The organism is Nonomuraea turcica (genome assembly GCF_030718205.1).
Taxonomy (GTDB): domain Bacteria; phylum Actinomycetota; class Actinomycetes; order Streptosporangiales; family Streptosporangiaceae; genus Nonomuraea.
In genome coordinates, this window is sequence record NZ_JAUZQF010000006.1 from 54,415 (window position 1) to 167,465 (window position 113,051).

Consider the following 113,051-nt stretch of genomic DNA (forward strand, 5'->3'; position numbering starts at 1 on the left):
TGCGGCTTATGGTTCCCCGGTAGCAACGAGTCAAAGGCCGTCAAAGTTCGCCGGTTTGCGTTTTGCCGTGGGAACTGGGTTATAGTGCGGGCGTAGGTCATGAGTGCCAGCGACAAGCCCCGGCTAGCTGGCCGGCAACCCTCGCGTCCGCGGCGGGGTGCCCCGGGTGAAGACCTGGTCCGCCACGCGGTGTGGCGGGCAAGCGCGGGCTCCGTGGCTGCTCCAGGGGTCCGATGGTCCCTGAGGGAGATGTGCCGTGTCCACGCTGACGATCTTCGACTCCGTCCCCGTCCAGGCTTCGGGCGAGACCCAGGCCCCCGCCGCCTCGAGCCGACCGATCCCCGCGGTGCTCGGGGCCGACCTCCAGGTGCCGGTCAAGGGCGGCCGGCTGGTGGGGTACGCCAACCTGGACTACGCGGCCAGCGCGCCCTGTCTGGAGCCGGTCAGCGCCGCCGTCGCCGCCGCGCTTCCGGCCTACTCCAGCGTCCACCGCGGCGCCGGCTACGCCTCCCAGCTCACCACCGCCAGGTACGAGCAGGCCCGCCACACGGTCAGGGCATTCGTCGGCGCCCGTCCCGACGACGCCGTGATCTTCACCCGCAACACCACCGACGCCACGAACCTGCTGGCCGGCTGCCTGCCCGCGGGCACCACCACCGTCGTCTTCGACACCGAGCACCACGCCTCGCTCCTGCCCTGGCGGAAGTCCGTACGGCTGGCGCCGCCCGCCTTCCCCGGCGAGGCCGTCCGCGCCGCCGACGAGGCGCTGGCCGGGATCGAGGGGCCGAAGCTGCTCGTGGTCACCGCCGCGTCCAATGTCACCGGCGAGCTGTGGCCCATCGCCGCCCTGGCCCACATCGCACACCGGCACGGGGCCCGCATTCTGGTGGATGCGGCGCAGCTCGTACCGCATCGGCGGCTCAACCTGACCGCGCTCGACCTGGACTATGTGGCATTCTCCGGCCACAAGCTGTACGCGCCGTTCGGGGCCGGAGTGCTCATCGGGCGCCGGGACTGGCTGGCCGACGGGGAGCCGTACCTCAAGGGCGGGGGCGCGGTGCGCTCGGTCGAGGACGAGGCGGAGTGGCACGACGACCCGGAGCCGCGCCACGAGGCGGGCACTCCTAACGTGCTGGGCGCGATCGCGCTGGCCGCCGCCTGCGACGCGCTCACCGCCACCGGCTGGACGGCGCTGGTACGCGAGGAGGAGCGGCTGCTGGCCCGGCTGCGGTCGGGGCTGGCCTCGATCGAGGGCGTGCGAGAGCTGTCCCTGTGGGGGGACGATCACCCGCGGGTGGGAATCGTGTCGTTCACCGTGGACGGGTACTCGGCACGCGAGGTGGCCGAGGCGCTGTCCAGTCAATACGGCATCGGAGTGCGCGACGGGAAGTTCTGCGCGCACCCGTTCGTGCGGCATCTGCTGGGCCGAAGCGGGCACGACCGTGAGGACGCCGGATGCGAGGACGGCACGACGTCCGCGGTGCGGGCCTCGATCGGCATCGGGTCCCCGCAGGAGCACGTGGACCGGCTGGTCGAGGCACTGCGGGACCTGGTCTCCCGCTGAGCTGCCGGGTCGGCGGCTCACCCCCGCTCACCGGCACCGGTTCAGCGGCTCAGCCGTTCGGTGGCTCAGCCGTTCGGTGGCTCAGCCGTTCGGTGGCTCAGCGGTTCGGCGGCTTGCGGTGTTCCGGCTGGTCGTCGGAGACCAGCGCGTCGATGTCCCGCATCTCCTCGTCGCTCACGTCCGACCTGGACGCCGTCGGCTGCCTGGGCACGTTCGGCCGCTCAGAGGTGGTGGGCTCCGAGGGCGTCAGCGGACCCCCGCCGCGCCGGTGAGCGCCCGCGCTCATGTCGCCCTCCGCGGCCCGGCGCTCCGCACGACGCCGGAATATCGCCCCGAACAGCGCGTCGAGTCCGATCCGCCCGCCGCCGACCGCCAGGAACAGCAGGCCCAGCGCACCCAGCGCACCCGCCAGCTCCCAGCCGCCCTCGGTCACCATGATCCCCTTCGTCGAGTGCACGAAGGCGATCGCACCGAGCATGTTGATGAGCAGCAGTAGGCCGACCGGCCGGACCAGCAGACCGAGGATCAGGAAAAGGCCGCCCACGGTCTCGACGACGCTGGCGAAGCCGGCCGAGAGCTCGGGCAACGGGATTCCCATCTCCCTGAAGCCCTGCGTGGTGGCGCCGAGTCCGTGCTGCCACTTCTGCAAGCCGTGCGCCATGAAGACCACGCCCGTCGCCACCCGCGCGATCAAGACAGCGACATCGAACAGAACCTTCTTCATCGTGCTATCTCCCCCCGTTCCCCCGACTCCTCCCCAAGACCGCAGTAGGGATGCGTTTCCATACCATTCCTTGACCATCCCCCACCCTGGATCACCAACTGGGACGGTGGCAGCATGGCCATATGACGGAACGCGTGGTCGGAATCGGTGCGGGCGCCAAGGAGCTGGCCACCGAGGACATGATCCTCAATATCGGCCCGCAGCACCCGTCAACGCACGGAGTGCTCAGGCTCCGGCTGACACTGGACGGCGAGCGCATCGCCACCGCTGAGCCGATCATCGGCTACATGCACCGTGGTGCGGAGAAGTTGTTCGAGGTCCGCGACTACCGGCAGATCATCATGCTGGCCAACCGGCACGACTGGCTGTCGGGGTTCGCGAATGAGCTGGGCGTGGTGCTCGCCGCCGAGCGCCTGCTCGGCATGGAGCCGCCGGTCAGGGCCGTGTGGGCGCGTACGCTCCTGGCCGAGCTCAACCGGGTGCTCAGCCACCTGATGTTCCTCGGCTCCTACCCGCTGGAGCTGGGCGCGATGACGCCGATCTTCTACTCCTTCAACGAGCGCGAGCGGATCCAGGCGGTCATGGAGGAGATCTCCGGCGGGCGCATGCACTACATGTTCAACCGGGTCGGCGGGCTCAAGGAGGACCTGCCGCTCGGCTGGCTGGACCGGGTGTCGGAGGCGGTCGCAGAGACCCGCCGCCGCGTGCCGGACATCGAGGACCTGATCCTGCACAACGACATCTTCCTGGCCCGTACCAAGGGCGTCGGGGTGCTCACGCATGAGCAGATCATGCAGTTCGGCGTCAGCGGTCCCATCGCCCGGGCCTCCGGGGTGGACTTCGACCTGCGTCGCGACGAGCCGTACCTGGCCTACCCCGAGCTGCCCGTCAAGGTCATCACTCGGAGCGGGGGCGACTGCCACGCCCGGTTCGAGGTGCTGTTCGAGCAGCTCAAGGTCTCGCTGGAGCTGGCCGACGCCTGCGTCGAACGGCTGCGCTCGCTGCCTCCGGGGCCGATCAACCAGCGACTGCCGAAGGTGCTCAAGGTGCCGGAGGGGCACACGTACGCCTGGACCGAGAACCCGCTCGGCATCAACGGCTACTACCTGGTCTCCAAGGGAGACAAGACGCCGTGGCGGCTCAAGCTGCGCTCGGCCTCGTACAGCAACATTCAAGTGCTGCGGGAAATGTTGCCCGGGCACCTCGTGGCCGACATGGTGGCCATTCTGGGCTCGATGTTCTTCGTTGTGGGTGATATCGACAAGTGAAACCCCCAGAACGCGACAAATACGTCGATTGGCTTCGGGCGCTGAGCCTGATCGTCGTGGTGGGGTGGCACTGGGCGTTCACGATTCTCGTGTGGAAACCGCACGGCCCCGAGCCGACCAGCCCGCTCGGCTTCACCTCGGGGCTGTGGATCCTCACCTGGCTGCTGCAGGTGTTGCCGCTGTTCTTCTACGTCGGCGGGCACGTGCACCTGCTGTCCTGGCACCGGGCCCGGGAGCGCGGCGTAGGCATCGGGTCGTTCGTCTGGCGGCGAATCCGGGCTCTGGCCTTACCCGCGTTGTTCCTGTCCGGGGTGTGGGTCGCGGTCGGGGCGGCGGTCACGTTCACGTTCGAGGTGGACTGGATGTGGCGTGTGGTGGTGCTGGTGCTCAGCCCGCTGTGGTTCCTCGCCGTCTACCTGATGCTGATCGCGTTGCTTCCGGTGGCGCTGTGGCTGCACCAGCGCTACGACGTGCTGGCCCTGATCTGGCTCGGCGGCGCGGCCCTGGTGGTGGACGTGCTGCGCTTCCGGTACGGCGTGGACGGGGTGGGCTGGCTCAACATGATCCTGGTGTGGGGGCTGGCGCACCAGGCCGGGTTCTTCTACGACCGGATCGTGACCCTGCCCAGGCGCTACGACGTCGCCCTGCTCTGGACCGGCCTGTTCGCCCTATTTGGGCTGGTGTACTCAGGGATCTACCCGGGCTCGATGGTGGGCGTGCCCGGGGACAAATGGTCCAACATGGCCCCGCCGACCTTCGTGATCGTGGCCCTGCTGCTGTTCCAGATCGGGCTGGTCGAGGTGCTCCGGCCGGCTATGGAGCGGGTGCTCGAGCGGCCGCGCTGGCGCCGGGCCAACGACTTCATCAATCGGTACGCCCTGGCGTTGTACTTGTTCCACACCACCGGGATGGCCATCGCACTGGGCCTGTCGTGGTGGCTCTTCGGCACCCTCGGCAGCACGATCCCGCCGGACCTGAGATGGTGGCTGGAGCGCCCCATCGCCATCATCGGTCCCCTGATCTGCACCGCTCCGGTCATCTACCTCTTCGGCCGCCGCCGCACACCTGTCAGGCGAAGGCAGGACTACTCCGGTGTCTGACTGTCCTGCGGATCCTTCGGGGTGCGGCAGGAGTGCTCCAGATAGAGCGCCGCGCAGACCAGCACCACGCAGGCCACGAGCGAACCCGTTGCGATGAAGAACTCCGAACGCGGCGTCTCACGGTCCAGGATCTGCACCGTGTAGAGCGCGAACCCGGCGAACAGCCCGCCGAACACCGCCCCCGCGTACGCCGACGCCTTGGCGAGCGCGGCCAGCCTGGCCACCGCCAGCGGCTCCACCGGCTTGGTGCCCGGCTTCCTGGCGATGCGCGCCTTGGTGACCCAGGCGCTGTAGCCCTCGCCGATGGCCAGCAGCAACACCGTCGGGATCGCCGTCCACGGCAGGAGCGGCAGGTCGGAGTAGAACTGCCGGACCGCCACCCAGGTGAGCAGGGCGACGACCACGAGGATGCCGACCAGCCGGCCGGGGTGTGTGGGCCTCAATCCGGCCTCTGCAGCGTGAGGTCGGAGCGCAGGCGTACGCCCTGCTTGTCGAGCCCCTCCAGCAGGTCGCACACTCGGCCGTGGCCGGGCACCGTGCCCTGCGGATCCACATCCGCCCAGGGGGCGAGCACGAACGCGCGCTCGTGGGCGCGCGGATGCGGCAACGTCAGGTCGGGGTCGTCGAAGACGAGATCGCCTACGACGATCAGGTCCACGTCGAGCGTGCGCGGTCCCCAGCGCTCCGCGCGCTCGCGCCCGAAGGCGTTTTCCACGCTGAGCGCCCGCTCCAGGAGCGCGTGCGGCTCCAGAATGGTCTCAGCGATCACGACGGCGTTGAGGTAGGGATCCTGGCCAGGAGGGCCGCCGACCGGGTCGGTCTCGTAAACTGGCGACGCCATGACGAACTCCAGGTCGGGGGCGTCGAACAGGACGTCCACAGCGCCCTGCAAGATCTGGAACCTGTTGCCCAGGTTGCTGCCCAGCGCGAGGACGGCCTTCATGCCCGGCTCCGCTCGATCGTCACGATCACATCGTCGAACGGCAGCGGGATCGGCGCCGCCGGCTTGTGCACGCTGACCTCGACCTTGTGCACAAGCTCGCTGGCCAGGCACACCTCGGCCAGGCGCTGCGCGAGCGTCTCGATCAGCTCGACCGGCTCGCCCTCCACGACCCCGACCAGGGCCTCGGCCAGCTCCCCGTAGTGGACGGTCTTGGTCAGGTCATCGCCGGCCGCGGCCGGAGCGGTGTCGAGGAACAGCGTCGCGTCGACCACGAACTCCTGGCCGAGCTCCCGCTCTGCAGCGAGCACGCCGTGCCTCCCCCTGGCCCGCAGGCCTTTGAGAGCGATGCGATCAGCGCTCAAGCTCGCCTTCCTCCTCCTCGTCGTCGTCTCCCTGGAGCACCGGCGAGCCGTGGTGCATCCACAGCCGCCAGCCCTGCGAGGTGCGGACGTAGACGTTGCTGGCCACCACCTTGCCTGCGGCGAAGCTCGACTCGCCCTCATCGCCGGCCGTCAAGATGTTTTCCACACAGGTGAGCACGGCGACGTCGCCCAGCACCGTCGTGTTGACGTCGGTCAGCACGAACTGGATGTAGGTGGTGTTGGCCATGATCAACGCCCACGACCGCAGCACCTCCTGCCGGCCGGCCAGCAGCGTCCAGCCGGGATGCACGCAGCTCACCTGCTCGTCGGCCGTGTCCTCCGCCCAGATGTCGGTCATCTTGTCGAGATCGCCGCTCTCGATCGCGGTGTAGAACTCCTGGTTGACCGTCTCGATCGCGGCCGTGTCCACGCTCATGTGCCTGCTCCCGCTCTCCTCCATGCGGCTGCCACGCGCACGGCGTCGGCGTTGGGGCCGACCTCGTGCACACGGACACACCAGGCGCCTGCTTGCGCGGCCAGCGCGGTCACGGCCAGTGTGGCGTCATCGCTGCGGCTGAACGGCCGGGGTGTGCCGTCGGGTGCGGCCAGCAGCCGCCCGAGGAACCGTTTGCGTGACGCGCCGATGAGCAGCGGATATCCCAGCTCGGCCAAGTGCGGGATGCCGGCCAGCACCGCCCAATTGTGCTCGGCGTTCTTTGCGAAGCCGAGGCCGGGGTCGAGCACGATCTGCTCCTGCGACACCCCCTCGGCCAGCACCAGGTCCACCCGCTTGCTCAGCTCCTCGCGCACCTCGGTGACCACGTCCGCGTAGACGGCCCTGGTCTCCATGTCATGACTGTGGCCGCGCCAGTGCATCACCACGTAGGGGACACCGGTCGCCGCCACCACGCGCGGCATCTCCGGGTCGGCCAGGCCGCCGCTCACGTCGTTGACGAGCCGCGCGCCCGCCTCGACGGCGGCTTTGGCGACCTCCGCGCGCATCGTGTCGACGCTGACCTGAACACCCTCGGCGGCCAGCGCGCTGATCACCGGGACGACCCGGGCCAGCTCCTCTTCCAGCGACACCCTGGCCGCCCCCGGACGCGTGGACTCACCGCCCACGTCGATGATGTCGGCCCCCTCCTCGACCAGCTCGAAGCCGTGCTGGATGGCGGCCGCCTCGTCGAACCACATCCCGCCGTCGGAGAAGGAGTCGGGGGTCACATTGACCACACCCATGACGAGGCACCGCTCCGCACCATCCGGCGCGTTGATGGGCACGCTAGTCATGGGCCAAGCCTAGGCGTTCCGCCACACCTGCTGACATGGCGGGTCCCCACTTGTGGATAACGATCCTTACCTGCCGAGGATGAGCGCCATCGCCTCGGCACGGGTCTTGTCGCTGGTGCGGAAGTCCCCGCGGACCGCCGATGTGACGGTCCTGGCGCCTGGCTTGCGTACGCCACGCATGGTCATGCACAAATGCTCGGCCTCGACGACCACGATCACCCCGCGCGGCTCCAGGACCCGCATCAGCGCGTCGGCGATCTGGGAGGTCATGCGCTCCTGGACCTGGGGGCGGCGGGCATAGACATCGACCAGCCTGGCGAGCTTGGAAAGACCCGTGACCTGCCCCTTCTCGTTAGGGATATAGCCCACGTGGGCCAACCCGTGGAAGGGCACCAGGTGATGTTCGCAGGTCGAATAGACCTCGATGTCCTTCACCAGGATCATCTCGTCGTGATCGACGTCGAACACCTTGGTCAGCACGTCTTCCGGCGTCTGGCCGAGCCCTGAATATTGCTCGGCCATGGCCCGGGCGACCCGGGCAGGCGTCTCGAGGAGGCCGTCGCGGTCGGGATCCTCGCCTATGGCGTAGAGGATCTCGCGGACGGCCTTCTCGATCCTGCCCAGGTCAACATCGTGCTGTGTCACGCAAACATCTTTCCGTGCTGGGTCACAAGGAGTCGCCGGAGGGCAACGCGTCCTGGTGGCCCGCGGTGAGGGAGCCGTTGGCCGACTGCTTCTCCTTCGGGGTCAGGATCGGCGGGCGGTCCGAGGGGAGCCGCTTGCCGTAGCCCGCGTAGGACGGGCGGTGCTCCTTGACGACCACCGGCGAGAAGATCTGGAGCACCATCTCGCGGGAGAGGGTCTCCTTCTCCATGAGCTCGAGCACCAGGTTGTCGAGCACGTCGCGGTATTCGACCAGGATGTCCCACGCCTGGTCGTGCGCCGTCTCGATCATCCGGCGGACTTCCTCGTCGATCGTGGAAGCGATCTTCTCGGAGTAGTCGCGCTCGTGGCCCATCTCGCGGCCCAGGAACACCTCGGCATTGCCGCTGCCGAACTTGCGGGCGCCGAGCTGCTCGCTCATGCCGTACTCGACCACCATGCGGCGGGCGACGGCCGTGGCCTTCTCGATGTCGTTGGAGGCACCGGTGGTCGGCTCGTGGAAGACGAGCTCCTCGGCCGCGCGGCCACCGAGCAACATCGCGAGCTGGTCCATCATCTCCGACCTGGTGGCCAGGAACTTGTCCTCCATCGGCAGCGTCATCGTGTAACCGAGGGCGCGGCCGCGGGACAGGATCGTGATCTTGTGGACCGGGTCGGAGTTGGGCAGCGCGTGCGCCACCAGCGCGTGACCGCCCTCGTGGTAGGCGATCATCTTCTTTTCCTTGTCCGACATGACCCGCGACTTGCGCTCGGGCCCTGCCATGACGCGGTCGATCGACTCCTCGAGGACGTCCATCGTGATCAGCTTCTGGTCGGCCCGCGCGGTGAGCAGGGCGGCCTCATTGATCACGTTGGCCAGGTCGGCGCCGGTGAACCCGGGGGTCCGGCGCGCGATGACGTCGAGGTCGACGTCGGGCGCGAACGGCTTGCCGCGGCCGTGGACCTTGAGGATGCCCTTGCGGCCCTCGAGGTCGGGGCGGTCGACGGTGACCTGGCGGTCGAAACGGCCCGGGCGCAGCAGCGCCGGGTCCAGGATGTCGGGCCGGTTGGTCGCGGCGATGAGGATCACGCCGCCCTTGACGTCGAAGCCGTCCATCTCGACGAGCAGCTGGTTGAGCGTCTGCTCGCGCTCGTCGTGACCGCCGCCCAGGCCGGCACCGCGGTGGCGGCCGACGGCGTCGATCTCGTCGATGAAGATGATCGCCGGAGCGTTGGCCTTCGCCTGCTCGAACAGGTCACGCACCCGCGAGGCGCCGACACCGACGAACATCTCGACGAAGTCCGAACCGGAGATCGAGTAGAACGGCACGCCCGCCTCGCCCGCGACGGCGCGGGCGAGCAGGGTCTTGCCGGTGCCGGGCGGGCCGTAGAGCAGCACACCCTTGGGGATCTTGGCGCCGATCGCCTGGAACTTGGCCGGGGCCTGCAGGAACTCCTTGATCTCCTGGAGCTCCTCGATGGCCTCGTCGGCCCCCGCGACGTCGGCGAACGTGGTCTTGGGGGTGTCTTTGGTGATGAGCTTGGCCTTGGACTTGCCGAAGTTCATCACCCGCGAGCCGCCGCCCTGCATCTGGTTCATGATGAACAGGAACAGCAGCACGATGATGACGATCGGCAAGAAGCTCACCAGGAGGCTCACCAGGATGTTCTCCGAGGGCACCTCGGTGGTGAAACTCTTGGTCTTGCCCGCCTGGACCTGAGCCTGCAGCTCGTCGGTCAGCTTGCTGCCGTAACCCGTCACCCAGTCCGACTGGATCAGCTTCGTCGGCTGATCGCCCGCCCTGACCGTGACCGCGTTGTGCAGCGTCACCTCGATGCGGTTGTCCTTGTCGACAATCTTGGCGTTGCTGACGTTCCCGGCGCGAATCTGCTGGAGAACCAAGGACGTGTCGGCCTGCTTGAAATTACCGCCGCCACTCCATAGCTGGGTGACGAGCAGGAGCAGCACGACGATGCCCAGGATCCACAGCAGTGGCCCACGTGTAAATCGCTTGAGATCCATCCGATGCGGAACCCCTTGCGGGCCCGTCCCTTCCTGACCATGGCCTGGAACCCCGGGCTGGCCCGGGGCCGCGGCATCCGGCACCGCGACTTCTGACTACCCGAAGGGGACACGTGGTCACCCTCCCGGAGTCTGAAGGTACACCGGCAGAGCGCGCGGAGGGACCGCCCGCTACACCGGCCTTGCCCTATCAACGTACGTCACGTTGCGCGATGTTCCCGGCCAAGGCAAGTGGGGCTACTTATAAACGTGCGGCGCGAGCGTCCCGATGAACGGAAGGTTCCGGTATCGCTCCGCGTAGTCGAGGCCATAACCGATGACGAACTCGTTTGGAATGTCGAACCCGACGTATTTCACCTCGATCGGCACCTTCACCGCGTCCGGCTTACGCAGCGCGGTGCAGATCTCCAGGCTCGCCGGGTTGCGGGATTTGAGGTTTTCCAGCAGCCAGTGCAGCGTCAGGCCGGAGTCGATGATGTCCTCCACGATCAGCACGTGGCGGTTCATGATGTCGGTGTCGAGGTCTTTCAGCACGCGTACGACACCGGACGACTTGGTGCCGGCGCCGTATGACGACACCGCCATCCAGTCCATCTGCACCGGCACGTGCAGGGCCCTGGCCAGGTCGGCCATCACCATGACGGCGCCCTTCAACACGCCCACGAGCAGCACGTCCTTGCCCGCGTAGTCCTCGTCGATCCGCCCGGCGAGCTCTATGATCTTGGACTGGAGCTCCTCCTGCGGGATGAGGACCTTCTCCAGGTCATTGCCCATGTCGGCAGCGTCCACCTGTGGTTCCTTACGCGTGGGGACTGATGGCGAGTATCAGGGTGCCATACCGCCGGCTCGCGGACAGACCCCCGGGCAGGTCCGCGGCCTTCTGCCCGCGCCACCGCGTGACCAGCCGATCCACGGCCAGCACATGCGTGGCGGAAAGGGCGCCGGATGGGGCTCCGGCGGCGATGGCCGCGCGCCGCAACACCCTCCGCCTGACGGCGTCGGGCAACTTCTCCAATTCCTTGACGGCGAGCGTGACGGTCCCGTCGATATCGCTAAGAGCGCAATCCTGGTACGCCGATTCGGCCCATCCGTCAAGGGCGTCGGCGTCCTCGCGCGCCAGTCGCGCGGTCCTGGCGAGCGCCTCGGCCACCCCGGGGCCCAGCTCCTCCTCCAGAACGGGGAGCACCCTTCTCCTGACGCGGACCCGTGTGTACCGGGGATCCTCATTGTGAGGATCGTCCCAGGGGATGAGGCCCAGGGCCCGGCAGGCGGCGACGGTGGTGGCTCTTGGGAGGTCGAGGAACGGGCGGCGGTATCGGCCGGCTTGGGCGGCCATGCCGGACAGCGACCGCAATCCGCTGCCCCTGGCCAGTCCCAGGAGCACCGTCTCCGCCTGATCGTCCCTGGTGTGGCCGAGGAGGACGGCCGCGGCCTGGAGCCGGTCGGCCGCCTCGGCGAGCGCCGCGTATCTGGCCTCTCTGGCCGCCGCCTCGGGGCCGCCCTCGGCTCCGACCGTGACGGTGAGCACGTCGGCGGGGTGGAGGTCCAGCTGCGCGGCCTGCTCGACAACCTGCCGCGCCCGCTCGGCGGAACCGGGTTGGAGCTGGTGATCCACCGTCAGGAGGCCGGCCCGCAACCCCATCCGCGGCGCGACGAAGGCCAGGGCCGCGGCCAGCGCCAGGGAGTCGGCGCCGCCACTGCATGCCACCAGGACCAGGGTTTCGTGCGGGAGATCGGTCAGCGCCTCCCGCACTGCCCTGCGGATGTCGGCTACGGCTGGATGTGGGCCCACGGGTGCCATTGTCGCGGGTCGCCGCCCGCCGACGCGCCACCACCCGTAACGCCGCGGCCCGCCAGCGCGCCACAGCCCATCGGCGGGGGGTGAGCACGCGGGCGGGCAGGCCCAACCGGCAGGTCAGGGCCAGGAGGCCCGGGTCAGGCGGGGAGGGCTGGGGTGCCGATGACGCGGTTGATCCAGGCGTCCGGGTCGGCGATTTCGGGAGTCGTCGGCAGGGATTCCGGCGACGTCCACACCTTGTTGAAACCGTCCATCCCCACCCGGCCGACCACCGACCGCACGAACGCCGACCCCTCCGCATACTGCTTCATCTTGACCTCGATCCCCAGCAGCCGCCGCACCGTCTTGTCCAGACGGGAGCCGCCCTCGCGGCGGTGGGCGAACTTGGCGCGGATGTCGGCCACCGACGGCACCACGGACGGGCCCACGGCGTCCATCACATAGTCGCCGTGCCCTTCCACCAGCGTCATCACGGCGGTCAGGCGGTCGAGGATCTCCTTCTGGCCCGGCGACTGGATGGCGTCGATCAGGTTGCCCTCGCCGCCGCGCACCACGTCGGCCACCGTGTCGGCGGCGTTGCGCAGGCGTTCGAGCAGCGTGGGCAGGTCCAGGTCGGAGGCGAGCAGGAACTCGGTCATCTGCGAGCGCACGTATTCACGCAGCCATGGCACGCCCGTGAACTGCACGCGGTGGGTCTCCTCGTGGAGGCACACCCAGAGGCGGAAGTCGTGCGGGTCGACGCCCATCTCGCGCTCGGCGTGGACGATGTTGGGGGCGACGAGCGTCAGGCGGCCCGTGGGCTCCTGGCCGGTGGGGTCGGGCGGGAGGAACAGCTCATACTGGCCCAGGACCCGCGAGGCGAGGAAGGCCATCACGGCCCCGACCTCGACACCCGTGATGCGCGAGCCCACGGCGGTGACGATGGCCGGAGGCGGGTTGGAGCTGTTGCCCATGCGCTGCGTCAGGGGCTCGAGCACCACGCGGAAGCCCTCGACGTTCGCCCTGATCCAGCCGGGCCTGTCCACGATGGTCGCGGGCTGCGGCGCGGTCTCCGTGTGGATCTTCGTGAACTCGCGCACGTGGCCCTCGGCCTCACGTGAAAGGGTGCGGAGCTCGGTGACGGCCTGCCTGGCCTCCTCCCGGCTCACTAGAGGACCGGGGCGCACCAGGCGCGTGCCGGTCGTGACGGCCAGATCCCAGTCGATCACCTGCATAACGTCCACCGTACGTGGTGCAGACCCAACCTGCGAAGGAGCGCCGGTGTCTGGAGGAGGAGAGAGGGAGCGAAGCGACCGAACGACGAGGGAAGACACCGGCTTCCCAGCGACTGAGCCGCGATCCGCAGGATCGCAATAAGCACGCGAAGGAGCGTCTCGCTACGAGCGAGCGACGATGGCGGCGAGCCGGTCGAGCACGGGCTCGGCGTTCACCGGCACGCGATCCGCCATGAACGCGAACGTGACCAGCCGCCCGTCCTTGGTCGTGGCCAGTCCCGCCAGCGTGTTGACGTGGTTGAGCGTGCCGGTCTTGGCGCGGACCAGGCCCACCTCGCCCTTGCTGTCGCCGGAGGTGAAGCGGCGGCCGTTGCCGAGCGTGCCGGAGAAGCCCGCGATCGGCATGCCGGAGGCGATGGCGTGCAGGCCGGGGTGGTCCGCGGAGCCGGCCAGGGCGATGAGCTTGGCCAGGGCGCCGGGGCTGATGCGGTTGTGGGTGGACAGGCCGCTGCCGTCGGCGAGCGAGACGCCCTTGGTCACGCCGAGCCGCTGGAGCACGGCGGTCACGGCCTTGGCGCCGCCCGCGAACGACGCCTGCTGGGCTTCCTTGATCGCGACGTGCCTGGCCAGAGCTTCGGACAGGTCGTTGTCGCTGTGCGTGAGCGCGTGCTCGACCAGGGCGTAGACGGGGGCGGAGTCGACCTTGCCCAGCTCGGCGGCGCCGGAGGGGGCCTTGCCCGGGCGTACGGACTTCGACACGGAGATGCCCTGCTTGGCGAGGAGCCGGGCGAAGGCCGCGGCGGCGTAGGCCGGCGGGTCGGGGACGCGGGGTGTGTTGTAGCGCGGGTGCCGGCGGCCCTCGTCCATGGCGAGCGCGTAGACCGGCGCCACGTTGCCTTCGGGGATGTAGCCGGGCTTCCAGCCGGAAGCGGTGGAGGGGCCGCTGAACAACGACGTGTCGTAGGTGAGGGTGACCTTCTTGATGTTCTGGGATTTGAGGGTCGCGGCGGTGCGGGCGGCCAGCGTGGCGAGGCTCGCCTGCTTCGGGTACGACGGCTTCGCCGAGGGGCCCGCGAGCAGCGGGTCGCCGCCGCCGACCAGGACGATCGCACCTGGCTTGGCGCCCTGGACGACCCTGGTGGACAGGCGGGTGTCGGGGCCGAGCGAGGCGAGCGCGGCCACGCACGTGACGATCTTCGTGGTGGAGGCGGGAGTGATGGGCGTGTCGGCGTTGGAGGCGAAGACCTGCTCGCCGGTGGTCGCGTCGAGCACGACGGCGCCGACCCGGTCGCCGAGCGCATCGTCACCCAGGGCGCTGGTGAGCTGCCGCGTCAAAGTACCCTTAGTCGGGAGAGGTCCGTCTCCTGACTTCGCCGAAAGCTGGGCCAGCACAGGTCCCGCGGTGACCACGGGGACGGGCGGAGGAGACCCTTCCTGCGGGGACGCCGTCGGTTCGGTCGGTGAAGTCTGCCTCGTCAGCGCGCCCAGGCTGAAGTCGGTGGTCATCGCGTAAACACCGGTGACGATCGTCAGGGCCTGGAGCACGGCGAGAGTGGCCAGCATCACCCACCGGTCGTGCCGCGCCACGTCGCCTACCCTCTCTCTTGAGTTCGCCTACGAGACATTAACGCCAGACCGGGGGTACCCGGGTGGCTTGAGCGGAGGAACCGCGGTGGAGTTCGACGTTGTCGTTGAGATTCCCAAGGGGCAACGGAACAAGTACGAAGTGGACCACGCGACCGGGAAGATCAGGCTTGACCGGCTCCTGTTCACCTCCACGCAGTACCCCGCCGACTACGGCTTCATCGAGCACACCCTCGGCGAGGACGGCGACCCGCTCGACGCGCTGGTGCTGTTGCAGGAGCCGACGTTCCCGGGCTGCTACATCACGTGCCGGGCGGTGGGCATGTTCCGGATGACCGACGAGAAGGGCGGCGACGACAAGGTCCTGTGCGTGCCGTCCACCGACCCGCGGATGCATCACATCCAGGACATCCACCACGTGTCGGAGTTCGACCGGCTGGAGATCCAGCACTTCTTCGAGGTCTACAAGGACCTGGAGCCCGGCAAGTCCGTCGAGGGCGCCAACTGGGTGGGCCGCACCGAGGCCGAAGCTGAGATCGAGCGCTCCTTCCAGCGCGCCAAGGACGCCGGCCACCATCACTGATCCTTCAGCGGGGCCTGGTGGCGCCCACGAGGTCCCCGCGCCAGATCGAGGCGACCCGCACCACGTCGCCGGTCTGCGGCGCGTGCACCATCAGGCCGCGGCCCACGTAGATCCCGACGTGGTGGATGGTGGTGGGGTCGCTGGTGTTGTACGCGAAGAACAGCAGGTCCCCGCGCCGCAGCTGGTCCAGCGGCACGTGCGGGCCCGACGTCCACTGGGTGCCGGTCCAGTGGTCGAGCCGCACTCCGGCGCGTTCCCATGCCCGCATGGTCAGTCCTGAGCAGTCGTAGGTGTCCGGGCCGTCGGCCGCCCACACGTACGGCTTCCCCAGCTGGGTGAGCGCCCAGTTGGCCGCCGCGTCGCCGAAGGCCGAGCCGCCGGAGACCAGCTTGGCCGCCTCCCGGCGTCTGGCCAGCAGCTCGGCGCGGGAACGTGCCGCGTCGACCCGCTGTTGCAGGCGGTGCTCACGGGCCTGCAACACCCGCGTCTCGCGCCGCTGACCTGCCACGGCCGCCTCGGCGGCGATCTTCGCCTGTCGAGCGCTCTCGGCGGCGGCCTGCTGCGTGGCCCGGGCGTTCACCGCCTCAGTGCGTAGGATGGCGGCCACCACTTGCGCGTCGCGCAGCCGGGCCAGGATCGCCGCCCGCTCGCCGCTGAGCTGCCCGAGCACGCCTGCCCGGTGCAGACGGCCGTCGGCCCCGCCCTGGTCGACGATCATGCCGATGATCGGCTCCAGCGTTGCCCATCCCCCGTACGTCTCCGTCGCCAGCAGAGCGACGTCCTGCCTGGCCCGTTCGACCTCGGCGTCGGCCGTCGCCAGCCGGGCCTGGGCCTGCGAGGCGGCCTGCTCGGCGTTCCGCAGCCGCACCATCTCCCCGTTGTACGCCTCGACCAGCCGCTCCACCTCGGCCGTCAACCGCGCGAGCCGCGACTGCGCCGTGGCCAGCTTCGCGCTCGCCGCCGCCAGGTCGTTCGACCGTTCTCGTACGGCTTCGCGGGCCTTCGCCACGTCACGCCCGGATGGCGCGGGCTCGGCGTGGACCGGCGGGCAGAGCGCGACGAACAGGCAGCACGCCAGCAGCCCTGCCCGGAACGTGCGCATAGGTCCCCCAGACCACAGTGGTTACTCTATGCACACAGTTCCCGCTACGGCGCTCACGTAACGTGACGTCGGCGGAGTGGAGGGGATCCGCTGCTCTTCATGGCGTGCTCTTGGTGATGACCGGGGGCGGGATTAGCCGTTCTCGGCAGGCGTGTGCTCGCCGGCGGGCGTGGGGGTGGTCGTTTCCGCCGGCGTAGTGGTCGGTGTCGCCGTGGGCGTCGGGGCTGAGCTCTGATGCGTCGGAGTCTTGGTCGGAGTCGGCGTGGATGTCGGGGTCGACGTCGACGTGGGGGTGGGGCAGGAGGCGCGGGTGCAGGGGCGCGGCTTGCCCGGGTGCGGCCGGGGACCGTGCCCGCCGGGGTGGGTGCCGGGCGGGCCAGCCGGCGGTCGCCACGTGGGCGGCCCTCCTGGTTGCTGCTGTGGCGGCTGCCCTGGCTGCTGCTGTGGCGGTGTCCGCACCGGAGGGCCGGCCGACGGCGGCGCGGGCTCGGACGCGGAGATGGGCGGCGGGCGCCACACGGTGCCCTGAGGTGACGAGCCGGGCGGCTGGACGGGCTGCGTGGTCGTGGGATTGACCACGGGTTCCACAGTCATCGGCACGTTCTGGGGCTCACTCTGCCGCGGCACCCGGACCTCGGGCGCCTCCCCGGTCGCCGGGGCCGCGGCCGTCGCGCCCCCTGACAGGCCCACGCCGTCCCTGCCCATCACCTGGAAGATCACCGCTATCGCCACCACGGCCGCGACCGCCGCCAGCGCGCTCGCCAGCGCCTGAGGCCACCTTCGAACGCTCTTGGCCGCGGGGAGGGGAAACCCGGCCGCGCCCAGCGCGCCCGTACGCCTGGCGACGTAACGGCGGTAGGGCAGCAGCTCGGGGTCGACGAAGGAGCTCATCACCCTGATGCGCAACGCATCGGGCAGCGACGTGCGCGGCAGCAGCTCGAAGACCTTGGTCGCCGAGACCTGCCGGCCGCGGTGCGGCGCGCAGATGTCGCACTGCGAGAGATGCCTGACCAGGCGCTCGCGCATGCCCGCCGTGAGCTCGCCGGAGAAGCCCGAGAGGATGGCGGCCCGCCGCGGGCAGTCGTATGGGCCCTTCCTGGCCAGGATTTCGGCGGTGATGGCGTCACGCAGGTGGTCGCGGGCGGTCGCCATGGCCTCCTCCACCTGGCGTACCGGGACGGCGAGCACCTGGGCCAGCTCGGGGTCGGGCAGCTCGTGCCTGATCGACAGCTCCAGGATCTCCCGGTCGGCGACGGGCAGGCCCTGGACCGCGTTCCACGCCATGACCCGAAGGTCGGCGTCGGCGGGGTCGTCCAGCGCGGGCGCCTCGGCCAGTGCCTCGGCGGCGCCCGGCGGCGCGGCCGCGCGGCGGCGCAGGCATTCGCCCCGGGCCAGCGCGTACAGCCAGGCGCGGAGCCGGTCGGGGTCGGTCAGCGCGCTCGCGTGCGCCTCGGCGGCGATCAACGTGTCGCGGAGCGCCACCTGTGCGCTGTCGGCGTTGAGCAGAAGGGACCAGCAGTAGCGGTAGACGTCCTCCGCGTACGCGTCATAGAGCGCGGCGGGGGCGCCGGGATGGCGGGCGCGGAGCGCATCCACCAGGGCGCGGTCGGTCATGTGACCGAATGTAATGGATTCGTAACTAGTAGTTCCACCGATTTGGCACTGCTGACACATGTGAATTTCGCGTGATTAGCCCATCCGATTTTTCGGACTTTATACGGCAAATCACTGCTTATGGACCGATACGACTTGCGTGCTCCGGTCCACCTCGAACGGCTCGCTCTTGGGCTTGACCGTATGCACGGGGATGGCCCCGCCGAGCGCCAGATCCTCGTAGGGACGGCCGGTCGAACCCCAGGTCCTGGCCGTGATCTCGGTCCTGGCGACGTCCGCGCGCGGCGGGAGCCCCGACACGGTGAGGATGAACCTCGGCGGGCTCCCGGCCTTCACGTCGTCCACAAACGTGCTGCCCCCGCCCAGCAGTTTGCCCGTCTTGTCGCGCAGCAACGCGTTCACGACGAGGCTGCTGGCCGATGCCTGATACGGATTCCCTACATATCCGGTAATAAGGTATGAGCCGTCTTTCTGGCGCAATGTCTGGGCACGGGTGACAGGGAACCGCTGGAAAGCCGAGGCGATGCGCGCCGCCGGCCGCCATTGTGCGGGACGGTATTGGATGGTCACCTTGGCCGGTTTCTCGGCGGCGCTGGCCTGCCCGGTGAAGGCCAGCGACCCACCCGGTGGCACGGCGTCGAGCGGCTGGTCCAGCCGGACGACCTCGGTGCCCTTGGCGTCCTGTCCGACGATCGTGGCCACGACGTGCTCGCCGAAGTGCCACGGGTTGGCGTTGCTGAGCACGCCGGCCCAGGTGACGGCGTAGCCGTCCGCGGACTTGGCGATGTTCGAGACCTGTTCCTTGAGGGCCAGAGGCTTGAGTTGTTGGACGGGCCGTTCCTCGCTCGTGCACCCTGCGAGGCAGATCGCCCCGAGTGCCCCCAGTGCGAGTACGCTGACGGTTCGACTGTGCGGGATCACTTTGCCGTGATAACCCGAGCATGGGCACGGCTGGCAGAGGACACGCGCCAGCCGTACCAACTCTTTAACGGGGCCGCACGACCCTGGCCTCGTCCCAGATCGGCTCGGCCGACTCGTAGACCGTGCCATCCGAGCCGAAGATCAGGAACCGGTCGAAGTCGGCGGCGAACCAGCGGTCGTGGGTGACCGCCACCACCGTGCCGTCGAACGCGTCGAGCCCGGCCTGGAGCGCCTCGGCGCTGGCCAGGTCGAGGTTGTCGGTCGGCTCGTCCAGCAGCAGCAGCGTGGCCCCGGACAGCTCCAGCAGAAGAATCTGCAGCCGCGCCTGCTGCCCGCCGGACAGCGTCTCGAACCGCTGCTCGGCGACCCGGCCGGCCAGCTCGTAGCGGGCCAATGCCTTCATGGCCTCGTTCTTCAGCTTGGCGTGCTCGGCCATGACGATCTCGACCGGCGTGCGGCCGATCAGCTCGGGCCTGGCGTGGGTCTGGGCGAAATGCCCTGGCACCACGCGGGCGCCCAACCTGCCCGCGCCCTGGTGGTCGACCGGCTCCCCCGCCAGCAGGCGCAGGAAGTGGGACTTGCCCGAGCCGTTGGAGCCGAGCACCGCGACGCGTTCGCCGTACCAGATCTCCAGGTCGAACGGCCGCATCAGGCCGGTGAGCTCCAGCTGCTCGCAGATGACCGCACGTTTGCCGGTGCGGCCGCCTCTGAGCCGCATCTTGATGTTCTGCTCGCTCGGCGCCACCTCGGGCGGGCCCGCCTCCTCGAACTTCCGCAGCCGGGTCTGGGCGGCGTGGTAGGGGGCGGCCATGCCGTCGTTGTATCTGGCCTTGTTCTTGAGCATGTTGACCAGGGCCTTGAGCTTGGCGTGCTCCTCGTCCCAGCGCCTGCGCAGCTCGTCGAGCCGCTCGTTGCGGGCCCTGCGGGCCTCGGTGTAGGTGGCGAAGCCGCCGCCGTGGACCCAGATGTTTCCGGATTCGACGGTGACGATCCGGTCGGCGGCGTTGGCGAGCAGCTGGCGGTCGTGGCTGACCAGCACCACCGTCTTGGGCGTCTCCCTGAGCTGCTGCTCCAGCCACTCCTTGCCGGGCACGTCGAGGTAGTTGTCGGGCTCGTCGAGCAGCAGTGTCTGGTCAGGACCGCGGAGCAGCGCCTCGATGACGAGCCGCTTCTGCTCCCCACCCGACAGCGTCGACACCTCCCGATATTTCACCCTTTCGTACGGCACACCGAGCGCGGCCACCGTACAGGTGTCCCACAACACCTCGATCTCGTAGCCGCCCGCGTCGGTGTAGTCCGCGATGGCCTGCGCGTAACGCATCTGCGTCTTCTCGTCGTCGCGCTCCATCATCGCCAACTCGGCCTCGTCGAGCCGCTCGGCGGCCTTCCGCACCGCGGGCGGCGCGACGCCGAGCAGCAGGTCCCGGAGGCTGCTGCCGTCGCGCACGCTGCCGATGAACTGCCGCATCACGCCCAGCCCGCCGGAGCTCGCGACGCTACCGTCGACCGGCTGCAGGTCACCGGCGATCAGCCGCAGAAGCGTGGTCTTGCCCGCGCCGTTGGGCCCGACGAGCGCCGCCTTGACACCGTCGCCGATCCGGAAGGAGACGTCGTTGAGCAGAGGCCGACCGTCGGGCAGCACGTATGTCAAATGTCCTACTTCGACGTGGCCCATCCCGGCAGGTTAGCTGCCGCGCTCCGATCCAGGCACCACCTTTTTCGGCGATCAGTCCGCCGCGACACCTAGACACTAAGTGATCTAATGACTAGAACTGTAGGGAATCACCCCTTCCCCAAGGAACAAGTGATGACCCGATTCCGCAATGCCCTCGCCCCCCTGGCCATCGCGTTCATCGCTCTCACGACCGTGCCGCAGCACGCGTGGGCCGCCCCTCCCAAACCGGTGCCGAGCGTCGCGCCGCAACAACAACAGGTCACCGCCGCCTCCCCCTGTGCCCCGACCGTCCGGGGCACGACCACGAACGCGCGTTTAACCAGCCTGTTCACCGCCTACGGCAACGACAACAGCCGGCTGGACGACTGGACGGGCGCCGACGGCACCTACTCACTCAGGATGCCGAACGGCAAGGAACTCTGGATCTTCTCCGACACCTTCCTCGGCCAGGTCAACCCCGACGGCTCGCGCCCGCCCGTGGTCGAGGAGGGCGGCACCACGGTCTTCCTGAACAACTCCTTCGCCGTCGAGCGCAACGGCAGGCTGTCGACGATCCACGACGGCACCGCCGCCAAGCCCACCGCCGTGATGCCGCCACGCGACCAGAACCACTGGTACTGGGCCGGCGACGCAACGCTCGCCGGCGGGGTCGTGGAGGTCACCTACCAGGAGTACGAGCGCTACGGCCCCGGCGCGTGGGACTGGCGCTGGCACCGGAACGTAGTCGCCACGTTCGCCCCGGGACGGCTCAACCGGCCGATCAGCGTGTACGACCTGCCGTCCGGGCATGGTGTGGCCTGGGCCTCGGGAATACTCAAGGACGGCGGATACACCTACATCTACGGTGTGGAGGACTTCGGCTCGCCCAAATACATGCACATCGCCCGCGTCAAGGGCCAGAGCCTGCGGGGCGCCTGGGAGTATCTCAAGGCCGACGGCACCTGGTCGCCCAACGAGGCCGACTCGGCGCGGATCATGAGCGGCGTGGCGAACGAATACAGCGTCAGCAAGGTCGGATCCGGATATGTCCTGATCACGCATGACACGACCGAGGTGCTGAGCGCCAACATCGTGGCCTACGCCTCGTGCTCGCCCTTCGGGCCGTTCACCGGCAAGCAGCACGTCTACACGACCCCCGAGACCAACGGGAACATCTTCACCTACAACGCCCACGCCCACCCCGAGATCGCGGGCGGCGGGCTGGTGGTCTCGTACAACGTCAACAGCTTCGTGAACACCGACCACTACCGCGACGTGTCCATCTACCGGCCGCGCTTTCTGGACGTGACCTTCCAGTGAGGCGCAACTGGGCGGCCCGCCTGCGGCTCGTCGTGATCGACGGGCTGCGGGCGGTCGTTCTGGAGAACGAGCGGCTCCGCGTGACCGTTGTGCCGGACAAGGGCGGAGACGTCGTCGAGTTCCTGCACAAACCCACGGACACCGACTTCGTCTGGCTCTCCCCGCACGGCCTGCGTCACCCGCGCGACCACCTCCAGGGCGCGGCCGACGACGTCGCCCAGTTCGTGGACCACTACGAGGGCGGCTGGCAGGAGATCTTCCCCAGCGGCGGCGCGCCGAGCGAGTACAAAGGTGCGCGGCTGGCCCAGCACGGCGAGGTCGCCGGCCTGCCGTGGTCCTGCGAGGTCGTGGCGGACTCCGAGGAAGAGGTCGCGATCCGGCTCGGCGTCAGGACCAGGCGGCTGCCGTACCGGATGGAGAAGGTCTTCAGGCTGCGGTCGGGGACGGCCGCGCTGGAGATCGAGGGCATGGCCACGAACGAGTCCCCGGTCACGTCGCACGCCATGTGGGGGCAGCACATCGTCTACGGGCGCCCCTTCCTGCGTCCGGGCGCGAGGATCCGGCTGCCGGAGGGCGTCCGGGTGGTCCCGCACCCGACGGCGATCAATCCGGCCGGCCGCAGAGTCCGCGCGGGCGGGCCGTGGGTGTGGCCGAGGGTGCCCGCCGACCAAGGGGGCGAGACCGACCTCAGCGTGGTGCAGGAGCCGGGGTCGCCGAGCGACATCGTCTACCTGACCGGCTTTGACGAGGGTTGGTACGAAATTTCGGGGGATATCGGTATGCGGGTGGAGTGGGATGCGTCCCTCTTGCCGTACCTGTGGATGTGGCAGGAGCTGGGCGCGTCCACCGGCTACCCCTGGTGGGGCCGGGTGTACACGGTCGGGCTCGAGCCGTTCTCCAGCATGCCGACCGACGGCCTGGCCGCCGCGGTGGCCAACGGCACGGCCCTCGTCCTGGACCCGTACGAGACGAAGGTGTTGAGGATGCGCGCGGAGGTAGTGCCGTGAGTGAGCGTAGCGAACGAACAATTAGACACAGCAGCGATTCGCTCATGCGACCGACGAAGGAGGGCGCATGAGCGAATTCGGCGGGAAGGTGGCGCTGGTCACGGGCGGGTCGATGGGCATCGGGCGGGCGGTGGTCGACCGCCTGGCCGATGGCGGGGCGTCCGTGGTGTTCTGCGGGGTGGACAAGGACGCCGCGCTCGACACCGAACACGTCGTCGGCCGGATCGCCGACGTGCGGAGCGCCGCCGAGATGCGCAACCTGGTGGACCTGGCCGTGACCAGGTTCGGCGGCCTCGACATCGTCGTGACCTGCGCCGGCGTGCAACGGTACGGCACCGTCGAGGACACGCCCGAGGACGTCTGGGACGAGGTTCTCGACATCAACCTCAAGGGCGTCTACCTGGCGTGCAAGGCGGCCGTCCCACGGCTGCGCGCCCGCGGCGGCGGCTCGATCGTGCTCATTTCGTCGGTGCAGGCATTCTCCTCTCAGGCAGGGGTGGCCGCCTACACCGCGAGCAAGGCCGCGCTCAACGGCCTGACCAGGGCCATGGCGCTCGACCACGCAGCCGACGGCATCAGGGTGAACGTGGTGTGCCCGGGCTCGGTCGACACGCCGATGCTGCGCTGGGCGGCGGACCTGTGGCGGGGCGAGCTGTCGCAGGAGGAGCAGGTCAGGCAGTGGGGCCGCGCCCATCCGCTGGGCCGCGTGGGCCGGCCCGAGGAGGTGGCGGAGCTGGTGGCGTTCCTGGCCGGCCCGCGCTCCTCGTTCATCACCGGGGCGGAGCACCGCGTGGACGGCGGCCTATTGGCGCAGAACCCGGCGGCGCTCCCCGAATAGACCACTTTCTGAATACGCGAATGGGTCGAGCCCGCCCCACCAATTCCCCCGCTCTTTTGCAAAGCTGGCAACAGTTGCGTCAATAGCAAGAACTCCCAGGTCACCCCCTTGATACGAGTGTGACGGCGTGCCCGGCACGCGACCCACCATGGGCGCGCAGCCGCAACCGGATCAGCCGGGCCATAACGGCTCGCATTCGATTCGGCACGCTACGTCACGTGGTCGAAACGACTCACCGATCTAGGAGAGACCTGTGAGGCTATCCAAAAAGGCCGCCGGCTTCGTCGCCGCGGCCGCGATGTTGACCGTGGTCGTCCCCGCCGCCACCGCGGTGGCCAGCCCCCGCTCCACCTGCTACGGCGGTCGCGTCTGCCTGTACGCCGGCTTCGACTACAACCGCGGCCAGGTCGATCACTGGCGCGACTTCGTCAAGGACGACACCAACTTCGCCGACAACAACTGGCTGAATTGGGACTTCAGCAATTCATGGCGCACCATGAACAACGAGGTGAGCTCCGTGCGGAACCGGATCGGCTGCAGCTCCACGCTCTGGCAGCACCCCTACTACACCGGCGCCCACAGCACGTTCACGCACAATTCGAACGATGGGTTCCTGGCGAACAACGCCGTCGGCAACAACAGCGCCAGCTCACTCGACATCTGGTGCGGCTGACCAAGACCGGGAGTGCCGGTTTCCGGGTCTGGCCGCCGGAAACCGGCTGCCGCGAGCTTCTCGTGGGCACGCTACTGCTGATGGGCGTCGCTGGCTGCACCGCCGGCGAACCCAAGCAGCAGGCGTCGGCACCGTCCGCCGTCACTTCGGTGGCGCAGCTGGTGCTGCCGTTCGACGCCTACAAGACCACTCCCGAGCAGCAGGCCATTCTAGGTAACGCGCACAATCTCCTGGTTGTGCGGTGCATGCGCAAGAAAGGCGTCACGATCGAGCCGCCTGCCGAGGACCCGGCCGTCATCGCCGCCGTGGAACCCGGCAACTCCCGCCGCTACGGCGTCGTGGACACCGAGGCGGCCCGGCGTTACGGCTACCATCTCGCCCGGCCGCCGTCTCCCGACACGACCCGATCCTGGGCGGGCAAGCTGCCCAAGCCCGCCCGCCACCGCCTGTACGGCACCGCCGCGAACCGAGGGTGCCTGGATCGGGCGGCGCTGGTCCTGGAGCGGGGCGCACGGAAGGCGGACTGGCCGTGGCTGGCCCTGCAGGACTCGCTCACGTTGGAGCAATCCGCCAAAAATCCGTCGGTGACGAACGCCATCACGCGCTGGCAGTCGTGCATGAGCCAGGAGGGCCACTCGTACCCGGCTCCCGAGGCGGCCATCGCCGACAGCCGCTGGGACCTGGAGAAACGCACCGTGACCGAGGACGAGAAGCAGACCGCGATCGCCGACACGCAGTGTAAGTGGGCGTCGGGGCTGGTGGCCGCCTGGCACACGGCGGACGCGGCGCTGCAACGGGCCGTCATCAGAGACAACACCGACCGCTTCGCCGCGCTCCGGGCCAACCTTGAGCATCGCCTCAAAAGAGCGTCAACCGTGCTCGCCGCGCACGAAGGCGGCAAGGTCGGCTGATTGACGCAGTCTGCTGGGCTCGTGGACGTACATCATGTGCCCGGCCTCGTAGTACTTGACGTCCACGTTGCCCGCCAACTCGGCGGGCACGGGCAGGTGGGCGAGGGTGTGCTCGGCGGCGTGGTACGGCGTCGCCCCGTCGTGGTAGCCGCAGGCCACGTGCACGCGCAGGTGCGGGTTGGCCCGCATGGCCGCGCTCAGCTTGTCGACCACCGTGACGTGCGCATTCTCGAACTCCTTGTACGACCACGGCCGAACGCGCGAGGTGAGCACCTCATACGGCAGGTCGTTGGCGTACTCCAGCTCCGCGCGGAGGTAGTGGTTGAGCGCGGCGCTGTAGGGCCCCATGATCGCGCTCATGCTGGGGTCGGCGGAGAAGTGCTCGCGGCCCGCGTCAGGATCCCAGCCGGTGAAGCGGCCGTCGAGGCGCCCGACGGTCAGGCGGCGCGAGCGCAGCAGCTCGGTGAAGAACCTGATGTGCTCGATCCGCAGGTTCACGCGGTCGACGTAGTCCTCGCTCAGCCCGGTCAGCGCGGCGATCCTGGCGACCGCGGCCGCGCGTTCCTCGGGCGTCAGCCGGCTGCCGCGGGCCAGCGCCCACAGGTAGTCGCGGTCGGCGAACTCCTCGGCCTCGCGAAGCACGTCCGCCAGCGCTCGGTCGCCATGCAGCCCGTGATAGTGCGCGATGGCCGCATATGTCGGCAGATAGAGGGCGTAGGCCAGGTCGTTGCCCTCGTTGAACTCCCCGGTGCCGAAGTCGAGCACCGACGAGATGAGGATCACGCCGTTGAGGTAGAGCCCGTAACGCGACTGCAGGTGATCGGCCAGCCCGGCCGCCCTGACCGTCCCGTACGACTCGCCGGCCAGGAACTTGGGCGACATCCACCGCCCGTTCCTGGTGGTCCACAATCTGATCAGCTCGCCCACCGACTCCAGGTCGCCGGTGAACCCGTGGTACGGCTCGGCCTTCTCGCCTTCGGCGGCCCGCGAGTAGCCGGTGGAGACCGGGTCGATGAAGACCAGGTCGCTCACCTTCAGCAGGCTCTCCTCGTTGTCGGCCAGCCCGTACGGAGGCGGCAGCAGCGCCCCCGCGTCCCCCATGACGACCCGGCGCGGACCGAGCACGCCCAGATGCAACCACACGCTCGACGACCCGGGCCCGCCGTTGAACGCGAAGGTGACCGGTCTGGTCAGCGGGTCGGCTCCAGCCAGCGTGTACGCGGTGACGAACATCTCGGCCTTCGGCCGCAGGCCGCCGAACGTGCCTTCGCTGAACACCTCCTCGCGCAACACCATGGTTCCGGTGACGGCGGTGTACACCTCGCCCGACGGCAGGGTGTGGGACGTGGTGACGAGGTTGTCGGCCGGGGGAACAGGCTGGGTAGCTTCAGGCATAACGCCCAATTATGGGGCGATTTCCAGGGACACGGTGGGATCGGCGAAACGTTCGTTCGGGACCGTGGCGTACCAGCCGGGCCGCCCAGGGTCGCGATCGTACGGATACCCGCCCCTTTCCTTGTAGAGCTCGGCATAGCGGGCGACCCGGTCCCGGTCCAGCCGCACCCCCAGCCCGGGCGCCGACGGCACGGCGATGGCCCCGTCCACGTAGGCCAGCTTGCCGCCCTCGATCACGTCGTCACGCAACTGGTGATAGTGGGCGTCGGCGGCGTAGGTGAGGTTCGGCAACACGGCCCCGAGGTGCAGCATGGTCGCAAGCTGGATCCCGAGCTCCCCCGACGAGTGCACGGCCACGCCGAGCTGGAACGTCTCGCACACGCCCGCCGCCTTCACACACGGCCTGATCCCGCCCCAGAACGTCGTGTCGAGCAGCACCACATCGGCCGCCCTGCGCAGCACGTTGGAGGCGAGCTGCTCGAAGTTGACGACCACGGTGTTCGTCGCCAGCGGCACCTTGACCTGCTCGCGCACGGCCCTGAGCCCTTCGAGCCCCCAGACCGGGTCCTCCAGGTAGTCGTTGTTCAGGTCCTCGATGGCCCGGCCGAACCGCAGGCCCTCGGCCACCGACAACACGGCGTTCGGATCGTACCTGAGCCGGTCCCGGGGAAACGCCTCGGCCAGCGCCCGGTAACACTCCAACTCGTAGTCCGGTGGGAACACGCCGCCCTTGAGCTTGTGCACGGTGAACCCGTGCGCCGCCTTGAGCTGCGCGGTGTGCTCGACGAGCTGCTCGGGCGTGCGGATCTCGCCGTAGCCGGCGGCGGCGTACCGGAAGAACAGGTAGGAGGAGAACGGCACCGCGTCGCGGAGCCGGCCGCCGAGCAGGTCGCAGGCGGGCACCCCGAGCTGCTGGCCGATGAGGTCGATGCAGGCGAACTCGATGGCGGCCAGCAGTTGCGTCCGGTTGTTGTAGAGCGAGGCCGTGGGGTTGGCGATCTTGAAGCGCAGCGCCTCCAGCTGGAAGGGGTCGTGGTCCTTCAGGTACGGCACCAGCGCGCGGAAGGCGGCCTCGGCGCTCTCCCCGCCGCCGCCCATCTCGCCGAGGCCGACGAGCCCGTTGTCGGCCTCGACCTCGACGATCGTCCGGACGAACCGCCCCCAGTGCGCGCCGTTGCTGTGCCGCAGCGGCGCCTCCAGCGGGACCGCGACCGTCGTGGCCCGGATGTCAACGATCTTCATGAGTGCGTCCCCCAATGACGGCGACCCCGCAGGCGGGCAGCCGTACCTCGACCGGCTCACGACCTGGCATGGTGATGGTCGCCTCGACCGGCTCGGCGGCCAGCGACTGGAGCCTGACACTGTCCTTCCCGATCGAGGTGATAAGCACATCCGGATGGTCCACCGAGGCGTACGTCTCGGTGGCTGCCGGGCTGTCGGTGATCAGCGCGCCGACGAACGGCTCGATCAGCCCGGCGGCCGCCGCCGCGCCCAGCCGGCGGCCCCGGGCTCCGGCTTCCGTCGCGGACCCGGCGACATTCAGGCTCGTCGCGGACCCGGCGACATTCAGGCTCGTCGCGGACCCGGCGACATTCAGGCTCGAGGTCACCGTGTATCTGAAGGTGGTCTCGCCCTGCTGCTGCGCCGGGAAATTGGTGTCCCAGATGTTGTTGAGCGCCCACGAGTAGACCGTGCCGTCCTCATGATCGAGGGTCGGCGGGAACGGCGCGTACGGCATGTGGATGGTGCCCAGCTGCACCAGCGGCGCCTCCAGCGTGGCCCAGGCGATGGTCAGCTCAGGGTCCTCGAAGGCGATCCAGTGCCTGATCGGCAACATGTACTCGGCCGAGCCCGGCACGCGGGGCACGTCGGGCCCGCCGACGCCGCCGGTCAGCTCCCAGGCGGTGGCCGCTCCGGCCGCGAACGGGAAGGCCAGGAACACCGCCTCCTTGGCCGGGGTGCCCTGCTTGGCGAGCTGGTAGGTGAGGTCCAGCCTGGGCACGCCGTAGTGCAGCTCGATCGTGGTCCGGATCCAGTCCACGCCCTTGCCGTGCAGCTCCACGACCAGCTTCTCGCCGATGGCCGTGCGCTGACACTTGGTGATCGTGGCGTGCCGGCCGATGGCCCGATCACCGAGGAGCGTACGATCATGCGCCCCCACATGTCCCGACAAATGGTTGAAATGCGGGGCGGTAGCGTACTGGTCGTACACGTACTGGCCGAACCCGGCGGCGGCGTCCCCGTTGACCAGCTCGCGGCCCGCCCGCTTGTCGAAGATCGAGCTGATGTAGCCTTCGCGCACGTCGTAGGCCACGCGGTAGAACTCGTTCTCGATCGCTGGGCTGTCACCCAGGTCGACCGGCTCGGGGGCCTGGGCCTCGCCGGGGACGACGTCCAGCCGCACGTAGCCGTACCCGGGAACGTCGGGCACGACCGCGTGCACGTGCCGCCCGATCGGCCGGGTCGGCCAGTCGTCCGGGTCCACGAACTCCTCGTGATGCGGGACCGTCTCCCCGGTCCGCGCGTCCACCAGCGCGATCGGCACCTCCACGCCCACCACGTCACGCGGCAGAAACGTCCGCACGACGTCGGTCCGCGCCCGGGTCGCAGGATTGAAGACGGCGAAGGAGGCCAGGGGTCCGCCTTCGGTCCCCGCCTCCGACAACGCCGCCGCGAACCGTCTGACGGCCGCGTGTAGCAGGTCGGCCGCGTCGTCCTGCGCCTGGTAGGCCCCGGAGGACTTCCGGGTCCACTGCAGACCGCCGGAATCCCCGGCCTCCTCGGCGTCCTCCCACGGGTTGGCCGCGCCCCAAGTGTGCTCGTTGAACAGCGCGACCTTGTCGTAGGCGGCGTCGATCTCCTCGGTGGCATCGGCCCCGGCCAGCGTGTGCAGCGTCTCGGCGACGCGCAGCGCGGACTGGGCGCGGCGGACGTAGCCCAGAGGACGCGCGCCCGAGCCGAGCCCGTCGGCCCACCAGTCGGTCCAGTCGCCCTTGTGCACCGCGAGCCGGTCGAGGTAACGCTCCTCGACATGCTGGAAGAAGTCGCTGTTGACCGCCGAGCGCAGGCGCGGGTAGGCCCATTCCTCATTCCATCTGCGGGCGATCGACGCGGGCACGATCGACGGTCCCGCGTTGTCGGCGTGCGCGCCCTGCACCCGCAGGTGCAGCACATCCAGCTCGTACGGCTCCCGCGGCGCGTCGGGCCCCTGCCACCCGAACGTGCCAGGCCCGTACGGGTAACCGCGGGTCGCCAGCGCCGACAGATACCGCGGCAGCAGGTCGCCGGCCAGCTCGTAAGAGTCGGTCAGCCCGACCGTGTTGCCCTCCATGTACGCCATCCCGTGCGGCGTGTCGGTGAACCACACGATCAGCTCGTTCCCACTCGGCGCCCGCCACCGGAACGGCCTGGTCAGCTTGTCGCCGCCGTGCAGGTAAGGCACGGAACGCCCGGCCCAGTTGTGCGCCGCCGCCAGGTACCGCACCCCGGCCTGGCTGAGCGCGTCCACCAGCCCGACGACCGCGCCGGGAACGTCGGTGTGCATGGCGGAGGTGACCGGGAACCCGAACCGCCGGGTGAAGCGGAGCTGCCGGTGCAGTTCCTCGGTCGAGCACGCCTCCGTGTGCAGCTGGAACGGCAGCGCGGTTACCTCGATGACCCCCTCGCGGCCGCGTCGCACGAACGACTCGACCATCTCGGCCGGGCGGGCGGCCAGCCACTTCACCGCCGGCATCGACGACTCGACCGTCCACCGGAACTTGGCGTCGTCCGGCCAGGACGCGGTCTCCTCCGCCAGCCTGAGCGCGGCGTCGAGATAGTCCAGGTGGTGGCGCAGCACGGTGCCCTGCGGGTCGGTGTAGCCGATGTCCAGGTGCGAGTGGTGCACGACGTACACGCTCCACTTACGCTGCGGGGTCACCGTGATCCGGGCGCTGCCGACCACGCCGGCGTCGTCGCGGCTCTCCAGCGTGAGCACCCGCGGCGCGTCCACCTCCGGCACCAGCAACGTCACGTCCCTGCCCGACGCGCTGTCCACCCCCACCAGCACGTGCGTGAGCGGCTCGGTGCTCGACACCCTGACCGCCTGCCGGCCGTCGTGGGTGAACAGCGGCAACACGGCCACCCGTACCTCGAGCCCGCGCACGCTGATGACGGGCGTCGAGGTGTCGTCCCGCAGCGCCTGCCTGATCCCGTCGTAGTCGGGGCTACCCAGGCTCCGCTGGAGCAACCGGCTGGTCATCACACACTCCCTAGAGACAGGCCTCGGGCGAAGAGGCGTTGGGTGGCGAGGAACAACACGACGGTCGGCAGCGAGACCACCAGCCCCGCAGCCAGGCCGACGGGCACCGGGGTGCCGGCGTAGACGTCGGTCATGAGCCCGGCGATGGCGGTCATCACCGGTCGTACGTTCTCCGTCTGGCTCAGGGTGAGGCCGAAGACGAGGTCGTTCCAGATGAAGGTGAACTCGAGGATGAACACGGCCATCAGCGCGCTCAGCGACATCGGCAGGTAAATGCGCCAGAAGATGCGCCAGGTCGAGGCGCCGTCCATGCGGGCCGCCTCGAAGATCGAAAACGCGATGCCAGAGTAGAAGTTCCGCAGCACGAAGGCGCCCAGCGGCACGTTGATCGCCGTGTAGATGAGGATCAGGCCGAGGTGGGTGTCGTACAGGCCGGCGTCGCTGTAGCTGACGAACAGCGGCACGAGCAACATCTGCGAGGGGAAGATTGTGCCGCCGAAGATCAGCAGGAACCACCAGAACCCATGGCGCAGCCTCAGCACCACGATGGTGTACCCGGCGAGCGCCCCGATGATCACACCGAGCAGCGGCGAGACGATGCTGTAGAGCGCGCTGCTGGCCAGGCTTCCGCCCAGGTTGGCGCCCTCGATGGCCTGGCCGAAGTTCTCCAGCAGCGAGAAGTCGCCGGAGGGCACCCAGGCGCGGGCGGGATCGTACGACGTCGCCGGCCGCGAGGCGTTGACCAGCAGCAGATACGTCGGCCCGAGCCAGATCAGCCCGAGCACGATCAGCACGGCCCTGCGGATCATCGGACCTGCCTCCTCAGGTAGAGGTAGGACGCAAGCCCCGTGACCACGGTGAGCAGCACCGCCACGGCCGAGCCATAGCCATATTCGCTGGCCACGAACGTCTCCTTGTACATGGTGACGGCCAGCGTCTCGGAGTTGCGCCCCGGGCCGCCCTGCGTCAGCACCCACACGATGTCGAACGTCTTCAGGCTGGCCACCAGCGCCAGCCCCACCACGACCGCCGTCAGCGGCCTCATCAGCGGCCAGATCACGTGCCTGAACAGCCGCCACCCCGACGCCCCGTCCAGCCGCGCCGCCTCGATCGGCTCCTTGGGGATGGACTGCAGGCCCACGACGAACAACAACGTGTTGACGCCCAGCTGCTGCCAGGTCCACACCAGCAGCATCGCGAGGGTGTTGTGCGGCGCTTCCTGCAGGAACGCGGTGTCCACGCCGAGCAGCAGGTTGGCGATCCCGTCATGCGACAGGATCGGGCTCCACACCATGGCCAGGCCCGCGCCGCTCAGCGCGTACGGCAACATGAACGGCACGCGGTACCACGCGCCGCCCTTGATGTCGTACGACAGGACCGCGACCAGCAGCCCCAGCCCGACCGGCAGCACCATCGTGCCGGCCACCCAGATGAGCGTGTTGCGGGTCGAGGTCAGCAGCGCCGGGTCCTCGAGTAACTTGCCGAAGTTGGCGAGGCCGGTCCAGGCGGGCGGCTCCAGCCCGTCGTAGCGGGTGAGGCTCAGGTAGGCGGTCCACACGAACGGCGCGTAGAGCAGCACCGCGACCAGGATGGCCGCCGGCGCCACATACCCGTGCCGTAACCGCCCCAGCATAGGCGCGCGGGCTGTCACTGATGCGTGCTCCAGTACTCGTCGGCGGCCTTCTGAATGGTCTCCAGCACCTCCTTGTAGGTGCCGGGCTCGGTGACGAACTTGCTGAACCCGTCCAGCGCGGCCGTCAGGATGGGGGGCGGGGTGGCCTCGAAGTAGCGGTTGACCAGCCGGTACTTGCCGCTGCCTGCGTCCTTGGTGACGGCGCCGAGTGCCTCGTCCTTGATGGTGACCTTGGGATTGGCGCTCACGTCGCCCCGGCTGGTGGCCCACTTCTCCTGGGCTTCGGCGGTCGTCCACCACTTGAGGTACTTCATGCTCGCGTCGGGGTCGGCGGCCTTGGCCAGCGAGCAGAGCGGGCCGCTCTCGAAGATCATCGAGGTCTTGGGGAGGGAGGCGTTGACGTTGGGGATGGCGAAGAAGCCGTAGTCGGTGCCCGGCTTCATGTCGCGCTGGGTCATGCTCGTGTTGAACCAGGTCCCGAAGGACACCATCGCGGCCTTGCCGTTCTTGAGCACATCGCCGGGGTCGGTTTTATCGCCCGGATTGATGAAATATCCGGCGTCAATGAGCTGCTTCCACCGCTCCATCACCTGGACCACGCCCGGGTCGGTGTACTTGGCCTTGCCGGTGGACAGGCGGTCGTACAGGTCCGGGTCGGTGCCAGCCATGAGCTGCTCGAACCAGACGAACGAGAACAACACGCTGGTGTGGTAGAACGCCTTGACCCCGTTCTGCTTCAGGGTGTCCGCGGTCTTGATGAGGTCGTCCCACGTCTGCGGCGGCTGCAGATCGTACTTGTCGAAGATCTTCTTGTTGTAGAACATGCCCCAATAGGCGACGTTCATCGGCACGCAGTACTGCTTGCCGCCGATCGTGTAGTAGGGGGCGAGGTCCTGCGACAGGTCGCCGGCCTTGATCGCCTCCTGCCAGACGGCCGTGGTGTCGGCCACCTGCTTCTGCTTGACGATCTCCTCCAGCATCCCCCCGGTCTGCCAGGTGAACAGATCGGGCTTGACGTTCGTGCGGAACGACGCCTTGATGAACGCCTGGTACTGCGCCGAGTCCGTGTATCCCGTCGGCTTCATGCCCAGGCCGATGCTCTGCTTGGACAGCGCGCCCATCCCGTCGAAGTACTTCGTCCAGGCGCCTTTGTCGTTGTACAGCGTTAATTCGGTCTTCTTCTGCGGCGCCGCGGCATTGCCGCCGCCGCACGCGGTCAGGACGAGCGCCGCCACGCCGAGCGTGGCCATGCGTGACCGGTACATGGGCCGGCCTCCTTGGTTCTCTACTTGGGGGGTTGCAACCGGTGCTCTATAACGGTCTTCACGTCCACCAGGTGGGCCCGCATCCGCTCTTCGGCCGCGGCCGCGTCGCGTGCTTCGATGGCCTCCAGGATGGCCAGGTGCTCCTCGTAGTCGCGGCGCCGGTCGTCGAAGATCTGCAGGATCTCCCGCTGCTCAGGCCCGTGGACGGTGAGCAGCGAGTCGACGACCTCGTGCAGCACGCTGTTGCCCGCCAGCCGTGCGGTCGCCCGGTGGAAGGTCATGTTCGCGTCGTGCAGCTCGGCGTCCTCGCCGCGCAGGTGCCTGCCTGCCTCATCGAGCGCCTGCTTGAGTGCGGCCAGCTCCTCACGACCCGCGTGCTCGGCGGCCAGCGCCGCCAGCGGCGGCTCGATCAGGATGCGCGCGCCCAGCAGCTCCAGCAGCCGGGCGGCGTGGATCTCGCGCATGTTGGGATTGGGCAGAACCAGCCGCTCGATGTCGGCTCCGACGTAGATGCCGGAGCCGTGCCGCATCTCGATGGCCCCGGTGGCCTCGAGCCTGCGCAGCGCCTCGCGCAACGTCGGGGTGGTGACGGCGAAGCGCTGCGAGAGCTCCCTGGTCGAGGGCAGCCTGTCCCCCGGCCGGTGCCCTCCGGTACGGATGAGCTCCAGCATGCGCTCGGTCAGAGCGTCGGAAAGCGTGGGACGCGTCACCTCGGACATATCAAGTGATCTAATCACTTAATGCCATTGGCGTCTACGGGTCGCCCCCTCGCTCCGCCACGCGTCAGCGCTTGAGCCACTCCGTCATCATGTCGATCTGGCCTTTCCTGGAGGCCTGCACCTGCTTCGCCCATTCCTTGACCGCCGGGTTGGCCCCGTTGTAGACCTCCATGCCGGCCATCTGCACGGCGTCGTCCTGGTGGGCGATCAGCAGGTTGAGCAGGTCCCGCTCGAAGGACTTGGACGTCTTCAGCGCCTGGATCTGCTTGACGTCGGTCTCCGGCATGCCGCCGTGGCGCTCGTGCCCTGTCGACGGGGCGGTGAGGGGCTGATCCCAGGAGTGCAGCCAACGCAACATCATCTCGACCTCGTTCTGCTGCGTGCTCTCAATGGCCGCGGTGAGCGTCTTGATCTCTTGCTTGACGGCACGTGCGGTGCCACCCTTCGCGATCTCGATGCCCTGCCGGTGATGCTGCACCATCATCTGCACGAACATCACATCGTCGGCGTTGACCGGCGCTTCGGCGGGTTCGGCCACCCCACAACCGATGATGATCAGCAGGAGCCCCGACAGGGCCACCGTCGCGACAACCTTCGCCCGCACCCCGCCTCACCTCATTTATTAATAGGAAACCTTCCTAAGCGATTTCGGTCCTCGGCGCAAGCCCTCCCTTCCATTGACATCAACTTAACTCGAGGTTGCACCGTATACCCATGGAAAGCTTCGAGATCGGCGTCATTCTGCCGGGAATCGCCGTACAGCAGCGCGACCGCATCGACCTGCGTGAGGCGGCCAGACACGCCGAGGACGCCGGACTGGACGGCGTGTGGCACGGCGACCACCTGGCCATCGGCGCCCCGACCTTGGACGCCCCGATCGCACTGGCCACCGCCGCTGCCGCCACCACCCGGATCAGGATCGGCACCAGCGTGTTCATCCCCGCCCTCCGCCCCATCGCCTGGGCGGCCAAACAGATCGCAACCCTGCAGCACGTTTCCGGCAACCGCCTCATCCTCGGCATCGGCTCCGGCGGCGGCCCCGCCCAGTGGGCCGCGGCCGGCGTGCCCTACGCCGAACGCGGCCGCCGTACCGACACCGCGTTGACCCTTCTCCCCCGGCTCCTGGCCGGCGAGCGGACCCAGCTCCACGACGAACCCGGCGAGCCCTCCGTCGAGCTGACCCCGCCCGCGCCCATGCCGCCCGTCTGGATCGGCAACGCCTCCGCCGCGGCCATCCGCCGCGCGGCCCGTCTCGGCGACGGCTGGTTCCCCTCCCTGATCTCCCCCGCGGAGGTCGCCGAAGGCAGGAAGAGACTCTTCGAGCTGGCCGCCGAACACGACCGCCCCACACCCGTCATCGCCATCGGCGCCACCTCGGCCCTCGGCACCGGCGCGCCTTCCCGCCGGGAGATAGCCTCCGGAATCACCTCCGCCTACGGCCGCCCCCTGGACGAGGTCATCGACATCCCCCTCACCGGCCACCCGAAGGAGGCCGCCGAAAAACTGTCCGCCTACCGCGACGCCGGGGCCGCCCACGCGATCGTCGGAATCGCCGGCGGCGACTGGCGAACCCAGGTCGACCTGCTGGCCAAGGTCCGCAACCTCCTGCGCTAGCTCAAGGCTCCTGACCACCGACAACAGCGAGCAACACGTCCGCATGACACTCCTGATCGCACGGACACCAGCAGGCGAGATCCTTGCCGGCGAGCTCCCGACGAGCCTGCTCAACCAGCTCAGGATGTTGCCGCAGATGATCGTGGTACAGCTCGATCACCTCACCCCGCTCGTGGACCCGCCCACCGCAAACCCGACATCCCCGCTGCCCCACGGCGTGCGGGCTGCTGTACGGACTCGCCTTCAGACCGGGCGCCGCCCGGCCGACATACACCGCCCCCTTCGGCACGCGTCCGTGATACCTGTCGCCTTCGACCTTGACCCGGCGTGGCATGCGACACCCTCCCCACGTCGTAACGAGCCCGGTACGCCAACCCAGATTCCTTCCCCAGCACGCACAGGCATCCTCATGAACCGTCTGGCTTGCCATGATCACATCGCGAGCTGCGAACGTCGTCATCGGTGCGGTCGGCGCCACGCTCCTGATCGCGCCCCTCGTGGTGCTACGCCGCCGGCATTGGGTGCCGCGGCTGGGTGCCACCTCCAGGGCGCCGCAACGTCAGCGACTGGAACCGTCGTTCGTCATGCCCCACGACGTGAAAGTCCACGATCTCGAAAATCTTGCGCGCATACTCCTGAAGCTGCTCATCGCTACGGAACGAGAAGAACCGAGGAGGATCATGATCATCCTCTTCGAACGTGCCCTCCCCCGTCAGACTGCCGCCGCCGTACACACCGAGAAAGAACAGACCACCGGGCCGCATCACCGTACCGATCGCATCTATGACCGCCGGAAGATCACTGTTGGGCACATGCAGCAAGCAGTTCAACGCATACACCGCGTCGAACGACCCAGGTACGAAATCGAGACTCAGAAAGTCCATGACATGGGCTTCGATGCCCTTCTCCCGGCAGAGAGCCAGCATGGCCGGCGACAGATCGACGGCCACGACGTCCAATCCGTTCTCCTGAAAGTACGCACTGTCCTGACCCGTCCCGGCGCCGACCTCCAACAGTCGCCTGCACCCGTGATCCTTGAGCCGACTCAGGAACGCCTGCCGCTCCGCCAGCTTCCATAGGGCCTTGCCGCTGAGGTCACGCCGTTCGGCACCACCGTCGTACGCCGTTCGGAGGAGACCGGTCACATCGTCATAGCGCACGTCCATCGCGCCATGATGCCCCACAGGAGATCTTCGACAACAGCCGTCGCCGCTAAGCACTACGGAAGGGGATCGGCCAGCCGCCACGGTGCGGAACGAGGCCACAGAACGCCCGGATCCCCCGCCGCTTTGCGAGCCCTGAGACGATCTTCGGCAGATTGAACACTGGATCTTCGGCAGATTTAACGTACGACCGTCGGCAGATTTAACATCGATGCTAATCTTCCACTGTGCGGGAAGCAATCGACTACCTACCCCGACGTGCGGCTTCACTGGTCTATGACGCGTTGGAAGACACGCGGATCGTCGTCATCAACGGAGCGCGCCAAGTAGGCAAGAGCACCCTCGCGGAAAGGGTGTTGCGACAGGTCCCTGGTGGTGTCGCTCGCTTCCTCGACGAGCCGCTCACCCGAACGGCGGCACAGGCAGACCCGGTGCGCTTCATCCGGCATGACAGCCTCATGCTCATCGATGAGATCCAGCGAGTACCAGATCTCTGGCTGGCGATGAAGCACGTAGTGGACCGTGATCCGCGCCCTGGCCGCTTCCTGCTCACCGGTTCCGCCCGGCTACTCGCGTTGAGAAGCCTTCCGGACGCGTTGCCAGGAAGGTCTGAAACCATCGAACTCTGGCCTCTCTCCCAGGGTGAGATCGACGGCCATGAAGACGGTTTCGTCGATGCCGCATTCGCGTTGGGCTCAGATCTGCGCGCGCATGACCTTGGACTGAGGCGCAAGGGCTATGTGGCCCTGACAACCCGAGGCGGATATCCGGAGGCGGTGAAACGGACCTCACCCCGACGGCGCGAGCGCTTCTTCGAGGGCTACATCGCAGACTTGATCGTCCGCGACGTGAAGCAGATCGCAGAGATCGAGCGTACGGCCGATATGCGCAAACTCATGTCCCTGCTCGCTGCGCAGACCGGTGGCCTGCTCAATATCAGCCGTCTCGCAAGCGAGCTAGGAGTACCGAATCCGACCGTACGCCGGTACGTCGACATCCTGGAAACGATCTTCCTGATCCGGTCCATTCCCGCATGGTCGTCGAACGCCACGACACGAGCCGTGGCGACTCCCAAAGCGATCTTCGTGGACTCCGGCCTGGCCGCGTATCTCACCAACGGGACCGTCAGCGACAGCCGCATCGGTGGCCTGCTGGAGAACTTCGTGCTTAGCGAGATCGCCAAACAGCTCACCTGGAGTATGACCTCGGCCCGCCTCTACCATTACCGTGACCGCGACCAATACGAGGTGGACGCGATCTTGGAGAACAACGCCGGCGAGATCATCGGCATCGAGGTAAAGGCGGCAGAGACGGTCCGACGCGACGACTTCCGAGGTCTGAGGTTGCTCCAGAGTCGCCTGGGGGACCGAATGCGGGCGGGCTTCGTCCTTTACTGCGGTTCGGAGTCGTTGAGCTTCGGCGAAGGCCTCACCTGCCTGCCCGTCTCCGCACTGTGGACGACCCGGGGGGATACCTGATGCTAGCCCGGCGGGGTGGCACCAGCGACGTGATGGTGCTCATCACCTCAACCTTTTCCTCGTCGTTCCACGCGAAGAGGTGCCGCGTGGGATCGACGTCCCACCAGTCCAGCGTGTACGGGGTGAGATCAGGAGACGGTTCGGCCGCCGATAGCGTGCCAACCCCTCGTGTGACGCGAGGGGTTGGTCTGCGTGATCCTATGGCTCAGTCGGCCAGCTGCTTGCGGAGCGCCTCGGACTCTGGCGTCGGATCCGGCCGACGCACCCTGACAATGTGGTGCCCGAAGAAACCCGCCCTCTTCGTCATGGTGACGTGCTTGGAGCCGAGGGAGAGACCCATCTGAATCAGCATGGCCCGCCACGCCACGTCATTCAGCCCTAGATCCACCTGGGTGAGCTTTCTTACCAGGACGGCACCGATAGTCCGATATTCGACCGGCTTGTCGCTCTCGTCGAGGTAGGGCTGCATGCCCTTGTCGAACAGCTCGGCGACTTGCCAATACTCGCCGGGGTCGCCTGGTTCTCGGTACAGCGGATTAATGGGGTCCTCTTCGTACATCTCGATCTCGTCGCCGAGACGCAGGTCGGCCGCGGGGATACGGAACTCCACCATGCACGTCAGCGTATGGGCATGTCACTGTGGGTGGAAGGCCCAATCACGCTAGGCGAGGAGGAAGCAGCGAATGATCCCCGGCTGCGGTAATTGCGACTGCAACGATGTGATGTTCGAAGGGACTCCATCGCACTGGACGCAGGTTCATGCCGAGTGACCTCAAGACCCACCCTCGCCCGGACATCCGGAGGGATAGGCCCGGGCGAGGGTAACAAATCAGCGCTCTGTAACACTCGCCATACAGCCTGCGATGTGATCGACGATCCCTTGCGACTTACTCCTCTGCCGCGAGCGGCACCGGGGGCCGGCTGGCGCGCTGTAGGACCATCGGCGAGGCCCGCCCGTCAACGAACACGTCGAGCGGCGCGGTAAAGCCGCCAGGGTCCCGCGCATCCGCGTCCACGACACACGCCACACGTGCGCCTCGCTGCTCGCCGCCTTGGACGTCCACCCTCGTGTGGCGATGCGCATACTGCGGCATTCGCAGATCTCGGTCACGATGAACGTGTACACGCAAATCGCCAGCCCGGAGACCCGCAAAGCGCTCGACCGGCTCAACTCCAATCTCGAAAACCCGACGGCCGGTCCATAACCCCACCCATCGCCAGAAGGCTCTCCGGGAACCTGGAGAGCTTCTTTATTGGTCCGTGCTGAGATGGACAAGTGAATCAAGAGGAACGCGCCCAAATCGCTGCTTTGCGGGAGCGCTTCGCGGCCATAGGCGCTGGCGATCCTGACAGTTGGGCTGTCTCTGAGGTGTCCGAGAACATCCCCTAGCTTGCTCGCTTTCTCGCGCTACGCCACATCTGGCCAACACTGATCAACGGCTGGGCGGACCCCGGTGCTCTGGAGGGCATCCCTGCTGCTGACCGATTGCTCGCAGCCGGGGCCGATCACACCGATCTCGTACGGATTGCTCGATCCGTTGCCTACGAGACGGCCTTCGCCCTGCTCTACAGCATCACAGCGCACGGCTACGACCACGGAGCACCCGACACTCCCGGATGGCGCCTGATGGAAACCACGCCAGCGGGCGAACTCACCGGCAGGTCGCTGCAGGCCTTGCATGAGGATCTGCTCTCCATGGACCCGTCGGGCCAGGAAGGCGGGGATCTCTCCGAGTAGAGCATGGCCTCGTTGCTGTACAAAACTGCTGTACGACCATGAAAAAGGCCCTCCCGGATCATCCGGAAGGGCCTCTGAACTGGAGCCGCCTTGGGGATTCGAACCCCAGACCCCTTCATTACGAGCTCGTGGCATGGAGGTCATTAGAGGTCGGTGTGGCGGTCACGCTGGGCATTGAGATCAGCAAAGGTCACCGGTGGCCGATGCAGTTGCTGCACTCTGGTGCTGCACGAGCTTCTTTGCGGCAGGCGGCGCTGTGCCGGGACTGCAGAGCCGCGGGGGACCCCGGCCGTCAGTTCTTGCGCTCGTACTGCCTCGCGGGCATCGCCGGTTTCGTTCTCACGCTGGTCGACAGGCGCAGGCAGTCCAGGACGTCGACTGTGCCCTCCAGTGCGGTCGAGCCTGAGACCGAAGCCGGTGAGGGGCTCAGCACGCGCACCCCGCAACGCCGGCGTTCAGCTGCGCGCCGTCTCCTGCTCAGCCCGCTGGTTTTCCTTGCGGCGTTTCTCAGTTCAGGCATGCTGGTGGCGGCGTTTGACGACCTGAATGACGAGATCGACTTGTCCGCGATCGTCGGCTGGAGCGTTGCTGTTTGCAGCACGCTGGCACGGGTGTACTTCGCGCTGAGGTTGCGTCGAGCCAGCAGGTAGCCGCGTTGAAGCTGACTTCCCTGTGACGCCGATCCTGTGGATGGCGATGTCGGGGTATGGGATCTGAGGCGTTGGTCGGCATCCTGCCCGTCGCTGAGGGGCCAGCGTCGATCTGACCGAACCGCTTCACCAGCGCGTCCACCTCGGCCGGGCGCAGCCGGCGAATGCCCGACAGGAACGCGAACTGATCCTCATACGGTCCAGCGGGCGAAGCTTGCCCGGGTGAGCAAGGTGTCAGGATGCTCGCCGCCGAGCGCCCGCTCCACCCTCGGCAGCAGGCCATCTCAGGTCTGGACGCACAGGGGGCCGGACATTTCCCGTTACGGCAACTGTCCGGCCCCGGAGTGGTCGCTACGCGGCTAGCAACACCTGCGCTCGAGAGTGGTCCGCACCCCATAGGTGCTTCCTGGCCCCCAGTTGCACGCGTACTTGTCCTTCATTGACCTGCTGCTGCAGGCGGGGTTGTAATAGCACCGCCCCCACCAATAGCCGTTGATGGGTTTGTTGTAGCACTTGATGACGGCGCCGGCAGAGTCCTCGGGAAGGACCAAGGCCACGGCACGGTCCGCGAGTCCGGTTATGATCTTCTTCACGCTCTTCATCCATTTCTTCGTTTACGGTCTCAGAACTTGGTCAGTTGATCTATGCCGTCTCCTTTACTGACAGGCCTGCAGATCCAGGGGACAACCTTCGGCGAGTGACGGCGTGAACGTCAGCGATAGGAAAGTAACCGTGGTCTCGCGAGTCGAAGCCGTCCTCGCTGTTGTCGCTGAGCAGGACGACATTGCCGACGGGGATACGACCTTCGGCCACCACCGGGGCCACCGAGGGCGGAACAGGGTCGCCCGGCAATCCGGCGATCCGCTTGATGAGGAAGGTCCCACCGACGAATTGAGGAGCGCGGACCACCGCGATCTGACCGCATCGGAGAGCCGATGCGGCCACGCGCTGGACAAGTAGCCGATCTCCGTCGGTCAATGTGGGGGCCATGCTGTCGCCATCGACCCGGATCACGGAATACGTCGCGCGCAGCCGTACGATCAACAAGGCCAACGCGCAGCTCACGAGGAGGAGCACCCACCTCACGGGGCCACCGCCTCTTCCGGCTCGCGGTACCCGGTCGCCTGGAGGTTGAAGAGCCGTGCGTAGGGGCCGCGGGCGGCCATGAGGGCGTCATGCTTTCCGGCTTCCCGGATGGCGCCGTCCTCCAGAACGATGATGAGGTCGGCGTCGCGCACGGTGTTGAGCCGGTGAGAGATGAGCAGGCTGGTGGCGCCGTGGCGGCGGCGTCGGGTCCGAATGTGCACGTCGGCCTCGGCCTCAGGGTCCAGCCCGGCGGAGGGCTCGTCGAGGATCACGAGGTCGCGGTGGCCGCGGAACATCGCGCGGGCCAGGGCCGTACGCTGCCATTGCCCGCCGCTGAGCACGACACCCGCGTCGGGGTCGTCCTTGTCGTCCTCGCTGAAGAACGTCCGCGTGAGCAGGGTGTCGTACCCGCGAGGAAGGGAGGAAAGCTTGTCGTCGATCCCGGCTTCGTGAGCGGCCCCACGGATTCGGGTTTCGTCCTCACGGGCGGGGACGAAGCCGATGGAGACGTTGTCGGCTGCGGACATGTCGTAGGCCATATGGTCCTGGAACACTCCGCTGATGCGGTGCCGCAGATCATCGGGGTGCACGTCACGGATGTCGACGCCATCCCACGTGATGCTTCCGTGCTGCGGGTCGTAGAACCGGCACAGGAGCTTGACGAGAGTGGACTTGCCGGCCCCGTTCAGGCCGACGATGGCGACCGACGCGGCGGCCGGGACGAACAGGTTCAGGCCGCGCAGGATCCAAGGGTGATCCTCGCTGTAGCGGAACCACACGTTGGTCAGCTGGATGCCGTGGCTCAGCCGGGGCAGTGGCGCGGGCTCGGCGGGAATGGGGAGGTCGGGTTCGGCCGAGGCCACGGCCACGTAATGGCCGAACATGAGCAGATCCTGGTGGAGAGCGGCAATACCGATGATCAGCCCGTTGAGGGCGGCCTGGACCGCGCCGATGGCGGCGATCAGCAGAGACACGTCGCCAATGCTCAACGCGCCAGAGCCGGCGGAGATGACGGCCCAGATCAGCCCGCCGCCCGCTACCACGGCGCCCAGCAGCGTCAGCAGGCCCTCAACGGACAGTTCCTTGATGTCCATCCGGCGGCGTGCGGCGTTGGACGTGCGTAACTCGGTCATCATCCGGCCTCGCAGGAAACGGCCGCTGTTGAATAGACGGATCTCCTTCGCCGCCGCAATCGTGGTGAGCAGATCGCCGTAGAACATTTGGCGTCGTTCGGCCGGGCCGATGTCCCAGATCATCGCGGCGCGACGATGCGACAGCCGCAACTGAGCCAACAGCGCGGGAACCCCGGTTGCCAGGACGATCCCCGTGAGGACCGGACTGACCATGAGCAGGGAGCCGACCATTCCGGCCATCGTGATCACCGCGCTCACAACCCCCAGGCATCCGGTGACGACTTCCTGTCCCGTTGACAGGCTGGTCTTCGCCAATCGCAGCTGGTCGTGGAAGTTGGGGTCCTCGAACCGTCGCAACCCGGCGAACCGGAGCGTCGCGGAGAACAGCTGTGTAGTGGTCTGGGCGGTGATCAACCTGCCCATCTCGCTGTTGAGGTACTGCATGAGCTGGGGCAGCACCGTCATCAAGATGCCCGCGGCGGCCAGCCCCACCGCGAGGGTGCTCAGCTCGGCCGCAGATCCCTGTCCTGCCAGGGAGTCGACCACCAGTTTGGTCAGCCACGCCACGACGATCGGCCCGATCGCCTCAGCGATCATTATCAGGACATAGACCGCCATCAATCCCGGGGCTGCTCGCAGGGCGACCCCCGCGGCGGCCTTCGCCGTTCCGATCATGCGCTGACCGTGGCGGGCAACACGGGATTGTTGTCGGTGACCCTGCCGTCCGCACCGATTTCGAAGACGGTCGGATAGCCGGCGACCTGGAAGGCGCTCTGAATGGCGGCATGAGGCGCCTCGACCACGACACGTGCCACCTCAGCGAGGCGTTCGACGTCGGTGACGGCCTCCTTGTCGCTGTCGGTGACGACGACGGCGAGCACGGCAGCCGGGGTTCGGCGGGCATGGTCGATGAAGCGCGGCATCAGTTCACTGCAGGGCTGGCAGGACGGGGAGAAGAAGCCGATCAGGGCGGGCCCTTCGATCAGCTCATCGGAGATCGGCTCGCCATCGGTGGTGGTGGCGGCGAACTCCGGGATCTTCTCCCCGATGGCGAGCCCTTCCTCCATGGGTGGCAAGGATGCCGCTGACGCGGCCTGCTTTCGCAGCCGGCGGATCACTCCGACCGTCAGCAGGAGATTCAGCAGGCACAGCACGCCGACCAAGACGACGGCAACAATCAGATACGGCATTACGCACTCCCCGAGACTTCCATGAACAAATCGGCGATATCGTCGAAGACGATCAAGAGGATGGCGCCGACCAGCCCAACCGGTACTGCCAGGGCGAGGCCGACCGCGGTTACCGGGCCGCCGGGAAACATCAGCGCCACCGAACCCAGCGCGACAACGAGCAGTAGAAGCCCGTTGCGGACCAGATGCACCGGGCCGAGCGGGGTCGCGGACGCGCCGAAGCACTGGCATGGCTCGCGCTGCCCCCAGCGAAGAGAAGCGGCGATCCACGTCGAGAACGCGATCAACAGCATCCCGCCGGCGGCCAGCCCCGCATGTGGAAGCACGATCAAGGTGGCCGCAGCGACAAGTTCCATGGCCACCGTTGCCGTGGCAGCCGGGAACCGGGCCGGGCCGGGCAGCAATCGCAGGGTGGCGGCGAAAGACTGTAGTGCTGCACGGCTGCGCAGCTTCGAGTACGCGGAGACAACGAAGACCGTGGTGAGCAGGACTTGACTCGCCACCAGCACGTGAACCATGACCCCAGATGCGCTTCCGGCCATTAGCCCGGCACTAGCGCGCCGGTGGCGCGGTGGGCGGCATGGGCTGGTTGTGACTTGATGTCGTGACTCTTGGATCGGTATTTGTCGTGGTCGGCCTGGCTGCCGTGTGGGGCGTTCAGACGATGATCGTGGGTCTCTGTTCCTGGCGGGTGGCAGTGGCTGAGCATCAGGAATCCGCGGACTCCTGACTTGAACACCCCACGCTTGCCGTACTTGTAGACGTAGGCCGCATTGGCCGGTGCCGAGGGCAAGATCGTCAAGGCCCTGACCGCGGTCGTGAGGATCCCGATAGCGTGGGTGAGTAGGCGTTTGCTCCTCATGCCGCCAGGTATAGCAAGCCGCGGTATGTCCGGGGTATGTCGAGGGCTCTCGTAGTGCTTGCGGTGTAATCGTTTGAGCGTCTGATGGCAGGTCGGGCAGGGGCCCTCGCCGGCGACTTCACCGCCTTCGCCCTCCCCGCATGGAGGGGCTTGTTCGTCTCTACTTGATCAACTACTTGCACTATCAGGACTGGGCCCATTCCTGACGAGATCTCGCCGCCGCCGAGCGTCGGCATCTCGTCGTCGCGCTCCTGCTCGGCGGCGGCGAGGTTTTTCAGCGCCTGCCGGTAGTAGGACGGCTTCAGTTCGACACCGACCGCGTACCGTCCGGCCCGGACGGCGCTGTACAGCTCAGACCCGACCCCGGCGAACGGGGTGAACACACGCTCTGCCGGGTTGGACCACAGGGCGAGGCACCGGTCGATGACGTCGAGCTGCAGCGGGTGGACGTGCTTCTCGTCCTCCTCGTCGCGTGCCTGCCTGTACGGCAGCACCCGGTCGAGCCGGATGTCGTCCCAGAACGCGGACGCGTACTGCCGCCAGACCCAGTGTGACCACCGGTTTTCGGTCTGCTTGCCCTCCCAGCCGCGGTAGCGCAGCAGGTCGGCGGGCGCCGGTACACGCACATCGCGAAGGAGTGGCGGACCCAGCTCAGGAAGGATCTTCAACAGGTGTGGGAGCAGGCGCTCGCCGATCTTTTGAAGCCGTTCCGGGAGGGGAAGCGGGACCCGATCCCGCCGTTCTCCGCCGACGCGGACGTGGTCGATCTGGTGACGTCTGAGGCCTGAAAATCCAAGATCGATCGCACTCTCATCGCATTCGATGAAGAATGCCCGGCCCGAGTTGATCTCGGACCGGGCGTTTTTCCTGGTCAAACCTGGAGCCGCCTTGGGGATTCGAACCCCAGACCCCTTCATTACGAGTGAAGTGCTCTGGCCGACTGAGCTAAGGCGGCGCGCCGTTTGGCTTGGAAGAGTCTACAGGAGCCAGAGGGGTTCTCGCTCCCACCGATCACCCGATGCCCGGACAGATCACCCCGCCCCCAGCCCTTCCCAGCAACCTGCCTCCCGGAGTTCACCGGCCCGCGCCCTCCGTGAGTACTGTCTGGACTGCGATGTCCGGCTGCTCGTCTTCGATCAGCCCAGGTACGGTCTGCGGGACGGGACGGATGCCGCGCAGGAAGGGTGCCAGCATCGCCGCTGACATCGAGGCGACGCTGATGCCCCCAGGGCACCCGCCACCGGGTCCCTGGCTATGACGGTCCGTCGCCGTACATGGCGTCGTGTTGTTGACGCGGCGAGCACACGCTTGCTTTGGAGCACGCACACCGCCGCCCTCCATCGTTGAGCCGCACCACCACGGAGTCGGACGGCACATTGTGCCCCACGACCGTCCCCGCCCCCTGCGGGGTCTCCACACTGGCCCCCACCCGGGGCGCCGAAGCCCGGAACTCCTGATACAGCGGATGCTCGTACTTGAGGCAGCACATGAGCCGCCCGCACGCGCCCGCGATCCGCAGCGGATTGACCGGCAGATCCTGGTCCTTGGCCATGCGTACGGACACCGGCTCGAAGTCCTTCAAGAACGTGGCACAGCAGAGGTCACGGCCACACGGGCCGATGCCGCCCTGCAGGCGTGCCTCGTCCCTCGGGCCGATCTGGCGCAACTCGACCCGGGCACGCAGGTTGCGGGCCAGATCTCGGACCAGGGCGCGGAAGTCCACCCGGTGCGGGGCCGAGAAATAGACCGTGTAGACGTTGTCCTGGTCCAGATAGTCGACCCCGACCACCTTCATCGGCAGCGAGTGCCGCTTGATCAGGCGCTTGGACACGCTACGCGCCTCGGCCCGGCGGCGCTTGTTGGACTCGTCGCGGGCCAGATGCTCCTCACCTGCCGGCCCCGCGCACACCGGCAGCCCGTCGATGTCCTCACTCGAGTATTGCGGCGCCCACACGCACTCCGCCACCTCCGGACCCGAGTCGGTCGGCACGAGCACCTTGTCGCCCACCTTCGGGCTGTGCCCGCCGGGATCGAGGTAGTAGAGCCTCCCATAACGGGTGAAGCTCACGGCCATGATCATTCCCATGGGCTCGAGCTCGCCTCCTGACGGCCTCGGGGGTTCTTGCGGCCTTCGTTGCCACACTACGTGGGTCCGTACGCGGAAGGTCAGGGGTGCGGAGATGGATGTTCGCCGGATCACTTGCTGATCGGGCACACCTTGCTGTCACGCAGGAACAAGCCGTAGTCGATCTCCAGCGTGGCCTGCACGGCCAGGCAGGGGATGTAGTTGGCCGAGGCCACCCCTGGTTGGCGCTTCAGCGTGGCGACCGTCTCGGCCCAGTCGGTGTTCGGCTTCAGCACCAACCGGAAGGATTCGGGCATGTCCTCCACGCGGGTTGCCTCGACCAGCGCCTTGTTGCTGTTGTACGCGCGTATGAAGTTCTCATACGCCGCTTTCTTGTCCTCAAAGACGTACGAGTGGACCTCAGGCATGGCCTCGATCAGCTTCCTGATGGCCGTTTTCTGGGCGTTCGTCGCCTCCCTGCCCCGCTTGGCAGAGAGTTTGTCCTTGCCCCGGGACTCGCGCTCGGCAGCGCACGCCGGCAGGGTGGACCCCTTGCCGCAGAGAAACACGCTGAGCCGCGGCTCCGACAGCCGCTCGGCCGACGCCTCGGCAGAGGCGGCTTTCCGGTCCACGACACTCCGTATCCCGGGCAGTCCTCGCAGCGCCTGCTGCACCTCGCGCCGATCAGCCCCCTCCTTGATCTCCAGCCGGAACGACATCGGCATGTCGGTGACCTTGATCGAGTCAAGCAGCGCCTTGTTGTCCGCGAAGCTGACCCGGAAGCTGTCGTAGGCGCTCGCCTGGTCCACGAAGAACACCGCTTCGACCTGCGTCAGCCCCTTCACCGCCCGCTCGACCGCGCGCACCTCCTCCAGGCTCGCGTCGCGCCCCCGGCACAGCGGCTCCTTCCGCGCTGACTTCGTGCACAAGAAGACGGCCATATCCGCCTCCTCCGGGTTCGTCGCCACCACCTGGTCCTCGCCTTCGAGACCGCCCAACCCCGCGGCGGTCGCCACCCCCGCGAGCACTACGGCCACCGCCACGGCCACCAGCCGGAAATCCATCCGGAGCCGCCGCCGCTCCGGTGCCCGCAGCGGCCTGAGAGTGCTGGGGTCGATCGCCGCCCCCGCCTCGGCGAGCGCCTCACGCAGTCTGTCTTCGACCGGGCTGTTCATGATCCCTCCTTGAGTGCTCGGCCGAGGGCGGCCAGCCCTCGCGCGATCGTGGACCTGGCCGTGCTCGCGCTGATCCCCATGGTCTCGGCGATCTCCTGGTCGGACAGGTCGAGGTAGTAGCGCAGCGTCAGCGCCTCGCGCTGCCTGCGCGGCAGCTCTCTCAGGGCGAGCAGGACCTCGCGCCGCTCCTCGCCCATGAGCGCGGCGCTCTCCGCCGACCAGACGGGTGGCTCGTAGGGCACCGCCCGCCGGAACACCACCGCCCGTCTTCGCAGGATCGACCGGCACCCGTTGAGCACCGCGGAGCGCACATAAACCAGGGCCTTGTCGACGTCCCGCAGCCTGCCTCGGCCGGCATGAGTGCGGGCGAACGCCTCCTGCACGACGTCCTCGGCGCTCGCCTGGTCACCGACCATGATGAGGGCCAGCCGCACGAGGCCCACGTGATGCTCGGCGAAGATCGACGCAACGTCGACCCGCTGCCGCGCCAGGGCCTCTTCTTGGGTGAGCAGTTCGGCTTCCACGTAACAGAGACGCCCGGAGGCCTCGTCTGCTGCTCCGGTCACCCGGTTATCTTCCGCCTATCCCGCGCCAGGAGCGCACGCCGCGCGCCATGATCATGACCGCCGGGCTACACCAGGAAAGCCTCAGCCGCGCAGCGCCAGCATCATCGCCTCGACCGCGATCTGCGGGTTGACATTGGCCCCGAGCCGTTCCCTGCACTGCATGATCGCATCGATCCGCCGCATTGTTTCCTCGGGCGTCGACCGCTTGGCCAGTTGATCGAGATCGAACCGGATGTCGTCGTTCGCCAGCTCCACCGCCGCCCCGAACTGCATGGCCAGCACGTCGCGGTAGAACGACACCAGCTCGAGCAACGCCGAGTCCAGCGAGTCCCGCTTGATCCGCGTGGCCCGTGACTTCTGCCGGTCCTCCAGCTCCTTCAGCGCCCCGGCCCCGCCCCGCACCAGCCCTCGGTTGAGCCCCTTGCCCGTGGAGCCCTCGCCGTAGAGTTTGCGCAGCTCGGCGGTCTCATTCTCGTTGAGTGCGGCCGTGGCCGCAGCCGCCTCCTCCTCTGCCGTCTTCACCAGACGCTCGGCGGCGGACACGCACTCCCCCACCCCCGTGAGCGAGTGTGGAATGCTCAGCACGGCCTCGCGCCGCTGCCTGGTCCCCTCGTCGAGCGCCAGCGCCCGTGCCCTGCTGATGTGGCCCTGAGCGGCCCTGGCGGCGAAGGCGGCCGTCTCCCACGGCACGCTGTCACGCGTCGCGAGCACGTGGGCGACCGCGTCCGCGCTGGGTGTGGTCAGGGTGACCAGCCGGCAGCGCGACCTGATGGTGATCATCAGATCGTCGGGGGCAGGCGCGCACAACAACCACACCGTGCGGGGCGGAGGCTCTTCGATGGCCTTGAGCAGGGCGTTCGCGGCCGACTCCGTGGCCCGGTCGGCGTCCTCGAACAGGATGACCCGCCACCGCCCCTGCCTCGGCGCCCCGGCGGCACGCAGGATGAGCTCACGGGTCTGCTTGACGCTGTAGGACAGGCCCTCGGGGCGTACGGACTCCAGGTCGGGGTGAGAGCCGATCAGCACCTGGTGGCACTGGTCGCAGTGGCCACAGCCGCCGTCAGGGCACAGCAGCGCCGCGGCGAAGGCACGGGCGGCGTCCTGGCGTCCGGAGCCGGGCGGGCCGGTGAACAGCCAGGCATGCGTCATACCCGTGCCGCGCCCGCCGCCGACGACCTCTCCGGCCGCCGCCGCGGCCCGCGACAGCACGGCCACCGCCTTGTCCTGCCCCACGAGGTCATCGAAAACGGTCACGCGCTAAGGGTAATTGCCCGCCACCCCACGTGGGCGCAACAACGGGGGTGAGGGCCTCACCCCCAGTCGCGGATCGCCGGCATCGTCCCCGTGACGTCCTCCGCCTCCTCCGGGACCGGGTCGGGCAGAATGTCGCGGATGCGGTCCTGGATCTGCCGGGTGATCAGCTCGAGCGGCTGGGTGCCGTCCACGACCAGATATCGCTCGGGCGCGGCCGCCGCCAGCGCCCGGAACTCCTTGCGCACCCGCTCGTGGAACTCCAGCGGCTCGGCCTCGATCCGGTCGACCGCCCCGCCCAGCCGGGTCAGACCCAGCTTGGGCGGCGTATCGATGAGCACGGTCAGGTGCGGCACCAACCCACCCGTCGCCCAAGCGTTGATCTTGGACACGTCTTTGGGATCGAGCGCCCGCCCCGCGCCCTGGTAGGCCAGCGACGAGTCCACGTAGCGGTCGGTGATCACCAGCGAGCCCCGGTAGAGCGCCGGCCGGATCACCTTTTCCACGTGCTCGGCCCGGTCGGCGGCGTAAAGCAGCGCCTCCGAGCGCGCCGACAGCCCGCGCTCTGCCGCGTCCAGCAGGATGGCCCGCAGTCGCATGCCGACCTTGGTGGAGCCCGGCTCGCGCGTCTGCACGACGTCGTATCCCTGGTCGCGCAGCCAGATGGCGATCAGCCGCGCCTGGGTCGTCTTGCCCGACCCCTCGCCGCCCTCGAACGCCACGAACAACCCCGGCACGTGCTCGACGGCCTCGGTGGGGAAGCGCTCGCCGCGCACCGCCGCGATGAGATCCGCCGCCAGGGAGACGCCCTTCCTGTCGTCCATGTGGCGCAGCGCCAGGAGGCCGACGATCGTGGCGAGCACCCCGCCGACCACCAGCACCAGGTTGGTCCCGTCGAACCGGTAGGCGAACTCGCCCAGCTCCAGCCTGTGCACGCCGAACAGCGCCGCCAGCGGGCTGGCGACGGCGACCACGAGCAGCAGCGTGACGCGCGCCGTGGACTGCAGGAACGCGAATGTACGGCCACGCAGCCCGTCCTCGACCTCCAGCCCGATCAGCGTGTAGCCGATGATCCAGGCGATCCCGGCGCACGCCCCGAGCAGCACGGTCAGCATGACCACGATCACCAGGTTGTGCACCAGCGCGATCGCGACCAGGACCAGCCCCGCCACCGTGATGGCCACCCCGAACAGCCGCCGCCGCGACAACTCGCGCAGCAGCCGGAGCCCGAAGAACATGCCCAGCGCCATGCCGACGAAGACCGCCGCGAACACGACACCGTAGGCCGCGTCGCCGCCACCCAGCGTGCTCACGTAGATCCTCGCCACGCCGACCACAGCCCCACCGGCGGCGAACGCCCCCAGCATGCCGATGATCAGCCCGCGCACCAGCCGGTTGCCGCCGACGAACCGCCAGCCCTCAACGATCTGCTTGAGCACAGAGGGAGTGGAGATCGCGCCGTCCCGCTTGGGGATGTCACGCAACGTGAAGATCAGGAACGCCGACACCAGGTAGGCGCAGGCGTTGACGACCAGCGCCAGCCCGGTGGCGTCCCGGCCGGCAGGGAACGGCACGACGGTCCTGATCAGGTCGCCCGCCACGGACAGCGCCGCGAACAACATGGCCGCGACCGGCGCGCTGCCGTACGTGACCAGCAGGTTGAGCCGGTTGGCCGACTCCAGCTGCTCCTTCGGCACCAGATTGGGCACCGTGGCGTCCTTGGCCGGGACCCAGAACAGGTTGACGCACTCGACCAGGATGGTCGCCACGATGATCCACTGGTAACTGTTGACCACCGGGATCGACAGCACCACGGCGAACCTGGCCAGGTCCGCCGCGAACATCGTCAGCCGCCGGTCGAACCGGTCGGCGAACACGCCCGCGAGCGGCCCGAGCAGCACGGCCGGCAACATCTTGGCGATGAAGACACCGCCGACGGCCAGCGACTGCACACGGTAGTCGTCACCTTGGGTGAGGTTGGCGGCCAGCGCGGTCAGCGCCAGAATGTTGAGCCAGTCACCCAGACTGCACACCGACATGGCCATCCAGAGCCGTCGAAACGGCGCGTTGGCCAGCACGTGGGTAGGGCGGCGTCGGCCAGGGGCAGTCATGATTTCAGGGTATCCAGGTCTTGACCAGAAGCGGGTGGACAAGAGACGAGCCGGATATTCCCGGCGGACTCGTGGCCGAGGGTATTACGTACGCGGCCCCGCGCGCAGGTTACACACCTCGAATGGGTCCCCGAAAATATCACCAATTGAAAACTCCGGTCCCATCTCGAGCCTCTGCTACCAATGGGCCCCACTCGGCCCGGATATCGGGTGGCAGGTCCAGATCGTCCCAGAGCTCGGCGAGCAGCACACCGTCCACGTGGTCGTGTAGTTCCTGAGGACTGCCCTCGCACAACAACAGCGTGTATGCCGCCCTCCGCTCCGCACGGTCGGCCAGGTCGTAGTCACGGCCACGCAGCCGCGCCATCCCCAGCGCCGCGGCGACCGGCAACCGCCACAACCGGCTCGGCACAGGAAAGGGCCGCGCGGCGAACTCCACCTTCGGCTCCAGCGCCAGCCGGAACCCGGCTGCGTCGAGGATGCGCCCGGCCGTCTCGAGCGTCGGCGACTTCCTGCCGTGCTCATAGGCCGACAGCGTGGTCCGCGACGTGCCGCTGACGGTGGCCAGTGCCTTCTGATTCATGCTCGCGGCGTGCCTGGCCTGCTTGAACAGCAGCCCACCGCGCTCAGCCCAGATGGCGACACCAGACGCCAGCGCCGCCTCCATCGGCGAGGACACCATGGATGATCCTTTCCGTACGTATCCGTCCGGATACTACGGCATCATGGCGCCCTGTGGCCACTCGACTACGCTAGGCGAGTTCCAGCATCGTGATCTCGGGCGGGGCCCCGACCCTTACGGGCGGCCCCCAGAACCCGGCGCCCCTGGTGACGTAGACCTGCACCCCGTCCACGGTCGCCAGGCCGGACACCACCGGCTGCTGCAGCCCCACGACCAGGCTGAACGGCGCCATCTGACCGCCGTGCGTGTGCCCGGACAGCTGCAGGTCCACGCCATGGCGGGCGGCCTGGTCGACTTGGACCGGCTGATGCGCGAGCAGCACCGTGGACCGGCTGGTGTCGCGGTTGCCGAGGGCCTTGTCGAAGTCGGGGCCGTCGCCCTGGGAGGTGCCGTTGAGGTCGTTCACCCCGGCCAGGTCGAGGACGGCGCCCTGGTGCCTGATCTCCACGCGCTCGTTTCGCAGCGGGCGCACACCGAGCTGCCCCAGCTCCTCGATCCACTCGGCGAACCCGCCGGGGGCGAAGTATTCATGATTGCCGGTCACGAAATATGCCCCGTAGCGGGACTCGAGGTCCTTCAGCGGCCGCGCCAGCGCGCCGAGCTGGGCCACCGACCCGTCCACCAGGTCGCCCACGATCGCGACGACGTCGGCCTCGAGCTCGTTGATCATGCGGACGATGCGCTCGGTGTGGGCCTTGCCCGTCAGCGGTCCCAGATGGATGTCGCTGACCACGGCGAACCGCAGGCCGCCGAGCCGCTGGTCCAGGTTCGGCAGCGTGACCTTGACCCGCTCGAGCACCGGATCGCCCAGAGCGCTCGTGATGCCGTAGCCGACCGCGCTCAGCGCGCCGGCCCCGGCGATGGCGGCGGTGGCCCGCCCGAGGAACAACCGCCTGCTCAGCGGAGCAGGGGGCGCGGCCTTCTCAGCCGGCGCGGCCCCCTCAGCAAGGGCGGCCCCCTCAGCAGACGGGACCGTCTCAACCGGCGGAACCGTCTCAACCGGCGCGGTCTCAGCCGGTGCGGTCTCCTCGACCGGCGCCGCCGTGCCGGCCAGGACCGGGACAGGCTCGAACTCGGCCTCCGGCGCCCGCTTCCGCTCGGCCCTGCGCAGGAACAACCCCGCCACAGCCCGCGGAATCTCCAGCACCACCAAGAACAGGAACAGATAGAACAGCAACGCCAGCCAGACGTATCCCGGCCAGGCCAGCCAGTGCCCGAACTCCATCCGCGTGCTGACGAACGTGCCCACGACCAGCGCGAATAGGCCCACCATGCCCCAGGTCAGCGCCTTGCGCAGCCGCCCGGGGCCGGTGGTCGAACGCACCAGCCGGTGCCAGAGGTAATAGTGCGCCAGCAGCACCAGGCCGACGAAGATCAGGACCACCACGTATTAGATGCTACTTACGATTTGGCAGCCGGCTTCTTCGCGGGAGGCTTTTTCGCCGGCGCCTTCCTCGTCGTGGTGGTCTTCTTCGGCGCCGGCGCCCGCTCCCGCCGCTCGGCCAGCAGCTCCGCCGCCCGCTCGATCGTGATGTCCTCGACCGTGTCGCCCTTGCGCAGGGAGGCGTTGGTCTCGCCGTCGGTCACGTAGGGGCCGAAGCGCCCCTCCTTGACCACGACCGGCTTCTTGGAGTTGGGGTCGTCGCCCAGCTCGCGCAGCGGCGCCGCGGCAGCGGCCCGCCGCCCACGCGGCTTGGGCTGCGCGAACAGCTCCTTCGCCTGGTCGATGGTGACCGTGAGCAGGGCCTCCTCGGAGGCCAGCGAGCGCGAGTCCGTGCCCTTCTTCAGGTAGGGCCCGAACTTGCCGTTGTACGCCGTGACCTCCTCGCCCTCCAGCTCGCCCACGACCCTGGGGATCGACAGCAGCTTGAGCGCGTCCTCGAGCGTGATCGTGTCCAGCGACATCGTCTTGAACAGCGAGCTCGTACGGGGCTTCGGCGCGTCGGCCTTCTTCGTCCGCCGCTTGGGAGCCTCTTCGTCCACGGACGGCTCGGGCAGGACCTCCGTCACATAAGGCCCGTACCGGCCGTCCTTGGCCACGATCATGTGCCCGGTCACCGGGTCGTGCCCCAGTTCGCGGTCACCCGTCGGCCGCGAGAACAGCTCCTCGGCCTTCTCGGCGGTGAGCTCGTCGGGCGTCATGTCCTCGGGCACGTTGACCCGGGCGCCCTCCCTGTCCAGGTAGGGGCCGTACCGCCCGACCCGCAGGACGATGTCCGACCCCCTGACCGGGAACGAGCTGATCTCCTTGGCGTCGATGTCGCCGAGGTCGGTGACCATCTCCTTCAGGCCCTCGTCGCCGTCGGAGCCGTAATAGAACCGCTGCAGCTCCGGCACCCGCTCCGCCCGGTCGTTGGCGATGTCGTCGAGCACCTTCTCCATGTCGGCCGTGAAGTCGTAGTCGACCAGGTTGCCGAAATGCTGCTCCAGCAGGTTGACCACGGCGAACGCCAGGAACGACGGCACCAGCGCCGTGCCCTTCTTGAACACGTAGCCGCGGTCGAGGATCGTCCCGATGATCGAAGCGTACGTCGACGGCCGCCCGATCTCCCGATCCTCCAGCTCCTTGACCAGCGACGCCTCGGTGTAACGCGCGGGCGGCTTGGTCGAGTGGCCGGCCACGTCGAGCCTGGTCACGCTGAGCGGGTCACCTTCGGCCAGGTTGGGCAGCCGCTTCTCGGAGTCGTCGCGGTCGGTCGATGGATCGTCGGCCCCCTCCACGTACGCCTTGAGGAAGCCGTAGAACGTGATCGTCCGGCCCGACGCGCTGAACTCGACGTCCTCGCCGGCCGACGACCTGCCGCTCACCTTCACCGTGACCGACTCGCCGATCGCGTCCTTCATCTGCGAGGACACGGTCCGCTGCCAGATCAGCTCGTACAGGCGGAACTGGTCACCCGTCAGCCCGGTCTCGCCCGGCGTGCGGAACTCCTCGCCAGAGGGCCGGATCGCCTCGTGCGCCTCCTGGGCGCTTTTGACCTTGCTGCTGTAGACGCGCGGCTTGTCCGGGACGTACTCGCGGCCGTACAGCTTGATCGCTTGCGACCGCGCGGCCGCGATCGCCGTCTCCGACAGCGTGATGCTGTCGGTACGCATGTAGGTGATGAAGCCGTTCTCGTAGAGCCGCTGGGCGACCTGCATCGTGTATTTGGCGGAGAATCCCAGCTTCCGGCTGGCCTCCTGCTGCAATGTGGTCGTCCGGAACGGCGCGTACGGCTTGCGCGTGTACGGCTTGCGCTCGACCGACTTGACCGCGAACGACACCCCCTGGAGCCGCCCGGCGAGCTCGCCCGCGGCCGCCTCGGACAGGTGCAGCACATCGGCGTTCTTGAGCTGCCCGGTGCTGGCGAAGTCGCGGCCCTGCGCCACCCGCTTGCCGTCGACCAGGGTCAGCGTCGCGGTGAAGTCACGCGGACGCTCCTCCGGCTTGTTGGTGTCGAACAACGCCTGCAGGTCCCAGTAGTGGGCGGACGTGAACGCGATGCGCTCCCGCTCACGCTCCACCACCAGCCGCGTCGCCACGGACTGGACGCGACCCGCCGACAGCTTGGGCTTGACCTTCTTCCACAGCACGGGGCTGACCTCGTAACCGTAGAGCCGGTCGAGGATGCGCCTGGTCTCCTGGGCGTCCACCAGGCGGAGGTTGAGGTCGCGCGGGTTGGCCACGGCGTCCCGGATGGCCTGCGGGGTGATCTCGTGGAACACCATGCGGTGCACCGGAACCTTGGGCTTGAGCACCTCGCGCAGGTGCCAGGCGATGGCCTCGCCCTCGCGGTCCTCGTCGGTGGCCAGATAGAGTTCGTCGGCGTCCTTCAGCAGCTGCCGCAGTTTGGCGACCTGCGACCGCTTGTCGGGGTTGACGACGTACAGCGGCTCGAAGTCGTGCTCGACATTCACCCCGAGACGCGCCCATGGCGCCCCCTTGAACTTCTCAGGGATGTCGTCGGCTTTCTCCGGCAGGTCGCGGATGTGGCCGATGCTCGATTCGACGATGTAGCCGCGCCCGAGGTACCCGGCGATCGTCTTCGCCTTGGCCGGCGACTCGACGATCACCAGGCGTGTTCCGCCGGCGCTGCCGTTCTTGGCTGGCACGCTGCTTCCTACCTCGCTGTTCGCTAGCAAAATCCCCCTGCCGGGAGTCGGCACAGACTGAAAGGTAACCCGACTCGCGGAAATTTCCTTCCCCCGGGCTACCCACTACCTTCCGGGTCCACCCACAAGCACGCAGAATAAGGCCCATCGAGCGGCATGGCGCCCTGACTCACCCTGGAGACTAATCGTTGTGCTCGACTACTCCTACATGGATATCTTCATTCCGCGCGACCTCACTCGCGAAGCAGCACGTCAGCTGCTGACCGAACACGCAGAGTACGGTCAATGGGAGCTCGCGCGCGTACGCGTCCACCCCGACGGGAGCCGTCACGTACGGCTACGCCGCAAGATTATGCGGGTCCGCCGGACGCTCTGAACGCGGACATGGCTTTGCCCGTCCCAGGCCGCGCCCCCGGAACGGGCAAAGCATCTATCGCTGACTGCTCACGGGCTGCGAGCAGCAGCCGTACCTGTATACGGACTCGCCGAATCCCTCACTTCCGGCCGGGTCGAAGCCGGAAGGTGTGGCGGGACTACTTGCGGGCGAACCGGATGCGGCGGGCCGACGCGAACAGCGTCGCCGACGCGGCGAACATGGCGCCGAGTGCGAGGGCGAGCAGCGAGCTCGGGTTCATCCCGGTGAGGCCGGCGGGCTGCTCGGCGCTCATCAGGCCGATGCCGCCGATCGGCAGGCCCCGGGTGACGGAGGTCACCGCGCCGCCGACGGGAGTGGAGGAGATCAGGTCGGTCGCCGTGCTGAGCGGGGAGGACGAGCGGGCCGGCGCCGGACGGGACTGCGCGGTCTTCGACGCCTTGGCCGGGGCCTGGGCGTGGACGGGCAGGCCGGGCAGCTCGGGCAGCTGCGGCAGGCCGAACGTCCTGGCGACGTCCTCGACCAGCGGCACCGCGGTCACCTGCTGCGTGAGACCGGAAACGGCGTCGAGCTGCGCGGCGCCGGCGAGGTCCTGCAGCCGAGCGCCATCCGCCAGACCCTGCACCTGCTCGGTCACCGCGGAGACGCCACCGACGGTCTCCTTCAACGCGCCCGCGACGGGGACGCTCTCCAGGACCTCGGCCCCTGGAACACTCTCGAGAGCCCCGACGGCCGGGACACCCTGGAGGCCGCCCAGGGCCGGGACGCCGGCCAGCATGGGCAGCAGGCCGCTCTTCGCGGTCGCGGTCTTGCTGACGGTGGCGTGGGTGCGCCCGTACGAGCCGCCGGAACTCTCGTGTCCGGGCCTGCCGACGTTCGCCCCGCCCAGGCATCCGGCCGCCGCGTCGCCCAGGACGGCCACGGCGTTGCCGCAGACGTTCACCGGCGCGGCGATCGGCGCCACGATCTGGTTACCGGCCAGCACACCGCCCCTGCCGGACGTCCGGTTGCCGCCGCCGTTACCCGGCGAGACCCCCGCGCCGCCCTTGCAGTGGGCCTCGGAGGCCCCGAGCACCGCGGCCGCGTTGCCGCAGACGTTGACGGGCGCACTGATCGGCGCGACCGTCTGGTTCCCGCTTAGCACACCGCCCACTCCCGACGTACGGTTGCCGCCCGCGCCGGAGTTGCGGACCTTGGCGCCGCCCTTGCAGCCGGCGAAGGCGTGCCCGAGCGCGGCGGCCGCGTTGCCGCAGACGTTGACGGGCGCACTGATCGGCGCGACCGCCTGGTTCCCGCTCAGCACACCGCCCACTCCCGACGTACGGTTGCCGCCCGCACCGGAGTTGCGAACCTCGGCGCCACCGTTGCATCCCGCGGTGGCGTTGCCCGCGGCGTTGCCGCAGACCTCGACCGGCAGGCTGACCGGGGCCACGACCTGGTTGCCGCTGCCCGCGCCGAAGCGCCCGTCGGTGTCGTTGCCCGCGCTCCTGTGGTGCTTGCGGTAGCTCGGCCCGCCGCTGGTCACGGAAGAGCCGCCCTTGCAGCCCGAGAACGCCCGCCCGAACACGGCCACCGAGTTGCCGCAGAGGTTGATCGGCGCGCTGATGGGCGCGACGGCCTGGTTGCCGCCCAGCACGCTCCCCTCACCGGACGTACGGTTGCCGCCCGCGCCGGTGCCGTAGACGGTCGCGCCGCCCTTGCACCCCGCCGTAGCGTCGCCGAAGATCGCCACCGCGTTGCCGCAGGCGTTCAGCGGGGCGGAGATGGGCGCGGTGATCTGGTTGCCGCCGAGCACGCTCCCGTCCCCGGAGGTACGGTTGCCGCCCGCGCCGCCCTTGCCCTGGTTGCGAACGCTCGCGCCGCCCTTGCAGCCGGCGTCGGCCTCGCCGAACAGCGCGATCGCGTTGCCGCAGGCGTTGACCGGGGCGCTGATCGGAACGTTGATCTGGTTGCCGCCGCCGACGGAATCGTCACCCGAGGTCCTGCCGGAGATGCCGCTCCTGCCGTTGTTCACCACCTCGGCGCCGCCCTGCGAGGAGGCCTCCGCCGAGCCGGCCGCCGCGACCGAGTTGCCGCTGATGTCGATGGGGAGAGAGATCGGCAGGTCAATCTGGTTGCCGCCGCCGATGGAACCGTCGCCTGAGGTGTCGGCGAGGGCGGTGCCGCCGCCGAACGACATGACCGCCACCGCGAGAAAGGCGGCAGGGGTCGATGCCTTGGCCCACGTACGCATGATGAATGCTCCTAGTGGTTCTTGGGGGGATACCTGAACAGATCGCGGGCAGCCCGAGACCAGATGAGGTTCACGCACAGCGGAGACCTCGAGACCGCGAACCGGTTTGACTGACGTGTCACCCGCCGGCGGAGGGGATCAAGCCGCGCTCCGCCGCTGTGGCATGAAGATGCCGATCAGTGCGATGTGAAGGCGGGGGTCAGTCAGGTGAGAAAGAAGGGTCGTCCGCCGCTGTGCGGACGACGGGGGGCAGCACGTACGCCGGGAGAGCGCGCCGCGCCTGGAGCCGCGGGTCGAAGACGGACCTCGCGATGTCCCCCGTAGCGGCACCGAACGGGCCGCTGCCACCGCCATTGGGCACCAAGCCATTGGTGTCCAGGATCTTTCCGGCAGTGGACGGTGATGGAAGGCCAGGATCCCGCTGGCTGTTGAGCCCGTCGACCGTGCGCCCGGCCATGGCCTCCGCGTTGATCGACGCCGAGCCCTGATCCGAGCCCACGAGGGCATGGGGCACCGCTTCCGCCACGGCGGAATCCGCCGTGGCGGTGACGTCCGCAGCTGCCGGAGCAGCGGTGAGCATGCCGAACAGAACAGCGAGCAGCCACCCGGCGACCGCGAGGGCACCGATCATGACTGCCCGCACGACGACCCGTCGGGCACCGGCCGCGAACCGCGCCATCCGGCGAACCCGATCGTCAGCCGCGTCCTGCTCCGGATGGGCCACGGGCAGACGGCACGCAGCGAGGGACATCTCCCTCGACTGCTGCACTGCCGCGCGCACCACGTGACCTCCCGGACTCCAGAACCGACCCCACACCATGAGGACGTTCCGAGGACTCATCCCTCAACGGTCCGTAACCGTAGCAGCACGCAAGGTCGCCGCAACCCTCTTTTCACGTGAGTTCCAGGAATTCGCCAACCGCACAACTCCCAAACCAGCCCCAATCACCCCATCCGGCCGGCACCCACACCAAGACGCCGCCATCAGCGCCCCCAACCCGCCCCAATCCGGCCCCACCAAGAGGTCTTCGAAGAGTGACCGGATTCTTGGTATGACGCACTCCGTAGAGTTTGCTAACCTTACTGAGCCGACGCGAGATGACGGTCTCGCGTGCAGGCACCAAGTCCGGGTGGCGGAATAGGCAGACGCGCTAGCTTGAGGTGCTAGTGCCCAGTGATGGGCATGGGGGTTCAAGTCCCCCCTCGGACACCCAGGAGACCCCGAGTTTGTGCAGGTCACAGGCTCGGGGCTTTTGTGTTTTCGCCACCGGAACGAGCCGTGATGCTGCTCTGAAACTTCCCGGCCTTGATCAGCCGTTGCCGCCCGTGATTGCGGCGAAGCTGTCGACGGCGTCGCGCTGGATCGCCGGAAGACCGGCCTACCCGACAAGGGACATCCACACCGCCATGCCCTGCACCGCTTCGACGGCGCGAGACTTTCCGACGAGACCACGCCCGCAGCTCAGCCCAACCGATCTGTGTCTGGGTGGCGGTGAGTTCACCGAGGACATCTACTCCCTCAAACGCGAGGTGCTGGAGTTCCGCGCAGCCCAGGACCCGCTGGTGCCAGTCCTGGAGGAGATCGTCAAAGGCCAGGTGGAGCTGTGCACCGTCGCCCGCGAGCACTTCCGCGACGTGCTGGATCACCTGCTTCGAGTGGACGCCCAGGTCGACGAGCACAACGAGTTACTGACCAGCGCCCTGAGCGCGCACCTGGCCCTGGTGAGCCGAGAGCACAGCACCGCAGCCATGCAGCAGAACGCCGACATGCGCAAGATGGTCATCGCCGTGATCATCGTCCACCGGCTGCTGCGCAAGAGCGGGTGGCTGTGAAGACGCCGAAGTTCCCGCCCCGCGGGCTTTCCTCCAGCCGGATCCTGCTGGCTGCCGTCATCGCCTGGATCGTCCTGCTAACCGTCCTCATCCTGCTCGACCCCCGTTCCGCCGGCGCCACGCCCTAATGACCAGCAGCGCGCCCGCAAGCAGGCCTTGCGAGACGAGTGCGACGCCTACGTCCTCACGTTCCTGCGGTTCGACCATGAGCCATGGATGCGGTGGGCGGCGCGGTGACCGACACCGCCTTCGTGGCCGACACCCACCGCACCCTCGCCCTACTGGTGCCCTACCTGGCGATGACGCTGATAAGCGACACCTGGGCGCCACCGCCTACCGCGACGTGGCCCGATGGGTCGGGTCAGGAGCGCGCCTGGAACGACAGTGGTTCTCCCGTCTCGATCAGGCTCTTGAGACTGGAGAGAATCATGGGCCAACCCGGGGCGACCACCTTGAGGAACGCGCCCTCCGATTCCAGGTCGCTGTGCACCACGGTCAATCGAGTCACCTCCCCCATCGGCGTCAGCTCGAACGAGACCGTCGAGGGATGCCCGCCGTTGGCCTGCGGCTGATCAGTTTGGCTCCATTCGTAAACAAGCCCCCGCCCGCGTACGGCCTGCAGAACGGTGCCATCACCGTTGGGGGATCGGCTGGACAGCGGCGAGCCGGGCTGCCAGTCGGTCTGGAAGGACATGCCAAAGCGCCACCGCGGCACCAGCTGTGGATCGGTCAACGCTGCCCAGACGTCATCGGGCGATGCGCGCAGATACAGGTCGACGTGGAGACTCTCCACGGGCCCTCCAATCGAGAATCTGATGAGGACAATCGCTCAGCATCCCGGCACGCCGAGAACCGGACCGGACATCGGCGTCCTCTACTTTCGAGACGAACAGGAGCGGCCGAGTATCGACAACCCAACCATTCGCGGCATGTGATCCATATCACACTGATGTACCGTCTTGGGGGCGACAATGGACCGTACCTTCCGGCAAGTCGTTCCACGGCTTCCGCAGCCGATGGCACCGTCACGGGGCAAGCGTTGCTGCCGGCCGTGATGGCCACCGCCGACCGCCTCCAGTACGACATGCGTCGGGAGCCTGTCCGGCCTGAGGCTCTGGCACGAATGCGGTGGTGACGGTACGTGGTCTTGGAGAGCGGGATCCGCTGCCGTAGTAGGGCGTGTTGGCATGGAGCAGCAGGCTTGCCTCACCTAACCCGCCGACCCTCTCCCGCGGCGCTCATGTCAGGAGCCGTCCCCGGCGAGCGCGACGGCGTCCACCTCGAACAGCATGCCGGGCAGGGCGAGCGCAGCCACTCCGGTGAGTGTCTGCGTGGGGGGAAGGTCCCCCCAGATCCCATGGATGGCCTTGGCGAGGATCTCCAGTTTGGCGGCGTCGTGGCCGACGATATGGGTGCGGATTTGCACCACGTGGCTGTAGTCCAGATCGGTCGCGGCCAGCGCGCTGCTCAGGTTCGCGAACGACTGCTCAACCTGCTCGGCGAAGTCCTCAGAGGTGACGTGGCCGTCGCTGTCGGAGGCGTACTGGCCCGCGATGAAGACGATCTCTCCGGAGGCGCGTGCGATGTGGCTGTAGCCGAATCCGACCGGGTTGTGCAGGGTCTTGGGGTTGATGATGGTGTGGGTCATGGTTGGGTCCCTTCTGATGAGTTAGAGCGTCTGCTTGTTGCGGACGGCGACGGTTAGTGCGGCGACCAGGGTCAGCCCGCAGGCCACCCACAAGACGCCGACGGTGGCGCTCTGGTCGGCGGTGAGCCCGCCGACCAGAGCGCCGAAGGCGATGGACAGATTGAAGGCCGCCACGAAAAGTGATGACGCGGATTCGGTCATGTCGGGTGCGGCCCGGAGCATCCAGGTCTGCAGCGTCACTGAGACCCCGCCGTAGGCCAGGCCCCATACGACCAGCAGGACGGTGCCTGTGAGCGGCCCCGCGGCAGCGAGGGCGAACAGCGCCGTGGCCGCGGCGAGGGTGGCGGCGATCAGCAGGAGCGTTCCGCTCAGTTGCCTGGACACCCGGTGGCCGGCGACGAAGTTGCCGGCGATGCCCGCCAGGCCGTACAGCATCAGCACCGCGCCGATCAGGCTGTCGTCGAGCCCTGCGAGATCGTGAAGCAGGGGGCGGACGAAGGTGTAAGCGGCGAAGTGCCCGCTGATCAGCAAGACGGTGACGACCACGCCGACCCGCACGCCCATGTTCGTCCGCAAAAGTGCGGACAGGTCGGCGAAGTTGATCGTCTTCTGCGAGGGCAGGCGAGGCACCAGGAGAAGCAGCCCGGCCAGCGCGGTCAGGCCCAGGACTCCGACGGCGGCGAATCCACCCCGCCATCCGGCGACCTCCCCGATCAGCGTCCCGGCTGGAACACCGAGCACGGAGGCCGTGGAGACGCCGCCGAAGATGACGGCGGTCGCGGCGCCAGCCTGCTGGGGCGGCACCAGCCGAGCGGCGAGCCCGCCCGCAATGGCCGAGAAGCCTCCGACGCTCACCCCGATCACGACACGGGCCGCCAGCACGACGGCGAAGTGCGGAGCGAGCGCGCAGATCAGGTTCGCCGCCGCCATCAGGCCGACCAGCCAGGCCAGCATGAGCCGCCGGTCCACCGCTGCACCCCGTACGGTGAGCAGGGGCGCGGTCAGTCCGGCGACGAGCCCCGGCACGGTGACCATCAGCCCGGCCGTGCCCGCGGAGACGTCCAGCGCCTCGCCGATCGGTGTGAGCAGGCCCACGGGCAGAAGCTCCGACGTCATCAACGAGAAGATTCCCAGCGTTACCGCCAGAACCGCGAGCCATCCCCGCGTCTTTTCCTCTAACTGGATAGGAAACATCTAGAATTTTCTCCAAAGGAAGACCTTCTTGCGAGAAGGCATTCAGGCTCGCCGGTTCCGCAGCCCATGGCGCGTCTGGCCCGGCACCGCAGGAAACCGCGACTCGACCGTGACCTTCACGTCGGCCAAGGTCTGACCGGCCAGCTCTTTCCGCCAGGCCAGCTCAGCCTTCCGCATGACCTGGGAGATCACGCACGTACTCCGATAGTCGATCTCCATCTCGCCGTCCGGGGCGTCGCGCAGGATCTCAGCGCATCGGAACACTTCCTCAGAGCCTTCGATGGCCACCACCACGTCCAGCACAGTGATGTCCTCCGGCATGCGAGCGAGTTGAAACCCGCCTCGCGGGCCGGAGGTCGACGACACGATTCCGGATCGCGCCAGCGCCTGCAACTGCTTGTTGAGGTAAGCGGGAGGCAGCTTGAAGTAATCGGCCAGGGCGGCGGCCGGCACGGGATAGTCGTCCTCGACCCAGGCCAGGTTCAGGCATGTGTGCAACGCCCACTCCACGCCCTCACTCATCTGCATATTCTGGATAATACATATCCAGAATATTCCATGCAACGCGGCGACACTCTCCGCGCCGCAGTGCTGGCGTGAGGGGCAGATGTCGTGGCTGAGCCACTCCCCGGACGGGCGCGCGGGTGGTCACCACCCGCGACCGAAGATCGCTAGTACCTGCGGCAATCGTGCTTGGCGAGAACCAACGTCATCCCGGCGACCTGGTTGGTCTTGTTAGACACGTAGAAGAGGTAGAGCGCCTTCTTGTTGCCCGGCACGCCGGCCGTCGGATAGCCGCCCGGACCACGCCGCAGGTCGGGGTAGGCGGTCTTCAGTTGCGCCCTGGTGGAGCCGATGCCGATGCCCTGGGGCGTCTTGAGGCCAGAGGGCGCGACGATCATGGTCACGCCGTACTTCTGGGAGATGTACATCCCCACCCGGTAGTTGGGGTACGGGTTCTCCTTCAGGTCCCAGCCCGTGCATCTGGCGTGGTCCCCGACTGATTTGCGGACGATTCTCCCGGTCGCTTTGGCCTTCGCGGCGCTCATGCCGAGCTTCAGGTTGCCGTACCCGTACGGTCCCAGCGTCGCCTTCTGGGTGGCGAACGCGGCGGGCGCGACGGCGGCCGGCACGAGCCCGCCCGCCAGCGCCACTACCAACGCCGAGCGGCCGATCCGTAGGGCGTTGGTTCGGTTCATAGTGTTTTCTCCTTGATCTTTGACTTGATCACCTTAGTGATAGTTCGGATTGGTTGTTGGGGATTCGCGAGTTGCGGGCAGGCGCCGCCGCACCCGGATCACCTACCGGCGCTGGCTTTCACGAAATCGGCCCTCTCGGAGATCCCTCATGTGGTGGCATTCGATCGACTGCCTCAAGCGGGACGGCCGCCACTGCGGCGTGCTCGTCCACCGCGGCTTGTGGATCCACAACCTGCCCAGCTCAGGTTGTGGCGCCGCTTGCGCGGGCACGGGCCGGTGGTGGACGAGTACGGTCCGCACCGATTCGGCGGCGATGCGGCGCTGACCGCCTGCCGCTCCCAGGCGGTCAAGCGCTCCGCCGTGAGCTTCGCGATCTGCTCGCACAGGAGGTTGGACTTGGTCACGAGCCAGCTCGGCGGTGCGGCGGCGAGCAAGGGAGGCGAGTTCCTGCTCCGCCGCCGGTCTTCCGCCTCCTTCGCCCCCTCCGGGGTGGCCGGGAACCGTGAACGCCTCGCGGAGCTCCTGGCGATCTGCGCCTGACCTAGTGCATGTCTCGGAAAGCCACCTGCGTCCTGGATGTGGCGCTGCCCGAATACGCCTGGTCGGGCCGGTACAGCTGCTGATCTAATGCGCAGATGGAGATCTCGCCCAAGGCCGAAGCAGCCCCAGCCGCTGATCCGTGGCCCGGATACTTCGGCGACCGCGGACACCCAGGGGCCAGCCGTATCGGCGCCGGCGTCGAGGGCGTCGTCTACAGGCTGGGCGACGGCAAGGTCGCCAAGGTGTGGACCGGTCGGCCGCCGACCGAGCTCACCCGCCAGGTTTATGCGGACATCGCACGACACCGACTGCCATTCGCCACCCCGGAGATCTTCGAGGTCCAGGAGCACGAGGGCATCGTGGTGACGTACGAGCGTGAGCTACCTGGCGTCCCAATGCGTCGCGATTCCGCGCACGCGGACTACGAGCGCACGCTGCCCGTCCACCACAGGAACGCGCTGCTTGCCGTCCTGCGTGGCCTCGCCTCGGTGCCGGGTACGGACGCGATGCGCCAGCTGACCGTCCAGGGCGATGACCGTCCGCTGTGGCAGGATCACGACCGCTTCCAGGACGCGCTCGCGGCCCTGGTCGTTCGAGCAGCGGCCCGGCACGGCGCTGCGCTGGCCGGGCAGGTGCCGAACTTCGGCGCGGGGGTCGAACGCACGCTGAACGCCCTGCGGTCGCTTCCCGATGCTCCGGTCACAGCGATCCACGGCGACCTCGTCCCGCCCAACATCCATACCGACGCCGCCAGCCGACCCGTCGCCGTACTCGACTTCGGCTTCTATACGACCGCAGGCGACCCGGCCTTCGAGGCGGCCGTCACCGCAGCCGTCTGGGACATGTACGGCCCGTACGCCGAGGAGAACACCGCGGAACTCACCCGGTTCTTCGCACAGGAACTCGGCTACGCGCCCGCCGCCCTCACCGTCTACCAGGCCGTATACGCCCTCACCACCTACGATCTCTTCGGCATGGACGACAACGACGGGCACTTCCGATGGTGCGCCGAGCAGTTGCGCCGCAACACCCTGTTCAGCGCCCAGGTGTCGTGACTACAGCCACTTCTTCCACGCCAGCGTCTGGTCGGCCGGTAACTGCCATCTCGCGGACCTGTTCGTGGACCAGGAAATGCGGAGGCAGTACGCCCGTCCTGGGTGGGCCGAACTCTTAATTGTCGTCAGGTAAGGGAGCCCATCGTCCTAGGCGTCAAGGAACGGCCGACAGCACCCGGGAGGCGCGGCGGCGGGTCGTTCGACGTGGACCACGCCATGACGCGGCTGGGGGTGCGGGTTCCGGTGGACGCCTGGCCGTTGGCCTGGCACGCCGCCTCCTACACGGGCGGCACATGGAACGTACTGGGCTGAAGAAGGCTCAGGAGGCGGTCGTGCCTCGATGGGAGCGGACACGCCGCTTCCGCATCTACTCCTCCAAGCGCATCCCGGACCGTTGCAAACCCGTGCCTACATCGCCGCCATCCTGTCGGCACTCATGCGGCGTCGCGGTCTCCGAGACGATGTCGAGGCAGCGGTTCAGATGCGGGTGGACAAGCAGCACGTCATCCACGAGGGCGACCATCGGTTCGCCGTTGTTCTGGAGGAGAGCGTCCCACGCGCGCCAATCGCAGGGGCCGACGTCATGGCAGGACAACTCGGCCATCTGCTCACGGTGAGCGCCCTACCCTCGATTTCGCTCAGCATCATCCCCCTCGACGCCCACCGGTCCACCATGTGGCCTGTGGAGGATTCTTCATGTTCGACGACGCAGAGGTCACCGTCGAACTCGTCTCCGGCCACCTCAGGGTCACACAGCCCCACGAGATCGCCCTGTACGCCGGGGCGTTCGCCGAACTGGCCGCCCTGGCGGTGTCCGGCAAAGCCGCACGCACATTGATCACCAAGGCGATCCAAGCCGTCGATGGCCAGTAGCGCCCTGACGGCGCGCTGCCATTTGGAGGCGCGGTGGAGCAGATCATGAGCCGTGGCGGCAGTTCGCCTGCTGTCGTATCGTCCCGGGATGGCGAGGACATTGCGGCTGGCGGTCGCGCAAAGCACGGTGCCTGAGGATCCGACCGATCCGAGGAAGCTACGGGCGAGTGGGGCGGAAGTGCGCAGCCTGATGCGGGAGGCCGCCGCGGCCGGTGCGCGACTGGTGCAGTTCCCAGAAGGAGCGATCACATATCCGAGCAAGCACGTGATGTCTTCCGGCTCGCCTGGAACACTGGCAGTGGCGGACTGGAGCCGCGTCCCTTGGGACGTGCTGCGCGAGGAGGCCGAGTCGATCGCGAGCCTGGCCGGAGAGCTTCGCCTCTGGGTGGCCTTCGGCTCGATCCACCCACTGACCTCGCCGAACCGGCCGCACAACAGCCTGTATGTGGTCAGCGACCGGGGGCACCTGGTTGCAGGGTATGACAAGCGATTCTTGTCGAACACCGAGATTTCTTTCATGTATTCGCCCGGTTCGTCGCCGATCGTCTTCGAGATCGACGGGATCCGGTTCGGGTGCGCTCTGTGCATCGAAGCGGAGTTCCCCGAGGTGTTCGCTGAGTACGAGCGACTGAACGTGCACTGCGTACTGTTGTCGGTGATGGTCGACGACGCGGCCCGAGCGGTTGTCGCACAGGCATACGGCAGGCTGTACGGCTACTGGCTCGGGTACTCCGTCCCGGCCCAGTTCAGCGCAACTGTGCCCTCAGGGATCGTCGCACCCGGCGGTCGCTGGCTGGCGCGCTGCCCGGGGGACGGCCGGTCGGCGCTGGCCGTGGCCGATCTCGACCTTGACGCGACAGATGAGGATATTGATGTGTCCGTTCGCCTCGCCCGGCCATGGCGTCGCCTGGCACGCGCGGGGCTCTATGACGACCGGATGGTGCGGGGGGATCCTCGGAGCGAGACACGCACGGCGTTCTGATCGGGCGACCGTGGCAGTCGGCGAAAGGCTTCGGCGCAACAGGCAGGACGGCGTACGTTCCCGGTAAAGAAGCCGCCTGTCCTGATTCTGAGAGAGAGTCCAGTCCATCACCAGTTGGGTGTGACGCTTGCGGAAGAGGTAGGCGAAGCGGTCGGAGGTGATGAGGGCGGGGCTGGGTACAAAGCCGTGCCCACTGCCAATGCAAGCCGTTGGCGCTCACGAACTTTTCATCGTGCGGGAGCGACCAATCATGGAGTCGATCATTACGGAGGCCGTTGATGACTTCGCCCTTGGCTGTGGCACCGCCGCTGGCCCGCCCGAACCGGTCCAGCCGGCTGAGGGGTTTCGGGCTGATAGCTCTTGGCATCGCGCTGGGTGCGACGCTGTCCGTCGCGGCGCGGTGGCCGCAGTCCGAGGTGGTCTACCGCAGCGATCAGCCGGCCACCGTGGCGTACGACGACGATTCAAAGCATCTGCTGGCCTTGGTTCGCGAGAGCGCCCTTCTCGGGGAGTCGCACCAGATCCTCGTCGGCCGGGATCCCAGCCTTTCCTACGGCCACCGGGTGGACATCGAAACGTCCGCCGACTCCATCAAGACGACCACGTGGACGACCGCTGGGGTGCGGGTGCTTTTCGACACCGGCCATGAGCTGTTCATCCCCGCCAGGTATTTCATCGGCGGCCGGTGACCCGGACAGGGCCAACGCCCATCCTGGCCCAGCTGGTCGAGGACGCGATCCCGCGCTGGGCCACCCGGCTGGAGCGTGTTTCCGCGGAGCCCGAGGAACTGGAGGAGCGGGTGCGGGCGGTCGGGGCCGTAGCTTTGGTTCCGCGACAGAAAAGGGGGGATTCCGTTGGAGGCCAGGGACAACCTTAGCCTCCGCGAGTCGTTTCTGGGGGCCGAGTGATCAACCGGAACCCATAAGGACCCGGACAAGATCGTCACTTTCCTTGTCTGCGAGCCACCCCCAAGCAGCGAACATGTTCATTAAGATGTTCATCGACATGTTAATGAACATGTCGAGTGGAGGGAGCCTGAACTCGTAGTCGCGGGACTCCTGGGCCCTCGCCGCGCAACACCACGAACTCGTTCCATGCTGTGAAAGTCGACCCACCGCCCAGGATGCGAAGGTCAACGGGAAAGTTTGTGTCCGGACGCAGAGGAATTCGGGGACCGCTTGAGGTGGTCTGACCCTTGATCCGGGTCAGCTTGCCTCGCGGAGCGGCTGAAACTGAACGTTGAGCCGCACTTCGAGTGCTTCAGCGAGACGTTCCAGCATGGGGATGGTGGGCATGGTGCCTCCGGCCTCGAAGCGCGCGACCGCGGGCTGCTTGAGGCCGGTCCGCTCAGCCAGTTCAGCCTGCGTAAGCCCGAGTTCCTCGCGGCGCTGCCGTACCGCCTCCCCCAACTCGAACCGAAGGCGAGCGGCCTCATAAGCGGCACCGGCACCTGGACGGCTCATGATCTCGGCACGCTTGTCGGCCCACGCCTTGCGCTCAGCCATGGCCATCACTCCTCGTCTGCCGTGTGCGCCTCGGCGATACAGCGCTCCACGGCCCGTATCGCCCGCTCGATCTCACCGGCCTCGCGCATCCGCTGCTTCTTGAACACCGTGAGCAGGATGATCCTCCTACCCGAAGCGATCCAGTACGTGATGCGCACAGCCTCGCGAGAGAGATGCGGCCGAGGCGGATCATCCGCGGTGAGAGGCCGGGGCTGGTCACGGTTGGGCCTGAGCCCTGGCGGGATCGTGGTCGGCGAGGAGGTTACGGGCGGCCCGGCCGAGCATGCGACCGTTCATTCGTACGGCTTGAGCGCGCGGCATGAGCCGGGTCATCACCCGCATCAGCCTGCCGGGGATGTGCATGGTGCGGCCTTTGAGGAAGGCGGTCATGAACTCGGCGACGGCCCTGTCGGCCGGCTGCGGCCGGATCGGAAGGCTGGAGCGGTCCAGGCCGAAGGCTTCGATGATCGGGGTGTCGACGTTTCCGGGCAGCATCACGGTGACGGTCACGCCGGCGGGCGCGAGTTCGTGGTGCAGGGCCTCGCCCAGGTTGAGCACGTACGCCTTGGCTGCGCTCTCGTGTGCCATGTTCGGCAGGCCCTGGAGTGCGCCGTGCGCGGAGACCAGCACGATGCCGCCCCGGCGCTGGGCGTGGCCGCGGGCCACCAGCCGGGGTGCGAAGGCGTGGACCAGGTCCAGGTGGGTGACGGCGTTGAGGGTGAGACGGTCGTGCAGGTCGTCCAGTGACTGATCGAGCAGCCGCCCGGGGCGGCCGCCTCCGGCGTTGGAGACGAGCAGGCCGACGTCAAGGTCTTCGGTCGCCTTCACGATCGCCAAGGCTCCGGCCGGTTGGCTGAGATCGACGGTGACCACTCGGTGCGCGATGCCGTGGTGGTGGGACAGCTTCTCGCCCAGTGCGTGGAGCTTGTCGGTGGAACGGGCGGCCAGGACCAGATCCAGACCTGCTGCGGCGAGGTGTTCGGCGAAGGCTTTGCCGATGCCGGAAGAGGCTCCTGTGACCACTGCCCAGGGCCCATAGGATAAGATTTCAACCATGGTTTAGACTGTAATCTAGACTCTGGTCGAAATTCAAGACGGTAGGCTTTCTCGCCGTGAAGAACCCGCCCGCGGATCTGGCCCAACGCCTGCTCGACGTCAGCGAGCACGTGCTGCACACCGACCCTCCTCTCCGGCTGGAGGACGTCGCACAGCTGGTGGGGGCGTCGCGGGCAACGCTCTACTACTACTTCTCCGGCCGCGAAGACCTGCTGGCGTTCCTGCTCACCGCACACTCCAAGCAAGGAGCCCAGGCGGTGCAGACCGCGACGACGCCCGGCGACCCTCCCGAGTCGCGGCTGCGGGCGATGGTGTCCGCTCTGGCGGAATATCTCGGCCACCACCCCGGAACATGCGCCGGTCTCCTAGGCGCTGTGGGGGCCAGCGGCCGGATGAGTGAGGTCCTCGCGGCCAACGACACCTGGATCGCCGGCCCGCTACGCGATCTGCTCGCCGAAGGCCGCAAGACCGGCGCCTTCGACGTCGACAACGTCGCCGATGCCGCCAACACGATGCTCGGCGGCCTTCTCCTGGGCGTCTTGGGCCGGTCGATGGCCGGAGCCGACGCCACCGACCCCACATTCCGCGCCCTGCTCACCGAGCAGACCGTTCGCGGCGTCCTGACCCGCTGATCGGGAACAGTAGGCTCATCCCGGTGACCCGGTGGGCCAGGCTGGAGTTGATGCCCGACATGTACGGCTTCATGGGCCGCGAGTTCCCCAAGCTCCTCGACCAATGGGATCGAGAGCGCAGCTGACGGCCGAGCACTGTCCAGGGCGAGGGCTGGCGGCCTTATGACGGAGGCGGTCCCGCCGAGGGGAACCGCCACGCGGTGCCGTGGCCGGCCGAACGGCGGTTGTCAGCAGGTCGTAAGGATTGAGCACGCCGCGTCGCCCTACTGTCGATCACGTGGCCCAAATTGTGATCATTGCCAAGGAGCCGGTGGCCGGGAGGGCCAAGACGCGGCTGACCCCGCCGTACAGCCCGCACCAGGCCGCTGCCCTCGCCGAAGCCGCTCTCCGCGACAGCCTGCTCGCCGTCTCCACAACGCCCGCCACCCAGCGGGTACTCGCCCTGGACGGGCTGCCGGGCAGCTGGCTGCCGCCCGGCTTCGTGGTGATCCCACAGCGCGGCTCGGGACTGGATGAGCGTCTGGCGGCGGCGTTCTCGGACGCGTACCGGCTCCGGCCGGAAGCCGTCGTGCTGATCGGCATGGACACCCCGCAGGTGACTCCCGCTCTGCTGAGGGAGGCGGTGGAGGCATTGGAATGTCACGACGCCGTGTTCGGCCCGGCCGCGGACGGCGGCTTCTGGCTGCTCGGCCTGCGCGAGCCGGATGCATCGCTGCTGCAGGGGGTACCGATGTCCCACCCGGAGACCGGCAAGCTCCAGCTCGACCGGCTGGATCAGGCTGGACTCAGCGTCCGCCTGCTTCCCGAGCTGACCGATGTCGACACCGCGGCGGACGCCGTCGCGGTGGCCGAGCAGGCGCCCGGCTCCCGCTTCGCCGCCACTCTGCGAGAGCTGGGCCGATGATCGGGCAGCTCTACGGCGACGCGCTCACCGGAGCGTCCGCCGAGCTCGAGTACGTCGACGGCACCCGCGTCGCACTGGAGACCGCGCGCTGGTTCGAGCCGGTCGACGGCGACGAGGCACTCCTCAGCAGATGCGCCAGCCCGACCCTGGACATCGGCTCGGGTCCCGGCCGGCTCACCGCCGCGTTGACCCGTCGCGGCGTTCAGGCGCTCGGCATCGACATCAACCCTCGCGCCGTCACCCTCACCCGCAGGGCGGGAGGCTTCGCCCTGCTCCGGGACGTCTTCGACGAGGTCCCGGACAGCGGCCGGTGGGCGACGGCGCTGCTCGCCGACGGCAACATCGGCATCGGCGGCAACCCCGAGACGCTGTTGCGCCGCGTCAGGCAGTTGGTCCGGCCGGGCGGCGAGGTCCTGGTCGAGGTCGCACCGCCCGAGACGAGGAGCCGGGTCGACCGGGTACGGCTGCGCCGCGGCCCACTCGCCGGGGACTGGTTCGGGTGGGCGACCGTATCGGTGAACGACATCCAGCGCCTGGCGCGCGCTACGGGATTCCCCGTCGTGGACAGCTGGACGAGGCACGGCCGCTGGCTGGCCTGCCTGAGCTAGGAACCCGCCACGGTCCAGGGCCTGCACCCGCAGAGCGTGCGCCTGACGCCTACATGACGCCAAAGCGCGCCGTCCCGGATTGAAATGACGCCATGATGGTGTCATCATGGCGTCATGGACCTTGCGCCGTATGTTGCCTACCTCCGCCGCGAACTCGCGATCGCCGCCGGGGCGGGCGGCGAGGAAGCCCGCGCGCTGGCGGAACGTCTCACCTCGACGCTCGAGTCGGCCACCCGGCTCGCGCTGCTGGAGGCTCTTTCCACCGCCGCGGACGAGATCACCCAGGACCTCGCACCGGGCTCGGTCGAGGTGCGCCTGCGCGGACGCGACCCTGACTTCGTCGTGACGCCACCGCCCAGCGCCCGGTCGTTCGAGGATGAAGGCGAGATCGGGCGAGCCGAGAGGCCGCCTGCCCCGCCGCCGCCCCCGGACGCCGACGAGGGCGGCACGTCCCGGATCTCGCTCCGGGTCCCCGAGCACCTCAAGCCTCGCATCGAGGAGGCGGCCACCCGGGATGGGCTGTCGGTCAACGCCTGGCTGGTCCGCGCCGTCTCCGCCGCGCTCGCCCCCGGCGAGCCGGGCCGCGGCTCCGGCCGCCGCCCGACCACGCAGAGCGGCAACCGCTACAGCGGGTGGGTGCGCTGATGACCACACCGATCCACAACGAGGGGAACGCCATGCGGACCTTCGACACCCCAGAACCCATCCTCGCCATCATCGACCTGGCGACCGCCAACGTCAGGATCGACGCGAGCGAGCGCACGGACACCGTCGTGGAGGTCCGCCCGAGCGATGAGCTCAACGACGCCGACGTGCAGGCCGCCCGGCATACCCAGATCGTTTACGTCGACGGCAGGCTGCTGGTGCGGACGGACAAGGAGCAGCCCGGCTTGGCGTCCGGCTGGGGCCTGTCGCTCGACAGGCTCATCGAGTCGCCCAAGGACTGGGCGCGCTCGCTGCTGCTCGGACCGGGCTCGATCGACGTGACGGTCAGCCTGCCGGCGTGCTCCCGCCTCGACGCCAAGTCGGAGGCGAGCTTGCGCTGCCGGGGCCCGCTCGGCGAGGTCAGCTTCACCACCTCCTATGGCGGCGTCCGGATCGAGCAGGCCGGGCGGCTAAAGCTGAAGAGCACCTACGGCGACATCTCGGTCGACCGCTCATCCGGACACGCCGAGGTCACCGGGAACCACGGCAGCATCCGCCTCGGCGAGATCGACGGCACGGCCGCGGTCAAGACCTCCCACGGCGACGTCCGCCTCGGCGAGGTGACCGGCGAGCTGCGGCTGAGCTCCGCCCACGGCGACATCACCGTCGATCGTGCCCTGGCCGGCGTCGTCGCCAAGACCGCATACGGCAGCGTGCGGATCGGCGAGATGGTGTCCGGCTCGGTCGTCATGGAGACCACCGGCGGCGGACTGGAGCTCGGGATCTCCGCGGGGACCGCCGCCTGGCTGGACGTGAGCTCGAAGTACGGCACCGTGGACGTCTCTCTCGACTCCAGCGACGGCCCCGGCCAGTCGGATCAGGTCATCGAGGTGCGGGCCCACACCACCCACGGCGACATCGCCATCCATCGTTCCTGACGACCAAAGGAGATTGTGATGCCAGACGCGATCATGGCCGAGGGCCTGGTCAAGAAGTACGGCAACGTGACCGCCCTCGACGGCATGGAGCTGAACGTCCCGGAGGGGACGGTGTTCGGGCTGCTCGGCCCCAACGGCGCCGGCAAGACCACCACCGTGCGGATCCTGACGACATTACTGAAGCCGGACGCCGGGCACGCCCGGGTGGCCGGGTTCGACGTCGTCCGCGACGCGCCCCGGTTGCGCGCCCACATCGGCGCCTCAGGCCAGTACGCCGCCGTCGACGACCATCTCACCGGCGCCGAGAACCTGGAGATGGTCGGCCGCCTCTACCACCTCGGCGCCAAGCGCAGCCGGAAGCGCGCCCGCGAGCTGCTGGAGCGCTTCGACCTGACGGAGGCGGCCGACCGGCCGGTTCAGGGCTACTCCGGCGGCATGCGGCGGCGGCTCGACCTGGCCGGCGCGCTGGTCGCCCACCCGCCGGTGCTGTTCCTCGACGAACCCACCACCGGCCTGGATCCGCGAGCCCGCGTGAGCCTCTGGGACGTCATCGGCGAGCTCGTCGCGGAAGGCACGACCGTGCTGCTGACCACCCAGTACATGGAGGAGGCCGACCGGCTCGCCCATCGCATCGCGGTGGTCGACCACGGGCACGTGATCGCGCTGGGCACCGCCGACGAGCTGAAGGACCAGGTCGGCGGCGACCGCATCGAGCTGGCGGTCACGAGCGCGGCCGACTTGCGGACCGCCTCACGGACGCTGGCGCCGCTGGCCGTCGGCGACATGCGGCTCGACACCACCGCCTTGCGGATGACGATCCCGGTCACTAGCGGTGCGGCCGCGCTGACCAGCGCACTCGGCCACCTGGCCGCCGAGCGCATCACCGTACGCGATGCCGGCCTGCGCCGGCCGACCCTGGACGACGTGTTCCTGAGTCTCACGGGACACCAGGCCGACGAGAAGATCGAGGAGACCGCCCGATGAACGCCCTGCAGATCGCCTTCGCCGACGGCGCGACGATCGCCAAGCGCAACGCCCTGAAGATCCGGCGGGCCCCCGACCTGCTGGGCGGCGTGGTCACGCTTCCGATCGTGTTCGTGCTGCTGTTCACCTACGTCTTCGGCAGCATGATCAGCCTGCCGGGCATGTCGTACGGGGAATACCTGCTCCCCGGGATCTTCGTCATGACGATCGTCACCAGCGCGCAGATCACCGGCTACACGCTGACGCAGGACCTGCAGAAGGGCATCTTCGACAGGTTCCGCACGCTGCCCATGTCCCCCTCCGCGGTGCTGATCGGCCAGACCGTCAGTGACGTGATCATGAACCTGACCAGCATCGTCACGATGGTGCTCGTCGGGCTGCTCGTCGGGTGGCGCATCCACAGCTCTCCGCTGGAGGCCGCCCTGGGGTTCCTGATGCTGCTGCTGTTCGCGTACGCCTTCTCTTGGGTGACGGCGACGGTCGCGCTGGCCCTGCGCACCCCGGAGGTCTTCAACAACGTGGCCACCATCCTGTCGTTCCCGCTGGTCTTCCTGTCCAACGCCTTCGTCGACAGCACGCGCCTGCCCGGGCCGCTCAAGCCGATGGCCGAATGGAACCCCGTCTCCACTCTCATCCAGGCGGCACGCGAACTGTTCGGCAACACCAGCCCGGCCATCCCCACGCCCAGCGCCTGGCCGATGCAACACGCGGTGCCGGTGTCGTTCCTCTGGTCGGTCGTGCTCCTGGCCATCTTCGTGCCGCTGGCCACGCGGCTGTACAAGAGAGCCGTCAGTCAATGAACTCGATGACCACACACGTCTCCGGCCTGGATCGTGAGCGGGCGGTGGAGCTGGTCCAGCAGGCGTACGCGGAGGGCCGGCTCGACCCGGACGAGCTGGAGCAACGCCTCGAACTGGCGCTTACCGCCACCTCCTCCCGGGAACTGGAACCGATCCTCGCCGACCTGCCGCCGGACGAGGCGGTCAGGATCGAATCCACCGGCGGGCGCATCCTGCGATCAGGCGACTGGCACGTCCCGCGCCACCTGCGCATCGACTCCGAGTACGGCCGAGTACGGCTCGACCTGTCCCAGGCCCTCATCCCGCACTCGCAGATCAACATCGAGCTCCGGCTTGCGTACGGCAGCGCCAGGATCACCCTGCCCGCCGGCGCCAGCGCGAACGCCGACGGAGTACGAACCGAATGGGGCCGCGTGATCTGCAAGGCAGCGGGCCGCCCACGCCCAGGCGCGCTGCACGTCCACATCACCGGAGAGCTCCCCTACGGGCGCCTGACGATTCGCAACTCGCGCATGTGATCCGGCTGATGCCCTCACGGCCCGTCACACCCGCCGGAGCGGATGCGTCAAGGACCCGTATAGACGGATGCGGTGGTGGTGCTGTTACGGTATAGCGCGGTGCGCCGGGAAGCCTGGTCGGCAAGGTCCCATCCGTACGACTTCTGCGGAGGCTCCCTGTGGGCACCCTGCTGACGGCTTTCGCCGCCTTGCTCCTGCTCGCCGTGCTCGTCTCGAGCCTGGCCCATCGCACGATCCTGTCCACCGCCGCGCTCTTCCTGGTAGCCGGGTTTGTGCTGGGCGACGGCGTGCTCGGCGTGGTCTCCGTCAGGCCGGGCGACGAGCTGGTGGGCACGCTGGCCGAACTGGCGCTGTTCGCCGTGCTCTTCACCGACGGCATGCGGGTCGGCTGGAAGGACCTTCGCAGCGCATGGCGGCTGCCAGGGCGCGCCCTGGGCTGGGGCCTGCCGCTCACCCTGGGCATCACCGCCGTCGCCGCGCACTACCTGCTCGGCCTCGGCTGGATCGAGTCGCTGCTGATCGGCGCCATCCTGGCCCCGACCGACCCGGTCTTCGCCGCCGCGCTGGTCGGCAACGAGAAGGTGCCGCCACGGCTGCGGCACCTTCTCAACGTGGAGTCCGGCGTCAACGACGGGCTGGCGTTGCCGTTCGTCATGCTGTTCCTGGCCATCGCCGCCGGCTCCGAGGACCTGCATATGGGTGAACTCGGGCTCGAGCTGGGTCTCGGCGTACTGATCGGCGTGGCGGTGCCGTGGGTGGCGATCAAGCTGGAGCAGACCCGCTGGTTCTCCGCCTCCACCCAGTACGAGCCGCTCAACGCGCTGGCCATCGGGCTGCTGGTGCTGGCGCTGGGCAAGGCCACGCACGGCAACCTGTTCCTGGCGGCGTTCGCCGCGGGCATCACGGTGGCGACGTTCGGCGAGCGGCAGCGCGAGTCGTTCGAGCACTTCGGCGAGCTCATCGCCGAGCTGTTCAAGCTGGCGGCGCTGCTGCTGTTCGGCGCGCTCGTCACCCCCGCCCTGCTCGGCGCGGTCGGCTGGAAGGGCTGGCTCTTCGCGATCCTGGCGCTCGTGCTGGCCCGACCGGTCGCGATCTGGCTGTCCTTCCTGCGCTCCGGGCTGTCGGTGCGCGAGCAGGCGGCGGTGGCCTGGTTCGGGCCCAAGGGGTTCGCCTCGGTGGTGTACGGGCTGATCGTGCTGGCCTCCGGCATCGCCGCCGCACAGGAGGTCTTCCAACTCGTCGCGGTCACCATCGTGCTGTCGATCCTGCTGCATTCGTCCACCGACATCGTCATCGCCCGCGGCTTCGACGACGAGCGTGAAGTCCCGGCGTGGTTCGGTGTCACGCGTCGGCTGCGCGGGCGGTCTCCGGGTGATTCCGCGTCATGAGGCTCCGTACCAGGCCTTTCCTGGATCGTTTTCACCACCCAGCGCAGGTCATCGCCACCGGCTTCGGCGCGGCCGTCCTGCTCGGGACCCTCCTGCTGTCGTTGCCCATCGCCACGACCTCCGGCATCCCGGCGGGATGGCTGACCGCGCTGTTCACCGCGACGTCGGCGGTCTGCGTCACCGGCCTGGTCGTGGTGGACACCGAGTCGCACTGGTCGGTGTTCGGCGAGGTGGTGATCGCCGCCCTCATTCAGGTCGGCGGGCTGGGCATCATGACCCTGGCCACGCTGTTCACCGTGCTGGTGGCGGGGCGGCTCGGTCTGCGTGCCCGGATGTTCGCCCAGGCCGAGACCAAGACGCTGAGCATGTCCGATGTGCGGCGGGTTGTGCGCAACGTGGTCGTGTTCAGCCTCGTCTGCGAGGCGGTGGTGGCCGTGATGCTCACCCTCCGCTTCCTCACCGGGTACGGGGAGCCGTTCGGCCGCGCCGTGTATCTCGGCGGCTTCCATGCGGTGTCGGCGTTCAACAACGCCGGCTTCGCCCTCTGGCCCGACAACCTGATGAAGTTCGTCACCGACCCGTGGATCTGCCTGCCGATCGCCGCCGCGGTCATCGTCGGCGGGCTCGGCTTCCCCGTGGTGTTCGAACTTGCGCGCTCGTGGCGGCACCCGAGCCGCTGGACGGTGCTCACTCGCGTCACGGTCGGAGTGACGCTCGTCTTACTGGTGGTCGGCACGCTGGTCTTCCTGGCCACCGAGTGGCGTAACCCGCATACCCTGGGCAGGCTGGATGGTCCCGGCAAGGTGCTGGCCGCCTTCTTCACCGGTGTCATGCCACGCACGGCCGGATTCAACAGCCTGGACATCGCCCAGATGTATCCCACCAGCCTGCTCGCCACGGACGCGCTGATGTTCATCGGCGGCGGCAGCGCGGGCACCGCGGGCGGGATCAAGGTCACCACGTTCGGGCTGCTGGCCTTCATCATCTGGGCCGAGCTGCGCGGCGAGCCCCGGGTGAACATCGGCCACCGGCGCCTGGCCGAAAGCGCGCAGCGGCAGGTGGTCTCCATCACGGTGATCAGCGTCGCCCTGATCGTGTTCTCCACCTACGTGCTCCTCGCCTTGACCCCGCACAGTCTGGACCAAGTGCTGTTCGAGGTGATCTCCGCGTTCGGCACGGTGGGACTGTCGACCGGGATCACCGCCGATGCCACCCCCGCCGGGCACGTGCTCTTGGTGCTGCTCATGTTCATCGGCCGGATCGGCCCGTTGACCCTGGGCTCGGCGCTCGCGCTGAAAGAGCGGGCGCGCCACTACGAGCTGCCCGAGGAGCGTGTGATCGTCGGCTGACGTGCGTTGAAGAAACTGGACAGCGAATGGCCTGGGAACTGGTCAGGCGAAGAGCCGACACTCGACGAATGCGATCAAAACTTGCCACCCTGTTCCTCGCCACGCTCGCCGCCGGCAGCTGCGTCCTCGCCGCCGCCTCTCCCGCCTCGGCCTCGGATGCGCAGGTCGGCAAACGTAAATGGATCAGCGCTGAGAGTGGCTGGCAACGTGCGGGCGTGTTCGTCGAGCCCGGCGACCTCGTACAGGTGCAGCACGTCGGTGGCCGGTGGACGGTCGACCACCGCAAGTTCCCTTATGTGAGCGCGCGTGGGTACCCCTGGCACATCGACCGCGAGATCTATCAGGGGTGCAAGATTCTCGGCAACCACACGTACGGCACACTGATCGGGAAGATCAACGGACACGTCTTCAAGATCGGACAGCTGGCCGCCTACCGGGTCCACGAGGAAGGCTTCCTCGAGTTGCGCATCAACGACGACGACCGGTGTCTCCGCGACAACGACGGCGCCGTTCGCGTGAAGGTCTCGATCATCGACGAGGGCTAGCGCGTATTGACGCTAAAGGGCAGGAAGGATACATTCCGGTAGATTTCACAGCCGTTCAGGGGAAATCCGGTGAGATGCCGGTGCGGACGCGCCACTGTATCCGGGACACAGATCCCGGGAGCCAGGTCGCCTGGGCTGTTGTGACCTCACAGATCGGGACGCGTCATCCCTGAGGAGGCACTGATGAGTGGCCTGTCCACTTCCACCACCATTCCCCTGCCACGCCTGCGGCTCTGGCTGCTGGCCGTACCCGTACTGCTGCTGATCGCCTATCTGGTCCTCATGGACAACGGGGCGATTTCCCAGACCGGCGCCTTCCTCCACGAACTCATGCACGACGGGCGCCACCTGCTCGGCGTGCCGTGTCACTAGGGGCAGGCATGATCCGGACCCTGATGGTCAGGGGGCTGCTGCTCGGCCTCCTGGCCGGGCTCGTCGCCGGCGGATTCGCCTTCGTCTTCGGTGAGCCGCAGATCGACAGTGCGATCGCGCTGGAGGAGGCGGCCACCGCGGCGGGATCCGAGCCGGAGCCTGCCGGGCACAGCCAGGAGATCAGCCGGCCGGTGCAGAAGGCCGGCCTGTTCCTGGCCACCGGGCTGTACGGCCTGGCCATCGGCGGGGTCTTCGCCCTGGTCTACGCCGGGCTGCGTGGCCGGGTCGGGCCGCGGAACGAGGGCGGGCTGGCGCTGAGCGCCGCGGGTATGGCGTTCGTGGCCATCATTCTCGTACCGTTCCTGAAATATCCGGCCAATCCGCCCGCGGTCGGCGATCCGGCGACCATTAACGGCCGCACGTTCCTCTACGTGGTGATGGTCCTGGTGGGCCTGGCTGCGACCGCCATCGCGGTCGCGGTCGCCCGGCGGATCACGGCCGGATCGTGGCAGCGCTGGATCGGCGCGGTGGCCGCCTTCCTCGTGCCGGTGATCGCCGCGTGGGTGGTGCTGCCGACCGTCAACGAGGTTCCTGAGGGCTTTCCCGCCTCCCTGCTGTGGGAGTTCCGGGTGGCCTCGCTGGGCACGCAACTGGTGTTCTGGGCGGCGTTCGGGGTGCTCTTCGGGTGGGTCTGCGACCGGGCCGCCCGGCGTGCCGAAGCCCTGGCCGCAGCCTGACCGGGGTGCTGTTCGTCCGGCATGCCAGCACGCCTGGCATGCGCGCTGCCCGCTTTCCCGCCGACGAGGACGCGGACCGGGCGGACCTGATCAGGGCCGCCTCCCTGGCCGGGCGGCTCGGGAACGCGTCTGTCGCGTGGGTCTCGCCTGCTCCGGCCGCCGCGCAGACCGCCGCGGCGCTGGGGTGGGAGCCGCGTCCGGTCGCCGCGCTGGCCGAGGCCGATCATGGGCGTTGGCGCGGCCTGCCGTACAGCCGGATCGCCGAGACCGAGGCGGAGGCCCTGGCCGCCTGGCTCGCCGACCCGGACGCCGCGCCGCATGGCGGCGAGAGCCTGGCACTGGTGGCGTCCCGCGTCGCCGGGTGGTTGGAGTCCGTACGGGACCAGCATGACCTCGTGGCGGTCTGCGATGCCGGCGTGATCAGGGCCGCACTCGGCCACGCGCTCGGCCTCGACCCTTCACGCGCCGCCCGCTTCGACCTCGCGCCGCTGTCCACCACGCGGCTCGCGCCCGGCGCCGGCGGGTGGCGCGTCGTTCACGTCAACTGGAAGGCCACGTCGTGACCATCACCTATCCGTTCAGCGCCGTCGTCGATCTTGCCGACCTGAAGCTGGCCCTGCTGCTCAACGCCGTCTCATCACGCGTCGGCGGGGTGCTGGTACGCGGCGAGAAGGGCACGGCCAAGTCCACGATCGTCCGCGCCCTGGCCGCCCAGCTGCCCGAGGTCCAGGTCGTGGCCGGGTGCCGGTTCGCGTGTGATCCGGCGGCGCCCGACCCCGGCTGTCCCGACGGGCCGCACGAGCCGGGCGAGCAGCGGGCCGTCCGGCCGGCGGCGCTGGTCGAGTTGCCGGTGGGCGCTTCCGAGGACCGGCTGGTCGGTTCCCTGGACGTGGAGCGGGCGCTGACCGAGGGGGTGAAGGCGTTCGAGCCGGGATTGCTGGCCGCCGCACACCGGGGCGTCCTGTACGTCGACGAAGTGAACCTGCTGCACGATCACCTCGTCGACCTGCTGCTCGACGCGGCGGCGCTGGGCACCTGCTATGTCGAGCGGGAGTCGGTGTCGGTACGGCACGCGGCACGCTTCCTGCTGGTCGGCACCATGAATCCGGAGGAGGGCGAGCTGCGGCCCCAGCTCCTGGACCGCTTCGGGCTGACGGTCGAGGTGCGGGCGTCGCGGGATCCGCAGGAGCGGGCCGAGGTGATCCGGCGCAGGCTCGCTTTCGACGCGGACCCGGAGGCCTTCGCCGGCCGGTGGAGGCCGGCGGAGTCCGAGCTGGCCGGGCGGATCGCCCGTGCCAGGGTGCGGCTCCCCGAGGTGCGGCTGCCTGATGCCAGATTGCGGCAGATCTCGACGGTGTGCGCGGCGTTCGAGGTGGACGGCCTGCGGGCGGATCTGGTGACGGCCAACGCGGCCATCGCGCATGCCGCCTGGCACGGGCGGGACCGCGTGACGACGGAGGACGTGCGGGCGGCGGCGCGGCTGGCGTTACCGCATCGGCGGCGGCGTGATCCGTTCGACGCGCCGGGGCTGGATGAGGAGTTGCTGGACCGGTTGCTGGAGGAGACTTCGGGCGATGACGATGACGAGCCGCCCGGCAGTGGCGCGGACCCCGAAATTTCGGGACCTGAGCCGGATGCCGGGTCCGGTGCGGATGGTGACGGCGGTCGGCAGGATCCGGCGGCTCGCTCACCTCGCGACGAGACGGCGTCCGAGCGCGAGGTTCGGAACCGGGCGGACCGGCCCGAGCTCGATGCGGGCGCGGTCGAGCGCGACCCAGGCAAAGGGCCCGACGGTCAGGTCGAGCGGACCCCAGGGAAGGGGCCCGGCACGAGTCAGGTCGAGCCCGACCCCGGCGCGGGGCAGGTGGCTGCCATGGCGGCGCCGTACCGTGTGCCTCGTCTGGAGGTGCCCGGCGTCGGCGAGGGTGCGGCGGGACGGCGCTCGCGCTCGCGCACCCCGCGCGGCCGGGCCGCCGGCTCCCGGCAGCCGGAAGGCCGCCTGCGCGACCTGCATCTGACCGCCACCCTGCTGGCCGCCGCCCCTCACCAGCGACAGCGGGGCAGAACCGGGGCGGGGCTGCGGCTGCGTCCCGAGGACCTGCGCGAGGTCGTCCGCGAGGGCCGCGAGGGCAATCTGGTGCTCTTCGTCGTCGACGCGAGCGGCTCGATGGCCGCGCGCAGGCGGATGACAGCGGTCAAGACGGCGGTGCTGAGCCTGCTGCTCGACGCCTACCAGCGCAGGGACAAGGTCGGTCTGGTCACCTTCCGCGGCGACAGTGCCAGCGTGACGCTCCCGCCGACCTCATCGGTCGAGGCGGGTGCGGCCAGGCTGCGTTCGTTGCCGACCGGCGGGCGTACGCCGCTGGCGGCCGGGCTGGTCGCGGCGGCCGAGGTGCTGCGGGTGGAGCGGCTGCGCGATCCGGCCCGGCGCCCGCTGCTCGTGCTGGTGACCGACGGGCGCGCCACGGCGGGCGGCGACGTGGACCGGGCCGCCGATCTGCTGCGCGGCACGGCGAGCGTGGTCGTGGACTGCGAGGGCGGCCCGGTGCGGCTCGGGCTGGCCGTACGGCTGGCCGCCAGGCTCGGCGCCGCGCTGCTGCCGCTCGATTCACTGGGCGAGCTGGGCTCGGTGGTACGCGACTATCGGAAGGTGGGTTGAGATGCCTCAGGGCAAGCCGGAGCACGTGCCCGACGACGGGCTGACCACACGGCAACGCAGGTCCAGGCCGTTGCTGATGGTCCACACCGGGCCGGGCAAGGGCAAGTCGACGGCGGCGTTCGGCATGGCCCTGCGTGCCTGGAACCAGGGCTGGCCGATCGGCGTGTTCCAGTTCGTCAAGTCGGCCAAGTGGCGCATCGGCGAGGAGCGGGCGCTGAAGGTCCTCGGCGCCGGCGACGAGGGCGGGCCGGTCACCTGGCACAAGATGGGCGAGGGCTGGTCATGGATCCAGCGGCCGGGGACCGAGGAGGACCACGCGCGGGACGCTCGTGAGGGCTGGGAGCAGATCAAGCGCGATCTGGCCGCCGAGACCTACCGTTTCTACGTGCTGGACGAGTTCACCTACCCGCTGAAGTGGGGCTGGCTGGACCTGGACGACGTGCTGGCGGCGCTGCTGTCCAGGCCGGGCAACCAGCACGTGGTGATCACCGGGCGGGACGCGCCGGAGCGACTGATCGAGGCGGCCGACCTGGTGACCGAGATGGGCAAGGTACGCCACCCGATGGACGCCGGGCAGAAGGGCCAGAAGGGCATCGAGTGGTAGTTCCGCGCCTGGTCATCGCCGCTCCCGCGTCCGGCAGCGGCAAGACGACGGTGGCGACGGGACTCATGGCAGCGCTGCGGGCGCGCGGGATGCAGGTGTCGCCGCACAAGGTGGGGCCCGACTACATCGACCCCGGCTACCACGCTCTGGCCGCCGGCCGGCCGGGCCGCAACCTGGACCCGTGGCTGACCGGCGAGGAGCGGGTGACGCCGCTGTTCCTGCACGGGGCGCGCGGGTGCGACATCGCCGTGGTCGAGGGCGTCATGGGGCTGTTCGACGGCAAGGGCGAGACCGACACCGTGCCGGACTCGGGCACATCGGACTTCGTGCCGGACTCGGGCACATCGGACTTCGCCTCGACGGCGCACATCGCCCGGCTGCTGGACGCGCCGGTGGTGCTCGTGGTGGACGCCGCCCGGCAGAGCCGGTCGGTCGCCGCGACCGTGCACGGCTTCTCCACCTTCGACCCGCGGGTGCGGGTGGGCGGGGTGATCCTCAACCGGTTGGGGTCGGACCGGCACGAGGAGCTGTGCCGGGCCGCGCTGGGGGAGGTGCCGGTGCTCGGGGCCATCCGGCGGGACGACGCCGTGGCGACCCCCTCCCGCCATCTGGGGCTGATCCCCGCGGCCGAGCGCGAGTCTGAGGCGCTGGCCGCCGTGCGGCGGCTGGGCGAGCTGGTGGCCCGCTCGTGCGATCTGGAAGCCCTGGTACGGCTGGCCGCCACGGCTCCCCCGCTGGACGCACGGCCGTGGGAGCCTGCGGCGGTTGCGCAGCCGTACAGGAAGCTCGTTGCGGTGGCGGGCGGGGCGGCCTTCACCTTCGGCTACGCCGAGCACGTCGAGTTGCTGCGCGCGGCGGGCGCGGAGATCGCGGTCTTCGACCCGCTCCGGGACGAACGGCTGCCCGAGGGGACCGCGGCGATCGTCATCGGCGGCGGCTTCCCCGAGGTCTACGCCGACCGGCTCGCCGCCAACGAACCGCTGCGCAAGCAGGTGGCCGCCTTCGACGGGCCCATCGCCGCGGAGTGCGCCGGGCTGCTCTACCTGTGCGAGGAGCTGGACGGGCTGCCGATGTGCGGCCGCGTGCCGGGCGTGGCCCGGATGACGGACCGGCTGACCCTCGGCTACCGGGAGGCGATCTCCGGGACGTCGCTGCTGACCCGTGAGGGCGAGCGGCACCGCGGACACGAGTTCCACCGCACCACGATCATCTCGCCGAAGAAGCCGCTGTTTCGCTGGGCGGGCGGCGCCGACGGCTACGGCGACGCCCTCGTGACCGCCTCCTACCTGCACCTGCACTGGGCGGGCCGGCCGGAGCTGGCTCAGAGGTTAGTCAACTACAGTTGAGTCAACTACAGTTCGGTCAACTATACTTCGACACATGCGTAAACCAGAGCACGTCTTCGACCGTGAGCGGGAATGGGCGAGCCTGGTCTCGTTCGCCTCGGAATCGGGCGCGGGAGCTCGGCTCGGTGTGGTGAGCGGCCGCCGCCGCCAGGGGAAGAGCTATCTCCTGCAGGCCCTGGCCAGCAGTATGGGCGGCATCTACTTCCCCGCACTGGAAGTCACCGAGGCGGTCGCGCTGCGCCTGTTCGCGGATGAGCTGATCAGGTTCACCGGGGCGCCCGTCCCGGCCTTCCGCGACTGGATCGACGCCATCCCTCACCTGTTCGACGTCGTCCGCGAGCGGGCGATTCCTGTCGTGTTCGATGAGTTCCCCTATCTGGTCAAGGCCTCCCCCGAGCTGCCCTCGATCATCCAGCGGGAGCTGGGCCCCGGTGGTTCCGGATCCACCAGCAGTGCCCGAGTGCTGCTCTGCGGCTCGGCCATGTCCGTGATGGGCGGGTTGTTGTCGGGCACGGCACCGCTCCGCGGGCGTGCGGGACTGGAGATGGTCATCAGGCCCTTCGACTACCGCCAGGCCGCCCGTTTCTGGGGAATCGGCGATCCCCGGCTGGCGGCGCAGGTCCACGCAGTGGTCGGCGGGACTCCCGCCTACCGGAGGGAGTTCGTCCGCGGCGATGCTCCGGCAGGTCCCGAGGACTTCGACGACTGGGTGATCAGGACGGTCCTGAACGCCGAGGCGCCGCTGTTCAGGGAGGCCCGCTATCTGCTGGCGGAGGAGACGGAGATCCGTGACCCGTCGCTCTACCACTCCGTCCTGGCGGCCGTCGCCGACGGCAACACAACATCCGGAGGGATCGCCGGCTACGTCGGCCGTAAATCCAACGAGATCGCCCATCCGCTCCGCGTGCTGGAAGACAGCCATCTCCTGATCAAGGAGCGCGATCTCTTCCGGCCGAATCGCAGCTACTACCGGGTGGTCGAGCCACTCATCACCTTCTACCAGGCGATCATGGCGAGGGAGTGGGCCCGCCTGGAGCGCGGGGACGCGGCGACGGTCTGGCGGGGCAGCCGGGCACGTTTCCTGTCTCAGCTGGTCGGCCCCCATATTGAGGTGCTCTGCCGGGAGTACGCCCTGCATAACGACGCCGAGGCCGGTGAGGTGGGAAGCGGCGTGGTCCCCGATCCGGCCAATCGCACGCAGATCCAGATCGACGTCGCCGTGCTGGCGCCCGCCGATCACGGGCGTCCGCGCCGGGTTCTCTCCCTGGGCGAGGTCAAGTGGGATCGCGTCATGGGGGTCGAGCACGTGGCGAGGCTCCGGCGGGCGCGGGACCTGCTCGCCGCCAAGGGATTCGATACCCGGGACGCCGTTCTGACGTGCTACTCGGGGGCCGGGTTCAGCACCGAAGCGGCGAGTGACGTCCGCCTGGTCACCGTCGACGACCTCTACGCGTGATCACTCCTCCTCGCTCGCGATGGCGTTGATCGCCGCCACCGCCATCGCGCTGCCGCCTCTGCGGCCGTGGACGACCAGGTAGTCCAGGTCGCTAGCGGCCAGCGCCTGCTTGGACTCGGCAGCGCCGATGAAGCCCACCGGGAGGCCCAGCACCGCCGCCGGGCGTCCCGCCCCCTCGGCGACCAGCTCCAGGAGCCGGAAGAGCGCGGTCGGGGCGTTGCCGATGGCCACCACCGAGCCGGCCAGCCGATCGCGCCACAGCTCCAGCGCGGCGGCACTGCGGGTGGTGCCCAGGCGTTCGGCGAGGGCCGGGACACCGGGATCCGACAGCGTGCAGAGGATCTCGTTGTCCGCCGGGAGGCGGCGGCGGGTGACGCCGGAGGCGACCATCATGGCGTCGCACAGGATCGGCGCCCCCGCACGCAGGGCCTCGCGGGCGTTCGTCACCACCTTCGGCGACCAGGCCAGGTCACGGGTCAGGTCGGTCATCCCGCAGGCGTGGATCATCCGGACGGCGACCTGGGCCACCTCCGGCGGCATCCCGCTCAGGTCGGCCTCGGCGCGGATGGTGGCGAACGACTGCCGGTAGATCTCGGCGCCGTCGCGGATGTAGTCGATCACTTCTGCCTTTCCTCGTATCCGCCGGAGGTGGCGACCATCTGGACGACCGGCCCGGGCGGCAGCCCGCACAGGCGGTCGCAGCCCGCCCAGTGCACGGGGCGGTCGGTGTGACGCTCATGGACCCAGCGGGCGGCGTCAGTCTGTACGTCGGCCAAGGACTTGGCACAACCGGGGCGGCCGGTGCACGCGGTCACGCCGGCCCAGGGAGAGTTCGGGTCGGTGATGAATCCGGCATCCTCCGGCACACGGGGCAGCACGACCGTGCGCCATGGCGTGAGCCGTACCTCCTCGGCGGCTTCGGCCAGGGCCAGCAACTGACGTGAGGACAGGCGGCCGAGCGGGATCAGAGCCTGGTGGGGGCCGGGTTCGGTGGAGGGTGGGGTGCCGCACCGGGCGGCGCCCAGCTCCGTGCCGAGCTCGGCGGCGATGCGGGCGGGCCCCAGCTCGGTGATGCGCCATTCGGCGGAGCGCAGCCGCAGGAACGCCTCGGCGGCGTCCAGCATCAGCTCCACCGTTCCCGGCAACGCCGTTTCCCGCCCGGCCAGCAGCAGCCGCCCCTCCACCAGGGCCACGTCGGCGGCCAGCCCCGTCTCGCCGATGGCGAACAGGAAACGCCCGGGCAGCTCGGCCAGCTCCGGGCGGGCGCACAGGGCGCGGTCGAGGTCGATGATCAGCTTCCGGTCGACGAGGGGCGAGGCGACGATGTTGCGTACCCGCTCGTGGGTCGGCGAGGGGAGTAACCCGACCGCGGCGATGCGTTTGGCGAAGGCCCCCGGATCCCGCAACGCGCGCACCTGCAAGTTGGCCCGCGAGGTCAGCTCGATCACACCCGAGCCCAGCTCGCTTGCGCACGCCGCCAGCTCGCGCAGCTGCCCGGCGGAGAGCAGACCGCCCGGGGTGCGGACGCGGGCCAGCGGCCCGTCGGCGGCCTGGTGCAGCTGGAGCGCCCCCGGACAGGCGTCTGGATGTGTTCGTCCGGATATGGACACGTTGAGGATGGTAACGCCCATTCCCGCTGCCGTAGGCTTGCCCACAGGCGAAGGCTAGGAGGAAGCCGGTTTGAATCCGGCGCGGTCCCGCCACTGTCACCGGGGAGCGAGCCCCCACCACAGGCCACCGAGAGGGAAGGCCGGGGGTGAGCGGCGATCCGGGAGCCAGGAGACTCCAGCCTTCGTGACACCCGCGACCGGGGCGAGGACCCCGAGGGAGGACGTCTTCGTGCCCACTGTCCTGCTGCTGTCCACTTCGGACACCGACCTGCTCAGTGCCAAGGCCAGCGGTGCCGGATACCGGCTGGGCAACCCCGCCAGGCTGACCGCCGGCGATCTCCCCCTGGAGGGCGTCGACCTCGTCGTGGTCCGCCTGCTCGGTGGCCGGCGAGCCTGGGAGGAGGGCCTGGACGCGCTTGTGTCCGGTCCCCGCCCGGTCGTGGTGCTGGGCGGCGAGCAGGCGCCCGACGCCGAGCTGATGGAGCTGTCCACCGTGCCCGGCGGCGTGGTCGCCGAAGCACACGCCTATCTGGCGCACGGCGGCCCGCGCAACCTGGCCCAGCTGCACGCCTTCCTCTCCGACACCGTGCTGCTGACCGGCCACGGCTTCGCCCCGCCAGAGGCCGCGCCCTCCTGGGGCGTGCTGGAGCGCGAGTCCACCGGGACGGGTCCGGTGATCGGCGTCCTGTACTACCGGGCTCACCACATGGCGGGCAACACCGGCTTCGTCGAGGCGCTGTGCCTGGCCGTCGAGGAGGCGGGCGGGCGGGCGCTTCCCATCTTCTGCTCCTCTCTCCGTACGGCGGAGCTAGAGCTGCTGGAAACGCTGAGAGCGGCGGACGCCCTGGTCGTCACCGTGCTCGCGGCCGGCGGCTCCCGCCCGGCCACCGCGGGGGCGGGCGGGGACGACGAGGCCTGGGACGTGGGCGCGCTGGCCGATCTCGACGTGCCGATCCTCCAGGGGCTCTGCCTGACCACCAGCAGGCAGGCGTGGGCGGAGAACGACGACGGCCTGTCGCCCCTGGACGCCGCCTCCCAGGTGGCCATCCCCGAGTTCGACGGGCGCATCATCACCGTGCCGTTCTCGTTCAAGGAGATCGACGCCGACGGGCTGACCGTCTACGTGGCCGACCCCGAGCGGGCCGCCCGCGTGGCGGGCATCGCCGTACGGCATGGCCTGCTCCGGCACGTGCCGCCTGCCGAGCGGCGGCTGGTGATCATGCTTTCCGCCTATCCGACCAAGCACTCCCGGGTCGGCAACGCGGTCGGCCTGGACACGCCCGCCAGTGCCGTACGCCTGCTCAGGTGCCTGGCCGAGGCGGGCTATGACCTGGGAGAGGGCTTCCCCGGCGTGGCCGAGCAGGACGGCGACGCGCTCATCCACGCGCTCATCGCGGCGGGCGGGCAGGACCAGGACTGGCTGACCGAGGAGCACCTGGCGGGCAACCCGGTGCGCATCCCGGGACAGGCCTACACCGCTTGGTACCGCACGCTCCCCGCGGACCTGCGCGAGGAGATGGAGCGGCATTGGGGGCCGCCGCCGGGCGGGTTGTTCGTGCACGAGGGCGACATCGTCCTGGCCGCCCTGCGCGCCGGGAACCTCGTGGTCATGGTGCAGCCGCCGCGCGGCTTCGGCGAGAACCCGATCGCCATCTACCACGACCCCGACCTGCCGCCCAGTCACCACTACCTGGCCGCCTACCGGTGGCTGTCGGCTGAATTCAGCGCTCACGCGATGGTGCATGTGGGCAAGCACGGCAACCTGGAGTGGCTGCCGGGCAAGTCGGCGGGGATGTCGGCCTCGTGCGGCACCGACGCGGCGATCGGGGACCTGCCGCTGGTCTACCCGTTCCTGGTCAACGACCCGGGTGAGGGCACGCAGGCCAAGCGGCGGGCGCACGCGGTGCTGGTCGACCACCTGGTGCCGCCGATGGCCCGCGCCGAGACCTATGGCGACATTTCCAGGCTTGAGCAGCTGCTCGACGAGCACGCCACCATCGCCGCCATGGATCCGGCCAAGCTGCCCGCCATCCGCGCCCAGATCTGGACCCTGATCCAGGCCGCCCGGCTGGACCATGACCTCGGTTTGGCGGACCGGCCGCACGACAGCGAGTTCGACGACTTCCTGCTGCACGTGGACGGCTGGCTCTGCGAGGTCAAGGACGCGCAGATCCGCGACGGGCTGCACGTGCTCGGCCAGGCCCCCGAAGGACAGGTCCGGGTGGACCTGGTGCTGGCGATGCTCCGGGCCAGGCAGATGTGGGCGGGCAAGGAGACCCTGCCCGGCCTGCGCGAGGCACTCGGCCTGGCCGAAGACGGCACGGCGAGTCTGTCGGCCGTGGACCGGGCGGAGGCGACCGCGCGTGCGCTGGTCGAGGGCATGGAGGCGCGAAGCTGGGAGCCGTCCGCCGCGCCGGAGGTGGTGGCACACGCCGACGTGCCGGAATTATCCGGCGATCGACGTGACCTCGTCACCCGCATCCTGACCTTCGCCGCGACGGAGGTGGTGCCCAGGCTCCGCCGTACCACCGACGAGATCGACCACGTGCTGCACGCCCTCGACGGCGGCTACGTCCCCGCCGGGCCGAGCGGAAGCCCGCTGCGCGGCCTGATCAACGTGCTGCCGACCGGCCGCAACTTCTACTCGGTCGACCCGCGTGCGGTGCCCAGCCGCCTCGCCTGGGAGACCGGCCAGGCCATGGCCGACTCCCTGCTGCAGCGCTACCGCGCCGACCACGGTGAGTGGCCGCGCTCGGTGGGCCTGTCGGTCTGGGGCACCAGTGCCATGCGCACGGCGGGCGACGACGTGGCCGAGGTCCTCGCACTCCTCGGCATCCACCCGGAATGGGATGAGATGTCCAGGCGGGTGACGCGACTCGAGCCGATCCCCCTTGCCGAGCTCGGCCGCCCCCGCATCGACGTGACCGTCCGCATCAGCGGCTTCTTCCGCGACGCCTTCCCGCATGTGGTGGCCATGCTCGACGACGCGGTACGGCTGGCCGCTTCGCTGGAGGAGCCGGATGAGGACAACTACATCCGCGCCCACGTACGAGCCGACGGCAGCGAGCGCCGCATCTTCGGCTCGGCGCCGGGGGCCTACGGCGCCGGGCTGCTCCCGCTGATCGACAGCCGCACCTGGCGAGACGACGCCGACCTGGCCGAGGTCTACGCCGTCTGGGGCGGCTTCGCCTACGGCCGCGACCTGGAGGGCGTGCCCGCACGGCAGGACATGGAGAACGCCTACCGCCGGATCGCGGTCGCCGCCAAGAACGTCGACACCCGCGAGCACGACATCGCCGACTCCGACGACTACTTCCAGTACCACGGCGGCATGGTCGCCACCGTCCGGGCGCTGACCGGAAAGGCGCCCGCCGCCTACGTGGGCGACAGCACGCGCCCCGACGCGGTCCGCACCCGCACGCTCGCGGAGGAGACCTCCAGGATCTTCCGCGCCCGCGTGGTCAACCCGCAGTGGCTGGCCGCGATGCGCAGGCACGGCTACAAGGGCGCCTTCGAGCTGGCCGCGACCGTGGACTACCTGTTCGGCTACGACGCCACGACCGGGGTCATGGCGGACTGGATGTACGACAAGCTCACCGAGGCCTACGTGCTGGACCCGGAGAACCGGGAGTTCATGGCCACATCCAACCCATGGGCGCTGCACGGCATCGCCGAGCGGCTGCTGGAGGCGGCCGAGCGCGGCATGTGGGAGCACCCGGACGAGCAGACCCTGCGCGAGCTGCAGGAGGTCTATCTCAAGACCGAAGGCGATCTGGAGGATCGGTGACCGGACGACTGTACGGCGTGGGCCTGGGACCGGGCGATCCGGAACTGGTGACGGTCAAGACCGCCCGGCTGATCGGCGAGGCCGACGTGATCGCGTACCACGCTGCCAGGCACGGGCGCAGCATCGCCCGCTCGATCGCGCTGACGTACATGCGGGAGGGCCAGATCGAAGAGCTCCTGCAGTACCCGCTGACGGTCGAGACCACCGACCATCCGGGTGGGTACCAGGGCGCGCTGGACGACTTCTACGCCGAGTGCGCGCAGCGGCTGGCCGCCCACCTCGACGCGGGCCGGACGGTCGTCGTGCTCAGCGAGGGCGATCCGCTCTTCTACGGCTCTTACATGCACATGCACAAGCGGCTGGCCCACCGTTACCCGACGGAGGTGGTGCCCGGCGTGACCTCGGTGAGCGCGGCGGCCGCCGTGCTGGGGCGGCCCCTGGTGGAGCGCGAGGAGGTGCTGACCGTGCTGCCGGGCACGCTCCCGGGCGAGGTGTTGGCCGAGCGGCTGCGCGCGACCGACTCAGCGGCGGTGCTCAAGCTGGGCCGGACGTTCGAGAAGGTGCGCGACGCCTTCGCCGAGGCCGGGCGGCTGGAGGACGCCTGGTACGTGGAGCGCGCCACCATGGGCGCCGAACGGGTCGCGCCGCTCAAGGAGGTGGACCCGGACGGCGTGCCGTACTTCTCCCTGGCCCTGCTGGCCAGCCCGGCCGAGCGCACCTTCGTGCCGAAGGACGACGCAGAAGCACCCGGAGGTGGCGAGGTGGTCGTGTTGGGTCTGGGTCCCGCCGGGCGGCCCTGGCTGACTCCCGAGGCGCAGGACGCGCTCGCCGTGGCGACCGACATCGTGGGATACGGGCCGTACGTCGACCGGGTGGCCTCCAACCCTCGCCAGGAACGCCACCGCACCGACAACCGGGTCGAGGCCGAACGCGCCAGGCATGCCCTGGAGCTGGCGCGGCAGGGCAGGCGGGTGGCCGTGGTCTCGTCGGGCGATCCTGGGGTGTTCGCCATGGCGAGCGCGGTGCTGGAGGCCTCGGCGGACTACCCGGACGTCCCGGTGCGCGTGGTGCCGGGGCTGACCGCGGCCCAGGCGGTCGCCTCCCGGGTGGGTGCTCCCCTGGGCCACGACTACTGCGTGATCTCCCTGTCCGACCTGCTCAAGCCATGGGAGGTGGTGGCCGCCCGGCTCAGCGCCGCGGCTCGGGCCGACCTGGTGCTGGCGATCTACAACCCCGCTTCGCGCAGCCGTACCTGGCAGGTGGCCGCCGCACGTGACCTGCTCCTGGAGCACCGCCTTCCGGAGACGCCCGTGGTGATCGGGCGGGACGTCGGCGGGGCCGGCGAGTCCGTGACGGTGACGACGCTGGGCGAGCTCGACCCGGATCGGGTGGACATGCGCTGCCTGTTGATCGTCGGGTCGTCCACCACCCGCGCGACCCCGCAGGGCACGGTCTTCACGCCGCGCCGATATCCCTGAGCCGGTCGAGCGCGGCCGGGACCGTCTCGACATGGGTCACGCCTCCCGGCAGGGGCGGACGGTCAACCATGATCACCTTGAGGCCTCGCTCCCCGGCCGCGGCGAGCTTGGCCTTGGTCAGCTCGCCGCCGCTGTCCTTGGTGACCAGGACGGTCAGGCGGTGCTCGTCGATGAGGGCGAGCTCGCCCGCGGGGGTGTACGGCCCGCGGTCCAGGATGATGTGGACATTTCGCGGAATCGGCGGCTCCGGGGGATCCACCGATCTGGCGAGGAACCAGACGCCGGTCAGGCCAGCGAAGATCGACAGGCTCCGGCGGCCGGTGGTCAGGAACACCCGGTCACCGGCTGCCAGCTCGGCGGCGGCCGCCTCCAGGGAGGGCACCCGGAGCTCGCCCGGCGCCTGCGGCCAGCCGGGCCTGCGCAGCACCACCAGCGGAGTCCCGGTCAGCCGGGCCGCCTCGACCGCGGAAGCGGTCATGCGCGCCGCGAACGGATGGGTCGCGTCGATCAGCGCATCGGGACGTTCCTTCCGCACCCACGCGGCCAGCCCCTCCGGCCCGCCGAACCCGCCCTCGCGCACCTCTCCGGCCGGCAGCCTCGGATTGCGCACCCGCCCCGCCAGCGAGGAGGTCACGTGCACGCCCCGCTCGACCAGCTCCGCCGCCAGCGCTCTGGCCTCGGCGGTGCCGCCCAGGATCAGGACCCGTCGCACGATCTGTCCCTGGCCACGCTGTAGAGGTGGCTGTCGGGGAACTCCGACGCGGTCAGCACCCGCCCGACCACGATCACCGCGGTCCGTTTGATCCCGGCCTCGTGCACCTGCCCGGCGATGTCCGCCAGGGTGCCGCGCAGGATGCGCTCGTCGGTCCGGCTGGCGTACGCCACCACCGCCACCGGGCAGTCCGCGCCGTAGACCGGCAGCAACTCCGCCACCACGGAGTCGATCCGCTGGACCGCCAAATGCAGGACCATGGTCGCCCGGCCCGCGCCGAGGGTCGCCAGGTCCTCGCCCGGCGGCATCGGCGTGGCACGGGCGGAGGTCCTGGTGAGGATGACGCTCTGGCCGACGCCCGGCACGGTCAGCTCCCGCCGCAGCGAGGCCGCTGCCGCCGCGAACGCCGGGACTCCGGGCACGATCTCGTACGGCACGCCGAGCTCTTCCAGCCTGCGTACCTGCTCGGCTACGGCGCTGAAGATCGACGGATCCCCGGAGTGGAGCCGGGCGACATCCCGGCCGCCGGCGTGTGCCGTCGCGATCTCCGCCACGATCTGGTCCAGCGTGAGGTTGGCCGTGTCCACCAGCCGTGCCCCCGGGGGGCAGGCGTCGAGCAGGTCGCGGGGCACGAGCGAGCCCGCGTACAGGCAGACGGGCGCCGATTCCAGCAGGCGCAGGCCGCGCACGGTGATCAGGTCGGCGGCGCCGGGACCGGCACCGATGAAATAGACGGTCATCAGACCCCTTCCTCGGCCACGGTCATGCGTCACCTTCGTTGACCGCGGTCATGCGTCACCTTCCTTGACCACGCTCCACACCGTCACCGGCATCGCGGCCCGCCACCCGGTGAACCCGCCCACCGGGCTGGCCCGCTGCACCGCCAGGCGCACCAGGTCGCCGCCGAGGCGGCCGAACCACTGCGCGACCAGCGCCTCCGACTCCAAGGTGACCGCGTTGGCCACCAGCCGCCCGCCCGGCCGCAGCGCCGCCCAACAGGCCTCGAGCAGCCCCGGCACGGTCGCACCGCCACCGACGAAGACCGCGTCCGGCGTGGGCAGCCCGTCGAGAGCCTCCGGCGCACGGCCTGCCACGACGGCCAGCCCCGGGACGCCCAAGCTCTCGGCGTTGCGGCCGATCCGCTCGGCGCGGTCGGCACGACTCTCGATCGCCACCGCCCGGCAGGACGGGTGCGTACGCATCCACTCGATGGCGATGCTGCCCGCGCCCGCGCCGACGTCCCAGAGCAACTGGCCGGGCAGTGGCGCCAGGCGCGACAGGCTCACCGCGCGCACCTCGCGCTTGGTCAGCTGGCCGTCGTGCTCGAACGCCTCGTCGGGCAGGCCCGGCACCCTGGACAGCGGACTGCCGCTCGCCGAGCACTCGATGGCGATGATGCGCAGCGGCGAGTCCGGCTTGGCGGTCTCGGCGCCCAGGTCGGACAGGACCGTGACCCGGCTGCCCGCGTATCCGGAAATGTCCAGCAAATCGCTGACGGCGTCCGCCGAAGTCCCCAGAACCAACACCCGCCGCCCTGGAGCAAGCACGGCGCGCAGCGCCGCCAGCGGGCGCCCCACCGCGCTCACCACTTCGACCTGCTCGACCGGCCAGCCGAGCCGCGCGCACGCCAGCGAGACCGACGACACGTGCGGCATCACCCTGACCCGCTCGGCCCCCAGCAGCCGCACGAGGGTCGAGCCGATGCCGTAGAACAGGGGATCACCGCTGGCCAGCACGCAGACCGCCCGTCCGGCGAGCGAGTCCAGCAGCCCGGGGAGGTTGGGCAGCAGCGGCGACGGCAGCACGACCCGCTCAACGCTCGCCAAGGGCACCAGATCGAGCTGCCTGATACTGCCGACCAGGACGTCAGCCTGCTCGATCGCCTTGCGCGAGGCCGGAACCAGCCCGTCCCAGCCGTCCGCGCCGATGCCCACGACCGTGATCACACGTTCCCCAGCACGCGGGTGATGTGGATCTCCAGCACGACTCGCTCCGGGTTGGGCCGCGGCGGCTTGTACCTCTCGGCGTAACGCTGCTCGGCGTCGGCCACCTGCTCGGGCTCCCGCCGCACCACGGCCGCGCCCTCCAGGGTCGACCAGCGGCGGCCGTCGGCCTGACACAGCGCCACCCGCGCCTGCCCCGCCTCGATCAGCCGGGCCTTGCGCGAACCGCCAGAGGTGATCACCCGGGCGATCCCGGCACCCAGGTCCAGCGTCGCACCCACCGGCACCACGTGGGGCGTCCCGTCGGAACGGACGGTGGTCAGGGTGCACAGGTGCCGTTCCCGCCAAAACTCAGCGAAAGCCTCACCACGGCTGAAAAGGTTCACGGCACATCCTGGCACACTCATCTCCGTGAAACGGCTACTCGTCATCGGGATCGGCGCGGGCGACCCCGACCATCTGACCCTCCAGGGCGTCAAGGCCATCGCGGCCACCGACGTCTTCTTCCTCCTCGACAAGGGCCAGGAGAAGCAGGACCTGGTACGGCTGCGCCACCAGCTCATCGAGGAGCACGGGCGCCGGCCGTACCGGATCGTCGAGGCGCGCGACCCGGAACGGGACCGGACCACCCCGGCTTACGCCGAAGCGGTCGAGGACTGGCGGGAGCGCCGGGCCACGCTCTACCAGCAGATGATCGACGAGGCCCTCACCGACGGGCAGACGGGGGCGTTCCTGGTCTGGGGCGACCCCGGCGTCTACGACAGCACCCTGGCCATCCTGGAACGCCTGCCGGACTACGAGATCGACGTGATTCCGGGCATCAGCGCCATTGCCGCGCTCACCGCCCGCCACCGCACCAGCCTCACCCGGGTCGCCCGGCCCGTCCACCTCACGACCGGCCGTCGCCTCGTCGAGGAGGGTCCCACGGCGGACGACATGGTGATCATGCTGGACGCGCGGTGCGCCTTCGACGGGCTCGACGACTTCGACATCTACTGGGGCGCCTACCTAGGCACGCCGGACGAGATCCTGGTCGCCGGCCCGGTCGCGGAGGTGGGCGAGCGGATCAAGGAGCTGCGCGCCCAAGCCAGGACGCGCAAGGGCTGGATCATGGACACGTACCTGCTGCGACGGCGTTGAGCGCCGCAGGCGCACGGGTAGCCCCGCGAGGCCGGCGTCTCGCGGGGCTGCCGTTGTTCGTTGAGGTCAGCCGCAGGTGCGACTAGTTGCGGCCGCCCTTGCAGTACTGGCGCTCCCAGCGTCCGTTCCGGTAACACCAGTAGCACTTACCTCGCCACTCGCACCTCCGGGCTGTGCCGGAGGCCTGCGTGACCTGCTGGGCCGGTGCGCAGCGGCTTGCGTCGGAGGCCTGGGCGGCGCCGGTGGCGGTGCCGGAGATGAAGAGCGTGGATGCCGTCAGCGCGACGGCGAGAAGCAAACGCTTGAACATCAGAGATCACTCCCTGAAGTGAGACCGAATCTCGATGGATGGGATCGGATGATGAGCGTCGATTCCCGGGATACGCCGATACAGCGCTGAACATGATTCAGACTAATCGCAATGACGGGCGGAATCTCCCGGCCAGAAGTAAATACTCATTTCTGGCGCGGCATTACATGCACGTAATTATCCGCGCACCTCACGAAATACGGCGGCACGCCGCAGCGAGCCTCCGAGCGCGTATTCGCACCGCCGAGGGAGCCCTGGACAGCGCTTCCCCCGGCCTTTCAATGCGGTGCCATGGGGACGGCAAATTACAGGAAAGGGGATCAGCGGCCGCCGCGGGTGAGGAAGTCTCGCTCGGGGCCGTCGGGCGCCAGGTCCGCGGCGCGCTGGTAGGCGGTGGCGGCCTCGCGGTGACGGTCGAGGCGCCGGAGCAGGTCGGCGCGAGCGGCGTGGAAGGGGTAGTAGTGGTCGAGGTCGAGCTGGTCGATCAGGGCCAGGGCGATGGCGGGGCCGTGGACTTCGGCGATGGCGATGGCGCGGTTGAGTGCGACGACCGGAGTGGGCGCGAGGGCGTACAGGTGGTCGTACAGGGCGATGATCTGTGGCCAGTCGGTGTGGGCGGCGGTGGGGGCGTCGGCGTGCACGGCGTTGATGGCGGCCTGTAACTGGTAGAGTCCCGGCCGGTCATGCAGGAGGCAGCGGCGGACAATCGCCTGGCCCTCTGCGATCAGGGAGCGATCCCACTGCAGGCGGTCCTGGTCGCCGAGCAGGATCAGGGAGCCGTCGGGCCGGGTGCGTGCGGCGCGCCGCGATTCGATGAGCAGCAGCAGGGCCAGCAGGCCAGCGACCTCCGCCGCGCTGGGCATGAGCGCGGTGAGGAGGCGGGCCAGCCGGATCGCCTCGGCGCACAGGCCCCGCTCCTCCGGGCCGGACAGGCCGGTGGTGTAGATGAGGTAGATGACGGCCAGCACCGGGGGCAGGCGGCCGGGCAGCTCATGGTCGGCGGGAATCCGGTACGGGATGCTCGCGGCCTTGATCTTACGTTTGGCGCGGACCAGGCGCTGGGCCATGGCCAGCTCGGCGACCAGGAAGGACCGGGCGACCTCGTCGGTGGACAGGCCGCCGAGCAGTCGCAGCGTGAGCGCCACCTGCGCCTCGGCGGACAGGGCGGGGTGGCAGCAGGTGAAGATCAGCTTGAGCCGGTCGTCAGGCACCGGGTCCTGCTCCTCCGGTTCGCGGTCGGGCACCAGGATCGTCACGTCGCCCAGCAAGCGCCTTTCGCGGGTCTGGCGGCGCAGGCGGTCGATCGCGCGGTTGCGGGCGGTGACGGTGATCCAGCCGCCCGGGTTGGGCGGCAGTCCTTCGGCCGGCCACTTGATCAGGGCCACGGCGAACGCCTCCTGCACCGCGTCCTCAGCGACGTCGATGTCATCGAAGACGCCGATCAGGGTGGCCAGCGACCGGCCGTACTCCTCGCGGAAGATCCGGCCGATCGCGGCCTGTCCGATGGTCACTCCTGTGAGGTGCCGGCGAACGGACGTACCTCGATCGGCGTGTCGATGGCCGCGGTGACCTTCGAGGCCAAGGAGAGCGCGGCGTCGAGGTCGTCGGCCTGGATGATGTAGAAGCCGCCGAGGTGCTCTTTCGACTCGGTGAAGGGGCCGTCGGTGGTCAGGACCTGGCCATCGCTCACACGCACCACGGTGGCGGTGTCGGCGTCGTGCAGGCGGCCGGAGAACACCCACATCCCGGACGACTTCATCTCCTGCTCCACGACGCCGAGCCGCTCGTGGGACTGCCGCATCTCCTCCTCGGTCATCGGCTCACGGACCTGGCTCTCGGAGCTGTGCACGGACAGCATGTAGTGGGGCACGGCGGTGCTCCTCTCGTCAGCGGGGCGAGGTCTGTCCCGCCCCGTTCACCTGACTACGAACGGACGTGGCCGGAATCGACACCCACGCCCACGCTAGTTTGATGTCGCAGCCGTCTCATCGGTAGGCCAGGCGGCGCAACAGGATCTCCGCGGGACCCCTGTACCCAGCACGCCGCATGACCTCGGCGATGACCACCGACACCAGCCACGTCGCCGCGGCCACGCCCGTGGCGCCGGCAAGCCCCAGGTCGTCCTGCAGGTCGAGTCCGTACGGGTAGAAGACCCCGACGAACACGAGGGACTGGAAGAGGTACAAGCTCATCGAGCGCTGACCGAGCGCCTGAACGGCAGTGGCCAGACCGTTCGGTCGCCGGGTGACCGGGATCGCGATCAACCCGATGATCGCGGCCATGCCGATCCCGCCGAAGTATCCGGTGAGCGGCTGCGCGAGCGCCGCCGCCCACAAGGCGGCGCCCGACGGCTCGGCCCATACCCCGAGCTGGACAAGGCCGACAGGTACGGCGCCGATGACGGACACGGCAGTGGTGACGATCGCGGCGTTGACCAGGAAACGGCGATGCCGTGCGGGCTCGTCCAGCAGCCGCCGCCGCGCCGCCCACACTCCGAAGATCACGCCAGGAACAACCAGGATCACTCCGGCCACCAGGCCGAACGGCCAGGCCTGGAGTCGCTCGGCGAACAACTGCCATGGGCCCTTCATCCCGGCCGCGACACTGCCGGCAGCGATCGGGGAAAGGCCCTGCGACAGCGGATACCACATGGCGAACCCGACCATGGCGGTCGCCGGCACCAAGCTGAGCCCCGCCGTCCACAGCAGCGTCGAGTCCTTGGCCCGCAACAGGCCGACGAGCAGGACGGCGCTGATCCCGTACGCGGCCAGGATGTCGATGGGGACCAGCACCGCCATGTGGACGAACCCGATCAGGGCCAGCCACCATCCCCTGCGGTGCAGCAGCTTCCTGACGTCAACCCACGCGCTGCCCCGCCGCGTCCGCCGATCCAGCAGCTGGACCAGCGAGTAGCCGAACAGGAACGCGAACATCGGCCGGGCGTGGTTGCTGACGAAGAGATTGTGCAAGCCGTTCGTGAGGTCGTTGAGTACGGCAGGCCCGCGGTCGATGTCGACCACGAACAGCGGCGCGTGCGCGAAGGCTATGGCCAGCAGCATGAGACCGCGCGCCAGGTCCGGCGCGGGCACCCGCATCCCCGTATCCAGTGAGCCGTGCGGAGCAGCCGGCGCCAAACCTGACGTATTCATGTTCCAGCCCTTCCCCCTTGCCGCGGCCCCGGTGAACGCGGCATCGGCCTGCTGAGCACGAACGTAACGAGCCAGGACATCGACCCGGAATATGGCTGGACACAGAACAGGGGTGCACCTAAGTGCACCCCTGCCGACGAACCTCGGTCAGTCGCGCAGACCCGGCACGTCAATGACGATCACCTCGGTGTCGTCGGGCCGGCCCGGGATGCGTCCGTCGTTCCCGGGGAAGTTGTTGTCGTTGGCGACCACGATCCGGTCACCGTGCAGCGGCAGCACCGACTCGACCGACTGCAGCGGGAACGAGAACAGCGGCCCGACCCCGTACTCGCCCGGGCGGGCAGGCGTGGAGACGCCCTTCGGGTCGGCGATGCGCAGCAGGTCCACGGCGGTGCGGCGGGGCAGGGCACCGTCGGGCGCCGCGGCGTCGAGGTCGGTGACGACCAGACGCTTGATCCGGGCGCTCGGGCCCATGTCGTTGTCTCGCTCGATCAACAGCAGCCGCCGGTCGTCGAGTACCGCCGCGTCGCCGATGACCAGCGCCGGCTCGTCGACCCGGAAGGACCAGGTGCGGCCCGTGTACGCTCCGGCACGCACGTCGAACTCGTAGACCACCCGCCGGCGCTGGTCGGGGTCGTTGGTCTTCGCGCCCTCCAAGATCGGGTACAGGGTCCAGCCGTCCTCGCTCGCGGCCATGGCCTCGAACCCGCGGCTGGCCGGCAGGGTCGGGCTCTCGCCTTGGGCCAGATCGGGCGACTGGGGAGACTTTGTGCCGTCCGGCAGCGGGATCGGCGCTTGCAGGACCTTGCCGGTGCGGTCGGTGCGGACCAGGTACGGCCCGAACTCCTCGCCGATCCACAGGTCGCCGCGCGCGTCCCAGGCCAGCGACTCGATGTCGAAGTCGGCCCCGGTCAGCAGCCGGTCGGCGGTGTCCTGGTTGACGATCGGGAACGGCACCTTGCGATCCGGGTCGCGGAAGCTGATGTGGCTCCGGACGTCGATCTTGCCGCTGCGGTAGTCCGGCTCGATGACGTACGCGCGCAGCAGGAAGTCGGCCGAGTTGTTCTTCGCCCCGAATCCGTTGTCCGGCATGGCGAGCAGGCGGCTCGCGGAGCGGGAGCCCGGGGTCGCCGGGATCACCGCGGAGAAGCCGGGGATCGGCTGGCCCTGGAACGGCGGGGTGACCCCGTTGACGGTGGTAGGCGGCAGTTGCGTGCCCGACACGGGGCCGGGCTGGTAGGCGGTCGCCGACAGCAGCGCGCGGGCGGACAGGCGTGCCTCATCCGGCAGCCGGACGCTCAGCGCGTACATCCGGGTGGTCTGCACCGCGTTGTTGTTGTCGTCGGAGAGCAGGTAGAGCGTACGGCGACCACCGGGCAGCGGCCCGCCCAGCGCCATCCCCTCGATGTTGTCCAGCAGCGGGTTCGGCTGGGGCTGCTTGGCGCTCGCCCCGGACGGCGGGCAGTCGACGAGGTCGACCAGCAGCTGCTTGCCGAGCCAGGCGCGGGGGTCCGTCAGGGTGGCGAGCGACTCGACGCCGGAGACGTCCGGCACGCCGGTGGCGGAGACCCGGTACACCCGCACGGTGTTGCCCACGCCCGCGGTGAAACCGCGCTCCAGGGCGATCAGTTGGTCGTCGCCGAGCGCCACCAGCTCCACTAGCCCGAGACCGGCGTCGGTGCGGTAGGCGTACTGCGCGGCAGGGGTGTAGGCGTTGCCGGGTTTGCCCTCGTAGCGCAGGATCCGCTGCAGGCCCCGGCCGGCGGCGTCGCGGCCGTCGGTGGACAGCGGCCCTTCCATGCCGGCGTACAGCACGCGGCCGTCGGGCGTGCCGGCCAGGGCCTCGAAGGTCTGGTTGACCTGCGCCTGACCGGCCGGGGCGACCCGGAATCTGGCCGGTACGTCGAAGGAGGCCACCTCGCGACCGTCGGACAGCCGGAACCGCCGGATCGACGGCTCCGTCTCGGAGCTCGCCAGCACGGTGCCGCCGCCCCGCTCGGCCACGAGCCCTTCGCCGTCGAAGTCGGCGCCGGTGTACGGGGCGCCGTCCGGCCGCCGCAGTGTGGTCATGCCGCGTACCTCGGCCGAGAGTTTCCGCTGGCCGGAGGTGAGGGCGACGTCGTACAGGCGGGCGGGGGTGGTGCCGATGTTGTCCACGAGCGCCAGGGCTCTCGACGGGCGGGTCAGCGCCAGGGCGGACAGCCCGGCGACGGCCGTGCCCTGGAACGTGGTCTTGTCCAAGCTGTCGGTGAAGCCGAGCAGGGACACGTCGGCCGAACAGCGGGCGCCTGCGGAATGGCTCGAGGCCGCCGCGCCTGCTGGGGGAACGGCCACACTGAGCATCGCCATGGCCGCTGCGGCCGCGATGGCCAGCGCGGGCCGCCGTGTGCTGCGCACAAGTGCCTCCGGGAGGGTCGTCGTGCGGGTGACGCCCACCCGCACGCGCTGATCGAAGTACCCGCAGCTCGCCAGCGCAGAACCGGACATAGAACACATCGTGAACGGAAGTTGTATCTGTGCCGATCAGACACCATGTCCGCCTGCCTGCAAGACGCGTCCGATGAGTCGACGCGGCAGGCGGGATCTATCAGGGTGGACGGCCGCGCCGCGGCCCGCACCAGGAGAGACCCATGGATCCCCATACCGCCGTCGAGTCCTACTACCACGCGTGGCAGCACCGAGCAGGAGAGATGAGCGAGGTTCCGCTCGCCGACTCCTTCTCCTTCATCGGACCCGTCGCCTCCTTCACCGACAGCGCGAGCTATCGCGCCATGGCTCGCCAGGCAGGCGCCGCAGTACGCGACTTTCGCGTACGCCACCAGTTCACCGACGGAGACCTGGTCTGCTCCATCATCGACTGGGAGATGGACCCTCTGCCCGGCACGCTGACCGCCGCCGAGCTGCTGCGCGTACACGACGGCCGGATCGTCTCCGGCGAGCTGATCTACGACGCCGAAGACCTGCGGCGCGTGATGGCGGGGCCGCCCGCCGTCACGGGCTTGCTGGAGCGCAGCCACGCCCTGGTCGGCCACCTGCTGGGCCAGATCGGCGAGCAGGACTGGGCGGCGGCGAGCCCGTGCGAGAAATGGACCGTCCGGCAGACGGCCAACCACCTCGCAGGCGGCCTGCTGCTGCTCGCCCGTGTCGCCGAACGCGACCAGGTGGATCCGGCCGAGTTCGACGCCCAACGCCAAGCCGACACCGATCACCTCGGGGCCGATCCGGCAGCCGCCTTCGCCGCGGTCACCGACCGCTCGATGGCCGCCTTCACCGCGCCCGGCGCGCTGGAACGCGAGTACGCGTTCATGGGCGACACAGTGCCCGGCGCGGCTCTGGCCTCGATCAGCCTCATCGAATCGCTGGTCCACGGCTGGGACATCGCCACCGGCGCCCACCTGCCTTACCGCGCGGACGACGACGCCGTGCAAGCGGTGTGGGAGCTCGCCACTACCAGCCCGATCGTGACCGAGCACCGCAGCGGCCGGTTCGCCGACCCGCTGCCCGTCCTGCCCACGGCCCCCCTGGCCGTTCGGCTCCTCGCCCACCTGGGCCGGCACACCCAGCCCTGACGTTCAGGCCCGCCCGCCGGTGCCACCGCGACCGGCGGGCGGGAACGACCCGCGCGCTCAGCCCAGGATGCGTTTGATCAGCGGCGCGGCGGAACGTTCGACGAGGCGGTGCACGGCGTAGGCGGCTGCGGCCATGGTGGCCAGGAGTGCGGCCAGCAGCACGTACTTGTCGAGGGTCGCGCCGACGCGGTTGATCAGGATGAAGCCGATGTGGGCGTGCAGGAGGTAGAGCGGATAGGTGAGCGTGCCGGCCGTGGCCAGCCATGGCCGGCCCAGGCGACGGGTGACGCCGAGTGCGATCATGGTCGTGATCGCGAACAGTGCGATCACCACCGTGATGACGACCACGTGGTCGTAGGCGACCCCGTAGCGTCGTCCGACGGCGTCGGCGTAGCCGAGGGCGCGGTAGATCGCGTTTCCCGCGCAGAGGGTCAGCAGCAGGCCGATGGGCCAGGTGAACCCTCGGTCACGGGCGAGGAAGAGCGCCATGCCCGCGATGAAGTAATGCGAGAACTCCGACTGCACGACCAGATCGGCCACGCGGGGCAGCAGCCCAGCCTCCACCAGCGCCGTCAGCGCCAGCCAGCCCCACAGCACGGCCATCACCCTCGACCTGGTGATGCCGATCCAGGTCAGGGCCAGGATGAGGACGTAGAAGCGCATCTCGGCCCACAGCGTCCAGTAGACGACGTCGACGTTGGGCACGTCCGCCACGGCCTGGAACATCGTCAGGTTCGCCAGGACCTGCCCTGCCGAGATCGGGAAGAGGTCACGGCCGAGCGTGACCGTGACGAGGGCGGTGACCGCGATGGCGAGCCAGTAGGCCGGATAGAGCCTTGCCACGCGGGACACCACGAACCGGCGCGGGGTCGCGCCCCAGGCGCTCATGAGCACGACGAACCCACTGATCATGAAGAACAGGTCGACACCCAGGTAGCCGTAGCGGGTCCACGAGCCCATCTCGGGGTAGGCCACCGTCGTGGTGCCGTCGGCCCAGCCCGAGAACGTGTAGTGGAACAGGACCACGCTGACGGCCGCCACCAACCGAAGGGCGTCGAGCTTGTGAATTCTCGCCGGTGCCGCCCGCGGCGAGAGCACGGGGCCACGCAGCGACCGGGTTCTGGTGTCCGAGGGTCGCATGGCGGCCACCCTCCGCCCATCGACTGTCCACTTCCCAGGCCGACGGCTGCCCGCTTTCTGCTCATTTCTGGCCCCGAAGCAGACCGTAAAGCGCGTAATTCTTGTGGAATTCCACGCTTTACGGCGTAAGTACCGTTAAACCCTGGAGCGCCGTTTCGTTGTGAACTGTGAGTAAATGCACTCACTTTTCTGGCGGTTTGGGGAAATGGCAAAGTCGCCCGAGGCTAACGTTGAGGTCATGTCGTCAGGGACGCGAAAGAGCTCCGGGCTGCTGGGGCGGCATCTGCAAGTCGCACGGGAAGCCGCTTTCGTCGGGCGAGAGGAGGAGCTGACCACCTTCAGCTCCACGCTGTACGGCGGGGGCCCCAGCGTGTTGTGGGTGCACGGTCCAGGGGGCATCGGCAAGTCGACGTTGTTGAGGCGCTTCGCGCAGGAGGCCACGGCGGCCGGGCGGCCGGTTGCGCTGCTGGACGGGCGCACCCTGGAGCCGTCACCCGAGGCGTTCGAGGCGGAGGCCGGATCGCTGCCGCACGATGAGCGCGCGGTGTTGCTGATCGACGCCTTCGAACGCATCGAGGGGCTGGAGGGCTGGCTGCGCGAGAGGTTCCTCCCCCGCGCGCGGGTCGGAGTCCTGACGGTCGTGGCCAGCCGGACCCCTCCGGACCTGGCCTGGTGCACCGACCCCGGCTGGGCGCAGGCGTTGGAGGTGATGCCGCTGCGCGAGCTCGCGCCCACCGACGCCCGGGCCTTGCTGGACATCCGCGGGGTGGCTGTCGACCTGCACGAGCCACTGCTCGCGTTCGCCGGCGGCCATCCGCTGGCGTTGTCCCTGGGCGCGGCGGTGGCGGCCAAGGACCAGCACGCCAGCAGCCGGTGGAAGCCGCACCAGGATGTCGTCGCGACGCTGCTCGACCAGTTGGTGGGCGAGGTCCCCTCCGCCGCGCACCGGCACGCGCTGGAAGCGTGCGCGCACACGTACATGACCACCGAGGACCTGCTGCGCGCGGTTCTGCCCGGCGATGTCGCCCCGCTGTTCACCTGGCTGCGGCGGCTGCCGTTCGTCGAATCCACCGCGCTCGGCCTGTATCCGCACGATGTGGTCCGCGAGGTGCTCGAGGCGGATCTCCGCTGGCGCGATCCGCAGGGGTACGCGGCCATGCACCAGCTGATCCACGCCCACCTGGCGGAAAGACTGCGTACCGCGGCCGATCCTGACGTGCTGGCCGCCGTCGGGTCCCTTTTCTTCCTGCATCGCCACGACGGGATGACCTCCGACTTCCACACCTGGCGCGGGCAGGGCGTGGTGCAGGAAGAGCCGTTCCGCGCGGGGGACGTCGACATCCTGGTACGGCTGGCGCGGACCACCGAGAACGAGGATTCGGCGGCCAATGCCGCCTTCTGGGCCGAACGGCGTCCCCATGCCTTCCGCCTCTACCGCCTCACCGAGACCGGCGAACCGGTCGCGTTCAGCGCGTGGCTGCGCCTGGAGGAGCCGGACGAGCAGGAGCTCGCCGCCGATCCGATCGCGGCCGCGGCCTGGGCCCACTCGCGCACCACCGCTCCGCTGCGCTCGGGCGAGCACCTGGCCATCGGCCGTTTCTGGGTGCTTCCCGGGCACAGCGGCAACTCGCCCGTGATGGACCTGATCCAGTGGCGATTGATCGGCTCCTGCCTGCGGGCCGAGCGCATGGCCTGGTCCTATGTCGCGATCCGCGATCCCGAGCCCATGTGCCGTTCTTGCCTGCGGCAGTTCGACATGCACGAGACCTCGGAACGAGCGCGGCTGGGCGACGGCGCGTACGGCCTGTTCATCCACGACTGGCGTGCGGTGCCCGCTCAGACCTGGCTGGAACGCCTGAGCCGGCCGCTGACCTCGCCGGAGCCCGCCAGCACGCAGCCAGCAGGGTTCGCCGTGCTCTCCTATGCAGAGTTCGCCGAGGCCGTCCGCGCCGCGCTGCGGCACCTCGGCCGGCCGAGTGCGCTGGCCGCCGGCCCGCTCGCCCGCAGCAGGATCGTCACCGAACACCCCGGCTCAGATCCCGCCACAGCACTGCGCGAGCTGCTGGAACAGGCCATCGCCGCGCTCGGCGAAGATCCTCGCGCGCACAAGCCCCACCGCGCCCTGACCGTCACATTCCTCCGCGGCGCGCCTACCCAGGAGATCGCCGCCGAGCGCCTCGGCCTGCCCTTCACCACCTACCGCCGCCATCTGACCACCGGGATCGAACGGATCTGCGCGGACCTGTGGCACCGCGAGCTCTACGGCTCCTAGCCGCCCGGTGGACAGTGCTGCCAGAAAGTGGACAGCATCTGGTCTGGTGAACGGGCAGTTCCCGGAGCGAGTGTGGATGGTATGACCATGAACGCCGAAGGCCCGTGCCGATTGACACGATGACCTCGCTGAACGACGGCCCGGCAAGCCGGGCTCTGGCGGAAGCGGCCCCGCCTCATGCTGAAAAGGCCGTCTTCGAGGCGATGCTCTCCGGGTGGGCTCGGCAGCAGAGCCAGAGCGGGCTCTTCCAGCCCTCGACGATCCGTTTCCGCCAGCAGATCGTGCGCCGCTTCGCCGCATTCGCCGGCGCTTATCCCTGGCAGTGGTCCGCCGCTGACGTCGATCGCTGGACGACCCATCTGACCACCGCACTGCGGCGGGCCGAGTCGACGATCCGCAGCTACCAGGCGGCGTTGCGGCTCTTCTGCGACTACGTCGGCGCGCCGGAGTACGGGTGGCCGGCGGAGTGTGCGGCACGCTTCGACACCTACCCGGAACAGGTCTGCCACGACTGGAACACCGCCTCTCACCTGGTCGACTACGAAGGCAGCCCCGGGCGGCGGCCGATGACCCGCGAGGAGGTCCAGGCCTTGCTCGACCACGCCGACGCCCAGTTCGACCTCGCCATGCGGGAGGGCCGGAAAGGGGCACTCACCGCGTATCGGGACGCCACCGTGTTCAAGGTGATCTACGCCTGGGGACTGCGTTGCTCTGAGGCTTCCGCACTGGACCTCGAGGACTTCTGTCCCCATCCGGACGCGCCCGAGTTCGGGCGCTTCGGCATGTTGCGCGTACGGTCCGGCCGGCGGGTCCGGGGGGCGTCGCAGTCGCATCGGATGGTGGTGAGCGTGATGCCGTGGGCCGTCGAGGCCGTGGCCGACTATGTGACCAACATCCGCCCTCGTTACCGATGCGCGGACCGTCCGGCGTTGTGGCCGACCGAGCGGGGCGGGCGGTTGCGGGCCAGGGAGATCGAGACCCGCTTCGCCGCCTATCGGGACGATCTCGGATTCGATCGGGGGATGACGCCGCACTGCCTGCGTCGCGCGTACATGACCCATCTGATCGAGGGCGGCACACCGCTCAGGTTCGTTCAGGAGCAGGTCGGGCACGGCTTCGCCGCCACCACCGCGATCCGCACCCGGTCATGGGGAAATCCGTGACCGCCGCGGTGGCGACGATCGAGAAGGACGTGGGGGCAGCCGGCACCGCGAGCATGCGGCGTCGGCTGCCGAGCGGAAGGGGACTTCGGTGGGCGGCGCCGATCGGTCAGACGTCGCCGCGTTTGATCCTGTCGAGCAGGTGGCGGTAGACGGAGGCCGATATCACGAGCGGCTGGAGACTGACGTCCTTGGAGTCCCTGATGGCAACGTCGCCGCTGTCGAGCAAGCGGACTTCGAGGCAGTTGCCGTTATGGTTACAGAAGCTGGAGCGCTTCCACCGATGTTCCATGCGAGGAGCGTAGTGGACAACGGCTCAAGAATTTACCAATCGCCGGATAACTTCTCGTGAGGCGGCCGGTGAAAGCGCATAACCGGCGAGCAGCTCAAACATTTTCTCAAAGAGAATTGAGCGCTGCTCATCCAGCAGAAACTGGCTGGTTACGTTATGGTCAATGTAGACCAAACACTGCTCCAGCCGATCACTCTTATCCAGATTCAGCAAGGTAAAGGACTCTTCGACGATGCCGTGAGGATGCGCCAAGGGTACGACCTGGAGCGTAACGTTCGGCAGATCAGAAAAGTCCACCAGCCTGCTCATTTGTTCGGACATGATAGCGGGGCTACCGACCGTCCGCAACAACACGGATTCGTCCAGAATTATCCATATTTGAGAGGATTCTGGCGGCAAAAAGCGTTTTTGGCGATTCATCCGAATGGAGAGACGCTCCTCGACCTGACGTGGCGTAAGCGTCGGATCGACCTCGCGCCAACTCGTGATGAGGTGCCGCGCATATGCCTCCGTCTGGGCGATGCCGGGCACGACGTTGATCTCCCATTGCCGAATGGACTCGGCCACCGCTTCCACGTCCAAGAACGAGAGGAACTCCCGGGTCGCCGCGGGCCACGCGCGCCAGGAGTGCGGCGTCTGGGTCTGCCCGGCGAGCGCGAGAAGACGTTTACGTTGGACAGGCGTGGCATCGTAGAGGTCGAGCAGGAGTCGGATGTCCTCTTCTGAGACGCTGATCCGGGCGTTCTCGATCCGGCTGATCTTGGAGGGCGACCAGCCCAGACGATCTTTGATGTCGTCACCCGTGAGGGAAGCTCGCTCTCTCAGGTAGCGAAGCTCTCGCGCCAGGATGCGACGTTGCACAGTGGGAGGAGATACATCACTCACGGTATATATCCCAAATGTCTCTGATGCCCTGCTCTTGCCTTGATCACTCCTGCCATTGAGCCATAGAAGTAAGGCTGCATGCAAGATTGCATGCAGCCTTACGACGCTCCACTATTGTTAGCGGAGGCCTCCTATGGTCGAGCAGACAGCACATGTCCGGGACTTGGTCGAGAAGCCCTCGGGCCGGTCATCGTCGGGAGCGGGCCTCCTTCGGGCTTGTGCAACGTCGATGGGAGCCTCTCATGTGCATGGCCAGCATGAGCAAGCCGACGCAAGCGCCAATCTCTGCCCGTCCCAGCTCATCGGATGGGGTAGCCGGCCGATGGGCTCGGATGTGGTGACCTCCCGCGGCACCTGGCACGTGGATTGGCGGGAACTGCACGTCGGCTACCTGCACGACGTCTACCTGGCGCTGGTTCGCCGGGAGATCCAGCCGAACGCCCACTGGATCACGGAGTTCCTCCCGCGCTCCGCCACGATCGTGCTCGAGGAGCCCGGCCTCGCCGAGGACTCCGTTCTCGCTCTGGCATGGGACGAGGAGAGCGGCTGGCGGTTCGGGACGTTCGCGCAGGGCGACGTGCACTGCCCGACCCTTCTCAGGCAGCAGCGCTACATCTGCGGCGACGTGCTGCCCGACCCCGCCGAGGTGGGCGACACGGTTCTGGCCGTCGTCGAGGAGCTGCGGCGGCCGCGGCGGTGGTGGCAGGCGCGGGAGTCCGAGCGACGCTGGGGCTGGCCGTACCCTCCGTCCTATCGTTCCTATCGCGACGTGCGCGACGGCTTCGACGATCGCCTGCGGGCCCATCTACCGCCGGACGACCCGACTCACCTGCCGACGGCCTAGCCTTCACAATTAACTTCGTAAGGATTTGAATTCCGGCACGGCGCGATTTACGCTCCAGAGATCCGATGTCTCCCACCCTCCGGTGGTGACCATGCCCTCTCGACGATCTCTACTGAAGGCCGGCGGAGTTCTCGCGGCCGCTACGATCACTCCAGGAACCGCGTTGGCGCAGGCTGAAGCCCGATCATCGGACCCCTGGCACAAGGTGCCGCACATCCTGCGGAAGATCCGTCCTCCTCGATTCCCGCGACGAAGGTGGGATGTCGCCGTCTTCGGGGCCGTCGGTGACGGCAGGACCGACTGCACGGCCGCGTTCAAGGCGGCGATCGGCGAGTGCCACCGCAACGGTGGCGGGCAGGTCGTGGTCCCGCCGGGACGTTTCCTCACCGGGGCCGTCCATCTGCTCAGCAACGTCGAGTTACACCTCTCCGAGGGCGGCGTGATCGCCTTCAGCCCCGATCCGAACGCGTACCTGCCGGTCGTCTTCACCCGGTGGGAGGGTACGGAGTGCTATAACTACAGCCCTTTCATCTACGCCCAC

The 113,051-nt window shown here is 68.9% G+C and carries 112 protein-coding genes, 2 tRNA genes, 2 pseudogenes and 2 riboswitches (1 of these 118 running past the window's edge); of the genes and pseudogenes, 50 read left to right on the top strand and 66 right to left on the bottom strand.

Annotated features, from left to right (window positions below):
• The first annotated feature begins 95 nt into the window (after positions 1-95).
• Positions 96-211: riboswitch (SAM riboswitch) on the top strand.
• 45 nt (positions 212-256) lie between these two features.
• A complete protein-coding gene (locus Q9G87_RS16960) occupies positions 257-1,564 on the top strand; it encodes an aminotransferase class V-fold PLP-dependent enzyme (RefSeq protein ID WP_371825784.1) in 1,308 nt (435 codons plus the stop codon).
• Positions 1,565-1,661: 97 nt separating this feature from the next.
• Here the strand turns inward: Q9G87_RS16960 and Q9G87_RS16965 are convergent, their stop codons facing one another.
• On the bottom strand, positions 1,662-2,288 hold the full coding sequence (locus Q9G87_RS16965; RefSeq protein ID WP_305917331.1) for a DoxX family protein: 627 nt from the start codon (positions 2,286-2,288) through the stop codon (positions 1,662-1,664).
• A 122-nt stretch (positions 2,289-2,410) separates the two neighbouring features.
• On the opposite strand from Q9G87_RS16965, the gene Q9G87_RS16970 reads away from it, so the two are divergent.
• Together Q9G87_RS16970 and Q9G87_RS16975 are read left to right on the top strand one after the other, a co-directional pair.
• On the top strand, positions 2,411-3,556 hold the full coding sequence (locus Q9G87_RS16970) for an NADH-quinone oxidoreductase subunit D (protein ID WP_305917332.1): 1,146 nt from the start codon (positions 2,411-2,413) through the stop codon (positions 3,554-3,556).
• Complete coding sequence (locus tag Q9G87_RS16975; protein ID WP_305917333.1) at positions 3,553-4,656, top strand: acyltransferase family protein; 1,104 nt, start codon at positions 3,553-3,555, stop codon at positions 4,654-4,656. The genes Q9G87_RS16970 and Q9G87_RS16975 overlap by 4 nt, the downstream gene beginning before the upstream one ends.
• Here the strand turns inward: Q9G87_RS16975 and Q9G87_RS16980 are convergent.
• From Q9G87_RS16980 to dacB, 11 genes are all read right to left on the bottom strand, one after another.
• Complete coding sequence (locus tag Q9G87_RS16980; protein WP_305917334.1) at positions 4,641-5,099, bottom strand: DUF3180 domain-containing protein; 459 nt, start codon at positions 5,097-5,099, stop codon at positions 4,641-4,643. The two genes, Q9G87_RS16975 and Q9G87_RS16980, sit on opposite strands and share 16 nt — an antisense overlap.
• Positions 5,096-5,599 (bottom strand): 2-amino-4-hydroxy-6-hydroxymethyldihydropteridine diphosphokinase, encoded by a 504-nt coding sequence (folK, locus tag Q9G87_RS16985; RefSeq protein ID WP_305917335.1) that lies wholly within the window; start codon positions 5,597-5,599, stop codon positions 5,096-5,098. Before folK ends, Q9G87_RS16980 begins: the two co-directional genes overlap by 4 nt.
• Complete coding sequence (gene folB / locus Q9G87_RS16990) at positions 5,596-5,961, bottom strand: dihydroneopterin aldolase (RefSeq protein ID WP_305917336.1); 366 nt, start codon at positions 5,959-5,961, stop codon at positions 5,596-5,598. The genes folK and folB overlap by 4 nt, the downstream gene beginning before the upstream one ends.
• Positions 5,951-6,397 (bottom strand): nuclear transport factor 2 family protein, encoded by a 447-nt coding sequence (locus Q9G87_RS16995; protein ID WP_305917337.1) that lies wholly within the window; start codon positions 6,395-6,397, stop codon positions 5,951-5,953. Before Q9G87_RS16995 ends, folB begins: the two co-directional genes overlap by 11 nt.
• Positions 6,394-7,251 (bottom strand): dihydropteroate synthase, encoded by an 858-nt coding sequence (folP, locus tag Q9G87_RS17000; protein WP_452449266.1) that lies wholly within the window; start codon positions 7,249-7,251, stop codon positions 6,394-6,396. The genes Q9G87_RS16995 and folP overlap by 4 nt, the downstream gene beginning before the upstream one ends.
• A gap of 66 nt (positions 7,252-7,317) precedes the next feature.
• Positions 7,318-7,896, bottom strand: coding sequence for a GTP cyclohydrolase I FolE (gene folE, locus Q9G87_RS17005; RefSeq protein ID WP_305917338.1), 579 nt, complete (start codon positions 7,894-7,896; stop codon positions 7,318-7,320).
• Positions 7,897-7,918: 22 nt separating this feature from the next.
• The gene (gene ftsH / locus Q9G87_RS17010; RefSeq protein ID WP_305917339.1) at positions 7,919-9,916 is read right to left on the bottom strand and encodes an ATP-dependent zinc metalloprotease FtsH; all 1,998 of its coding nucleotides are present in this window, start codon (positions 9,914-9,916) and stop codon (positions 7,919-7,921) included.
• Positions 9,917-10,153: 237 nt separating this feature from the next.
• On the bottom strand, positions 10,154-10,705 hold the full coding sequence (gene hpt / locus Q9G87_RS17015) for a hypoxanthine phosphoribosyltransferase (RefSeq protein ID WP_305917340.1): 552 nt from the start codon (positions 10,703-10,705) through the stop codon (positions 10,154-10,156).
• A 10-nt stretch (positions 10,706-10,715) separates the two neighbouring features.
• Positions 10,716-11,717: a tRNA lysidine(34) synthetase TilS gene (gene tilS, locus Q9G87_RS17020; protein ID WP_305917341.1), complete on the bottom strand. Its 1,002-nt coding sequence runs from the start codon at positions 11,715-11,717 to the stop codon at positions 10,716-10,718.
• 134 nt (positions 11,718-11,851) lie between these two features.
• The gene (locus tag Q9G87_RS17025; protein ID WP_305917342.1) at positions 11,852-12,928 is read right to left on the bottom strand and encodes a zinc-dependent metalloprotease; all 1,077 of its coding nucleotides are present in this window, start codon (positions 12,926-12,928) and stop codon (positions 11,852-11,854) included.
• 162 nt (positions 12,929-13,090) lie between these two features.
• Complete coding sequence (gene dacB / locus Q9G87_RS17030; protein WP_305917343.1) at positions 13,091-14,515, bottom strand: D-alanyl-D-alanine carboxypeptidase/D-alanyl-D-alanine endopeptidase; 1,425 nt, start codon at positions 14,513-14,515, stop codon at positions 13,091-13,093.
• 85 nt (positions 14,516-14,600) lie between these two features.
• On the opposite strand from dacB, the gene Q9G87_RS17035 reads away from it, so the two are divergent.
• A complete protein-coding gene (locus Q9G87_RS17035) occupies positions 14,601-15,095 on the top strand; it encodes an inorganic diphosphatase (RefSeq protein ID WP_305917344.1) in 495 nt (164 codons plus the stop codon).
• A 4-nt stretch (positions 15,096-15,099) separates the two neighbouring features.
• Here the strand turns inward: Q9G87_RS17035 and Q9G87_RS17040 are convergent, their stop codons facing one another.
• From Q9G87_RS17040 to Q9G87_RS17055, 4 genes are all read right to left on the bottom strand, one after another.
• Entirely contained in the window at positions 15,100-16,197 is a 1,098-nt protein-coding gene (locus tag Q9G87_RS17040; RefSeq protein ID WP_305917345.1) for a C40 family peptidase, read from the bottom strand.
• A gap of 132 nt (positions 16,198-16,329) precedes the next feature.
• Complete coding sequence (locus Q9G87_RS17045) at positions 16,330-17,811, bottom strand: RNA polymerase sigma factor (protein ID WP_305917346.1); 1,482 nt, start codon at positions 17,809-17,811, stop codon at positions 16,330-16,332.
• Between the two features lie 111 nt (positions 17,812-17,922).
• Positions 17,923-18,732, bottom strand: coding sequence for a hypothetical protein (locus Q9G87_RS17050; RefSeq protein ID WP_305917347.1), 810 nt, complete (start codon positions 18,730-18,732; stop codon positions 17,923-17,925).
• A 64-nt stretch (positions 18,733-18,796) separates the two neighbouring features.
• Entirely contained in the window at positions 18,797-20,407 is a 1,611-nt protein-coding gene (locus tag Q9G87_RS17055) for an ABC-F family ATP-binding cassette domain-containing protein (RefSeq protein ID WP_305917348.1), read from the bottom strand.
• 132 nt (positions 20,408-20,539) lie between these two features.
• On the opposite strand from Q9G87_RS17055, the gene Q9G87_RS17060 reads away from it, so the two are divergent.
• The 5 genes from Q9G87_RS17060 to Q9G87_RS17080 all read left to right on the top strand — a co-directional run bounded on the left by Q9G87_RS17060 (position 20,540) and on the right by Q9G87_RS17080 (position 25,135).
• Positions 20,540-21,706 carry a DUF4185 domain-containing protein gene (locus Q9G87_RS17060; RefSeq protein WP_305917349.1) on the top strand — a complete coding sequence of 389 codons (1,167 nt, stop codon included), beginning with the start codon at positions 20,540-20,542 and terminating at the stop codon, positions 21,704-21,706.
• Positions 21,703-22,713 carry a DUF4432 family protein gene (locus tag Q9G87_RS17065; RefSeq protein WP_305917350.1) on the top strand — a complete coding sequence of 337 codons (1,011 nt, stop codon included), beginning with the start codon at positions 21,703-21,705 and terminating at the stop codon, positions 22,711-22,713. The genes Q9G87_RS17060 and Q9G87_RS17065 overlap by 4 nt, the downstream gene beginning before the upstream one ends.
• A gap of 67 nt (positions 22,714-22,780) precedes the next feature.
• A complete protein-coding gene (locus tag Q9G87_RS17070; protein WP_305917351.1) occupies positions 22,781-23,551 on the top strand; it encodes an SDR family NAD(P)-dependent oxidoreductase in 771 nt (256 codons plus the stop codon).
• Positions 23,552-23,804: 253 nt separating this feature from the next.
• Positions 23,805-24,224 (top strand): peptidase inhibitor family I36 protein, encoded by a 420-nt coding sequence (locus Q9G87_RS17075; RefSeq protein ID WP_305917352.1) that lies wholly within the window; start codon positions 23,805-23,807, stop codon positions 24,222-24,224.
• Positions 24,215-25,135, top strand: a complete 921-nt coding sequence (locus Q9G87_RS17080; RefSeq protein ID WP_305917353.1) for a hypothetical protein — start codon at positions 24,215-24,217, stop codon at positions 25,133-25,135. Before Q9G87_RS17075 ends, Q9G87_RS17080 begins: the two co-directional genes overlap by 10 nt.
• Here the strand turns inward: Q9G87_RS17080 and Q9G87_RS17085 are convergent.
• The 8 genes from Q9G87_RS17085 to Q9G87_RS17120 form a co-directional block, all read right to left on the bottom strand.
• Positions 25,094-26,530, bottom strand: coding sequence for a S10 family peptidase (locus tag Q9G87_RS17085; protein ID WP_305917354.1), 1,437 nt, complete (start codon positions 26,528-26,530; stop codon positions 25,094-25,096). The two genes, Q9G87_RS17080 and Q9G87_RS17085, sit on opposite strands and share 42 nt — an antisense overlap.
• Before the next feature lie 9 nt (positions 26,531-26,539).
• The gene (locus tag Q9G87_RS17090) at positions 26,540-27,772 is read right to left on the bottom strand and encodes an enolase C-terminal domain-like protein (RefSeq protein ID WP_305917355.1); all 1,233 of its coding nucleotides are present in this window, start codon (positions 27,770-27,772) and stop codon (positions 26,540-26,542) included.
• Entirely contained in the window at positions 27,759-30,770 is a 3,012-nt protein-coding gene (locus Q9G87_RS17095; protein ID WP_305917356.1) for a glycoside hydrolase family 38 N-terminal domain-containing protein, read from the bottom strand. Before Q9G87_RS17095 ends, Q9G87_RS17090 begins: the two co-directional genes overlap by 14 nt.
• Positions 30,770-31,579, bottom strand: coding sequence for a carbohydrate ABC transporter permease (locus Q9G87_RS17100; protein ID WP_305917357.1), 810 nt, complete (start codon positions 31,577-31,579; stop codon positions 30,770-30,772). The genes Q9G87_RS17095 and Q9G87_RS17100 overlap by 1 nt, the downstream gene beginning before the upstream one ends.
• Positions 31,576-32,403 (bottom strand): carbohydrate ABC transporter permease, encoded by an 828-nt coding sequence (locus Q9G87_RS17105; RefSeq protein ID WP_305917358.1) that lies wholly within the window; start codon positions 32,401-32,403, stop codon positions 31,576-31,578. The genes Q9G87_RS17100 and Q9G87_RS17105 overlap by 4 nt, the downstream gene beginning before the upstream one ends.
• 14 nt (positions 32,404-32,417) lie before the next feature.
• Positions 32,418-33,668, bottom strand: coding sequence for an ABC transporter substrate-binding protein (locus Q9G87_RS17110; protein ID WP_305917359.1), 1,251 nt, complete (start codon positions 33,666-33,668; stop codon positions 32,418-32,420).
• Between the two features lie 20 nt (positions 33,669-33,688).
• Positions 33,689-34,387: a FadR/GntR family transcriptional regulator gene (locus Q9G87_RS17115; protein WP_305917360.1), complete on the bottom strand. Its 699-nt coding sequence runs from the start codon at positions 34,385-34,387 to the stop codon at positions 33,689-33,691.
• A 64-nt stretch (positions 34,388-34,451) separates the two neighbouring features.
• Positions 34,452-34,991, bottom strand: coding sequence for a DUF305 domain-containing protein (locus tag Q9G87_RS17120; RefSeq protein WP_305917361.1), 540 nt, complete (start codon positions 34,989-34,991; stop codon positions 34,452-34,454).
• A 110-nt stretch (positions 34,992-35,101) separates the two neighbouring features.
• Here Q9G87_RS17120 and Q9G87_RS17125 point away from each other — a divergent pair, with 110 nt between their 5' ends.
• Positions 35,102-36,001, top strand: coding sequence for an LLM class flavin-dependent oxidoreductase (locus Q9G87_RS17125; RefSeq protein WP_305917362.1), 900 nt, complete (start codon positions 35,102-35,104; stop codon positions 35,999-36,001).
• 1 nt (position 36,002) lies between these two features.
• Here the strand turns inward: Q9G87_RS17125 and Q9G87_RS17130 are convergent, their stop codons facing one another.
• Both Q9G87_RS17130 and Q9G87_RS17135 read right to left on the bottom strand, forming a co-directional pair.
• Positions 36,003-36,461 carry a DUF4326 domain-containing protein gene (locus Q9G87_RS17130; protein ID WP_371825793.1) on the bottom strand — a complete coding sequence of 153 codons (459 nt, stop codon included), beginning with the start codon at positions 36,459-36,461 and terminating at the stop codon, positions 36,003-36,005.
• Positions 36,462-36,504: 43 nt separating this feature from the next.
• The gene (locus Q9G87_RS17135) at positions 36,505-37,167 is read right to left on the bottom strand and encodes a class I SAM-dependent methyltransferase (RefSeq protein ID WP_305917364.1); all 663 of its coding nucleotides are present in this window, start codon (positions 37,165-37,167) and stop codon (positions 36,505-36,507) included.
• A gap of 224 nt (positions 37,168-37,391) precedes the next feature.
• Here Q9G87_RS17135 and Q9G87_RS17140 point away from each other — a divergent pair, with 224 nt between their 5' ends.
• The gene (locus Q9G87_RS17140; protein WP_305917365.1) at positions 37,392-38,642 is read left to right on the top strand and encodes an ATP-binding protein; all 1,251 of its coding nucleotides are present in this window, start codon (positions 37,392-37,394) and stop codon (positions 38,640-38,642) included.
• A 205-nt stretch (positions 38,643-38,847) separates the two neighbouring features.
• On the opposite strand, the gene Q9G87_RS17145 is transcribed toward Q9G87_RS17140, so the two are convergent.
• Positions 38,848-39,255, bottom strand: a complete 408-nt coding sequence (locus Q9G87_RS17145) for a hypothetical protein (protein WP_305917366.1) — start codon at positions 39,253-39,255, stop codon at positions 38,848-38,850.
• Positions 39,256-39,619: 364 nt separating this feature from the next.
• On the opposite strand from Q9G87_RS17145, the pseudogene Q9G87_RS17150 reads away from it, so the two are divergent.
• The 3 genes and pseudogenes from Q9G87_RS17150 to Q9G87_RS17160 all read left to right on the top strand — a co-directional run.
• Positions 39,620-39,847 (top strand): annotated as a pseudogene (locus tag Q9G87_RS17150) (tyrosine-type recombinase/integrase); the annotation flags it as partial.
• Positions 39,848-40,128: 281 nt separating this feature from the next.
• Positions 40,129-40,380 (top strand): hypothetical protein, encoded by a 252-nt coding sequence (locus tag Q9G87_RS17155; protein ID WP_305917367.1) that lies wholly within the window; start codon positions 40,129-40,131, stop codon positions 40,378-40,380.
• Positions 40,381-40,418: 38 nt separating this feature from the next.
• Positions 40,419-41,030: a hypothetical protein gene (locus tag Q9G87_RS17160; RefSeq protein WP_305917368.1), complete on the top strand. Its 612-nt coding sequence runs from the start codon at positions 40,419-40,421 to the stop codon at positions 41,028-41,030.
• A 642-nt stretch (positions 41,031-41,672) separates the two neighbouring features.
• Here Q9G87_RS17160 and lepB read toward each other — a convergent pair.
• The 16 genes from lepB to topA all read right to left on the bottom strand — a co-directional run bounded on the left by lepB (position 41,673) and on the right by topA (position 57,243).
• A complete protein-coding gene (lepB, locus tag Q9G87_RS17165) occupies positions 41,673-42,107 on the bottom strand; it encodes a signal peptidase I (RefSeq protein WP_305917369.1) in 435 nt (144 codons plus the stop codon).
• Positions 42,108-42,112: 5 nt separating this feature from the next.
• Positions 42,113-43,924, bottom strand: a complete 1,812-nt coding sequence (locus tag Q9G87_RS17170) for an ABC transporter ATP-binding protein (RefSeq protein ID WP_305917370.1) — start codon at positions 43,922-43,924, stop codon at positions 42,113-42,115.
• Complete coding sequence (locus Q9G87_RS17175; protein WP_305917371.1) at positions 43,921-44,439, bottom strand: TlpA family protein disulfide reductase; 519 nt, start codon at positions 44,437-44,439, stop codon at positions 43,921-43,923. Before Q9G87_RS17175 ends, Q9G87_RS17170 begins: the two co-directional genes overlap by 4 nt.
• Positions 44,439-44,957, bottom strand: coding sequence for a MauE/DoxX family redox-associated membrane protein (locus Q9G87_RS17180; protein ID WP_305917372.1), 519 nt, complete (start codon positions 44,955-44,957; stop codon positions 44,439-44,441). Before Q9G87_RS17180 ends, Q9G87_RS17175 begins: the two co-directional genes overlap by 1 nt.
• Before the next feature lie 23 nt (positions 44,958-44,980).
• The gene (locus tag Q9G87_RS17185) at positions 44,981-45,301 is read right to left on the bottom strand and encodes a hypothetical protein (protein WP_305917373.1); all 321 of its coding nucleotides are present in this window, start codon (positions 45,299-45,301) and stop codon (positions 44,981-44,983) included.
• Complete coding sequence (locus Q9G87_RS17190; RefSeq protein ID WP_305917374.1) at positions 45,298-46,176, bottom strand: DNA methyltransferase; 879 nt, start codon at positions 46,174-46,176, stop codon at positions 45,298-45,300. The genes Q9G87_RS17185 and Q9G87_RS17190 overlap by 4 nt, the downstream gene beginning before the upstream one ends.
• A gap of 3 nt (positions 46,177-46,179) precedes the next feature.
• Positions 46,180-46,256: transfer RNA gene (locus Q9G87_RS17195), tRNA-Thr, on the bottom strand.
• A gap of 119 nt (positions 46,257-46,375) precedes the next feature.
• Positions 46,376-46,507, bottom strand: coding sequence for a hypothetical protein (locus Q9G87_RS17200; RefSeq protein ID WP_305917375.1), 132 nt, complete (start codon positions 46,505-46,507; stop codon positions 46,376-46,378).
• A gap of 46 nt (positions 46,508-46,553) precedes the next feature.
• Positions 46,554-47,375, bottom strand: coding sequence for a PSP1 domain-containing protein (locus Q9G87_RS17205; protein ID WP_371825794.1), 822 nt, complete (start codon positions 47,373-47,375; stop codon positions 46,554-46,556).
• Positions 47,376-47,497: 122 nt separating this feature from the next.
• Positions 47,498-48,541: a permease-like cell division protein FtsX gene (locus Q9G87_RS17210; RefSeq protein WP_305917376.1), complete on the bottom strand. Its 1,044-nt coding sequence runs from the start codon at positions 48,539-48,541 to the stop codon at positions 47,498-47,500.
• Positions 48,538-49,107: a SigE family RNA polymerase sigma factor gene (locus Q9G87_RS17215; RefSeq protein WP_305917377.1), complete on the bottom strand. Its 570-nt coding sequence runs from the start codon at positions 49,105-49,107 to the stop codon at positions 48,538-48,540. Before Q9G87_RS17215 ends, Q9G87_RS17210 begins: the two co-directional genes overlap by 4 nt.
• Before the next feature lie 81 nt (positions 49,108-49,188).
• Complete coding sequence (locus Q9G87_RS17220; protein ID WP_305917378.1) at positions 49,189-50,361, bottom strand: DNA polymerase III subunit delta'; 1,173 nt, start codon at positions 50,359-50,361, stop codon at positions 49,189-49,191.
• A 56-nt stretch (positions 50,362-50,417) separates the two neighbouring features.
• Complete coding sequence (tmk, locus tag Q9G87_RS17225; RefSeq protein WP_305917379.1) at positions 50,418-52,469, bottom strand: dTMP kinase; 2,052 nt, start codon at positions 52,467-52,469, stop codon at positions 50,418-50,420.
• Between the two features lie 139 nt (positions 52,470-52,608).
• Positions 52,609-53,151, bottom strand: a complete 543-nt coding sequence (locus Q9G87_RS17230; RefSeq protein ID WP_305917380.1) for a helix-turn-helix transcriptional regulator — start codon at positions 53,149-53,151, stop codon at positions 52,609-52,611.
• A 70-nt stretch (positions 53,152-53,221) separates the two neighbouring features.
• The gene (locus Q9G87_RS17235; protein ID WP_305917381.1) at positions 53,222-54,538 is read right to left on the bottom strand and encodes a metallophosphoesterase; all 1,317 of its coding nucleotides are present in this window, start codon (positions 54,536-54,538) and stop codon (positions 53,222-53,224) included.
• A 14-nt stretch (positions 54,539-54,552) separates the two neighbouring features.
• Complete coding sequence (gene topA, locus Q9G87_RS17240) at positions 54,553-57,243, bottom strand: type I DNA topoisomerase (RefSeq protein WP_305917382.1); 2,691 nt, start codon at positions 57,241-57,243, stop codon at positions 54,553-54,555.
• Positions 57,244-57,451: 208 nt separating this feature from the next.
• Between topA and Q9G87_RS17245 the strand changes: the two genes are divergently transcribed.
• Entirely contained in the window at positions 57,452-57,619 is a 168-nt protein-coding gene (locus tag Q9G87_RS17245; protein ID WP_236667176.1) for a DUF5703 family protein, read from the top strand.
• A 157-nt stretch (positions 57,620-57,776) separates the two neighbouring features.
• Here Q9G87_RS17245 and Q9G87_RS17250 read toward each other — a convergent pair whose 3' ends face one another.
• Positions 57,777-59,849 (bottom strand): chaplin family protein, encoded by a 2,073-nt coding sequence (locus Q9G87_RS17250; protein WP_305917383.1) that lies wholly within the window; start codon positions 59,847-59,849, stop codon positions 57,777-57,779.
• Positions 59,850-60,048: 199 nt separating this feature from the next.
• A complete protein-coding gene (locus Q9G87_RS17255; protein WP_305917384.1) occupies positions 60,049-60,633 on the bottom strand; it encodes a hypothetical protein in 585 nt (194 codons plus the stop codon).
• A gap of 340 nt (positions 60,634-60,973) precedes the next feature.
• Between Q9G87_RS17255 and Q9G87_RS17260 the strand changes: the two genes are divergently transcribed.
• The 3 genes from Q9G87_RS17260 to Q9G87_RS17270 all read left to right on the top strand — a co-directional run bounded on the left by Q9G87_RS17260 (position 60,974) and on the right by Q9G87_RS17270 (position 61,810).
• A tRNA-Leu gene (locus Q9G87_RS17260) sits at positions 60,974-61,059 on the top strand.
• A gap of 197 nt (positions 61,060-61,256) precedes the next feature.
• The gene (locus Q9G87_RS17265; RefSeq protein WP_305917385.1) at positions 61,257-61,682 is read left to right on the top strand and encodes a magnesium transporter CorA family protein; all 426 of its coding nucleotides are present in this window, start codon (positions 61,257-61,259) and stop codon (positions 61,680-61,682) included.
• A complete protein-coding gene (locus Q9G87_RS17270; RefSeq protein ID WP_305917386.1) occupies positions 61,679-61,810 on the top strand; it encodes a hypothetical protein in 132 nt (43 codons plus the stop codon). The genes Q9G87_RS17265 and Q9G87_RS17270 overlap by 4 nt, the downstream gene beginning before the upstream one ends.
• Positions 61,811-62,043: 233 nt before the next feature.
• Here the strand turns inward: Q9G87_RS17270 and Q9G87_RS17275 are convergent, their stop codons facing one another.
• The 5 genes from Q9G87_RS17275 to Q9G87_RS17295 all read right to left on the bottom strand — a co-directional run bounded on the left by Q9G87_RS17275 (position 62,044) and on the right by Q9G87_RS17295 (position 65,723).
• Positions 62,044-62,475, bottom strand: coding sequence for an SRPBCC domain-containing protein (locus Q9G87_RS17275; protein ID WP_305917387.1), 432 nt, complete (start codon positions 62,473-62,475; stop codon positions 62,044-62,046).
• A gap of 450 nt (positions 62,476-62,925) precedes the next feature.
• Positions 62,926-63,330, bottom strand: a complete 405-nt coding sequence (locus Q9G87_RS17280) for a RidA family protein (RefSeq protein ID WP_305917388.1) — start codon at positions 63,328-63,330, stop codon at positions 62,926-62,928.
• 21 nt (positions 63,331-63,351) lie between these two features.
• Positions 63,352-64,524 carry an MFS transporter gene (locus Q9G87_RS17285; RefSeq protein WP_305917389.1) on the bottom strand — a complete coding sequence of 391 codons (1,173 nt, stop codon included), beginning with the start codon at positions 64,522-64,524 and terminating at the stop codon, positions 63,352-63,354.
• A gap of 42 nt (positions 64,525-64,566) precedes the next feature.
• Positions 64,567-65,046, bottom strand: coding sequence for an RrF2 family transcriptional regulator (locus Q9G87_RS17290; RefSeq protein WP_305917390.1), 480 nt, complete (start codon positions 65,044-65,046; stop codon positions 64,567-64,569).
• 149 nt (positions 65,047-65,195) lie between these two features.
• Complete coding sequence (locus Q9G87_RS17295; protein ID WP_305917391.1) at positions 65,196-65,723, bottom strand: hypothetical protein; 528 nt, start codon at positions 65,721-65,723, stop codon at positions 65,196-65,198.
• Positions 65,724-65,942: 219 nt separating this feature from the next.
• Here Q9G87_RS17295 and Q9G87_RS17300 point away from each other — a divergent pair, with 219 nt between their 5' ends.
• The 6 genes and pseudogenes from Q9G87_RS17300 (at position 65,943) to Q9G87_RS17325 (ending at position 69,862) form a co-directional block, all read left to right on the top strand.
• A complete protein-coding gene (locus tag Q9G87_RS17300) occupies positions 65,943-66,263 on the top strand; it encodes a hypothetical protein (RefSeq protein WP_305917392.1) in 321 nt (106 codons plus the stop codon).
• A gap of 95 nt (positions 66,264-66,358) precedes the next feature.
• Positions 66,359-67,318, top strand: coding sequence for an aminoglycoside phosphotransferase family protein (locus Q9G87_RS17305; protein ID WP_305917393.1), 960 nt, complete (start codon positions 66,359-66,361; stop codon positions 67,316-67,318).
• A 436-nt stretch (positions 67,319-67,754) separates the two neighbouring features.
• Positions 67,755-67,928: pseudogene (locus Q9G87_RS17310) on the top strand (Scr1 family TA system antitoxin-like transcriptional regulator); the annotation flags it as partial.
• An 86-nt stretch (positions 67,929-68,014) separates the two neighbouring features.
• Positions 68,015-68,191 (top strand): hypothetical protein, encoded by a 177-nt coding sequence (locus tag Q9G87_RS17315; RefSeq protein ID WP_305917740.1) that lies wholly within the window; start codon positions 68,015-68,017, stop codon positions 68,189-68,191.
• Positions 68,192-68,279: 88 nt separating this feature from the next.
• Positions 68,280-69,173, top strand: coding sequence for a carbon-nitrogen hydrolase family protein (locus Q9G87_RS17320; RefSeq protein ID WP_305917394.1), 894 nt, complete (start codon positions 68,280-68,282; stop codon positions 69,171-69,173).
• 278 nt (positions 69,174-69,451) lie between these two features.
• On the top strand, positions 69,452-69,862 hold the full coding sequence (locus Q9G87_RS17325; protein WP_305917395.1) for a hypothetical protein: 411 nt from the start codon (positions 69,452-69,454) through the stop codon (positions 69,860-69,862).
• A 516-nt stretch (positions 69,863-70,378) separates the two neighbouring features.
• Here the strand turns inward: Q9G87_RS17325 and Q9G87_RS17330 are convergent.
• On the bottom strand, positions 70,379-70,678 hold the full coding sequence (locus Q9G87_RS17330) for a helix-turn-helix domain-containing protein (protein WP_138712444.1): 300 nt from the start codon (positions 70,676-70,678) through the stop codon (positions 70,379-70,381).
• Between the two features lie 216 nt (positions 70,679-70,894).
• Positions 70,895-71,734: an SDR family NAD(P)-dependent oxidoreductase gene (locus Q9G87_RS17335; protein WP_305917396.1), complete on the bottom strand. Its 840-nt coding sequence runs from the start codon at positions 71,732-71,734 to the stop codon at positions 70,895-70,897.
• Between the two features lie 56 nt (positions 71,735-71,790).
• Here Q9G87_RS17335 and Q9G87_RS17340 point away from each other — a divergent pair, with 56 nt between their 5' ends.
• The 18 genes from Q9G87_RS17340 (at position 71,791) to Q9G87_RS17425 (ending at position 88,219) form a co-directional block, all read left to right on the top strand.
• Positions 71,791-72,366: a TetR/AcrR family transcriptional regulator gene (locus Q9G87_RS17340; RefSeq protein WP_305917397.1), complete on the top strand. Its 576-nt coding sequence runs from the start codon at positions 71,791-71,793 to the stop codon at positions 72,364-72,366.
• A gap of 277 nt (positions 72,367-72,643) precedes the next feature.
• The gene (locus Q9G87_RS17345; RefSeq protein WP_305917398.1) at positions 72,644-73,270 is read left to right on the top strand and encodes a TIGR04282 family arsenosugar biosynthesis glycosyltransferase; all 627 of its coding nucleotides are present in this window, start codon (positions 72,644-72,646) and stop codon (positions 73,268-73,270) included.
• Positions 73,267-73,878: a class I SAM-dependent methyltransferase gene (locus Q9G87_RS17350; RefSeq protein WP_305917399.1), complete on the top strand. Its 612-nt coding sequence runs from the start codon at positions 73,267-73,269 to the stop codon at positions 73,876-73,878. Before Q9G87_RS17345 ends, Q9G87_RS17350 begins: the two co-directional genes overlap by 4 nt.
• A gap of 114 nt (positions 73,879-73,992) precedes the next feature.
• Positions 73,993-74,523 (top strand): hypothetical protein, encoded by a 531-nt coding sequence (locus Q9G87_RS17355; protein WP_305917400.1) that lies wholly within the window; start codon positions 73,993-73,995, stop codon positions 74,521-74,523.
• On the top strand, positions 74,523-75,461 hold the full coding sequence (locus tag Q9G87_RS17360; RefSeq protein WP_305917401.1) for a DUF4097 family beta strand repeat-containing protein: 939 nt from the start codon (positions 74,523-74,525) through the stop codon (positions 75,459-75,461). Before Q9G87_RS17355 ends, Q9G87_RS17360 begins: the two co-directional genes overlap by 1 nt.
• 18 nt (positions 75,462-75,479) lie before the next feature.
• Positions 75,480-76,445, top strand: a complete 966-nt coding sequence (locus tag Q9G87_RS17365) for an ATP-binding cassette domain-containing protein (protein ID WP_305917402.1) — start codon at positions 75,480-75,482, stop codon at positions 76,443-76,445.
• Positions 76,442-77,245, top strand: coding sequence for an ABC transporter permease (locus Q9G87_RS17370; RefSeq protein WP_305917403.1), 804 nt, complete (start codon positions 76,442-76,444; stop codon positions 77,243-77,245). The genes Q9G87_RS17365 and Q9G87_RS17370 overlap by 4 nt, the downstream gene beginning before the upstream one ends.
• A gap of 5 nt (positions 77,246-77,250) precedes the next feature.
• On the top strand, positions 77,251-77,763 hold the full coding sequence (locus Q9G87_RS17375; protein WP_305917404.1) for a DUF1707 SHOCT-like domain-containing protein: 513 nt from the start codon (positions 77,251-77,253) through the stop codon (positions 77,761-77,763).
• 158 nt (positions 77,764-77,921) lie between these two features.
• Positions 77,922-79,151 (top strand): cation:proton antiporter, encoded by a 1,230-nt coding sequence (locus Q9G87_RS17380; RefSeq protein WP_305917405.1) that lies wholly within the window; start codon positions 77,922-77,924, stop codon positions 79,149-79,151.
• Positions 79,148-80,500, top strand: a complete 1,353-nt coding sequence (locus tag Q9G87_RS17385; RefSeq protein ID WP_305917406.1) for a TrkH family potassium uptake protein — start codon at positions 79,148-79,150, stop codon at positions 80,498-80,500. The genes Q9G87_RS17380 and Q9G87_RS17385 overlap by 4 nt, the downstream gene beginning before the upstream one ends.
• Positions 80,501-80,568: 68 nt before the next feature.
• A complete protein-coding gene (locus tag Q9G87_RS17390; protein ID WP_305917407.1) occupies positions 80,569-81,045 on the top strand; it encodes a hypothetical protein in 477 nt (158 codons plus the stop codon).
• Between the two features lie 183 nt (positions 81,046-81,228).
• Complete coding sequence (locus Q9G87_RS17395) at positions 81,229-81,417, top strand: CbtB domain-containing protein (RefSeq protein ID WP_305917408.1); 189 nt, start codon at positions 81,229-81,231, stop codon at positions 81,415-81,417.
• 8 nt (positions 81,418-81,425) lie between these two features.
• Entirely contained in the window at positions 81,426-82,154 is a 729-nt protein-coding gene (locus Q9G87_RS17400) for a CbtA family protein (RefSeq protein ID WP_305917409.1), read from the top strand.
• A gap of 5 nt (positions 82,155-82,159) precedes the next feature.
• Complete coding sequence (locus Q9G87_RS17405; RefSeq protein WP_305917410.1) at positions 82,160-82,717, top strand: histidine phosphatase family protein; 558 nt, start codon at positions 82,160-82,162, stop codon at positions 82,715-82,717.
• Positions 82,714-84,813 (top strand): VWA domain-containing protein, encoded by a 2,100-nt coding sequence (locus tag Q9G87_RS17410; protein ID WP_305917411.1) that lies wholly within the window; start codon positions 82,714-82,716, stop codon positions 84,811-84,813. The genes Q9G87_RS17405 and Q9G87_RS17410 overlap by 4 nt, the downstream gene beginning before the upstream one ends.
• Position 84,814: 1 nt before the next feature.
• Positions 84,815-85,417, top strand: a complete 603-nt coding sequence (cobO, locus tag Q9G87_RS17415) for a cob(I)yrinic acid a,c-diamide adenosyltransferase (RefSeq protein ID WP_305917412.1) — start codon at positions 84,815-84,817, stop codon at positions 85,415-85,417.
• Between the two features lie 8 nt (positions 85,418-85,425).
• A complete protein-coding gene (locus Q9G87_RS17420; RefSeq protein ID WP_305917733.1) occupies positions 85,426-86,763 on the top strand; it encodes a cobyrinate a,c-diamide synthase in 1,338 nt (445 codons plus the stop codon).
• Positions 86,764-86,797: 34 nt separating this feature from the next.
• Positions 86,798-88,219, top strand: coding sequence for an AAA family ATPase (locus tag Q9G87_RS17425; protein WP_305917413.1), 1,422 nt, complete (start codon positions 86,798-86,800; stop codon positions 88,217-88,219).
• Here the strand turns inward: Q9G87_RS17425 and Q9G87_RS17430 are convergent, their stop codons facing one another.
• Positions 88,220-88,840, bottom strand: coding sequence for a precorrin-8X methylmutase (locus Q9G87_RS17430; RefSeq protein WP_305917414.1), 621 nt, complete (start codon positions 88,838-88,840; stop codon positions 88,220-88,222).
• Positions 88,837-89,829, bottom strand: a complete 993-nt coding sequence (locus tag Q9G87_RS17435; RefSeq protein WP_305917415.1) for a precorrin-3B synthase — start codon at positions 89,827-89,829, stop codon at positions 88,837-88,839. The genes Q9G87_RS17430 and Q9G87_RS17435 overlap by 4 nt, the downstream gene beginning before the upstream one ends.
• 20 nt (positions 89,830-89,849) lie before the next feature.
• Positions 89,850-90,023, top strand: a riboswitch (cobalamin riboswitch).
• A 35-nt stretch (positions 90,024-90,058) separates the two neighbouring features.
• On the opposite strand from Q9G87_RS17435, the gene cobN reads away from it, so the two are divergent.
• Positions 90,059-93,616 carry a cobaltochelatase subunit CobN gene (cobN, locus tag Q9G87_RS17440; RefSeq protein WP_305917416.1) on the top strand — a complete coding sequence of 1,186 codons (3,558 nt, stop codon included), beginning with the start codon at positions 90,059-90,061 and terminating at the stop codon, positions 93,614-93,616.
• Positions 93,613-95,094, top strand: coding sequence for a precorrin-3B C(17)-methyltransferase (cobJ, locus tag Q9G87_RS17445; RefSeq protein WP_305917417.1), 1,482 nt, complete (start codon positions 93,613-93,615; stop codon positions 95,092-95,094). Before cobN ends, cobJ begins: the two co-directional genes overlap by 4 nt.
• On the opposite strand, the gene Q9G87_RS17450 is transcribed toward cobJ, so the two are convergent.
• The 4 genes from Q9G87_RS17450 to Q9G87_RS17465 are packed head-to-tail and all read right to left on the bottom strand — an operon-like array spanning position 95,072 to position 98,135.
• Entirely contained in the window at positions 95,072-95,806 is a 735-nt protein-coding gene (locus Q9G87_RS17450; protein WP_305917418.1) for a cobalt-precorrin-6A reductase, read from the bottom strand. The two genes, cobJ and Q9G87_RS17450, sit on opposite strands and share 23 nt — an antisense overlap.
• Positions 95,791-96,546 carry a precorrin-4 C(11)-methyltransferase gene (cobM, locus tag Q9G87_RS17455; RefSeq protein ID WP_305917419.1) on the bottom strand — a complete coding sequence of 252 codons (756 nt, stop codon included), beginning with the start codon at positions 96,544-96,546 and terminating at the stop codon, positions 95,791-95,793. Before cobM ends, Q9G87_RS17450 begins: the two co-directional genes overlap by 16 nt.
• 48 nt (positions 96,547-96,594) lie before the next feature.
• Positions 96,595-97,752: a precorrin-6y C5,15-methyltransferase (decarboxylating) subunit CbiE gene (gene cbiE / locus Q9G87_RS17460; RefSeq protein ID WP_305917420.1), complete on the bottom strand. Its 1,158-nt coding sequence runs from the start codon at positions 97,750-97,752 to the stop codon at positions 96,595-96,597.
• A complete protein-coding gene (locus Q9G87_RS17465; protein WP_305917421.1) occupies positions 97,749-98,135 on the bottom strand; it encodes a pyridoxamine 5'-phosphate oxidase family protein in 387 nt (128 codons plus the stop codon). Before Q9G87_RS17465 ends, cbiE begins: the two co-directional genes overlap by 4 nt.
• A 25-nt stretch (positions 98,136-98,160) precedes the next feature.
• Here Q9G87_RS17465 and cobF point away from each other — a divergent pair, with 25 nt between their 5' ends.
• Positions 98,161-98,889 (top strand): precorrin-6A synthase (deacetylating), encoded by a 729-nt coding sequence (gene cobF / locus Q9G87_RS17470; protein WP_305917422.1) that lies wholly within the window; start codon positions 98,161-98,163, stop codon positions 98,887-98,889.
• Positions 98,890-98,971: 82 nt separating this feature from the next.
• On the opposite strand, the gene Q9G87_RS17475 is transcribed toward cobF, so the two are convergent.
• From Q9G87_RS17475 to Q9G87_RS17495, 5 genes are all read right to left on the bottom strand, one after another.
• Complete coding sequence (locus tag Q9G87_RS17475) at positions 98,972-99,199, bottom strand: hypothetical protein (protein WP_305917423.1); 228 nt, start codon at positions 99,197-99,199, stop codon at positions 98,972-98,974.
• Between the two features lie 320 nt (positions 99,200-99,519).
• Positions 99,520-100,710: an RNA polymerase sigma factor gene (locus Q9G87_RS17480; RefSeq protein ID WP_305917424.1), complete on the bottom strand. Its 1,191-nt coding sequence runs from the start codon at positions 100,708-100,710 to the stop codon at positions 99,520-99,522.
• Positions 100,707-101,069 (bottom strand): YciI family protein, encoded by a 363-nt coding sequence (locus tag Q9G87_RS17485; protein ID WP_305917425.1) that lies wholly within the window; start codon positions 101,067-101,069, stop codon positions 100,707-100,709. Before Q9G87_RS17485 ends, Q9G87_RS17480 begins: the two co-directional genes overlap by 4 nt.
• Positions 101,070-101,184: 115 nt before the next feature.
• The gene (locus Q9G87_RS17490) at positions 101,185-102,294 is read right to left on the bottom strand and encodes a DUF418 domain-containing protein (RefSeq protein ID WP_305917426.1); all 1,110 of its coding nucleotides are present in this window, start codon (positions 102,292-102,294) and stop codon (positions 101,185-101,187) included.
• A 201-nt stretch (positions 102,295-102,495) separates the two neighbouring features.
• A complete protein-coding gene (locus tag Q9G87_RS17495) occupies positions 102,496-104,835 on the bottom strand; it encodes an esterase-like activity of phytase family protein (protein ID WP_305917427.1) in 2,340 nt (779 codons plus the stop codon).
• A gap of 143 nt (positions 104,836-104,978) precedes the next feature.
• Between Q9G87_RS17495 and Q9G87_RS17500 the strand changes: the two genes are divergently transcribed.
• Positions 104,979-105,917 (top strand): TIGR03086 family metal-binding protein, encoded by a 939-nt coding sequence (locus Q9G87_RS17500; protein ID WP_305917428.1) that lies wholly within the window; start codon positions 104,979-104,981, stop codon positions 105,915-105,917.
• A gap of 57 nt (positions 105,918-105,974) precedes the next feature.
• On the opposite strand, the gene Q9G87_RS17505 is transcribed toward Q9G87_RS17500, so the two are convergent.
• Complete coding sequence (locus Q9G87_RS17505; protein WP_305917429.1) at positions 105,975-107,057, bottom strand: acyltransferase family protein; 1,083 nt, start codon at positions 107,055-107,057, stop codon at positions 105,975-105,977.
• Between the two features lie 238 nt (positions 107,058-107,295).
• On the opposite strand from Q9G87_RS17505, the gene Q9G87_RS17510 reads away from it, so the two are divergent.
• Positions 107,296-109,329, top strand: coding sequence for an ATP-binding protein (locus tag Q9G87_RS17510; RefSeq protein WP_305917430.1), 2,034 nt, complete (start codon positions 107,296-107,298; stop codon positions 109,327-109,329).
• A gap of 119 nt (positions 109,330-109,448) precedes the next feature.
• Positions 109,449-110,492 carry a tyrosine-type recombinase/integrase gene (locus Q9G87_RS17515; protein WP_305917431.1) on the top strand — a complete coding sequence of 348 codons (1,044 nt, stop codon included), beginning with the start codon at positions 109,449-109,451 and terminating at the stop codon, positions 110,490-110,492.
• A 106-nt stretch (positions 110,493-110,598) separates the two neighbouring features.
• Here the strand turns inward: Q9G87_RS17515 and Q9G87_RS17520 are convergent, their stop codons facing one another.
• Both Q9G87_RS17520 and Q9G87_RS17525 read right to left on the bottom strand, forming a co-directional pair.
• Positions 110,599-110,781 carry a DUF397 domain-containing protein gene (locus tag Q9G87_RS17520; RefSeq protein WP_305917432.1) on the bottom strand — a complete coding sequence of 61 codons (183 nt, stop codon included), beginning with the start codon at positions 110,779-110,781 and terminating at the stop codon, positions 110,599-110,601.
• Positions 110,782-110,805: 24 nt separating this feature from the next.
• Positions 110,806-111,642, bottom strand: a complete 837-nt coding sequence (locus Q9G87_RS17525) for a helix-turn-helix domain-containing protein (RefSeq protein WP_305917433.1) — start codon at positions 111,640-111,642, stop codon at positions 110,806-110,808.
• Positions 111,643-111,988: 346 nt separating this feature from the next.
• Between Q9G87_RS17525 and Q9G87_RS17530 the strand changes: the two genes are divergently transcribed.
• Positions 111,989-112,510, top strand: a complete 522-nt coding sequence (locus tag Q9G87_RS17530) for a DUF6292 family protein (protein WP_305917434.1) — start codon at positions 111,989-111,991, stop codon at positions 112,508-112,510.
• A gap of 163 nt (positions 112,511-112,673) precedes the next feature.
• Positions 112,674-113,051: the start of a glycoside hydrolase family 28 protein gene (locus tag Q9G87_RS17535; RefSeq protein ID WP_305917435.1), read on the top strand. It continues 951 nt past the right edge of the window; only the first 378 of its 1,329 coding nucleotides appear in the window; it begins with the start codon at positions 112,674-112,676; the stop codon falls past the right edge of the window.

Bases quoted from the DNA above. Each gene is read 5' to 3' on its own strand.
- Q9G87_RS17025 (WP_305917342.1), bottom strand. From the start codon at position 12,928: ATGCAGGTGATCGACTGGGATCTGGCCGTCACGACCGGCACGCGCCTG.
- Q9G87_RS17390 (WP_305917407.1), top strand. From the start codon at position 80,569: ATGCGATCAAAACTTGCCACCCTGTTCCTCGCCACGCTCGCCGCCGGC.
- Q9G87_RS17515 (WP_305917431.1), top strand. From the start codon at position 109,449: ATGACCTCGCTGAACGACGGCCCGGCAAGCCGGGCTCTGGCGGAAGCG.
- Q9G87_RS17370 (WP_305917403.1), top strand. From the start codon at position 76,442: ATGAACGCCCTGCAGATCGCCTTCGCCGACGGCGCGACGATCGCCAAG.
- Q9G87_RS17290 (WP_305917390.1), bottom strand. From the start codon at position 65,046: ATGAGTGAGGGCGTGGAGTGGGCGTTGCACACATGCCTGAACCTGGCC.
- Q9G87_RS17060 (WP_305917349.1), top strand. From the start codon at position 20,540: ATGACCCGATTCCGCAATGCCCTCGCCCCCCTGGCCATCGCGTTCATC.
- cobO (WP_305917412.1), top strand. From the start codon at position 84,815: ATGCCTCAGGGCAAGCCGGAGCACGTGCCCGACGACGGGCTGACCACA.
- Q9G87_RS17305 (WP_305917393.1), top strand. From the start codon at position 66,359: ATGGAGATCTCGCCCAAGGCCGAAGCAGCCCCAGCCGCTGATCCGTGG.
- cobM (WP_305917419.1), bottom strand. From the start codon at position 96,546: ATGACCGTCTATTTCATCGGTGCCGGTCCCGGCGCCGCCGACCTGATC.
- Q9G87_RS17200 (WP_305917375.1), bottom strand. From the start codon at position 46,507: ATGTCAGCGGCGATGCTGGCACCCTTCCTGCGCGGCATCCGTCCCGTC.
- folP (WP_452449266.1), bottom strand. From the start codon at position 7,251: ATGACTAGCGTGCCCATCAACGCGCCGGATGGTGCGGAGCGGTGCCTC.
- Q9G87_RS17055 (WP_305917348.1), bottom strand. From the start codon at position 20,407: ATGGGCCACGTCGAAGTAGGACATTTGACATACGTGCTGCCCGACGGT.
- Q9G87_RS17395 (WP_305917408.1), top strand. From the start codon at position 81,229: ATGAGTGGCCTGTCCACTTCCACCACCATTCCCCTGCCACGCCTGCGG.
- Q9G87_RS17175 (WP_305917371.1), bottom strand. From the start codon at position 44,439: ATGCCGTATCTGATTGTTGCCGTCGTCTTGGTCGGCGTGCTGTGCCTG.
- Q9G87_RS17160 (WP_305917368.1), top strand. From the start codon at position 40,419: ATGAAAAAGGCCCTCCCGGATCATCCGGAAGGGCCTCTGAACTGGAGC.
- Q9G87_RS17375 (WP_305917404.1), top strand. From the start codon at position 77,251: ATGACCACACACGTCTCCGGCCTGGATCGTGAGCGGGCGGTGGAGCTG.
- Q9G87_RS17355 (WP_305917400.1), top strand. From the start codon at position 73,993: ATGGACCTTGCGCCGTATGTTGCCTACCTCCGCCGCGAACTCGCGATC.
- Q9G87_RS17325 (WP_305917395.1), top strand. From the start codon at position 69,452: ATGACTTCGCCCTTGGCTGTGGCACCGCCGCTGGCCCGCCCGAACCGG.
- Q9G87_RS17245 (WP_236667176.1), top strand. From the start codon at position 57,452: ATGGATATCTTCATTCCGCGCGACCTCACTCGCGAAGCAGCACGTCAG.
- Q9G87_RS17110 (WP_305917359.1), bottom strand. From the start codon at position 33,668: ATGTACCGGTCACGCATGGCCACGCTCGGCGTGGCGGCGCTCGTCCTG.
- Q9G87_RS17180 (WP_305917372.1), bottom strand. From the start codon at position 44,957: ATGGTTCACGTGCTGGTGGCGAGTCAAGTCCTGCTCACCACGGTCTTC.
- Q9G87_RS17335 (WP_305917396.1), bottom strand. From the start codon at position 71,734: ATGGTTGAAATCTTATCCTATGGGCCCTGGGCAGTGGTCACAGGAGCC.
- Q9G87_RS17210 (WP_305917376.1), bottom strand. From the start codon at position 48,541: ATGAACAGCCCGGTCGAAGACAGACTGCGTGAGGCGCTCGCCGAGGCG.
- Q9G87_RS17280 (WP_305917388.1), bottom strand. From the start codon at position 63,330: ATGACCCACACCATCATCAACCCCAAGACCCTGCACAACCCGGTCGGA.
- Q9G87_RS17490 (WP_305917426.1), bottom strand. From the start codon at position 102,294: ATGCGGGTGCCCGCGCCGGACCTGGCGCGCGGTCTCATGCTGCTGGCC.
- Q9G87_RS17045 (WP_305917346.1), bottom strand. From the start codon at position 17,811: ATGACCGACCGCGCCCTGGTGGATGCGCTCCGCGCCCGCCATCCCGGC.
- Q9G87_RS17265 (WP_305917385.1), top strand. From the start codon at position 61,257: ATGCCCTGCACCGCTTCGACGGCGCGAGACTTTCCGACGAGACCACGC.
- ftsH (WP_305917339.1), bottom strand. From the start codon at position 9,916: ATGGATCTCAAGCGATTTACACGTGGGCCACTGCTGTGGATCCTGGGC.
- Q9G87_RS17040 (WP_305917345.1), bottom strand. From the start codon at position 16,197: ATGCGCACGTTCCGGGCAGGGCTGCTGGCGTGCTGCCTGTTCGTCGCG.
- Q9G87_RS17145 (WP_305917366.1), bottom strand. From the start codon at position 39,255: ATGGTGGAGTTCCGTATCCCCGCGGCCGACCTGCGTCTCGGCGACGAG.
- Q9G87_RS17100 (WP_305917357.1), bottom strand. From the start codon at position 31,579: ATGATCCGCAGGGCCGTGCTGATCGTGCTCGGGCTGATCTGGCTCGGG.
- Q9G87_RS17070 (WP_305917351.1), top strand. From the start codon at position 22,781: ATGAGCGAATTCGGCGGGAAGGTGGCGCTGGTCACGGGCGGGTCGATG.
- Q9G87_RS16965 (WP_305917331.1), bottom strand. From the start codon at position 2,288: ATGAAGAAGGTTCTGTTCGATGTCGCTGTCTTGATCGCGCGGGTGGCG.
- Q9G87_RS17295 (WP_305917391.1), bottom strand. From the start codon at position 65,723: ATGAACCGAACCAACGCCCTACGGATCGGCCGCTCGGCGTTGGTAGTG.
- Q9G87_RS17385 (WP_305917406.1), top strand. From the start codon at position 79,148: ATGAGGCTCCGTACCAGGCCTTTCCTGGATCGTTTTCACCACCCAGCG.
- tmk (WP_305917379.1), bottom strand. From the start codon at position 52,469: ATGACTGCCCCTGGCCGACGCCGCCCTACCCACGTGCTGGCCAACGCG.
- Q9G87_RS17500 (WP_305917428.1), top strand. From the start codon at position 104,979: ATGGATCCCCATACCGCCGTCGAGTCCTACTACCACGCGTGGCAGCAC.
- Q9G87_RS17285 (WP_305917389.1), bottom strand. From the start codon at position 64,524: ATGTTTCCTATCCAGTTAGAGGAAAAGACGCGGGGATGGCTCGCGGTT.
- Q9G87_RS17510 (WP_305917430.1), top strand. From the start codon at position 107,296: ATGTCGTCAGGGACGCGAAAGAGCTCCGGGCTGCTGGGGCGGCATCTG.
- Q9G87_RS17170 (WP_305917370.1), bottom strand. From the start codon at position 43,924: ATGATCGGAACGGCGAAGGCCGCCGCGGGGGTCGCCCTGCGAGCAGCC.
- Q9G87_RS17125 (WP_305917362.1), top strand. From the start codon at position 35,102: ATGGAAAGCTTCGAGATCGGCGTCATTCTGCCGGGAATCGCCGTACAG.
- Q9G87_RS17250 (WP_305917383.1), bottom strand. From the start codon at position 59,849: ATGCGTACGTGGGCCAAGGCATCGACCCCTGCCGCCTTTCTCGCGGTG.
- Q9G87_RS17095 (WP_305917356.1), bottom strand. From the start codon at position 30,770: ATGACCAGCCGGTTGCTCCAGCGGAGCCTGGGTAGCCCCGACTACGAC.
- Q9G87_RS17320 (WP_305917394.1), top strand. From the start codon at position 68,280: ATGGCGAGGACATTGCGGCTGGCGGTCGCGCAAAGCACGGTGCCTGAG.
- Q9G87_RS17130 (WP_371825793.1), bottom strand. From the start codon at position 36,461: ATGACGACGTTCGCAGCTCGCGATGTGATCATGGCAAGCCAGACGGTT.
- Q9G87_RS17350 (WP_305917399.1), top strand. From the start codon at position 73,267: ATGATCGGGCAGCTCTACGGCGACGCGCTCACCGGAGCGTCCGCCGAG.
- Q9G87_RS17400 (WP_305917409.1), top strand. From the start codon at position 81,426: ATGATCCGGACCCTGATGGTCAGGGGGCTGCTGCTCGGCCTCCTGGCC.
- Q9G87_RS17495 (WP_305917427.1), bottom strand. From the start codon at position 104,835: ATGTCCGGTTCTGCGCTGGCGAGCTGCGGGTACTTCGATCAGCGCGTG.
- Q9G87_RS17185 (WP_305917373.1), bottom strand. From the start codon at position 45,301: ATGAGGAGCAAACGCCTACTCACCCACGCTATCGGGATCCTCACGACC.
- Q9G87_RS17090 (WP_305917355.1), bottom strand. From the start codon at position 27,772: ATGAAGATCGTTGACATCCGGGCCACGACGGTCGCGGTCCCGCTGGAG.
- Q9G87_RS17530 (WP_305917434.1), top strand. From the start codon at position 111,989: ATGGGCTCGGATGTGGTGACCTCCCGCGGCACCTGGCACGTGGATTGG.
- Q9G87_RS17230 (WP_305917380.1), bottom strand. From the start codon at position 53,151: ATGGTGTCCTCGCCGATGGAGGCGGCGCTGGCGTCTGGTGTCGCCATC.
- Q9G87_RS17425 (WP_305917413.1), top strand. From the start codon at position 86,798: ATGCGTAAACCAGAGCACGTCTTCGACCGTGAGCGGGAATGGGCGAGC.
- Q9G87_RS16970 (WP_305917332.1), top strand. From the start codon at position 2,411: ATGACGGAACGCGTGGTCGGAATCGGTGCGGGCGCCAAGGAGCTGGCC.
- Q9G87_RS16995 (WP_305917337.1), bottom strand. From the start codon at position 6,397: ATGAGCGTGGACACGGCCGCGATCGAGACGGTCAACCAGGAGTTCTAC.
- Q9G87_RS17115 (WP_305917360.1), bottom strand. From the start codon at position 34,387: ATGTCCGAGGTGACGCGTCCCACGCTTTCCGACGCTCTGACCGAGCGC.
- Q9G87_RS17520 (WP_305917432.1), bottom strand. From the start codon at position 110,781: ATGGAACATCGGTGGAAGCGCTCCAGCTTCTGTAACCATAACGGCAAC.
- Q9G87_RS17315 (WP_305917740.1), top strand. From the start codon at position 68,015: ATGTTCGACGACGCAGAGGTCACCGTCGAACTCGTCTCCGGCCACCTC.
- Q9G87_RS17505 (WP_305917429.1), bottom strand. From the start codon at position 107,057: ATGCGACCCTCGGACACCAGAACCCGGTCGCTGCGTGGCCCCGTGCTC.
- Q9G87_RS17205 (WP_371825794.1), bottom strand. From the start codon at position 47,375: ATGGCCGTGAGCTTCACCCGTTATGGGAGGCTCTACTACCTCGATCCC.
- folK (WP_305917335.1), bottom strand. From the start codon at position 5,599: ATGAAGGCCGTCCTCGCGCTGGGCAGCAACCTGGGCAACAGGTTCCAG.
- Q9G87_RS17135 (WP_305917364.1), bottom strand. From the start codon at position 37,167: ATGGACGTGCGCTATGACGATGTGACCGGTCTCCTCCGAACGGCGTAC.
- Q9G87_RS17475 (WP_305917423.1), bottom strand. From the start codon at position 99,199: ATGTTCAAGCGTTTGCTTCTCGCCGTCGCGCTGACGGCATCCACGCTC.
- Q9G87_RS17365 (WP_305917402.1), top strand. From the start codon at position 75,480: ATGCCAGACGCGATCATGGCCGAGGGCCTGGTCAAGAAGTACGGCAAC.
- Q9G87_RS17105 (WP_305917358.1), bottom strand. From the start codon at position 32,403: ATGCTGGGGCGGTTACGGCACGGGTATGTGGCGCCGGCGGCCATCCTG.
- tilS (WP_305917341.1), bottom strand. From the start codon at position 11,717: ATGGCACCCGTGGGCCCACATCCAGCCGTAGCCGACATCCGCAGGGCA.
- Q9G87_RS17330 (WP_138712444.1), bottom strand. From the start codon at position 70,678: ATGGCTGAGCGCAAGGCGTGGGCCGACAAGCGTGCCGAGATCATGAGC.
- Q9G87_RS17360 (WP_305917401.1), top strand. From the start codon at position 74,523: ATGACCACACCGATCCACAACGAGGGGAACGCCATGCGGACCTTCGAC.
- Q9G87_RS17085 (WP_305917354.1), bottom strand. From the start codon at position 26,530: ATGCCTGAAGCTACCCAGCCTGTTCCCCCGGCCGACAACCTCGTCACC.